Consider the following 115,343-nt stretch of genomic DNA (forward strand, 5'->3'; position numbering starts at 1 on the left):
ATGATGGTTTTAAATCAATACCCGCCCAGGGAAATTGGTTAGTAAAAAACAATACTAGATATGTTTATTATACCCCCAATGAAACAGTAAACGGTGTTAGATTTCCTTATGTGCCCAAAACTGGGGATCTTCCTCTGATTGCTGATATGACCTCTTGTTTTTTGAGTGAACCTATAGATATCAAGCAGTATGGATTAATCTTTGCAGGTGCTCAAAAAAACATTGCCAACTCAGGTTTAACAGTTGTAATTGTTCGTGAGGATTTACTGGAAAAATTACCAGAACCGCCAGTGCCCACGATGCTGGATTATAGAACTCAGGCTGAGCATCATTCGCTCTATGCAACCTCTCCAGTATTTAATTGCTATTTAGCCGATAAAATGTTTGATTGGATTAAATCTCAGGGTGGTGTCGATGCTTTATTTCAGCAAAACTGTTTAAAAGCTGCTAAATTATATCAATACCTTGATTCAACAGATTTTTATCTGACCCATGTTGCAAAAGATGCTCGTTCTTTGATGAATGTTTGTTTCGGGCTTAAAAATACCGTTCTAGAAGAAAAATTCATTGCATTCGCTGAAAAAAAGGGACTTTATGCGTTGAAAGGACATCGAAATGTCGGAGGTATTCGTGCCAGTCTGTATAATGCAATGCCAATGGATGGAGTTGATGCCCTGATTAGTTTTATGTCTCAATTCGCGAAGGAAAACAGTTAGTGAGTCTACTTAATTTTCTAAGTCATCCAGTCCACTCTATTACTGGTGATTTCACTGTGCCCGGTGATAAATCCATTTCTCATCGTTCTGTTATATTTGGTGCTTTGGCAAAGGGGACCACAGTTATTAATGGTTTTCTTGATGGTGATGATTGCATGGCTACTCTTGCTGCATTTAAAACAATGGGTGTGCCCATAGAAGATCCTGCCAATCATAAGTTAGTGATTCATGGGGTGGGTAAACATGGTTTAGAAAAACCTGCCCGAACCATTGATTGTGGGAACTCTGGAACGAGTATGCGCTTGCTTGCCGGTTTGCTTTCTGCTCAGCAATTTGATAGTCAATTAACTGGAGATGAAAGTCTTTTAAAGAGACCCATGCTGCGAGTAAGTAGGCCATTAACTCAAATGGGTGCAGATATTTCTACTTATGAAGGAAAACCACCTATTATTATCAAAGGTGGTCAAGAGTTAATAGCTATAGATTACGTAATGCCTGAAGCCAGTGCGCAAGTAAAATCGTGCATTTTATTAGCTGGACTTTATGCAAAGGGAAAAACCAGGATAACAGAAACCGTTGTGAGTCGTGATCATACGGAACTGATGTTAAAAACATTCGCTTATCCCATTCATCAATCGGGACGTTCAATAGAAATTAATGCTGATGGCGAGTGTCAGGGAACCAATATAAACATACCAGGAGATATTTCTTCGGCTGCTTTTTTTATTGTTGCTGCTGCGATTATTCCAGGCTCTAGTATCTTAATACGGAGTGTGGGGATAAATCCAACACGCACAGGTATTATTCATATATTAACGGAAATGGGTGCTGACATTACAATTTTAAATCAGCGTCAATATGGTGAGGAGTGGGTTGCTGATTTGCAAGTTAACTATTCACCGTTGAATGGAGTTGATATTCATTCTTCAATGGTTCCACTGGCAATTGATGAATTCCCTGTAATATTTATAGCTGCGGCATGTGCTGATGGTCAAACAACCCTTAAAGGAGCTAAAGAGCTTCGTCTAAAAGAAAGTGATCGTATCGGAGCTATGGTCGAAGGATTGGTAAAATTGGGCATAAAAGCAAAAGGATTTGAAGATGGAATTTCAATAACAGGAGGAGCAATGCACGGAGGAATAGTTGACAGTAGAGGCGATCATCGCATAGCGATGTCTTTTGCTATTGCGGGTGCTGTATCCACTGAGCCTGTTACTATCAAAAATTGCGCTAACGTGACTACATCATTCCCTGCTTTTGTAACTACTGCAAATGCGCTTCACTTTCAAATAGAGGAATTAATTGATAATGTATGACAAACATGTACCCGTCATTACTCTGGATGGACCAAGCGGGACCGGTAAAGGTACTATATGTAACTTATTGGCCAAACATCTTCATTGGAATATGCTTGATAGTGGCGCGATTTATCGTGTCTTGGCCTATGCAGCAAGAATAAATGGAATAGAGGCAAATGAAATTGATAAACTGGCTCAGTTGGCATTTACTTTAAATTTACGTTTTGAAACAACCGAAGAGACTGATTCCAGGATTGTGCTTAATGATACCGTTATTACAAAGCAAATCCGCAGTGAACAATGCGGTCAAGATGCATCCCAAATTGCAGTGTTTCCTGAAGTAAGACAAGCCTTGCTAGAACGACAACGCGGTTTTGCTAAATATCCTGGGCTGGTTACTGACGGCCGTGATATGGGGACTGTGGTATTTCCCGATGCATTTTTAAAGCTTTTTCTCTATGCAAATGAAGAGGAAAGAGCAAATAGACGTTTTTTACAGTTGAAAGAAAAAGAAAATAATGTTAGCCTCGCGCAGGTTGTAGAAGAACTGGCTAAACGTGATACAAGGGATACTGCACGCACACACGCACCACTTAAACCAGCTCAAGATGCAGTACAGCTTGATACAACTGGACTATCAATTGTACAAGTGTTCAATAGTGTATTAAAATTACTAGATGAACGCTTGAGAAGTTAATAGTTTTTGGGGAAAGATGAGTAGGACTCATTCTTTCATTTTTTTACTAAAGAGTTTACTAACATGTCTGAAAGTTTCAAAGAACTATTTGAGCAAAGTATTATCGGCGCTCAATTTTATCCTGGTGCCATTATTTCTGCTAAAGTTATAGGTATAGATGATGACTATGTCACTTTAAATGCCGGCTTAAAATCAGAAGGTATTGTTCCCGTAGAAGAATTCTATGATAAAGATGGCGGCCTGGAAATTAGCCTGGGTGATACTGTCGAAGTGGCATTAGATTCAGTTGAAGATGGTCACGGCGAAACGCTGCTTTCAAGAGAAAAAGCCAAGCGTCAGGAAGCATGGCGCAAATTATCCAAATCACATGAAAATAATGAAACAGTTACTGGTCTTATTTCCGGTAAAGTCAAAGGTGGCTTTACAGTTGAAATTGGTACCATACGCGCATTTTTACCTGGCTCATTAGTCGATGTGAGACCTGTGAGAGATCCATCTTACCTTGAAGGTAAAGAACTTGAGTTTAAAGTAATCAAAATGGATCTAAAGCGAAACAACATTGTTGTATCTCGACGTGCAGTTGTTGAAGAGGAAAGCAGTGCTGACAGACAAGCATTACTTGAGTCCTTACATGATGGCCAAGAGCTTCATGGTATTGTTAAAAATCTTACCGATTACGGTGCATTTATTGATTTAGGTGGCATTGACGGTCTGCTGCATATTACCGATATTTCCTGGAAACGCGTGAAACATCCAAGTGAATTATTATCAGTTGGTCAGGATGTTAAAGTTAAAGTGCTAAGTTTTGATAGTGAAAGAAACAGGGTTTCTTTGGGTATGAAACAATTAGGAAATGATCCTTGGGTAGATTTAGTTGAAAGATATCCCATAAGCAAGAGATTACAAGGCAAAGTAACTAATATTACAGATTATGGCTGCTTTGTAGAAATTGAGGAAGGTGTGGAAGGTCTGGTTCACATGTCTGAAATGGATTGGACGAATAAAAACGTTCATCCAAGTAAAGTAGTATCTATGGGTGATTTAGTTGACGTAATGGTTCTTGAAATTGATGAAGACAGACGTCGTATCTCTTTAGGTATGAAACAATGTGTAGGCAACCCATGGCAACAATTTGCTTCAGCACATGCAAAAGGTCAAAAAGTCAGTGGTAAAATACGTTCTATTACTGATTTTGGAATCTTCATTGGTCTTGATGGTGAGATTGATGGGCTTGTTCATTTATCTGATATTTCCTGGACTGTTGCTGGCGAAGAAGCGGTGAAACAATTTAAGAAAGGTCAAGAGTTAGAAGCTGTTATTCTAGCAATAGACCCGGAGCGTGAACGTATTTCGTTAGGATTAAAACAACTTGAAGGTGACAACTTTACAAGTTTTGTTGATGAGTACACTAAAGGCGCAATAGTTAAAGGTAAAGTAACAGCTGTAGATGCAAAAACAGTTACTGTAGCATTGGCAGATGATATTACCGGTACTATTCGTGCTAGTGAATTATCCGATGAGCGCGTTGAAGATGCTACTACCTTAGTTAAAGAAGGTGATGAGATTGAAGCTAAAATCATGAATGTTGATCGAAAAAACCGTTCAATAACTCTTTCAGTTAAAGCGAAAGACGCGCAAGATGAAGCTGATGCCATCAAAAAATATTCCAGAACCGAAGGTACTGCAACTACTCTGGGCGATTTATTGAAAGAAAAAATGGCTAGTAAAGAAGGCGAGTAATATTTTTACTGCTAAAAACTTAGAAAGCGTAGAGAGATCTACGCTTTTTTTATATCATGTGAATAGAGTTTCTAGAACTATTAATACAGAGTTTGAAACTTTTTATAAACTCTATGATTTTTAAACAGCACGTGGAAACTCCAGGTTACTCTATTTTTCTTGGTTGGCTAATTAGAGCGCTTATATCGGACTTTATTTAGAGCTATTGTATCTGACTTATTTAGAGTGATCATGGTATGATGATTCATTCGTGTAATGAGGGAAGGAATACTAAATGCGCATATTGATGCTGGTTATATATATAGTGCTTATTATCATTGGCGTTAGTTTTGCTGCTTTAAATGCATCATCAGTACAAGTTAATTTTTATTTTAAAACATTATCCATGCCTATATCTGTTCTCATGACTATTATGCTTGGCGTTGGCATTTTTATCGGGTTTATACTTTTTATTGGACGATATTGGCGTTTAAAAATTGAATATCGTAGAATGAAAAGCCAATTAAAACTCACAGAAAGAGAAATCAAAAATTTACGCTCAATTCCTTTGCAGGATCAGCATTAATACTTTTATTATGTAGGAACCCAATATGCAGAAAGGAAATTAATAAATGATTGATTTATGGCCACTATTGTTGCCTGCTGCCGCTTGGTCAGGATGGTGGATGGCAAATCGAAGCAATTCTGATAAAGATCCTAATGTATACAATCGGTTATCACGTGAATATGTTGTAGGACTTAATTATTTATTAAATGAACAATCTGATAAAGCAGTAGATATTTTTATTAAATTACTTGAAGTAGATAGCGATACAGTAGAAACGCATCTTGCTTTAGGTAGTTTGTTCAGACGTCGGGGAGAAGTAGACCGAGCTATCCGTATCCATCAAAATTTAATTGCCAGGCCTCAATTAAGCATACTACAGAGAAAAGAAGCTTTAATGGCCCTGGGCCAGGATTATATGGGGGCTGGTGTTTTTGATCGGGCTGAACGTATTTTTTTAGAAGTTGTAGAGTTAGGTGGAAGCAAAGAGACCAGCAGTCTTCAAGGATTATTGGCAATCTATCAGCAAGAAAAAGCATGGGAAAAAGCATTGGATGTGATAAAAAAGCTGGAAATTTCTACTGGTACCAGTCTTCATCATCAAGCGGCTCACTATTATTGTGAAATGGCAAGTCAGGCACTTAAAGTAAATGTGATTGATAGAGCAGTTTATTGTATTAAACAAGCAATGAATGTAGATGCTGGATCAGTCCGAGCAAGTTTAATGAATGCAAGCATAGAAATGAAAGAGGGGCGATATAAACAAGCAATTCGTTCCTTAAAACGAGTTCCAGAGCAAGATGCAGAGTTTTTATCTGAAATAATTGAGCCTCTGGTCTTTTGCCATAAAGAACTTGATTTAATGCCTGATTGCATTCATTATCTTGAGCAAACATTACCCGATCATCCTCGCGCTTCAGTGATTTTTGTTATTGCCGAGTATTTGCGCCAAAATAGGAGTATGGATGCTGCTATAGATTTTGTAGCAGAAAAGCTAAGTAAACATCCTTCAATCAGAGGATTAAATCGGCTTATTTATTGGCATCTTGAATCAGCTCATGGAAAAGTTCGTGATAAATTACAAATGCTTTATGATATTACAAGTAAATTTTTAGACAATAAGCCAGTTTATAGATGTGGACATTGTGGCTTTGGCGGTAAACATTTACATTGGCACTGTCCTAGTTGTAAGCAATGGGGCAGAATGAAACCCATTCATGGTTTAGAAGGGGACTAAATTACAAATGGACCATTTATATACTATTTTATGAGATTATAATGCAATTTATTGACTTAAAAACACAATATTCTTTAATAGAAAAAAACGTTCTCAATAGCATTAAAAAAGTATTGGACCATGGACAATATATTATGGGTCCCGAAATCAGTGAGCTTGAAAGGCGATTAGCCTCCTTCGTTGGAGTCAAACATGCTATTGTCAATTCCAGTGGAACAGATGCTTTACTAATGGCTTTAATGGCATTAGATATTCAACCTGGGGATGAGGTGATTACAAGTCCATTTAGCTTCTTTGCTACAGCTGAGGTGATTAGTCTGTGTTCCGCAAGGCCGGTTTTTGTTGATATTGATCCCCTGACCTATAATATAGACCCTCAGAAACTAGAGAGTGCGATTACTGCTAAAACAAAAGCAATTATACCAGTAGGGTTATACGGTCAATGTGCTGAGCATGATATTATTAATGCTATTGCAGCTAAACATGGTATTCCTGTTATTGAAGATGCAGCCCAAAGTTTTGGTGCCACTTATAATGGAAAGTATTCCTGTTCGTTATCAAATATTGGATGTACCAGTTTCTTCCCCTCCAAACCCTTGGGAGGGTATGGGGATTCGGGAGCTTGTTTTACAAATGACGATGCTATAGCTCAAAAATTAATTGAAATCAGAATTCACGGCCAAAATGCCCGCTATTGTCATAGTCGTGTGGGAATTAACGGGCGAATGGATACAATTCAAGCCGCTGTTTTACTTGAGAAAATGAAGATTTTTCCCGATGAAATAAAAATGCGTCAACACGTGGCGAAACGCTATGATGAATTGCTTTCTTCATTAGTGAAAACTCCCTATATTATGCCGCATAATACGAGTGTTTATGCACAATATACTATTGAAGTAAGTGATAGAGAGTCATTCCAACACCAGATGAACGCTGCCGGAATTCCAACAGCAATACATTATCCTGTAGCAATGCATCAGCAAAAAGCCATGAGTTATTTAAATTATGAAGCTGGTGATTTTCCTCATTCAGAAAAAGCCAGTCGTCATGTAATCAGTTTACCTATGCATCCCTATCTGGTTGAGGAAGAACAGCAGAAAGTTATTTCTGCTGTAAAAAAAGCTTTATTGATGACTGAAGTTGAGGAAACCGTGTAATGGTTTCGAAGCTAATTGTTGCTTTGGACTTTAAAAACCAGGATGATGCTTTAAATCTGATAGATAAACTTGACCCCTCCAGTTGTGCATTAAAGATAGGCAACGAAATGTTTACCCTCTTTGGTGGCAACTTTATAAAACTTCTGGTTGCAAGACAATTCAAAGTTTTTTTGGATTTAAAATTTCACGATATTCCCAATACTGTAGCTCAAGCTTGTAAGGCCTGTGCTGATCTGGGTGTATGGATGATCAATGTCCATGCGCTTGGTGGTATTCAAATGATGGAAGCTGCAAAAAACGCTTTAGAGGTTTATAGCAAAGATAGACCTTTACTTATAGCAGTTACAATTTTAACAAGCTTTTCTGAAAAAGAGTTAACCAAAATAGGAATTAACTGTGCTATAATGGAGCAAGTTAAGCTATTGGCAGCACTTGCACGAGATGCTGGACTTGACGGTGTGGTTAGTTCCGCACATGAGGTGCAGACAATTAAACAAAAGTGTGGGAATAAGTTTTTAACAGTAACGCCAGGAATAAGATTATCTAATAATACAAGGGACGACCAAACACGCGTTATGACCCCATTGCAAGCGATTAATGAAGGGAGTGATTACTTGGTTGTTGGTCGCCCAATTACCCAGGCTCCAAATCCTGCCATGGTTGTTTCCGAGATTCTAAAAGAGATATTTTCAGTTTAGATTAAAGAAAATTGAACTTAGAACATTATTTTATATGAATTATTTTATTCCGGGTTTTTTATGTTACTTATATCTAAGGTAGTAAGTAATTATCTGAGTAAAAATATGACTTACTTAGATTTTTATGTAATAAAATCTGCACAATTAAGGATGAGGCGATGACTCCACAGCATGTGATAAGTCAGCTTCTGGAATCTGACACAAACTATCCCCACAATCTAAATCTTTTAAAAAAAATTATTTTAACCACTTATCTTGGTCGTTTAAGAATCAATAATCTGTCTCCTGATAATCTAATTACCTTGGGTAGTTATTTATTTGATGAAGAACGGATAATGTTTGATTATACTCGATTGAGTGAGCATAAAAAATCCTTGTTTATTCAATGGCTCCTTGGATCCCATCAGGAAGAGAAAAAGACAGTTTTTTTGAGTGGTGTTCATATCAATGAATATCGGGGATTTACTTCTGAAGTTGCTTTAAACTGGTGGGGCAGATTGATCAGCTGGTTTGAAAATAGATTTTCGGAACAATGGAAAATAACAGATTTGAATCTTTCTCTTAATTACCAATTGACCGGGATTGAAATCTGTCATGGCCAACAAGGCAGTCTAATCGGTTTTAATCAATTTTTAGCTCCTCGAACGGGAACTAAATATAAAGCAGCCAATGATCCTCAGCAAGAACCGATGGGTAATACCAAAAGAGTTTTTATAACTAACGCGTTGGTTGATCAGTTAATGAATACTGATTTAAAAAATATTAATTATGAATCGGTATGCAAAAGTCCTCATCCTCAATCAATAGAGGTTACCAATCTTGGAGTTCGCCATCAGGAGATGCATGATTATCGTATTATACAACGATTTAGTGGTCATAAGCCTTGGTATATTCGATTTTGGAAATGGTGTGCATCATTATTCGTAAATCAAGATGAAGAGCTATTAGTTAAGAAAGCTACAGTCGCTCCAAGTGCTCCCGAATTACTTTATGAAAATGAAACTATTCGAATATATCAACGTGAACCAACGCATGAGGTATTAGTAAAGGAAAAACGACCAGAAATCAACAACCTGGTGCTATGCGGTGGTGGAGGCAAAATATTTGCACATATTGGAGTATGGAAAGCGCTTTGCGAAGCAAATATACGTCCCGTCAACTTCGCAGGAAGTTCAGCTGGTGCTATCATGTCTTTGCTGTGTTATTTGGGGTATTCAGCTGACGAAATCGAAGATTTATTGAGGCATTTCAGACAAGAACATTTGGTTTTTTATGATATAGACAGGAATGGGCTTTCAGATCCACACGCCTTAAAGACCTCTCTGGATTATGCAATTGCTCTTAAACTAAAACAAATTGTTACCAAATACAATATTCCTTATCCTCAAGGTAAAATCACCTTTGCAACACTCGATGCTGTAAGAAATCAATGTCCTGATTGTGGCATAGGTAAAGAACTCATAGTTACTGCAACCAATAAAAAATTAAGACAAACAAGGTATTTTTCTTTAGCAAAATCACCTTTATTTGAAGTTAGTGATGCAGTTAAAACCTCTGCCAGCTTCCCTGTCGTTTATAGAGGAACTATCATTGATGGTGAAGAACACAATGATGGTGGCATTTTAAACAACCTGCCCACTGAAGCCTTCCCAGAAGATCTTTCAACTTTACTTGAGTCGGAGTTTGGTAATAATCTTAAAGTCTTGGCAGTACAGTTTGATAACGGAACAGAACGAACTGCAATAGATGAAATTGAACGTGTGTATAGGGAGAATTTTTTAGCTAATTGGATATATGGTTTATTAACAGGTGTTAAGGATCCTGCCAGCGCATGGGAACAGGATAGAATGAAATTGCGGAAATATGCAGCTCAATCAATCGTAGTTGATGTTGATAACATTTCAGCCTCCTCATTTAGTGTAGAGGAGGAAAGTCGTGTTCGAATTATTCAGAATGGGTATGAAGCAGCGAAAAGTTATTTGGAAGTACGTTATAAAAAACAAGATGAACACTCCTATAAAAACCAAGAGGATATGTACTCTACGTTTACTTCATTAGGCGATTTGCTCGCATACTGTTGCTATAGAGGAAATAAACATTGGTTTGATATTGTTAATAAACTGATCCATCAATCCCCGCTTCCGAATAGAACAGCTCTTATGAAACAATCATCAGAGTTAAAGCAAATTTACTTTAGCACATCAACTGTTGCTGAAAGCTCCCCTATAGTTGAATACAGCCCCGTAACTTTTTTTGGGAACACCATACTCCGGGAACAGTCCGTGATAAATGAAGAAAATCACTCTCGTTTATTGGCTATATTTCCAATATTCTTGAAAATATCTCCGGAATTTGTGAAAAGCAATAAGGATAAAAAGAGGTTAGAGGCGGCCAGACATTCACTAACGCTCCAGTCACCTCTTCGCTGCTTGGATTATTTAACTCATTTAGTTGATGAAATAAATATTGTCATGCATATCTTTATTAATTTATTAAAAGAACTTAGAGATACCCCATCTGAGGACATATACAATTCTCTTCAGAATTTACAGAGTTTGCTCTACAGCAGTGTTGAATTATTTAAAGATGAATTTTATGGTAATTGGGATTTAACACTGCAACAGAGCTTAAGAGTCTTGAAGTTATTTAACAACAGCGATCTTGCATCAGTCGATACTTTATTGTCTCATTTGCGCAACAGGGCTGAACCGATGCAAATAGTTATTGATAAGGTATATACCGATGATTTGACGAACGGAGACATGGAGAAGAGTTTGGAGTTTAATCTATAGTTTTTTGCTATTAAATCGCGGGTATATACCTTCTCAATATCGAATTGTATGAGTGTTAAAGGTTGGGTCAAATAAACCAACCAACTCTTATTTGTTTGTAACACAAGGTTCTTGTTCGAGAACACCGCTTAAAACGGCATATTGACTATTCATTCTGTGAAGTCTTTGCGGACCAGATTTCGCTGTGGGTCGATATAAGTGATTTGTAACAAACTCTAAATAGTTTGGATTGGTAAACTTAGCTACGGCTATATGGTTTTTTAATTCTTTATGTTGGCCATTATCATACATCAAAAAGATACCACCATTCTGATCAATTGTTAGAGCCACCAGAGCGCCCAAAGAATAGCCATTGTGTGATATGGATTGTACATAAAAAGAACTTGCATAGGCTGTGCTGCTGGAGTGATCTATGTTTAGATCATTCAGACCATAATTTGTTGGCCATTGATTATGAGATAACCCTTCCTGATTACTCAGTTCTCCGGAGGGTTTAAAGATTAATTTTCCTTTGTTTAATTTGATGTCATCAACAAATACCTGGGCATCCCAAGTTTGAAAATTTATTTTCGTGTATTTAATGGTTAATACATGCGAAGCAGAAATTGAGTCATAAAGGGTTCCATTGGTTTGTACATAATCTCCATCAGAAGCTATTGCAGGGAGGTTAACGACTAAATTGACCTTAGTAGTCGCTTTCGGAGGTAAATGATTCGTCGAAATTTTTAATTTGCTTAATTTGTTTGGATCGGATTTTTTGTTAATTCCAAGAAGATAATCGCCTCTACTGGTACGCATATAGCCATCCATGTCGAGAAATAATTGACCAAATCGGGTAAAAAATAGCTCTCTGTTTTTTTTGCCCTGAGAAACAACAAAATAACCATCATTGCTTAATGCCAGATCTAAGGTATTACCTGTTTCTACTAAGTCACAACGATTAATTTTTAGGGATTCGTTAGATAGTTTGTATAAATTACCCGCATACGGCTGTTTGGCTACGACTATAAGAATAGCTAAAAATAAAGATTTAATATTCATAATAAGTCCTTTTAAAGATGTTGAGAGGCATAAAAGCAGTCGAGTGATTTCATTATTAACAAACTTGCTGAAGCAACAGACTATTGACGCTTTTTTTTTCACATTAAAAATCTTATTTGCGAACAAATACTATCTTTAATAAGCTAATTGTCAACTGTTTAATTAAACCTGATACAGTTTTGGCCTGATACTATTTATTGCACGAAACTATTTATACGCTTCATAGTTAAGTATCAAAAACTAACCACAAGTCATTCTAATGACTACACAAACTTAAGGGCTCTCAAGTTATTGATTATTACTGATCGAATTTTAATTTCGGGTTATACTTCAATTTTCGCAAGAATATAAATATGTTTAGTAATTTAACCCTTTATTATCTTAATCAACTGGAAATTGTTCCATGGATAAATAAAGAGCACTCTTTAAAATTTCAGGATAGTGCGGAACAAGTAAACAGAAATCCCTTTAAATTAGTAATTCTTGTTTCTGCAGATTTAAGTCATAAAGCGCAAGTTCTTTTAAACCACATGATGGCTTATATTAATCTGAAAAATGATGAATTATTAATAATTAAAATTCTGGCTAAAGATTCCGTTGAAAATAAAAATAGGCCCTGGTATTCTCAGGTTGAAAATAGCACTCCACGCGCAATGTTAGTTTTAGGCTTAAATGATAATGAGTTATTTATTGATTTGAATTTAACTTTTCCTGTAGTTCGGAGTTTAAGTGTTGAAGATTTACTTAACAACCCGCAATTCAAAAAGAAAGTATTTAACGATCTTAATATCCTTAAGAGCTTGGTTTCATGAATATCTGATTTGCGGGTGTAAAGTATTAATCCACGTGGTGTTATGAAGATTAAAGGACTTGCATTAATTGAAGTATTAATTACTTTGATTCTACTTGCTGCTCTGACGTTGCTATGCGTTACTTCGGCATCTTTTCTGACATACAAAAATGAACGACAGACTTTAGTTGATGAAATTAAAATGGCAATACACTATGCAAAGATTCAAGCTATTGTGCTTGGCCATCCTGTAAGCCTTACTCCCTTGAACCAATCATTGAATTGGGCAACAGGTATGGTCTTGAACAAATATACTAATAAACGTGATGATACATCGGCTCGTATTTATCAATGGCATTGGCATCATCCTCACTGGAGTATCACCTGGTCTGGTGTTAGTTCATTTGATAAAATAATTTTATCTAATACTCCTGTTAGTGCTATAAGCAACGGTCAATTTGAGTTGTTTAACACATACACTAAAGAACGTGTAGTCATCATCCTAAATAAACTTGGACGAATTAAGATTAAATCATTTGATTAAATGAGGGTAATTCCCCATGAAGTACTAAGCGAGGCGAATAATTACCAACAGACATGACGGATTCGATTATGATCTGTATCTAGTTATTTTATAAAACTGACCATTGGATAGTACTTAAAAACGGAGCTAATTTGTTTCTTGTTGGAGTTGAATAATAGTGACTACCATATTCATGAGATGCTTATTTTGTAGTATTCTTATGAATCATATTTAAGTTAAAATATATTGTATGTATATAAATAATCAACCAGTCTTTACTGCTGAAACCCAATATCCTGAGGCTCTGAAAGAATGGCGGGAATATGATCATTCATTGACTGATAAATTACAGGCACTAAAAGGGAGTACGCAATTAGAGCTTATATCTCAGCAGTGGATAAAGCCTACCTGGTGGGATACTTATCTTCTCCAAGTTAATGATGAACTGATTTTTCAAAGAGAAATCATAATGCAACATCGGGAGGTGGATTATTGGTATGCAAGGACCATAATTCCACAAAAATGCTATAAAATATATCCTGAGTTTTTTAAACGTCTGGAAAAAGAGTCAATACGTAATTTAATCTTTGACAGCCATCAAGTACACCGAGTGGCTATGATAAGTTATCCTGTTGATAAACACTGCATTGAGTTCAATTGGCTAAAAAAAAATCGGGATACTATTGATGGTATTATTTGGGTTAGATTAGCAGAGTTTTCTCTAGAACATTTGGAGTCCTTTTATCTGGCTGAGCTTTTATTACCCGAATTAGAGAGTAAACTATGATAAAATGGAACGCGTATTGGCGACTGTTACGATTTAATAGACCTGCGGGCACTCTTTTACTTTTGTATCCTACAGTCTGGGCTTTATGGATTGCTAATGAGGGCTTCCCTCCCTTCAAACTATTCTTTTTATTTTGTATTGGCACCATATTAATGCGGGCTGCTGGGTGTGTTGTAAATGATGTAGCAGACAGACACATCGATAAGCATGTTGCTCGAACTAAATTACGCCCTTTAACCTCAGGTGAGGTGGGTCTGACCGAGACTTTTGTATTATTAATTATACTTCTTTTCTCTGCTTTGGAGGTGGTAATTAACCTACCACCAAATTGTTTTTATTTAGCCGTTGTTGCCTTATTCCTAACGTCTATCTATCCATTTTGCAAACGCTATATTAAAGCGCCACAAATGGTTTTGGGCCTGGCTTTTTCCCTGGGTATACCGATGGCTTATGTAGCCTCTGATGTATCGCTAAATAGCGGATTCTTTATTTTATTTCTGATTAATTTTGCCTGGATAGTGGCGTATGACACGATGTATGCAATGACCGATAAAGAAGATGATTTAAAAATTGGGGTGAAATCTACTGCTATTTACTTTGCTGATTACGATCGACTAATTATTGGTATGCTGCTTTTCTTTCTCCATGGCTTATGGTTGTGCTGGGCTTTAGTGCAAAATGCACACCTAGGATTTTATGGATGCTGGTTCGCAGCGGCATTGATTTTGATATATCAGCAAAAATTGATCAATAAACGAATTCCTGAAAACTGTTTTAAAGCTTTTTTAGTCAGTGTTTATTATGGCTTTGTAATGTGGCTTGCTGTAGTGGCTGCTTTATTCTAGGATACTTGAGAAATGACACTAAAAAATTTTAAAAAAATGGGCCGCTAAAAAATAAATTGATTCATTAACAGCCTAAAATTTAACCATGACCCTTTTTTACCAGGATCCCGGCCTGGGGTCATAATACAACAACTAACATTAAAAGGCCTAGTGCTCCGGAACTTGCGCCCTGATGCAAAATCTAAAATCTAAAATCTAAAATCTCATATCGGAAAAGCCCCAATTACATCGGTATATTTATCTTGTGCATCTGCTAGGCTTAACTTGGAGTATATTTCAAGAGAATCTCTTTTAATATGGCCTGAACAAGGTTGAATAAAAGCGTCATCAATGTTTTGCTTCTTAAGCCAAGTAAACAAAAAATGTCTTAACTTGTGGGGGATATGGATCGCTCAATACCTGCAAACTTAGTATATCTCATAAGAATTTTTTAATCTAAAGATTGGTATAATGGCGCCCCAATTCTGATCTCATGGATAAAACCTTTTGATTAATCAGGGTAAATATAGTCTCCGGCGTCTTGTGTCTCGCTTCACATAGGGATGATGCTGACACTGGTTGTTCCTGCAACCCCGAAAATTCCGCAGTTTCCCAAAGATCATTTAATAAAATTTTGTAACCCTGGCTATTCTTGCTTAAGACTAACTTTAATATAAAAGTTACTAAAAATTGGGTGTTAATAACCCGTTTTCGTGTTTGCCAATAAGGGACAAAATCTGAAAGCAGATCAAAATTAAATTTATTTAATTAAAATTCATTTCATACAAATTGATAAGCTTTTTCCGGTCTTCTTCAATAAGTAAGTTATCAACTGCTGCCTTTTTAAGGGATGTGGCATAAGATCTTAAAATGACTTTATGCTCTTGATTAAGTATATTTTTATACATGGAAATAATCATTGCCATCATATGAAATGTTGCATTTCTGTCCTTGCACACATAGGGTTGTACTCTGATAAAAACAAAATCACAAAACTCATCAAACACTATTGGCTTGGTAATTAATCGTAATTTATTCTCACTGTCGAACCGGTAAGGGGAAGGTGGGCTTGTTTTTGATATTTTTAGCAAAATTGACTGAAGCCAGTCAAAACAGTTCATTGCCGTGAACGGATCATTAATTCCAGGAGATAAAGCCCGAGCTATAATTTCCACCATTTCATCGATAAGAAAGAGTATGTCTTGCTCTTGATTACGTTTATGACCCACTGCGAAAGTTTCAATACATTTATTTTTTATTGCATCCTCAATTTTTCTTGAGGAATAAATAGTGAGTAAGGGTAAGTCTTCGGTGATATAAGCACCGGTCCTAACTTCCAGTTGAATAATCAAATCATTTTTAGTTGCAATATCCAGAAGAGAACGCCCATCTAAAATACGAATATAGCCCCGATCGGTTGCAGTAACGGTGACATGCTTTTCATAGATAACAGGAATATCGATTAGTTTGTTAACAACTTCTTTCCCAATGTTTGTTGGAAATTGACAAGTTACCTGACGGTATAATTCCTCTCCCACTTGAGCAATAATATTGGATATATTAATACTTTCAGGGATGTGATGAATAAAATAAATTAAAACAGAGATACTGCTTATAGTTAGTAAAATAGCAATAAGTAGAGATATTTGAGGAATAAATGCTAATCCGTCAGTATCGGTAACTCCATTTTTGTTAGCATTAAACAAAGCAAGTAAAATAAATAGGCAGTACAAAAAAGTAGCAATAAAAGTACCTAACGTAATTTGATTTGCCTTATCACGCATAAAATTTGTCGTGAGACGAGGACCAACCTGACTTCCCGCAAAAGCAACAGCCACAATAGTTATGGAAAAAGTGACTCCTCCCACTGTGATCATGGAAGTGGCAATCGTTGATAAAATAGTTCTTGCACCCTCTTGATTGCTAGCACGAAACCAACCCCAGCTTTCCAGCCAATCAACAACAAATAAGTGGTCAAGACGCAGGCTTAGAATTGAAAGCAATAAAGCTGCTATAGCCATCATCGATGGGATATACCAATAACTTCCACGCAACTTTGAAAGAAAATTTAATAGACCTGATTTCATTAATATCCGTTTATAGTAATTGCCTCATCATGAAGCGATTAATCTTTAAGCCAAATTATAGGAGCATGCTATAATTTGAATCAGCACCATGCTTAATGCACGTTTTTTTAAACTATAAATCCTAAAGCTCAATAGATCAACGGGTGAGCATAACATCAATAGTTGTATTTCCGTGTGAGTTCTGAAGAGTATGCGCATTAAATGAATCTACTATTATATTCCATTAGAATTTTGCGCGAGTTTGGAAAGTTCTAATGCTTTACTCAAATCCTCTACCGCAATAGAAATTAAGAGCGCTAAGCTATTATCTTTGCAATTTACGATTTTTTTTCTTGTTTTCTCTTTAGCTGGTGAATAAAACTCAGTGTAATTATTATCTACAAAGCACTGCCGTAACCAGCTTATTTCTTTTGGAGTTACAGGGTCGCAGAAAAGAGAACCAAGCAAAGATGGTTGTTCAAGAGAATAACTTTCTTCTATCAGATGGTCAGCAATATTTTTTCTTAATGCAGCGACAAGAGAGGAACTTGCTTTGTTTTCTTGCGAGGTTCTGTATAAATAAGCAAGTTGACTCAAGTCCATTAAATTAACTAAACGGTGCTGTAGACTTTCATCCAAATGATTAAATATGATTTGAGAAGTCGGTTCTTTTAACCCAATTTCATCTTTTGCGGCAATTCGTAAACGTAACAGACAGATGTTTGAGTCTTCAATGGATAAATTGTTTAGGGTTATTTGTCTTAATGCGGTAAAAAATTCGAGTATTGCCTCTGGAGAAGGGCGATCTTTCCTATATTTTGCTCCCATTTGAGTAATAAAACGTTCTACTATGTCACAAACAAATGGATCTGGTTTTTTTTCAAAATGTTCAAATAATCCCTCAGAACAAAAATCAATTTCACGGTATTGTTTTACAAGTTCCTCCATATTCAAATGTGTATGGGCGTTTCTGAACTCGATAATTTTTCGCAATGGATTAGAAGCGCCAAAAAGGCTGAATAAAATAGGAGTCAAGGCAAAAAAATCACTGGCCTCTGAATAATAACCATCCAGTGCTTCAATAGCAAGATGTTCGAGAGTTCCTTGGGAAAATTGTGGGTACTCTACTATGGGCTTGGCATAGTCAGGATCCAGATATAGTGCATCAATTTTGCATTGTTTTGCTCCACTAACATCTATTTCCTTAATTCTTATTTTTATATTTTCACCTTTGATGTCACCATGAACAATTGAAGGTCCACTTGTGTTTCTATAGTGCATTCGATTAAGACCCAGAATGAGTTGCCAGGCGACATCGGCTGCTTGAAAAAAAGTTAATTGTCTTAATTGAGGATTTTCGCTAGCGTTGGGATAGATATGGAACCCATCAATAAAATCCATGATGAGTGCTTCTTGCCCCTCAATATTGAGAACAGCAATTTCTGACACATAAAATTGATAGAGTGAAGGGTGTTGCCCTTTATTATAAATTTTAATTGCTACAGGGTGTGTCTCATCAATAATGATGTCTTCTTTTTTTACCCTTTGTGGAGCTAAGTTCTTGGGAACAGTTTTTAATCTACATTGATAACCCTTATAAACTTGGCTACCCAACATCTCAGTGTAGTCACTCGTATAATAATCTACTGTCCCATTCGGCTTTTTTACTGGGAAGAGTATACAGAACAAGGAATCATTACATTTTTCTGAATAACCCATAGAAACTGTCACCTTATTTGAATGAAATGCCATTGTAACTATGTACTATATAATATCATTTTATTGAACAAAAAGCTGCCCACATCAGGAATGAGTCAAATAGAAAACAAGTTGTGCATGACTCCAACTTAAACACTATACTTCAACTATCACAATAAAATAATACTTTATGTGTACTACAATTTCATTGTGGTTTATATATCTACAAATTGCTTCATGGCTCCTTAAACTAAAAGGAATAAGGTTAGATGATAGATGTAATCTACTGGAATACCAAAATTTAAAATTTGGTTATCACATCTTCATCTTCAATTTTAAAAGGAAGAAGAAATGGAATCTGTGAGCGAAATAACTGAATTGTTGGAAGAGGCCAAAAAAAGCCAGATTATTGAGATTTATCTAAGAGAAAAATACAAAGAACACTTCGATCCAGTCTGGCTAAATGCAACGGAAAATTATGAAAAGCTTGCGGCTGCTATTAATTTTTTTTACGAATTAAACCATGATAAATTAAATGTTGATGTAATTGGAAGTGAGAATGTAGAAACCCGTAAAGTCTACATTGATCAATATGAACTTTTAGAAAGATTGTTGGATAAAGTCGTGGTATTTTCTGGAGTTAATCCACCAGTTGCAACTGCATTTAAAGAGAAAGAGGCTATTTTACTAGGTTTGTATCTAAACCAGGAGATAGAGTCTCGTTCCTTGCGTGATTTGCATGCTCAAAGCAGTAATCTTGGAATTGCGGAGAAATTATTAAATGCCGATCTAGGGCAAACGGAATGGCTTGGTGAGGTTGATTTAGAGCGTCTGTTGATTAAGCTCGGAGTAAAAGACAGGACACATATTACTCGATTGAATGCTGAAGATATAGGTATGATACTACATTTTGAGCGAGTTAAGCACTTGGGGGCTATTGAGGAGTATACCATCCCATTATTAATTAACTGTGGTAACACATCTTTAGGCGGCCAGGGTTCACATTGGACTTATGCTATGGTATCCGTCAATCCCATCACAAATTCAATTACTATTAATTATCAGGATTCAATGCCTCTCCAAGGTACAGAGCAGGCTATATTAACTGCAGCCATTAATTACTCAGATGCCCCATATAGTGCATTTCCCGATTTTACTACAAAAACAGCAAATGTTGCATCTGATGGATTACAGGAGGATGGTTGGAGTTGTGGTTATCGTGCTTTGAAAGGTTTATTAGGTGAGGAGGAATTCCCCGTACATGGTGATGTGAACACAAGTATTGAGTGGTTAAGACTGGCTGGCACCCCCACAAGGTCTTATTCTTTAAGGAATGTTATTTACGAGTTATTACTTAGCGATCTGGAAATTGATCAGGATTATTTCATAGCAATGAGCCTTGATGAAAAAATGTTAAAACATACGGATAGAGAGACATATGAACTTGATAGTGAGTTTACTAAACATTATCTGGAGTTTATAACCAACACCAATAAAACGAAACCAGTTATCACATCAGAGAAATTCACAAAAGAATACAGAGATATTACAGAACAATTATCGGGTAGAATATCAAGTAAGCATATAGATACAGAACGAAAAAACAGTTTAAAAAGGCTGAGTCAAAAAATAGACGAGGTTACTAGCAACGGACTCTTAACTGCAGATGCTAAAATTCTCGCTCTTTTAGATGTCTTTACCAATGAATATGCCCTTATCTTAAAAACTAGTGGTGGTTCAAATAGTGGATTAGGTAAGTTTATTAAGAAGGTTTGTCTTGAACATTTTGGTGTTGAATTAAGCAAGGATCAACGTTACCGTTTAAAATCAGATGGCTTAATGATGCGTATTTTCAATGCCCAACTGGAAGAAACCATTAAAAAAACAGAAGAAATTAGTTTGTTACCTCCTAGCAAAAAAAATTCAATAGTGTCGGATCACATATCCCAAAGTGCTCCGGTCGTAGGAACAAAAAAATTAATGATCTCAAGTGTATCACCTTCATTAGGTATGCTTAGATCCGAAGATACTGAATCAGTTCAACCAAGATTACTTAAAAACAGAGAGCTTACTCGTTTAGGAAGTATGTTTGGTAAAAGCCAATTTTGTTATGCTGAAAAACCTGGAGGAGTTGAGCCTGGATTTAGATCAATTGACTGTGATGGCGCTTTTTTTGATGAACTAGACATCATTTTACTGGATGAAAAATTATTATCTGATGAGAGGCTGCCATTTGACCAGAAGAAAAAATTTAATGACTTGACAAAAGCACTTGCAGGAAAAAACGTAACAAGAAAGCAAATGATCTTTGCAACCTTTGTCAACACTCATGTGAAAGGACCTCATAGCAAGGAGGCAATCGATCCGGGTATTCAATGGCTTTGTAATGAGATAAAAAGAGCTGTTGCTAAAAATAATCAATTGAGTGCCTGGATGTATAAACTTGATTATGCAGAGGGCCAGAAAGATAGGATTAAGACCAACAAAGAGGCACTGAGAGAGTTTGTTGGTACACGGTTGGCAGGAATTTTTAGTGAAAAAAATCAAAAACAAGAAATTGTCTGGGTTAGTAACAGTAAAAATGGCGTACATGCTTTACTAGCCTGTGGCTGGAAAAATGGTTTAAGTGAGTTGAAGAAATTTCTCCATGGTGGGACTGAGCCTGATTATAATGGAATTTTAGTTGAGGAGATGGATGCACCGGTTAAACACTCTAAACGGGTTCCAGGTTTAGGTAAAAATTTAATTTTTGGTATTGCTATTGGGGATAGGGATGGAATTGGCAAGGAGGCACAAAATAAAGGTTTTGCTGATGGCGCATTTTATGGCTTTGATTATGGCAAGCCCTACGAAGGAGAAGGAGTATGTCTAAGTCTTAAAGATGATTTTACCTTTGAGGACACCTATGCAAATGCACCCTCAATATTCAGAGGCTCGTCAATATTTGGTTTTGCCCGTCATTTTATGTATCGGAACTACAGCATATTTTACGATACCCCTTTATCTGAGCGAATGGTTGGTGTCCACTTGTTGAAAAAAATGATTACAGGGGAAAATCCAAGTGAAGAGGTGATGAAAAGTTACCCTGGTTTAACGCAGGAACTTTTTCGGATTCAAGAACGCACACCTTCTCCCCAGGAGCTACTGCATCAGCTTGGTGATATTCGAGAAATTTGCCGCGATGGGGGTCGGTTGCAAGCCTCGATAGATACTTATATCACCCAAATCAGCACTGGAAAATTGACTCCTTTTGATTTTTATTTCGCTAAAATTAAAATTGATCTAATCCAGGAGGCTATAGAAAGAAACACGCGTGAAGAAGAAGTAGAGCAATATACGACATTTATCGATGAGATGGCAGCAACTGCAGACAAGAGCAACCAGACAATTTTAGATGTATTCGAACAACGTATGTTATTGACCCGGCAGGAAGTTGATTTAATCGATGCATTAGAAAAGTTCTTTTCTCCTGTTTCGGTTATGTCACATGACAGGACCGTTTTTCTTAACACAATGCGTTTCGATCCGCCCTCTGGAAGAATACCCTTTCAATTAATACGGGAACAAAATGGAACATATACTCTAAGCACCATCGATAAAACTATGGTCAAACAATTAAAAAATGAATTGGATCTTGATTTCATTGAAACCAGTGAGGGGCTAAGCTGCACTATTGAAGCAAAAAATATAACAAGATTAATGAGAAATGCAGAGCTAAAATATAATAATAAAAGGGATGAGTTATTAATCAAACCAATTTACGCAATAGAAACCTTCCCAAATTTTATCTCTTTGGTACATAAAGATCATGCTCCTGAGTCTCCTAAGGCTGATCTTGGCTTTTTATGGCATCCTGATAATAGCCTTTCCCTTCAATTAATTGCTAAAACTGAAAAGCAAGTCGAGCAATTGCATGAACTTTTGGACACACCAATTAAAATTAATGAAGTCAAGAGTATTGAAATACCTCCGGATATGCATACTGCATTTCAAAAAAGGATAGCCGAGATCTATCATAATCAAAACAAAACAAAGAGATCTATTGAAAAAGAACCCGAGCTGGAGTCTGGTATTACATTAAATTTAAAACAAACTAAATGGGAAAAGATCTACCAAAAATCTGAAAGAGATGAGCTAGAAGCTCCCATGGCACCATTAAATCAATTAGCAGAACAGTTAATAAAACGATTTGTGGAGTTAATTGGGGAGGATAGTGTTTCAGGAAAAATTAAAGATGCAATTCAGGAAATATCCAGTATTGATGTGCTTGAAAAACTGATGTCCTATAAAGATAAGACTTTGGTCTTACCTGATACGATTCAGGCTATTATTGAGGAACGAGTAGAGGATATCAAAGAGGTTGAGGATGAAATGGTTGTCACTCCTTCCGGTGACGGTGGTATACATCCAAATCTGCTTTAATAAAAATAACTGCTTAGGGTATTAGAGAATAAACCTTGATCCCAATAAGAAGTTTCAATCAGTACTGGACTCTTAATTTTTCTAAGTATATAGTCGTTCGCGACTAAAAGAATCATTAAAATGAGCAGGTAATTATGACTGATTTTCAACCCGGCGAACAGGTATGGATTATAAGTTTTGAAGTCGAAGATGATTTCTATTTATTATCCAAACAAACAATAACGGATGTATTAGAGGATAAAGTAGAGTGTGAAGATGATTTTAATACCTTCCATGTTTCTTATGAAGACATTTATAAAACAAAATCTGAGGCTTTGGATGAAATGATCAGCCGGTTACAGGATATGCGCCAGGCTGAGCCTTGAATCGCTTCCTACTATACACCGTAAACGTTTAAAGTGATTTACCTGTTTCAAAGTTGAGTCAATCCACCGTCTACAAAAAGTTCAATTCCTGTAATATAGGAAGATTCTGGGGCAAGAAGAAACGTAACCGCTGCAGCCGTTTCCTCTGGAGTTCCAAAGCGTCTCATAGGATTATTCGCCGTTACTTCTTCAATAATACTAGTAACTATCTTGTCTTTATGCCACAAGGGCGTTTTAATTGGACCAGGGCTCACTGCATTAACACGTATTTTACGTTCAATGAGGCTTGAAGCAAAAGTACGGGCCATCGACCTCACAGCAGCTTTTGCTGCACCATAAACTGAACCTATCGGAGAGCCGATGCACCCGGCTACAGAAGCGTTGAGTACTATCGATGCCTCATCGGTTAAGTACGGAATGGCTTTTTGAAGAGTAAAGAAGACACTTTTAACATTAACATTTATTAGCATATCAAAGTCCTCTTCAGTCACTTCATCAACAGGTTTTAGTACAGCAGCTCCTGCGTTAGCAAACAGGCCATTGATCGAGCCAATTTCTTTTTTGATGAATATAAAAAGTGCCTCAATATCACTTAGGCGACTCGCATCAGATGCAAAAGATCGAGCCTTCTTTCCAAGATTTTCGACTGCAAAGTCCAGACTTTCTTGATTGCGTCCAGTGATAATGACACTTCCACCTTCATCGATGATCCGTTTTGCTGTAGCAAATCCAATCCCGCTGCTACCGCCTGTAATTAATATTGTCTTGCTACTAAATCTCATGCCAGTTTTCCTATGCTTTTACTCTAATTACAACTAATTTTCTGAACCTGAACAGTGATTTTTATCTCCATTTGGTTATTAAAAGCAGTGATCAGTTAACCAACAACAATAATAAATATTATTCATACTATTTTAGAATGGAATCCTTTGAGTTAAATTATAAAAATGACGATCCAATTCGCAATCCTTCACGTCAATACTCTGTGAAGTAACATTAAAAAAAGAGATAAAACTTAACACCGATTTATCGCCATTTAATTTTTTAGTATGAAATAAAGATGAAATGGGTTGGTTTATTTGGTTGAAAAGTTCCTGTTCTTTTACCCTATCAGTGGAAAAAGCAGAGCTGGTATAATGGAGTGCTGTATCCACGCTGCGCCCAAGGATTGCTTGACTCAGTTGCTGATGCATTTTTTTTGTTAGTAGGTTTTGTTCCTTTCTTTGAAACTCTACTTGGGCTTGCACCGCTGCTTTATAGGCTATAATTGCGCCACAAATGACTGCAACTCCTATAATACTCCAGCCTAATAGAGGAAATACAGCAAAGCTGGTAAAAACCCCGATACCTGTTAACAGTCCTGAGATACCAGCGCTGCATCCTGCGATAGAACCAAATGTACCTACAAAGCCGAAAAAAGAAGGAGTTAGCAATTGAGAGTAAGGGATAGATTTTCCTGATGTGTGTTTTGCTATCTCTGCAACAATTGCTTGTTTATCGACAACTAAATTCAACTGTTTTTTGTCGATTTGTTGCTTAATAATGAGTAATATTTGATATAAAGGTGAATGGGTATCTTTTTTAGCTATTTCATAAAGATCTATATTCAGCATTTTTTTTAAATAACTACTAAAATCCTCCTCCTCTGGATGATTTAAAAAATTTTCATAAATACTGTTGATGTAATTAGTAATATCAGCACATAATTTTTTTTGATTTTTTTGTAATTGTTCTTCAAATTGAAGGGCATTATTTTCCATTTCCTGATAGGAAAAATAAAAAATAGGGATACTAATGAGACAAAACAGTCCTGTTGAAATTGCGCCCAGCGTTAGTGATAGGATACCTCCTATAGAGCCACCTAATATGCTAAATATAATACCGAATAAAGGCCATGCAACACCAGCTGCAGAGCCTATACCGTTAATAGCAGCTCTAGATAATCGCATCAATAAAATTTATACCTCGTTCTTCAAAAGCAAATAATTTAGATATAGAAACCTGATTGTTGTTCATATAATATTCTATAATAAAACATTCTGCTATGTTATTCCTTTTATGTGCTCTTTCTTCAAACAATTTGAATATTCGGATAAGGGAAGTTGATGTATAAATTCATTAATATTATGTTTGGTTACTTCTCTAAAGCAGCCAGTACTTTCAAGTACTTTCTTTTGACGCTCAGAACTAGTTCCTGAGTCTATAATTTTTTGAAGGGAAGCGAAATAGTCCTCATAACGATGCTGTTTTATATAAGGTTGAAGTTTTTCTAGCCATTCAGTGATGTCCTCACGCATTAATTTGGTTTTACCATCTGTATTTATTACTAATTCAGCATCCAGCCCATATCTCATAGACCGCCACTTATTTTCCCGAGAAAGCCAGTATGGGGGGCAAGCAACTGATTCCAGCCAACTTCCATTATCAGTGAACCAATGAGCTAAAGTGTGAATGAGTGCAACGATGGCTAAAGTTTCAGATAAGGTGGCCGTTCCATCACAAACACGAATTTCTAGTGTCCCAAAGGCAGGGCTGGGACGCAAATCCCACCACAAATCCTTGAGAGATTCGATAGAGCCGCAGGATTTTAGAGATCTATAGAGACGCTCAAAATCTTGCCATTTACTTACATGGTAGGGCTGACCGGCTGTCGGTAATGACTCACGATAGTGTCGCTAAGCTCGTGATTGATTTTAGCCATCCATGGCTGAAATCGACTCGCAAACGCGACAAGTATGCCTCCGGCGGCCCTGGCCGTCCTGTGTCCGCTTGTTTTTTCACCCCATTCGGGGTTCAAAAACAACGCTACCCCAATGACTGACGCCTTTTCGGATGCCTTATATTTTGCCTGCGGCAAAACATCCGGCTCTAAGGCTACCAGGGACTACCAGCCTCGCTCGTTCCTCGCTTCCTTGGCTGGCAGCGAAAGTGGTAGGGCGACAAGAGGATAATCCAGTATCTATTCCTTGCCAAAAAGGGGAACTAGCGGATAGGGCTAATAAATGTGGTAAAAAATACATGAAAAAATTATTATAGCGAATACAATCATCACCACTAGACATGCCTAGATGAACATGAAGACCATAAACATTCATACGACGTGTAAGCCATTGATTACGGTCAATTAAATTCTGATAACGCGCCGTGGGGGAAATAGCCCAATCAGAGTATTTAGAAAAAGGATGAGATCCAGTTGTGGAAAACAGCAGTCCCATTTTTTCAGTGGCTGCTGTAAGAGCTGTAATTGTTTCAAAAAGATCAGTTTCTACATTTTGTACGGTGTTGCATATATCACTATTAATTTCTATTGTACTCAGATAAAACTCAGGTTTAATTTTTTCTATATGAGCTGTGGCCTTGAGTACCTCCTCAGCACGTGAACATAAATTGTAATCGACATCATCTATTAACTGGAGCTCAATCTCTACCCCCAGGGTCATACACCCATTACTGCGAAAATAGATTTCGCTATCTTCTACAGAAGAAACTAAGGGGGAACCAGCTATTTGATTGTTCAGTGAAAACAAGAAATCATTTTGATTTTCCTTCATTAATGCACTCCTGTTTTGAAATAACTAAGAAAGGAAAAACCAATCCATTTATTTTCACTAATGTTAAAATCCTGTTACTTTATACATCCCTCTATAGTTATATTGTAGAGGTAAGTTTACTAGATCGAGACATTTTTTTATCTGCATTGATTTGGTCAGTGCACGAACTACTACACATACTAATAGCTAAAGCAGCCTATTACAACTATAACTTATTATTAAGACAGCTGACTCTACCGATTTATTAGTCAATTTATTGAAATACATGTGAGAGTAAAATTATGTGTGGAATGCATATTTAGAAAAATCCTAATAGGGCTTTCAGGTTGCTCGAGATTAATTATCATTCATGTAGTGCTTCACGTTCTTTTGTTTTTTTTATAAGCATTATTTAATCGATATGCTACATAGACAAGAGCTATACTCAAAGCAATAGGCCAGGAAATACCAGGTACTCTTTAATATGTCACAATTTAACAGCAATTTATTAAGCTAATAGAACTAATAATTTTTGAGTTATTCAATAGATGGGAAGACTATCCTTTTAAAGGATTTTGATAGTGCTGTAAATAAATTCTTGCAAACTGATAAGACGCATAATCTGTAATATGCTCTGTATCACGGAACACCGGAACCCCATTAATATCGGCAGTACATCGGCCTCTGGGACATTGTACTTTTTTAGGCTCAATAATTACTAACTGAGCATACTTATTTTTCATCCGTAAAAAAAGGTCGTTTTGCCATTGTTGCTCTTTAAGCGATATACTAAATTCACAGAGTTCAGGATTATATTTACCTCGCCGTTTTATGTGATCAAAAAAGCAATCCCGTGAATTAACCCCCAGTTGAATTGATTTTATCAATACTGGTATAGAACCGGAAGCAATAATAATTCGTAATGCATGATCTAAGGATTTTTCAATATGCTTTTTTACTGGTTCCTCTGAGTAATATAGGCGCGGTTTTCTGGACACAAAAAAAGGTTTTTTAAGAGCTATTCTTCTTAATACAAAGAGGAGAATAAAATGTCTAAAAAGCGAGCTTATTATACGGCGGCCAAGAAGGCAAAAATAACGCTAGCTGCGATTGAGGGGAAACTCACACAAGCGCAAATTACCAGTGAATACGGTGTTCACGCAACGCAGGTAAAAACTTGGAAGCAATCGGCCATCAAAGCCATTAACGATTTATTCTCTGGGGCTAATGAAAAAGAAGCCAAGTCCCAAGAGCAGCTTGTTGAGGCATTATATCAAGAAATTGGTCGACTTCAAGCGCAGCTATCTTGGCTAAAAAAAAAGCATGAACTTTAGTCTGGATGAAAAGCGCGTCATGATTGATCCTCTTGCCGAGCTCACCATTCGTGAACAATGCTTGCTATTAGACTTGCCTGTTTCAAGTTATTATTATAGTGCCAAGCCCATTTCTGTCGAAGATGAAGCGCTTATGGCGCTACTTGATGAGCACTATCTGCAGTATCCATGTGAAGGTAAAATTAAGCGGGCAAGATGGCTGTCAAAAGAAGTAGGCTATCCTGTTGGTAAACGTCGAGTAAAAAAGTTGATGGAAATGATGGGGTTATCGACTGTTTACCCAAAGCCAAATACAAGCGTTCCCAATAAGGAGCATGAGGTGTTCCCTTATTTATTAAAAGAGGTGGATATCACCAAACCAAATCAGGTTTGGGCCGCAGATATCACCTACATCCGCATGAAAGGAAAGCATGTGTATTTAGTAGCTATTATGGACTGGTATAGTCGTTATGTGATTGGATGGGCTATTTCACCTACTATGGAGGCTGAATTTTGTATTGAGGCGCTTAGAAACGCTTTGCTGCATTCGCGTTGTGAGATCTTTAACACGGATCAGGGTTCTCAATTTACCTCAAAAGATTGGATAAATACGCTAAAATCTCACCACATTTCTATCAGCATGGATGGGCGAGGACGTTATTTAGATAATATATTTATCGAGCGATTGTGGCGTAGTGTTAAGCAAGAAAAAATCTACCGGTATGATTTTGATACAATTGAAGAGGTTGAGCTGGCCTTAACGGAGTATTTTGAGTATTATAATAACCGAAGGCTTCACCAGTCCTTTAATTATTTAACGCCCGCAGAGGTGTATTATGGCCGGAAAAGACCATAAACCCTAAATGAGAGCGTCATGACTTACCCACAAGGCCCACAGGCCTATACGAGAAAGTGAAGCTCTCCTGACCTGTGGACTTGTGGATAAGTCATTCTGATAGAGTTGTGGTAAAATGACCTAAGACAATTCGTAGTAGCAATCACTATTCATACGGTATTGAGTAGGTTTAAATAGGTTAATTTGAGTGAATTTTTAACTATAAATGATGGATGAATAGCTCTTATTTTTCCTTAATTTTGTTCCAGACATGCGGACCCATATCAGAGTTATCATTTTTTAAAATTAGTTTATTACCTAGATAACCATTCCAGTTTTGACCTATAATCACATAATCATAATGATTTGCCTTAATCATATTATAGTAACGTTCTGTTTGCTCATGACAGGCTTTATAAACTTTAACATTCCAATCATATTGAGATATTCCGGGCAAGGAGAGACAGGCAGCAGTTGCATGAGCCAGTATGGATAAATTGGCTTCCTGACCAAGAATATCCATAAATCCCCAGTAATGATTTGAATAAGAGTCGCCTATCATAAAACCAGTTTTACTATTCGCGTTTTTTGCACCAAGCCGACACTTACTATTGACATCAATATTTTTTTCTTGAAGACACAATGGTCTTTGCGGACTAGCATATTTGTTTAACTCAGCATAAACTCTTGAAGCCTCTTTAAAGCGTTGAGGGTATCCTTCATGACTTTTGATTAAATAGTCGCTAATATGAGTTACCAGGACAGGGAGTATTAACAGAGAAACCAAGCTATAACTGAATTTAATCTTTTTAAAGTTACGTGCGGGTTTTTCAATATATCTCCAGGAAAGATAAGCCGCTATCAAGATTAAACCAAAGACTAATATTAAAATCCAAGTTGTCTCTTCAATGCCTAAATAACGAACTAGAGCAAGTATCGGCCAATGCCAAATATATAATGAGTATGAAATTAGTCCAATGAATACTAAAGGTTTCAAAGAAAGGAATTGAGTCAGGATTAATTTAGGGTGATTTTCACCGAGAGCGAGGAGTACAGCCGTAGCTATACATAAAATAAAGGCATACCCGTTAGGAAATCCTGTATTAATGTCATGACGTGTTGCTATATAAAATAAGGTTAGAAGAGCGATGGTACTTATCATCTCTAATAAATATTTATTACATGAAAAACGATTATGGCCCAATGCAATACATGAACCGATAAAAAATTCAAACCCGCGACTCAACGTAAGATAATAGGTTTTTGCTGGGTAATTGAGAGAAAAATATAACGACAAAGCAAAAAAAATCAGGGTAAGTAAATAAATAATCTTCGTAATGTGATCTTCTCCAAACTTTTTATGGAGGCTGTAAATTACCAGGGGCAAAATCAAATAGCATTGCCACTCAATCGATAATGACCAAGTATGTAATAATGGTAATTGATTATTACTCGGTGAAAAATAACCCGTCGTTACTCTTTCAAAAAAATTATTTGAGATAAAAAGAGAGGTTTTGCGGGCACTCTTGATATATTGGATAAAATCATCAGGCAAGTAGAACAATAAAGTTAGAAGGGTGGTAACTAGCAATAGACAAATAAATACCGGTTGTAACCGCCATAATCTGCGACTATAAAATTCGCCAAATGAAAAAGAGTCATTTTTCAATGACTTATGGATAATTCCAGTAATCAAGAATCCGGAAATAACAAAAAAAATATCTACGCCGATAAATCCGGATGGGAATAACTTGATACCACCGTGAAAAAATAAGACAAATAGAATGGCAATAGCTCTTAAGCCATCAATATCCGGACGATAGTTCATCCTTGGTTTACCTTGTTTTATATGCATAAGTTGTAGAGCATTATTTGGGAAGAATTTTTTTCGTTGATAACTCACCTACAGTCAAGTCATCATTTAAGGTTAATGTTTTAAAAATCATTTAACCTGACAAAGTTTGGTTATTATATCGATTATTTATATAAATAAAATGAAATTATCCAATTATAAAATTAAGTCTCATCACCATATGTTACAAAGGGCTCATTTAAACTTGTTCCCCGTGTTGCGGGTAGGATTAATAGAAGGGACATAACAACGTCAGGTTTCCCAGAAATATGGACGAGTTTATATACCTGAATTACTGTTTGAAAATTTTAATAAGATGCTTTTTAAAATGAGCTGAAGCCGCTAGCATTCCTATCTGAAGAAGCTGTCTAATTATCTGACTAAGCCATTTTGATCTTCCCAGGTTCCAGCCTATAAACAAAGAGGGCAACAGCGTTGTAAAAAATATAACCCTATAATCATTAACTACAGCTATAAGGTATTTTTTATGCGTCGTTATTTGGCTTTTCTGGTCTTGCAATGTCTTTTCCAGCGCTATTATTTCTACGATTAATTTTTTTCTTGAGTTTACCATTTTCATTATACTCTTTTGATGACAGGGATGCTCTTGTTTTTTCAAAGCTCATATTGTTTAAATTATACGAAAGGTAACTGAGTAGTCCGACAAAAAGTATTATATTTAGAGTTAGAATTAAACAAACGGCCAAAAGAAATGTGCCCCAAAACAGCGCAGCAAAATAACCAATTAGAAGCATCCCTGACAACCAGATTGTAATTAAAACAACAAAGATCAGACACAAATTTAACATTAAAGGGTAGACACTAAGCCCGGCAAGCCTTGCTTCTAACTTAAAAATAGAAAGTATTGTTTTTAAGCTAGATAATTTACCTGAAACAAGGCCTTCTATTTCATCAAGAATTTTAATCATTTTTTTAGTATTTTAGATAGTAAAAATCCAATTCCGCCCGCAATAAGTACTGATGTTAAAGGATTTTCCTGTACTTTTTTTAACAAGTCATCTGAGTATTTTTTAACGCTATCCTCTGCTTCACTAACCTTATTTAAGCCTTCCTCATATAACTCATGCGCGTATTTTTTTCCTTCATTTAAGAGGTCAGATGCAGCATCAGCAACATGAGATTTTTGAGTGCTGTTCGCTCTTTTGTTTAAACTATCCATTTTAAAACTCCTTTTTTATATAATCATTTCATAACAATATCTAATATAAGTTAGTTAACTAGTTAAAGCCAGTCAAACCCAATGAGCACGGGATTTGACTGGTTAGCCTTACATTATTATCACGCTCTGGGATTACGTTCTTGATGATCGCCTCTATCTTTTGCATCTTGAGGACGATGTTGAGGATCACGTTTAGTTTCTGAATGGTGAGGACGATCTTGTTTGACGTAGTCTTTGTTAGTTTTATTATCACGCTCTGGTGTTTTGTTATCCCTATTCATTTTATACTCCCTTATATTTAGTTATTAAGAACAGCATTTTAAATATAGTCTTTGGATTGGAAAAATCAAATCAAAAAGCCGATATTTCTTTTTTGTTCAAACAACTTAATGATTTTACATAGGAAATATATTTTACAAATATTTTCTCATATTTTGCTATATTATTCAGAACCAGAAGTGTACATACCAGTTAATTATTGTATGTCCCCAAAACATAGAAATTAAGCCTGCGATACACAGAAAAGGGCCAAAGGGAATTGCAGTATCACGTGGTTTTTTTCTCATTTGTAAGTAAATTAATCCAATCACAGCACCTGCAATTGATGAAAGTAAAAGAATTAAAGGTAAAAATATCCAGCCAAACCAAGCACCCAATGCTGCAAATAGTTTAAAATCACCATGCCCCATGCCAATTTTACCGGTCACCAGGTAAAACAATTTAATAAAAACCCACAGAGTGATATAAGCTCCAGCTGCACTTAGCACCGCAACAGGAAGACTGGTAAATAAATTTTGAGTATTGGCAATCAGACCTATCCATAGCAAACTTAAAGTAAGAGTATCGGGTAATAGCTGATGATCCAGATCGATAAAAATTAAGCAAATCAAAAGCCAAATAGCTAATAAAACAAAGGGTAATTGTAAAGTAAACCCAAAGTGCCAGGTTGCGTATACTGATAACAGTAATGTTAAAAGCTCAATCAACGGATATCTTATTGAGATGGGAGCTTTGCATTGATAACATCGGCCCCTTAAAAGGATATAACTTATTAAGGGAATATTTTGCCATGCTTTAACCAAATTTTTACAATTTGGACAAAAAGATCTTGGAATGAATAGATTGATTTGGTTTTTTTTTTCTTTTTCCTCAATTGATAATAGCTCACAACATTGCTGCCGCCATTCATCATGCAACATAATCGGCAATCGATAAATAATTACGTTTAATAGACTGCCTACACACACGGACAGCAAGGCAATAACCAGATAAATAAACCAGGGACTATTCGCGATAAGCTCTTGTATCATGTGATATACATGCCTTTGTCGATTGTGGCTTTAAAATCTTATTAAACAGCAGATCCAAGTTTAAAGATAGGCAAATACATAGCGATAACTAATCCACCTACCAAGATACCTAATATTGACATAATAATTGGTTCTAATAAACTGCTAAGAGCATCGACAGCGTTATCAACGTCTTCTTCGTAGAAGTCAGCTACTTTACCTAACATCTTCTCCAGGGAACCTGATTCTTCTCCAATTGCCACCATCTGAATCACCATATTAGGAAATAAATGAGTGTTATCCATGGCTATATTCATTTGTTGCCCAGTAGATACATCTTCCCTGATTCTATTGGTGGCTTTGGCATATATGATGTTACCTGTAGCTCCTGCGACTGACTTTAGAGCCTCAACCAGTGGTAATCCTGCAGCAAAGGTAATCGACAGAGTCCTCGTAAAACGAGCAATTGCGGCTTTTTCTAAAATGGGTCCAATAACAGGAAATTTTAGCAGGACTCTATCCAGATTTTCGGCAAAATTCACTGAATGATTTTTCGTAGAGACAAAAGCATATGCAGCAGCACCAAGAGAGCCAAAAATAAAATACCAATAGGCTTGGAAAAACTTAGACATACTAACAACAGTCTGGGTCAAAGCAGGTAAGTCGGCTCCAAATCCTTTAAATAAAGATTCAAACTGGGGAACAACAAAAATCAAGAGACCAGCAGTGGCAATAAGAGCGACGACCATTACTGCTATAGGGTAGGTTAATGCTTTTTTAATTTTCTTCTTGATCGTTTCAATTTTTTCTTTATAGGTTGCTACCTTATCTAACATTACGTCAAGAGAGCCTGATTTTTCGCCTGCATCGACCAAATTACAAAATAGCTCATTAAAATATACAGGATGCTTGATTAGAGATTCAGAAAGGGTTAATCCGGTTTCAACATCATTTTTAACGTTTTCTATTAAATTTTTTAATCTTTTGTTGGTCTGGCCTTTAGCTACAATATCAAAAGCCTGAACGAGAGGTATGCCAGCCTCAATCATAGTAGCTAATTGGCGACTAAACACAGTAATATCACCTGCTGTAATCTTTTTATTGTTTTTATCAAAAAATGGTTTTCTTTTTTTAACAACTTTATTAGAAATGATTCCTTGTTTGCGCAAATCGGCTTTAGCGATAGCAAGACTTCTAGCTTGAATATCACCAACCATTTTTTGGCCTGATTTATTAATTCCTTCATAATGGAAGGTTAGGACCATCGCCTTATTTTTTTCCATGAAATTATTCAACGGTTACCCGATTGATCTCCTCTATGGTGGTAATACCTCCTTTTGCTTTTTCTAGCCCAGACTGAAATATAGTTAACATTCCTTCTGATTGGGCAAGATTTAAAATGTCAAGGGAGTTTCCACCAGACATGATCAACTGACCAAGATTTTTAGTCATAGGTAATACTTCAAATAATCCTACTCGACCTCTGTAACCATTAGTGCATTGAATGCAACCTACTGCTTTGAATAGTTTAATATCAGTTATCTCTGAATCACTAAAACCGAGTTCTACTAAACCTGAATCTGTAAAGTCATCTCTTATCGTTTTACATGTATCACATAATTTTCTTGCTAACCGTTGTGCGATGATAAGTGTAACTGAACTGGCTATATTGAAGGTTGGGATCCCCATATTAACCAGTCGGTTTAAAGTTTCGGTTGCACTGTTAGTATGTAGTGTAGAAAGCACTAAATGTCCTGTTTGAGCAGCTTTTACAGCGATTTCAGCTGTTTCTAGATCTCGAATTTCCCCAACCATAATAATGTCTGGATCTTGCCGTAAAAATGAGCGTAATGCACCTGAGAAAGTTAAACCAGTCTTGGGGTTTATATTCACCTGATTAATTCCAGGTACTTTAATTTCAACTGGATCTTCAGCTGTGGAAATATTAACTTCCTTAGTATTAAGGATGTTTAATGCTGTATACAAACTAACTGTTTTTCCGCTACCGGTAGGTCCAGTTACCAAAATCATGCCTTGAGGGCGCTCAATTGCTTTAACAAAGTGTGCTCTTTGAATTGCGTTAAAGCCCAGTGCTTCGATTCCCAGTTTGGCAGAACCGGGATCAAGAACCCTCATGACAACTTTCTCACCACTGGTAGTAGGACATGTGCTTACCCGGAAATCAATAGAGCGAGTCTTTGAAATTTTCATCTTAAAGGGGTTATGTGGAAGAACTGACAAAAAGTGGGATTTCGGGAAAGATTTAACAATTCGGCTTATTTTGAATTGAAATAGGAGAGGTTAAAAGAATAATAGCACTTGATACTGATCAAACAACATAGGGATAAAGCTTTTGATAATTAATAAATAATGCTCTTACAAATTATTAATGTCATAATTATCAAATAGAGTAGTGAGGATCAAGGGATAACGTGCTCATGAATAAAATTATTAAAAAATTAACATGCATACGATAGTGTCGCTAAGCTCGTGATTGATTTTAGCCATCCATGGCTGAAATCGACTCGCAAACGCGACAAGTATGCCTCCGGCGGCCCTGGCCGTCCTGTGTCCGCTTGTTTTTTCACCCCATTCGGGGTTCAAAAACAACGCTACCCCAATGACTGACGCCTTTTCGGATGCCTTATATTTTGCCTGCGGCAAAACATCCGGCTCTAAGGCTACCAGGGACTACCAGCCTCGCTCGTTCCTCGCTTCCTTGGCTGGCAGCGTCAGTAGTATCTATTTTTGGATTACCTGCTGTAAGTATTGGATCACAAGAAAGTAAATTACCTCCTCGCGTATTCGCATGGGGTAATGCTGGAAATCGACTTTTTGGTGAGGGTGATGCAATGATTCCCTTGGCGGGCAATAGCAACCAATCTTTTTTTATGGATCTAACAGGAAAATACGGAAATGATGATGCAGGTCTTCTCAGTGCGGGTTTAGGTAGCCGTACTGTTGTTCGCGATAATGCCATTTTAGGTGTTTACCTATTTGGAGATTATAATAGAACGCCGAATTCTAATTATTTCAAGGTGGTAAATCCTGGGATTGAGGGAATGACAAGGGCATGGGATGCTCATCTTAATGGATATTTCCCTGTTGGGAGAAAAAGTAAAACCATGGCCATTTATACGGGCACCCAAGCGGGAATTAGCAATACCATGTTTTTTTCCGGACACAGTCAATATGATAAGTTATTTGATTTGGTTGAAGACGTTGGCGCAGGCACAGATTTTGAAATAGGAAGGACTTTTTTATCCTTAAACCGCACGCGTCTTTTTGCAGGCGGTTATTACTTTTCACCTAAATACAGTTCTGCTATAAAAGGTGTGGAAGGAGGTATTGAAATGCCTCTAAAATATCGAGGTATGCAGGTTGGTATTCGTGATAGTTACGATAACATTAATCATAATACGATTGCATTAACTCTGCGTGTTACTTTTGGGGGACTTGAGCAAACCCAATCAGCAGATATTCAAGAGCGCATGCTTGATTTAATCCCTCGTCATCTAGGAAACTTACGCTCAGGGGATGGTATACCGAGCCAAGAAAGTGTGGTTGATACAGGTAGAAAAACACTCATCCAGGATAATATTTGGTTCTTTAATGCAGATGGTACACCATCCATGGTAGAAGGATTTCAAAGTTGTACCTTTGAACACCCCTGTATAGGACTTGCACAAACACAAATTGATACGATTAATACATTAGCCCCTAATGCAAATTTTTATCTAAGTTCTGGCACTTATAATAACCCCCTCATTGGTTCAGGATTTAATTTTTACAATGGCCAGAATATATTTGGACGTACCAGTGATTTTAGGCAACTTGCAATAGGCAATAATAGGCCATTAGTCAATGACACGTTGATTTTCAATGGAAATACTAATCTCTACAATTTGAGAATCCAGGGAAATTCTGTACAAGTTCTAGAAACAGGGGGAATGCTTGTTCCTTTTCAAGTAGGCCTTTTAACCGCACCAACTTCCATGGGTGTTATAAATATTTATAATAGTGACATTAATCAAAGTTCAACAACAAATAATGTGATGTCCGTTGCTAATAATTCCAATGTCTCTTTTCCTGGACTTTGGCCATTTTCCAAAACCTGCTATGAGATAATTTAAAACCTCAAGCAATATATCGAACCCAATTCTACTCACCTCGCCTCAACCATAGCATGGAATTCGAAATGATAAATATAAATTCACTATGTACTTTTTTTGTGATACTGGTTATAATATGTGAATTATTATTAAGAGAGAATGGGTATGAAAAAATCAATCTACGATTTACCTTCAGAGATAGGAAAGGAAATTTCGGGTCACCTACCTTCGATAAAAGCCAAAACGAATGCTATATTAGATAAACATACCCGAACCTTATTTCAACCCCCTGCCATTTTATCCAAATTCCTGGAGTTTGTGGCTCATGGAAAGCAAGACCATGCAGAAAAAATATTTACAATAAGGAAAAAAAATCCCCACCAGCTCCAGGAGTTATTACTTGAACGAGGCACAGTGACCGACTATTCAGGTCGAACCTTTACCAATATTTCAGCGTATGAATACGCTTATTGGGCAAAGGACAAGCATATGTGCCGGATGCTTGAATCGCATATGGACGAGAATACAAAAGCGGCGATGCTAAAGCGCTGCGAAGCGATAGAGAGCAATGGGTTAACCTATAAGCAACATGGGGTCGAGGTTAAGAATTCAAAGCATTTTGACTTAACCCCACTCAAAACAGCACTGAACAATTATATTGATGGTTATGATAACTGGGAGAGCTCCCAGAATTGTGACGCCATGAAGGCGGCATGGATGGAGGTTGGAAAAGAGCAGCGCGATGTTCCAGTCCATGTGGCTAATGAATATTGCCGTAAAGACCGCTCGTTTGACCCAACACCTCAGTTTAATGAGGACAAATTACCCCGTAAGTTAGCGTTCCACAATTATAATACAAACAAAGGCGAATCGTGGTTCCCCTTGGTTATTTCTGATTCTTCCGGGCTTGCGGTTGATTTTGCATTAATTAGGGCGGGGCGTGGGGTGGGCGCGGCGGGGCCGTGGGGGTTGGACGCTTTCGGCGGCGCCGGATGATTTGGCGGCTATAATCCGCCTTGATGAAGTAAGAACATTAGATCTCACGCAGTCGCGTAAAAACCTGGAGCCGACAAAACCTGGGCTTGAGATTGATAACCGTATTTTTTAATGGCGTGCGTGAGCAGACCGGCGGCATAGGCCGCCGGGCTAAAATCCCAGCACACATTTAAAAACCATTCAAGTAGCTCCTGGTACTGCCAACTTTCTGTTGTTCTTACCCACCACATGACCCAGAGATGTAGGTACCTTCTGATCTTTTTGGGAGACACCCCATCTTTGACCATAAGATTAATCTGCTCTCGTGCTTTTCGTAACGTCCTTGCGTGCGGGACAATAGTGTCAAGCCCAGGCGTTTGATGATTAATTGCAATCTCTGTACCCCCCCCCACAATGAGGTTAGATTTTGCGCAGTACCCGCCGGGATAACTGCTCTATCATTTGCCTGTATCACATGGGTGTTATCCTGGGTTTGCGTCCCAGGATAGTGTATTCCGAGAAAGTGGAATCCTTTCTCAATGTTGCCTATGCGTGTCTTTTTGCGCGATAAACTGAGCCGTCTTTCATGCAACACCTCCATCATGCGCTGTTTGCAACGGTTAAGCTGACGGCTGGTTTGGCACAGAATAAGAATGTCATCCTGATACCGGATATAGGTTACATCCATCGAATTGAAGGCATCATCCAATGGCTTTAAATAAATGCCACTAAAAAACTGAGACAGCGGCCCACGTAGCGCAATTCCCTGATCGGGATTTTTATATCCGCGAGGGGTTTCAATGGGATTGATAATAATTTGTTCTAGCATGGATTGGACATTGAGATCGTTATAGTGCTTTTTGATATCTTGAATCAATTGGTGATGCGGGATGGACTTGTAAAACGATTTGATGTCAGCGCGGATGATGTATTGTGGTTTTTTTTCCAAAAGCACTTGCCGGATACGCCGCGTGGCAAGCCGTACACCACTTGGTCCATGAAGATGGTAGCAATTGGGGTTCATCACGTAAGGGAAGGTAGGTTTTATTTGTTTGAGCAAAATATTTTGGAAAATCCTGTCCGATAAATGCAGCTGATCAACCATTTCATCTGGAAAATAATGGCGCTTAAGATGGCGCGGTGTATAGCTGCCATTCACCATGGATTCAACACCCCGCACCAGCCAATCATCTATTTCTCGTGCCATGAAATGCACGTCGTGATTAGGGTTTGCATGATGTTTTTGTTTGTGAATTTTGGCGAACAACTTGCGGCCAATATTCACCATGTCGGCAATATGATATGGGTCCGCATGTCTGGAACAAAATTAAGGAAAAATAAGAGCTATTCATCCATCATTTATAGTTAAAAATTCACTCAAATTAACCTATTTAAACCTACTCAATACCGTATGAATAGTGATTGCTACTACGAATTGTCTTAGGTCATTTTACCACAACTCTATCAGAATGACTTATCCACAAGTCCACAGGTCAGGAGAGCTTCACTTTCTCGTATAGGCCTGTGGGCCTTGTGGGTAAGTCATGACGCTCTCATTTAGGGTTTATGGTCTTTTCCGGCCATAATACACCTCTGCGGGCGTTAAATAATTAAAGGACTGGTGAAGCCTTCGGTTATTATAATACTCAAAATACTCCGTTAAGGCCAGCTCAACCTCTTCAATTGTATCAAAATCATACCGGTAGATTTTTTCTTGCTTAACACTACGCCACAATCGCTCGATAAATATATTATCTAAATAACGTCCTCGCCCATCCATGCTGATAGAAATGTGGTGAGATTTTAGCGTATTTATCCAATCTTTTGAGGTAAATTGAGAACCCTGATCCGTGTTAAAGATCTCACAACGCGAATGCAGCAAAGCGTTTCTAAGCGCCTCAATACAAAATTCAGCCTCCATAGTAGGTGAAATAGCCCATCCAATCACATAACGACTATACCAGTCCATAATAGCTACTAAATACACATGCTTTCCTTTCATGCGGATGTAGGTGATATCTGCGGCCCAAACCTGATTTGGTTTGGTGATATCCACCTCTTTTAATAAATAAGGGAACACCTCATGCTCCTTATTGGGAACGCTTGTATTTGGCTTTGGGTAAACAGTCGATAACCCCATCATTTCCATCAACTTTTTTACTCGACGTTTACCAACAGGATAGCCTACTTCTTTTGACAGCCATCTTGCCCGCTTAATTTTACCTTCACATGGATACTGCAGATAGTGCTCATCAAGTAGCGCCATAAGCGCTTCATCTTCGACAGAAATGGGCTTGGCACTATAATAATAACTTGAAACAGGCAAGTCTAATAGCAAGCATTGTTCACGAATGGTGAGCTCGGCAAGAGGATCAATCATGACGCGCTTTTCATCCAGACTAAAGTTCATGCTTTTTTTTTAGCCAAGATAGCTGCGCTTGAAGTCGACCAATTTCTTGATATAATGCCTCAACAAGCTGCTCTTGGGACTTGGCTTCTTTTTCATTAGCCCCAGAGAATAAATCGTTAATGGCTTTGATGGCCGATTGCTTCCAAGTTTTTACCTGCGTTGCGTGAACACCGTATTCACTGGTAATTTGCGCTTGTGTGAGTTTCCCCTCAATCGCAGCTAGCGTTATTTTTGCCTTCTTGGCCGCCGTATAATAAGCTCGCTTTTTAGACATTTTATTCTCCTCTTTGTATTAAGAAGAATAGCTCTTAAAAAACCTTTTTTTGTGTCCAGAAAACCGCGCCTATATTAATACTCCATCGTTTCATGTTGATTTTTGTTCTGTATGTTCGTGGTGTGAGGCCAAGAGCGGGATGACTCCTATTTAAAAAAATTGCTAAAGCGGATAAAGCGAGTATCTTGATGTTCGCAAAAACAATAAGGTACAAGGAGTTGCTCAACAATGACACCCGAGATTATATCCGTTTTAGCTGCTTTTGCACCTTTATTTACACGTCCTACCTGGAACAATATCAATACGCTTTTCATTGGTGCCATCCTTTGTCGAGGGGCAAGGCGTATTACGAGTATTTTACGTGTTATGGGCTTAAGCGAGGTTAAAAATTTCTCAAAATATCATCGTGTATTGAGTCGTACACAATGGAGTGGTTTAACTGCCAGCAAAATTTTATTTGGTCTTTTAATCACACTGCTTCCTGAATCATGGCCCAAGATTGTTGCTGTTGATGAAACACTGGAGCGCCGACGCGGAAAGAACATCAAAGCCAAAGGAGCATACCGTGATGCTGTTGCGTCCAGCCAATCACGGGTGGTTATTTGTTTTGGTTTGAAATGGGAATGCATGACCTTGATAGTACCGCTTCCTTGGTGTAAAAGACCATGGGCTTTGCCTTTTATGGTTATCCTTTCACCATCAAAAAAGTCAGATGAGGCCTCAGGAAAAAGACACAAAACATCGATAGACTGGACCATACAAATGGTGCGTTGTGTCAGCCGATGGTTGCACCGTACCCCTTGGATTTTGGTTGGTGATGGCGCCTATGCTTGTATGGCCCTTGCAAAAGTCTGTATAAAAAATGGTGCAACACTCATATCCAGAGTACGAATGGATGCGCAGTTATTTGAATTTCCTGAGGTCAAGCCAGCGGGAAAGCGTGGAAGAAATCAAATTAAAGGACAGCGTATCCGGCTCAAGGAATTACTAGTAGATACTAAGACATGGGATACACTTCAGGTAAAGTGGTATGGTGGTGAACAAAAAACTATTGAGTGCTTAACCTTTGAATGCCTATGGTATCATGCAGGCGTTCCACCAATAAGGCTACGCATAGTGCTTGTTAAAACACCCGATGGTAAGAATGAGGCGGAGACATTTTTCAGCACCAATACGGAAAATTCACCGACACAAATTATTGAGTGGTTTGTTTTACGCTGGAACATTGAAGTTACCTTTGAAGAAACCCGTGCCCACTTAGGCATTGAAACACAGCGTCAGTGGTCAGATAAGGCTATTGCAAGAACTACCCCTCTGCTTATGGGACTACTTTCGATATTGGTACTGGTTGCCATTAAAATGCATGAAACTAAAAAATTGTTAGTGCAAGAAACTACATCATGGTATGACAAAAAGGGCGAGCTCACCTTAGTCGACATTATTACAGCCATAAGAAGATCAATCTGGGTGAAGATGTATTTTTCAATGTCTAAAAATTACGAAAATAATACGGATTCTTTAAAAATAACCGAAAAAACTGCTAACTTATTGATTTATCAACTGGCTTTGGCTGCATAATTGGCTAAAGTCGAGTTTTCTTAATATTTATAATACCAATATGACAAGTGATGTCAGTAATTCACCTGGAAGCCTTAGTATTGGTGTTGCAAATTTACGCTCTGGTGGATTAAATATCTCTGACTCTTCTATAACAACGTCTAATACTGATACGGCCAACAATAGTTCAATTTCTTTTGGCTTTGTAAATAATGAAGTGGGATTGGTAACTATTTCAAACTCTACTATTTCTGCTAATTTAGTCCATGGAAGTTTTGTTGCTGGTGTTTTAAATAATAACTCCACTGAAGGACTTGGGAAAGGAACTGTATCCATTACCGGATCGACGATAACTGTTAATGCGGATGACGCAGGACTTGCTGGTGGTGTGTTTAATCAAGCAAACAATCCAAATGGTATTAGTTCAAATATTAATATTGATCAATCCGCTATTTCTGTTACTTCCAACAATAATGGCGGCGGTACAGCAGCCGGAGTTCTGACTAGTGGGAATGGAACTTTCGACTTTAATAATTCTTCAATTAACGTTGCTGGCAACAGTGGTAGTATTGCCGGAGTAGTAGTAGGTGATCCAACAGCAACCGCAAATTTACAAGATACTATTATTTCACTCGTTACTTCAGGTACAGCAGTCGGAGCGCCCATTATAAATGGTGGCACATTGAATGATAATGGCGGAAATCAGTGCTTCCAAAATGGTGCGCCCGTACCCTGTTGATTTAAACGATATGGTAAGTAACCAAACTATTGACCGTGGTATTAGATGGCACGAAAATGAACATTGAATTTGCTATATAAAAATCAGTGCCATCTGAAACGGGTAATGGGAATATTTTATAATTGCCAGAGGGGATATTTAAATTCCAGGTATCCCCCCAATTGACGTCTTTTTGATAAACAGTTACAAAGCCTCGCATCACGAGTATCTTGGGGGCAGGTAATCCAACAGCAGGTGCTGCATCAACCGTAATGGAAAGTGTGCCATTTACAAATATGCTTGGTCCAGTCGTTGATGATTGTGGAATGGAACTATTTATCGCTGCAGCAGCTAGTGCGTTAAACATTAGTGAAAAACAAACGGATAATAAAATTCTTATCATGATATCCCTATCCTTATAGTAGAATGAATTACATCTTAATTTGAGCATGACCTGAAAAAACAGGTATTCTGCCCTGCGAACAATTTAACTTCAACCTGAGTTAATTTATATTCGAACTTTTCAATGAAGCCTTTTTTGATTGTAGTGTATTTCGATGTAAACAAACATGTGATTTATAGCAGAATAATAAGTAATGTCCCTCTTTTATAACTTGGCTTATTTTAATCCAGATTATTTGATGCGGGAACCCAACGATACAAAGTTGGTACAGATATACCAAGATCGTGTGCGACATCCTTTGGTAGGGTGCCAGAAGCAAGTAATTGTTTAGCTGATTCAATCTTACTTTGGGTCATTTTTCTCTTGCGACCACCAACCCGGCCCTTTGCCTTGGCAGCTGCTAAGCCCGCTTTAGTTCTTTCTGCCAATAATTCACGTTCCATTTGGGCAAGGCTTGCCATAACATGAAAAAAGAAACGACCCGCTGGTGTAGATGTATCGACATTATCGGTAATGCTTTTAAAATGGATTTCCTTTTGATGTAATTGATTAACCAAATCAATTAACCCCTTAACTGTGCGACCTAATCGGTCTAGCTTCCAAACAACTAAGGTGTCATGCTTTCTCAATACTTCAAGAGCCATACTAAGTCCTGGACGATTTGCTTTAGTCCCTGATATTTGATCTTGATAGAGCTTTTCGCAACCAACTTCTTTCAATGCTGAAAGTTGAAGATCCAAATTTTGATCCACTGTGGAAACACGCGCATAACCAACCAGCATAGTAAATCCTCTATTACAAAACCCAACGGCCTTTTTGTTTGATTGCATCATGCATTGCATCCGGTGCTAAATCAATTTCACCAGGCCAAGTGAGTACTCCATATTCAAGATGAGCCTTATTAAAAAGGTCTTTATCTTGAAGTACTGCAAATACACCTGCTTTATCACTCATGATCAATTTAACCATTTCAACAAACCCATGCGTTCCGTCATTGAATTCAACTTCAAGCTCATAATTGGGCAGTGGTGTGACTTTCGTTAGTCTCCAAGGAGCGGTACAAACTATTCCAGGGGCGATATTTTCTTTGGCGACTGATTGTTTTCGCATAATGTCCAATCCTCAAATAATTCAGCACGGTGCTGAAAAGCCCATTCTAATACTAAAGCCAATGCCCTGCGGGGCATAGAGCCTCGAACCACTTCAAGTGTATGAATATCAATAAGAACTTCATATTCAGCATATAAGGCATGAAAATGAGGAGGTGCATGATCACCCCAAAACATTTGAATCAGTATTCCATAAAATGCACTAATTGTTGGCATTTACTCGTTGTCCTCTATTCTCAAAACTCATATCTAGTATAATGCAGCAAGAAAGCAATATCAAGAATGGTTATTGAGAATCCATGGATCCAATAAACATAGTGATATCACTAAGCCAAGTAAGTATGCTCAAAAACGAACGTTTTCAATAATAGGTATCCAAGTAATTAATGTATAGCCCTAATCGAATAAACCTGTTATCTGATCAAGAAATTGAAGCCATTTATGCTATCCCTGAATTTAATAAAGCTGAACGAGAGTTGTATTTTTCAATAACGGATGAGGAAATGCTCATCGTCAAAAAATATCGCACTACGAAGGCACAGATTTATTTTATTCGATTGCTTGGCTATTTTAAGGCCAAGCAACAGTTTTATAAATTTAATTTAGGCCAAGATAATAACTCACAATTTATTTTAGGAAAATATTTCGGGGAACGCCTACTGGGACTTACAGGTCAAATCGATTTTAAAACTTATCAAAAACAAAAAACTGATATTCTCTTGTTGTTTGGCTTTAAAGATTGGCAGCCAATGCATGAGTCCAAAATTCAGCTTCATTTAAGTGAGTTGATCAAACTTTACCCTAAAGGACATGATGCTCTACGACAATTATTAAACTACTTTAGTAGTCAACAGATTGTTTTACCTTCGTATCGCACCATACAGGATATGTTTACCAATGCATATTCAATGGAAGATGCTCGACTTGATGAACTTATTTCAGTTATTCCAGAATCAAAAAAAGAACAACTGTCGGTTTTAATCAATAAAGAGGATGGGATAACTCCATTGAATGTAATACGGTTGGATCAGAAGAATTTTAAATATAAGGCTATCAAGGCTGAGGTAGATAAGGCATTGGGACTTGTCGAATTATATGATTTTGCAAAAAACTTCCTCCCAAGACTCAAAATATCCAAGAATTCTATTCGCTATTATGCTGATTTAGCGGAACAATACGCTGCTTCTAGGCTCAGACGTTTAAGTAAGCCACAACAATGGCTTCAAGCTCTGTGTTTTGTATATCATCGTTATCAACAAATTATGGATCACTTAATTACCAGCTTTATATATCACACCAGAGGTATAATGAATGAGGGTAAAATATATGCTGAAAAGGCAATGACTGAGCATAGTTCTGGTTTAGTTGTTGACTTACCAAAATTGGCTCGATTTCTAAAATGGTTTCCAAATCGCAAGCAGAATTTAACCCATGATGAGCTAAACCACCAAGCTTATAATATTTTACCAGAGGAACAGTTCCCTGCCCTTGCACAATTTTTGGAAGGCAGTGTATTTGATAAAAAAGCAGCTAAATGGGCATTTTATCTGGAATCATCAAGGCAAATTGCATTGTATCTCCGGCCTATTATGTTAGCAGTACCGCTCGTATTTTATAAAAAAGACAGCGATATTATGAAGCTTATCGATTTACTCAAAAAACATTATGGTGCTGATAAAAGTCCATCATCATTTAAGCTGACAAGGATTTGGAGGACACCATCTCTAAAACAATGATTCTTTACTTGAAAGAAAATCCAACTGATGAACAGGTAGATCCCCATTTATTTGAATTTTTTGTCTATCAAAAAATGTATCGTCGTTTAGATAAAGGACTGCTCTGTTGCAATGAAAGTGTCTCTTATTGTGACATAGACCATGATTTAATTGATGATGCGTTAGTGGATGATGTAGAAAAAATAGCCCATGAATTTGGTTATCCAAATATTCCAATCTATTGCAGTGAGCACTTAGATGAAGTGCTTAACGTACTGGATAACACGTGGGATAGGGCAACAAAACGCATTAGTCTTGGCGAAAATCCTGGATTTCTGATAAAAGAAACTAAATCTGGTGAGCAAGAGTGGAGTCTAGGCTACGATAGCCTGGATAAGCTAGATGATGCTTTTTTTAAGACCCTCACACAAGTAGAAATCCCTGATATTACTATGCATATTGGTAATCACGTTGATATGTGGCGTGCATTTACCCACATGAAAACCCGTTATCATAAAAAAAGAAAGCCTGTTCCTTTGGTTGTTAATGCGTGCGTACTGTCCGATGCCTTTGGTATTGGTGAGGAAAAAATGGCTGATATGTCAGATCTTAGCCATAATCTTTTGCGATCAACTCATGAAGATTTCATTCGTGTGGATACCTTATGCCCTGCGAATGATATAGCAAGCAATCTACTCCATTCATTGCCTATTTTTAAACAATGGAATTTAATGGATTTACAATTATTAGCTGATGCAGACGGACAAAAGCTTCCAACTAGTGAAAGTACAATTCAGTCAAGATATTCAAAAAAATTTCTTGGCAAAGAACCAGGGCTTTCTGTGTACACATTAATTGCTAATTTTGTTGCTGTGAATGCCAAGAATATTGGGCCTAATGAGTATGAAGGACACTGTCTCTATGATGTAATCTTTGGCAATAAGACAGACATTGATATTGACATGGTGACTGGAGACAACCACTCTTTAAATCAACTCAATTTTGTTATACTGGATTCAATAGATATTGAATATGTTCCAAGTATAAAAAATGTTAAAGAAGCGACAAATGACTTGTTTTCGGTTAAATCAGTTGATAACTACACTGGAATTATTCGTCCTAGTGGGATCATTGATAAAAGCCTGATTCAAGCTGAGGAAAGAGGGATATTACGGGTTTTACTCTCCTTACTTCTGCAGGAAAATACTCAGAGCATCATCGTTAAAAAAATAAATTCTTCTGCTCGGTATGGAAGATTAAAAAAAGCACTTTTTGAGTACAATAAAATATTAAAAAGTACGCATGTATTAAATTTAATAGATAACATGGCGCTTAGGAAGGCCATACGTGCGGCAAGAAATCGGACAGAGGCTTATCACCAATTGCAAGGTCTCATTAGGAAAGTTTATCGTGGGGTCTTTAAGGGAAAGAAAATTGTTAACAATCGAGTCAGCGCACATGCAGTAAGACTTGTTGCAAACTGCATCATTGCCTACAACGGTATTATTTTGAATACTATTTATGAAAAAATGCTTAAAGAAGGGGTTAGCCAAGACATTATTGATGAGTTTATTAGAATATCACCTATTGCTTGGGCGCATATTGCCTTTACCGGAAAGTACAGTTTTAAAAAAAGTAATGGTGATATTAATATTGCAGCAATGGTTGAGGAACTGGAAAAACATTTAAAACAGCATTTTTGGAAAGTTACTTAAGTAACGCGTGCATTTTTAACTATTTGCTATAAAATTGCACGGATTGTTGGGCCTAATCTTGAAATCCCACTTTTTGTCAGTTCTTCCACAGGACCCCTTAAAGCCCCCATCTTGAGGGATTCGTCTTTCAGAAATATCTAAATTTGACATTACTTTGATACGGGCAGTGATGCGAGATGACAAATTTGCTGGGGGTGTTGCTACTTCATGTAAAATACCGTCTTGTCTGTAACGAATACGATATTCTCTATCGTACGGTTCAAAATGAATATCCGAAGCACCTTCTTTAATTGCTTCTAATAAAATCTTATTAACAAACTTAACAATGGGGGCATCTTCTGTAACCGATGCTGGACTCTCAACATCCGGTTCTTCGTCATCTGAACTAATTTCCAAGCCTTCTAAATCATGATCATCACCATAATCCATAAGTCCCTGGTTTTCTTTAGCTGATAATAAATGATCTATAAATAAGCTAAGCTTGTCTGTTTCTACAACTATTGCATAAGTATTTAACCCAGTATGAAATTGAATTTCATTTAAGGAAGCTTGTTTGCTGGGATCATCTGTAGCTAGATATAAATTAGTTCCTCGACTAAATAAGGGGATCATTGCATGGCGACGAATAAGTTTTTCATTTACCAGATTTAAAGGAGTATTTTCAATATCTATGCAATCTATATCGATCAAAGGCACACCAAAACTTTGAGCTGCAGTAGAGGCAATTTGTTCGGCAGATAAGATATTATTTTTAACAAGGTATTGAAGCAAAGAAGTTTTTTCTTCGGCCGCAAGCTTATAAAACTCTACAGCTTTTGTTTTCGTCAAAAGGTTTTCTAGGACTAGTAGCTGCCCAATTCCCTGGAATCTATGTTCATCAGTTGTTAAAGCCATATTTTTCAATCAAAGTGTACAGTGGACCCCATTGTCAAGACAGCGATCCGTTTAATTTAAGATATAACTTTAATTCTACTTTCTTTCGTTGACGAGGGTGCGTAGCACACGAGTCAACCACAATAGCAGTTAATGAAACACCTGTTATTGAGCCTGTGGGTATGTGGGCGCGAAGCCATCGAGTGTGGTCAAGCGGTGGATAACGTCTTTTTGTTATCCATGGCTTGTCCACATGTCCCGAAGGGCGATGGCTGATCCGCAGGACGCGTCCACATATCCACAGGCATTCCATTACGCTGCAGCCTCATATAGGCCAGCATAAACCTCTGACGGCGTGTATATTCCAAATGATTGATGAGGTCTTTCGTCGTTATAAAACTTGAAATACACCCTTAAACCATTTCGTAGTGCTAAAACTGTTCCGTATTCTTTTATGTAAATATCTTCATATTTGACTGAACGCCATAGCCGTTCAATGAACACATTATCCATCCATCGACCTTTCCCGTCCATGCTAATTTTGATGTCATGGTCTTTTAAAACATCGGTAAACGCCTTACTGGTAAACTGGGAGCCTTGATCCGTATTAAAAATATCAGGCCTGCCGTGGAGCCTGATGGCGCTCTCCAACGCGCTTACACAAAAGTCATCATCCATGCTGTTTGATACCTTCCAAGAGAGCACCTTGCGGCTATACCAGTCCATTATTGCCACCAAATATACAAAGCCTCCTTGCATCCTAACGTAGGTAATATCGGTGCACCAAACCTGATTGGGTCGATCAATCACTAAACCACGTAGCAAGTAGGGATAAACCTTTTGTTCCTTGTTCTTTTTACTCGTATTCGGCTTTGGTGCCACTGAAACCAGACCCATGATCCGCATCAAACGCTGCACTCTCTTACGGTTAACGTCATGGCCAAGGCGACGTAAATAAGAACGCATCTTTCTGCTTCCATAGAAAGGATGGCGCATGTATTCCTCATCAATCAAGACCATCAAAGCCAGATTCTCTGGGCTCTCGGTACATATTCCTTCGCCAGCAGTGCGATAGTAGCTAGCGCGTGACAAATTAACCAATGCACATTGGCGTACGATGCTGAGTGTAGGGTGATTGACATCAATCATGGCTCGCTTCTCCCGCACGCTCAACTTAGATGACCGGTCTTTTTTTTAAGCCAGTCTAACTCAACCGCTAGCTGGCCTATTTGCGTGTATAATCGATCTCGTTCTTGTATGATGGAGTCCATGTCTTTGTCATGCTTGCCGCTAAACAATTGCTTGCTTCCATCCAGTAATTGTTTTTTCCACAGATTGATTTGTGTTGCATGCACCTCAAATTCAGATGCCAATTCATTGGTCGTCTTGTGACTTTTTAATGCCTCAATTGCTACCTTTGCTTTGAAGTCAGATGTAAATTTTTTTTTAGCCACTTGGTACCCCGTTTAACAATGGTTTCTATTTTACACCACTGTCTCATTTTTGGGGTCCACTATAATTTTTAAACCCTATTTTAATTTTCATCAGAAAAAACCCTCTGGAAAATCAGTTATCAATGTAGAGAGTCTCCATAAACGATTTGATGAGCGGGTCTTATTAAAGGATGTTTCATTTACGATACAACGTAACGACAAATGCGCCATTGTAGGACCAAATGGTATTGGAAAGTCCACCTTGCTGAAAATTTTATTAAATGAATTGCAGCCAGATTTTGGGAATTTCGAGTGGAGTGAAACAGTAAGTGTCGGGTATTTTGCTCAGGATTATCGAACTCAACTATCTCCTGAGCAAACTGTATGGCAATGGATGGAAGATAATATAGCTGCCCCAGCTCAGGAAACAAGAAAAGTCTTGGGGCAGGTTTTATTCCGAGGCGCTGATGTTGATAAAAAGATTGGTTTATTAAGTGGCGGAGAGTCTGCCCGCCTGATTATGGCTAAATTGATTTTAGAGAAACATAATGTGCTCATCTTTGATGAGCCTACTAACCATCTGGATCTTGAATCTATTGATGCATTAATAGAAGCGATACAACAATTTTCAGGGGCTGTATTATTTGTTAGCCATAATCGTTATTTTATTGACCATATTTCAACGCGTGTTTTAGTTTTAACAGAACAGTATGGAGTGCAGAATTACTTGGGTAATTACAACGATTATTTAGAGCAATTTGGTAAGGATTACCTTGCAATAGCATGATGAGCAACTCAACTTCTTGGTTTAAGCTAGGGAGTTAGCTCATCCTTTTTTGATTTTTCCATTATAAATAATACGTTGTGCTGTTATAAACAGTTATCATAGAAATTTATTGTATAAAAAATATATGATTGATTGTTTATCTGGTTTAAGGCATATTTCAAGGTTTAACGGTATGTTCATCAAATCCCGAATTTTCAGGTGATAAACGCTAATCAATCCAATTGCTCACTTTTTTACATCCATTTTTTCGTGACCTGTTAATATTCCGTTAATTATTATTTGCTAAATTACCTCCACTAAACTCTTCAAAGGATTATTAGAGATTCTATGCGTTATCTAATTATTATTGTATGTTTGTTAAATTCAACCTCATATGCGAGTATCGGGGACAGAATTTTAAAGAATTATCAATCAAAAATGTATATTCTACCTATTGTTAAACAAGAACATTTTGCAATCAGGATGTATGCTTTAACGGGTAATGAAGAATATCTTAACCCTGTTATTAATTATCTATATTTACTCGGTGATAGATATAGATATCTTCTTGATAATTTAAAAAACGACACCTTCATAGAAAATGAAAATAAAAGATTATTAACGATTACAGAACTCGATACCGATAAAACAAAAGATAGAGTTAGAAAAGGTCTAAAATTTCCCCGAATAGCTTATTATCTTAACTTACTTATTTTAACCAATAAAATTTATTCCTATCACTTGGAAGAAACTCCGCTCTTTCCAGATACACTTACAGCGATCAATTTCCTGAAAACAAAAGAAAATGATCTGAAAAATTATATTCTTGATGAGGAAAACATTAAGATTTATGGCGCACAGCTGGTTAATTATGTCTATTATTTATATAAATTAGGGATAGTTGATTTAAGAGAGCCCTACACTAATCAATTCAAAATCGTATTCCCAGACACCGAAGATGGTCATCTAACTGATTTAGAGTATTCAGCAAAAATCTATGGGATGACTCATTTTGTTATCAGTGCCAGTCGTTTTTATCAAACCAGGCTAAGTCCTGACTCATTTGAGTGGATTACAACCTATTTTAAAAACCATATTAGCGAAATAATAGCACGTACTGAGAATGATGTGATTGCAGAAGTGGGAGTTTGTCTGATGTTAGTTAAGAACAGTGATATGAATACTGTTAATTTAATTAAATCCTATTTAACTACAGTTTATAGTAGAACTTATCGTATGATTCCGGATAAAAAAAACTCATTCGATCTTGATAAAGGGGAGCATCGCAATATTTTGGCGATAATGCTCTTTAATTGGCCCGATAATCTCAATAAAATTCCTAATATATTTCTGCAAACAATGATGGGAAAAAGTTTTGTTTTAAATGAGGATGGGACAAAGATAACTTATGGGGTGCGTGTTCCATACTAAAAAAGCTAATTGAACGAGGTGATTATTCAATCGAATTAATGAATCATTATATATACTATTTGATTTAAAGAGCGAAACAAAAAAAGAGCAAGAAATTGCTATGGCATGTTAAAAAAGGCTTCTTCTTTTCAAGAAACTTGATACAATCGTTAACTTACCCACAATGAAGAAATAAATCATGTCATTCATGAAAGACGAAAAATACCCTAAGCTTTTTTCCCCGACACCATATGAACCAGTTTTAGCAGCAATTCCAGAAGTAGATGAAGAGGAAGAGGCAAATAATGAAGATGAAGTTAATAGTTTCGTTCCAACTTAAAAGATATTAAGAACCGTTTATTTCTTCAAACACAGTAAAATCCCTTATTTAATAAAATCATAAGTTAATTATAAATAACACCTCATAACTCCTGAATTAAAATGTGAATTTGCTAAAATTGACATGGATATAACAAAAAACATATTTTGGGGTGTTTTGGTTTCACTGCAAAAAAAATCAAGGCATAATGAGCTATAATTGTATGGTTTGTTACAAAATTAACCGTGAGAGTAAGTCATGAACACTTACGTAAAAGAAAATGTGATGCGTGCCTTGGTATTTACTTTATGTGTCTTGGTTAGCGTCTGTGCAGGAGCTTATGGTGGTTGGCGTGATGGTGGGTGGCATGGTGGTGGTTGGTACCCAGCGGGGGGCGTTACAGGTTCTCCGTATTATGGTTACACATGTCAAACAATAAGCATATGTCATCCATCCAGAGGTTGTTGGTTGCAACAAAGCTGCAATTAAGTGTTTTGTTTTGACTCTAGATGATATATTGAGGTTAAACTCAGACCAATTTGAAAACCGTTTGAGTTTAACCTTTTATTTTTTCTGAAATGTATTGTGAGTTGAAACTTTGATGGCTACAAACAAGGAAGAGTAATTTGAATCAGAAAAATAAAAAAACATTTCAGTGGGCTATTGTCGGTGCTGGACCAGCTGGAATTGCTGCTGCTGGTAAATTATTAGATAATGGTATTAATCCGGATACCATTTTATGGATTGATCCTTGTTTCAAGGTCGGTGATCTTGGTCAATTTTGGCCTAATGTTTCAAGCAATACTAAAGTTAAGCTCTTCAATGATTTCTTACTTTCCCCATCCTCCTTTTCTTATAAAAATCAGGCGCAAAATTTCCAGTTAAATGAGTTAACACCAGAAGATACCTGTACTCTGAAATACGTTGTTGAGCCTTTACAATGGGTTTCAGATCATTTAATCGAAAAAGTTGAAATCCAAAAAACAATCATTACTACTATGCATTTATCCGAACGGACATGGTTCTTATGTTCTGATTCGCATACCTTTAAAGCGAGAAATGTTATTTTGGCAACCGGTGCTTCTCCCTCTACTCTTAATTATCCTGGGGTTGAGGTTATTCCTTTTGATTTAGCAATAGACGAAGAGAAACTGTCGCATATAGTGAATAAAGATGAGACTTATGCTGTTTTTGGTTCATCTCACTCTGCAATTATAATTGTGCGCCATCTTGTTGATTTGGGAGTGAAAAAAATAATTAATTTTTACCGCTCTCCATGTCGTTATGCCATAGAAATGGGTGATTGGATACTCTTCGATAATACTGGGCTTAAAGGGCAGACTGCTGACTGGGCCAGAGAGAATATAGATGGTATTTTGCCTGCCAATTTGGTTCGTTACAATACGAGCAAGCCGAACATATCACGTTATTTACCTGAATGTAATAAAGTTATTTATGCAGTAGGTTTCGAAAAGCGTCAGAATATTGTTATTGGTGATTATGAGGATACGAAACATAATCCCCATGTTGGTATTATCGGCCCAGGTCTTTTTGGTTTAGGAATTGCTTACCCTGAACTGAGAACTGATCCTTTGGGCAGTGTTGAGTCTCAGGTTGGGTTATGGAAGTTTATGGTATATTTAAATAAGGTAATGCCTGTCTGGTTTGAATATCATACGTGAGCTGAGATCAAACGCTGCCAGCCAAGGAAGCGAGGAACGAGCGAGGCTGGTAGTCCCTGGTAGCCTTAGAGCCGGATGTTTTGCCGCAGGCAAAATATAAGGCATCCGAAAAGGCGTCAGTCATTGGGGTAGCGTTGTTTTTGAACCCCGAATGGGGTGAAAAAACAAGCGGACACAGGACGGCCAGGGCCGCCGGAGGCATACTTGTCGCGTTTGCGAGTCGATTTCAGCCATGGATGGCTAAAATCAATCACGAGCTTAGCGACACTATCGTCGCCATTGACCTTTTATATAAACCACAATCAGTCCTGCCTATTGTGGTTTATATTTAACTTATTAACTTGATGGATTAACTATTTTTTTTTGTAGCCCACTTTGCTTTCAATTCTTTATAACGGAATTTTTGCTGAGCTGTTAAGGTATTATAAATTTGGTTTTGCATCATCACTTCTTTTTTTAACATAGCACCTTTAACGTTATTTCTTTGGGTGATTAAGGTATTTAACTTATCTTCATCTACTTTATCATTATTGGCTAACGCATTAATTTTTAATTTAAGAGCTTTTAGTTGCTCATTGGCTGTTTTTAATTGATGATGTGTTTGTGCTCTAATTGTTTTGATTTGGGCTTTTTGTTCAGTAGTTAAGTTAAGTTTTTCAGATAACCTTTGTGCGTTATGATGGCACGTGCAAGGTCTTGATTTGCTAGACTCGGTTGCTGCAAAGCTTACTTGACCTATCATGACGCTTAATGCGGCAGCAGTTAACCAGACAGTTTTCTTATTCATTATTATTTCCTCTTGGTTTTTAGTTAAACTCATCTTCCTGAGTGATTCGTATCTTTTCCAGGATTTGCATATTTCATTTCTTAGCCAATTAAGTTATGACTGAATTATAAGGTTAATATATACTCCATTGTATAATACTATAAAATACGTACAGCAAATTTTTTTATTGGACATTACAGCTCATCATAGATATATTAAATATCCTGTTGTGGCTTAATCTGATTGCTGAATTACACTCGATGTGTTATAAATAACGCGCTTTAAATACACACACGTTTCGTCACATACGATAGGGTCCCTTGTGGGTTTCGTATGGGAAGCGTGGAGGCTTAACCCTGGAGATTAAACTATGAATGTAAGTATGCGTGAATTGCTCGAAGCAGGAGCTCATTTTGGACACAGAACCCGCTTTTGGAATCCAAAAATGGGTGAATATATATTTGGATCAAGAAATAAAATTCACATTATAAACCTTGAAAAAACCATGCCTATGTTGAATGACGTGCTCAATTACGTTGGACGATTGGCTTCTAATAAAGCAAAAATTCTATTTGTTGGTACTAAAAGAGCAGCACAAGAAAGTATTCGTGAACACGCGAAACGTTGTGGCATGCCCTATGTAGATCATCGTTGGTTAGGTGGTATGTTGACCAACTATAAAACAGTCCGTCAATCTATATTCCGATTAAAGGAATTAAAAGAAATGAAGGAAAAAGGATTGTTTAACGATATGATTAAGAAAGAAGCATTGATGCTCACCCGAGAACTTGAAAAATTGGATCGAGGCTTAGGTGGAATTGAGCATATGGGCGGATTACCTGATGCGTTATTTGTTGTAGATGTTGGCTTTGAACACATCGCTGTTGAAGAAGCGCGACGATTAAAAATACCTGTTATTGGTGTTGTTGATACGAACAATAGCCCTGATAACATTGATTATGTTATTCCTGGTAATGATGACTCCATGCGAGCTGTAGATATTTATGTTCGTTGTGTTGCAGACGCAATTTTAGATGGTAAAAACAGCAACACTGTGGGTGGAATGTCATCTGATTCCGAGTTTGTAGAAGCAGACATAAGCGCTAAAGGTAGTGCTAAAGATGCAGAAAAAGCCGGGGAATAATTAATATTTGAATAAAGGGGGCGTTATTTTTAACTGGCCCCCTTTTTGCTATGTGGAGAATTGAAAATGTCAACAATTAGTGCTGGATTAGTAATGCAACTTCGTGAGCGTACAGGCGCTGGCATGATGGAATGTAAAAAGTTTCTTATAGCAACTAACGGTGATATCGAAGCAGCAATTACTGAAATGCGTAAAGCAGGTCAGGCAAAGGCTGACAAAAAGGCGGATAGAGTGGCAGCTGAAGGGATTATAGTAATTGCTCGTTCTGCTGATGAGCGAACATCAGTGATGATCGAGATCAATAGTGAAACTGATTTCGTTGCTCGCGATGAAAATTTTACTGATTTTGCAAATAAAGTTGCAGAAGTTGCATTGAATAGTTCTGTTACAGATATTGCTGCATTATCTAATCAAAACCTACCTACTGGCATTACAGTTGAACAGGCAAGACAAGAATTAGTTGCTAAAATTGGTGAAAACATCAAATTACGTCGTATTGAAAGAATGCATTGTGAGGGTGGGGTTGTTGGTTATTATTTACATGGTGCGCGTATCGGTGTGATGGTTGCGTTGAAAAACGGAGACGAAGCATTGGCTAAAGATATAGCCATGCATGTTGCAGCGAGCAAACCTATAGTAGTTAATCGTGATCAAGTATCAGCTGAAGCAATTGAAAACGAACGTGAAATTTTTACTGCTCAAGCTAAAGAAAGTGGCAAGCCACAAGACATCATTGACAAGATGATTGAAGGTCGAATAAATAAATTTATTGATGAAGTAAGCTTGTTAGGACAGCCGTATGTTAAAGATCCTAATATCAAAGTCGGTCAACTTTTAAAAGAAAAAAATGCTGAAGTTATTTCATTTATTCGTTATGAAGTTGGTGAAGGTATTGAGAAAAAAGAAGATAATTTCGTTGAAGAAGTGATGGCTCAGGTTCGTAAATGATGAGTGATGTCCATCCTGAATTAAAATACAAAAGGATACTGCTCAAGTTTAGTGGCGAAGCGCTAATGGGGCAGTCACAGTTCGGCATTGATCCTTCGGTATTAGATACTCTAGCCCAGGATGTAGCAGAATTAATAAGCATGGGCGTAGAGGTTGGTCTGGTTCTCGGTGGTGGCAATTTATTCCGCGGAAAAGCACTATCAGAAGCCGGAGTGGGGCGTGTTACTGGTGATCATATGGGGATGCTTGCAACCGTCATGAATGCCTTGGCGATGCGAGATTCTTTAGAACGCATTGATTTACCAGCACGTATCATGTCAGCAATTCCTATGTTAGGCGTAGTTGACTCATATCATCGACGTAAAGCGATTACTCATTTACGTACTGGTCATGTAGTAATTTTTGCAGCTGGAACAGGTAATCCTTTTTTTACAACGGATACAGCCGCTTGTTTAAGGGCTATAGAAATTGGCGCTGATGTTGTTTTGAAGGCAACAAAGGTCGATGGTGTTTATTCAGCAGATCCCATAAAAAATCCTAACGCAATTCGTTATGATTATTTGACTTATAAAGAGGTGCTAACAAAGGGATTGGAAGTTATGGACTCTACGGCAATTTGTTTATGTCAAGATCAGGGAATGCCACTACAGGTTTTTGATATGGCAGCACCAGAGGCCTTAAAACGAATTGTGCGTGGAGAACGAGTAGGAACTATTGTGGGAGCAAATCATGATCGATAACATCAAGCAAGATTCAGAAAAACGAATGAAGAAGACCATTGAAGCATTGCGTACTGACATGACTAAAATTCGAACTGGCAGAGCAAATTCCAGCTTATTGGATCACGTTCAAGTTGATTATTATGGAAATTCAACTCCTTTGAGCCAGGTAGCTAACGTAACTACTAGTGATTCCCGTACGATTTTAGTTACTCCTTGGGAAAAGTCTATGGTAGCAGCTATAGAAAAAGCTATTTTGACCTCTGATTTAGGTTTAAATCCATCTACTGCAGGAAGTGCTATTAGAGTCCCGATGCCTCCTTTAACGGAAGAGCGAAGAAAGGATTTAATAAAAGTAGTTCGAAGTGAGGGTGAGCAAGGCAGAGTCTCAATTCGGAGTATTCGCAGAGATGCAAATAATCAGTTGAAGGAACTTGTCAAAGATAAAGCGATTTCTGAAGATGATGAACGTCGCGCAGCTGAAGTCATACAAAAGCTGACTGATAAGTATATTGCTGAAGTAGATGGAGTACTTGTTGAGAAAGAAAAAGACTTGATGGAAATATAAACACCATCTTGAATTTAGTGAAGGATCTCCAATGCAGTGCCTTATGCCTGTTTTCTGGAGATCTCTCGCTATCACTCGAGGTCGGACCAGAATTAATTTTTATATTTACCCACGTAGCCCCATGAGTCCATCCAGATAATACGCTTTATTTCAAGATAGGATAGTATTTGCTTAACAAAAACTTCTTTATCCCCATTTGCCGAAGCAATAATCACTATGTTGGCACTTTTTTTAACGGGAATGACCAATGTATTTTTAAACTGCTTTTTGATCATTTTAAAAATAGGCCACTGCTCTTTATAATTTGCTAAATTCACTGATAGAATCCCATGCTCCTTTAATCTCTTTTTGGCATGAATAAAAAATTCTTCATTGCAACATTCATCAGGGAAATTATTTGCACCGTACAGGTCAATCATTAAATGATTATAGGTAGTGTTGCATTCACGTACATACTCATTGGCATTTTGATGCACTATAGTTAAGTAAGGAATACTATCTACCATGAAAAACCGTTTTGCAATATAAATTACTTCTTCACTGCTATCTACTGCAATTATTGAGTGCCCCGGTATCTCAGAGTTTAATAACTGAGCGACACTGGCACCACCAAGGCCAAGTAAACAATTGTCGCCCGGCAGTTTACGAGCCATGAGAGTAAGAACGGGTATGTAGTGTAAAACAGGTTTTTTTGGATTGTATCTGCTAATTACAGTTTGCAGTGCATTACTGCCGAGAGTGAGCCATCGATAAAAAAAATTTTGACAAACTTTATAGCCAGAGGGCGAGACGTAGATGCATTTACCAAACTTTGTTCTCCATCTCATTTATTAGGTCAACTCGTTTTGAAATGGATAAATAGATCCTAATCTTAAAATTTGAGTTAATTCATCCAGAGCCTCCAAACTTTCATTCATTAGCTGGGGATCAGCTAAATCCTTGGTATGTAACTCCGTACGGTAGTGTTTTAAAATCCAATGATCTAAATGATCTAATAATTGATCATCAATCAAAACGCCCTGACTCATTGCAATCAGTTCTTTTTCGTTTAAAGGAATACGTAATCTTAAACAAGCGGGACCACCGCCATTACGCATGCTTTGCTTCAAATCAAGATAATGTACCTTATTAACGGGATTTGAGTTATCAGATAAGATGGCTTGGATACATGCTTTAACTCGAGGGTTATTTTGACATTCAAAAGGTGCAATTAACATCATATTGTTTTGGTCAGGCAAAGTTATCAGCTGTGAGTTAAAGAGATAAGTATTGACTGCATCTTTAACACTGAGTTGCTCTTTGGATAATTCAATAATAGTTAAGGGAAATTCAGCCTTGTCCCTTAATGTATTTAAAATATCCTCCTGATTGTGAAATGCTTCTGCATGGATGATAAATACTGATTCGTTCGCGACTGAAATGACATCATTGTGAAATACACCTTGATCAATCGCATCTGAGTTTTGACAGGCAAAAATGACCTGTTGATGATTTAGTTGATGACTGCGCACTATAGCTTCGGAAGCTTCCCTGGTTTGTCTGGCAGGGTATTTTTGGGGTTCTGAGTGAGGCCCGTTTGTTCTTAACGCCCTTTTTCCATAGACGAATAAATTAATGCCAGGATGACCATGACTTTGGCATAAACGGTTATGGTTTGCAGCTCCTTCATCACCGGTAATAGTGGACCTTGGCAAGACAGGATGGTGATTAAAAAAATTGGAATTTGAAAAAATAGTATGTAATAGTTTTTTGGAAAAATCCGCTTCCTGATGTCGATGTAGGTTACTCACTAGATTTGCTGCAGTAAAATGAATTTTGTTATCTAATGTATCAAGGCTTGCAGAAACAGTGGCTGCATTTGCTGTCCACATACTCGAAGCAGAATAACAAGCGCTGAGCAGCTCTGGAGCGATTTTACTGGCTTTTCTGATTTGTTCTTCAGGGGTGCCATTAAAACCCAGCTGGTAAAGTAAATGCAGGTTAGGGCGCTGATGAGGTGGGAGTACTCCTTGTTTGAGTCCCATATTATGCAGAATGCGCATTTTATCCAAGCCTTGTCTTGCTGCTGCTTGGGGATTCGATGGGCTTAATGCGTTCACTGTAGAAGCAATATTTCCAGAGGCAAGGCCGGCATAGTGATGAGTTAAACCTACTAAACCATCCATATTCAATTCATAGGTATTCATATATTATTCCAATACTATGCCAGGTAGCAAAGATGCTGGTGTATTCAAAAGAGGTTGCTCCATACTTGCAACTGGATAAGAACAATAGTCAGCTGCAAAATAAGCACTGGGTCTGTGATTACCACTTAAACCAACCCCGCCAAAAGGAAGGTTGCTTGCAGCACCAGTAGTAGGTCTGTTCCAATTAATTAGACCGGCACGTATGGAGTGGTAAAAGTGTTGATAATTTGATTCGTTATCACTTAATAAGCCAGCACACAAGCCATAGCGGGTTTGATTGGCTAACTCTATGGCTTGTTCAAAATCATCATAGCGATAGATTTGCACAAAAGGAGCAAATACCTCTTCATCATTTGGATTTTTTACTTGTGTCATATCAATGACTCCTGGGGACAATAGGCCAGTACATTCAGCTAAAAGCTTCATAGGAAGGACTAATTCGCCCCCTGACTCAACTAGCTTCTGTTGAGTATGAAGATGTTTTACCGCATGAATATGACTGATTACTGGACCCATAAAAGGTTCAGGTTGATTGTCAAAGGGGCCTACTCTTAATGATGTGCATGCTTTGACAAATCGTTTCAGAAATTCATCACCTTGGTGGGAGTTGGGAATTATCACTCGTCTCGCGCACGTACATCGCTGCCCAGAGGTGATTAATGTCGAAAGGATAGTTTGGTAAACAGCAGCGTTCAGATTGTTGATTTTATCTATAACTAATGGGTTATTTCCTCCCATTTCAAGTGCGAGAATTACTTCAGGTCTTTGACTAAATTGTTGATGAATACGCAGGCCTGTCGGATAGCTGCCTGTAAAATACACACCCTGGATGTTTTGGGATAACAATGTTTTTCCACAAGCGGCATCTCCTTGCAAGCAGTTAAGCACTCCTGCAGGCAAACCAGCATCATGCCAGCATTGTATCATCAGTTCAGCAACGGCAGGAGCAAGTTCGCTTGGTTTGTACAAAATGGTGTTACCAGCTAGTAGAGCAGGTACTATATGTCCATTACTCAAGTGGGCTGGAAAATTAAAAGCACCTAATACAACCACGACCCCTTGAGGTTTAAACCGAAGACATGCATTTGCATCAGGGGAGGATGATTTCTTTGTCCAGGTCCTTTCTTGATATGCTTGAATCGACAAATTAATTTTACCTATAACTGCCATGACTTCAGTTTGAGACTCCCATAGAGGTTTTCCCGTTTCCATAGAAATTAATTGTGCAATTTCACCCCGATTTTTTTCTACTTGTTGGGAAAACTTTTTTGCATAATGTGCACGTTGTTCAAAGCTTAAAGAAGACCAGGAAGCAAGAGCTTGGTTTGCAACGAAACTTGCTGAAACAATTTCATGTTCTGAAGCATTACTTCCTTGCCAGAGAAGGGTACCATAGGCTGGATTGATGGATTCAAGAATGCTTCCGGTTCCTTTTACCCATGAACCTTGAATGTATTGTCCTTTACTTTGTATGATTCGAAATTTAGACATCTTTTTTCCTTATTGGAATGAAGGAGCCTGATTAATTTGGATGGGTGATACGCGTAGAGAATCACCGCATTTAACTTTAAGAAGAGTTGCCGTATCTCTGCTGATAATACAGGTACTTTCTTGTTGATTAAATACGGCATAATTAATTGTGGCGCGATATTCCAATTGAGTGTTCGCTAATAAATATTCATTGCTACTGACTTCGTCACTAATGCTTTTAATAACCATAATACGGCTTAAATATATGGTTTTAATTTCATGTATTGGCGCCTCAATGGTTGGGCCTGCATCAAAGATATCAATGTAATTGTTATAACGAAAACTCTCTTTTAATAGAATAGACATTGCAGGCATGGTTGATTGATGTGGTTTTCCTATTGCTGCCTGGGCCTCCGATGATAGTAATTTGACGTAAATAGGATTTCGGGGCATTAAATCAGCTATAAATTGCTTATTGGTTGCCAAAGTCAAACGATCCGCCTCTGCAAAAGGCATATGAAAAAAATGAAATCCAACATTATCCCAAAAGGGAGATTGTCCTTTTTCATTTGATATACCGCGCATTTCAGCAATAACAGTAGGAGTAAAACGATTTTCGTGCTGGGCCATGAATAAAAAACGTGCCTTGGAAAGCAATAAGCCATTATTATTTTTTCTATATTGTGGCTCCAGGAAAAGGGTACATATTTCTGTCCGCCCTTGATTGTCATTTACAAGACTTAATACTTCATATTCACTACGTATATTCAATGAATGGCATATTCTGGTGCGCTTAGAGACTTTATAAGAATAAAAAGGTGTTTCATATCCTGTTTTGGCCTCTATACCGGAAGTACCCACAATTTTTTGGTTGCTTTGATCTTCCAGAACAAAAAGATAATATTCATTAGTCGGTTTGATTACCTTTTTTTTATAAGAATCACAGGACCATGCAAGACGTTGTTGGAGTAGGTCTTTATCTTTTGGGAGGGTAGTCATGCCAACGCCACTTTGCTCAGCCAAATGATGAATTGCATCTAAATCAGAGTCGCGGGCACTGCGAAAAAGCATCATTTTTTAAGATCCTCCAGGCCACCTTGGGCTAAATCAATCAAAAGCAAGGCACTAAGAGCGGCACGCTCTGGTAAACTATCAAGTAAGATATACTCCTCAGTACTATGGATATTGCCTCCTCTAACCCCCAGGGTATCAAGAACTGCTAATCCTTGATGAGCCAGATTATTTCCATCACAACATCCGCCGCTGTCTTTCCAATCTAAAGATAATCCTAACTCACTACCTAAAGTTTGTACTCGGTTAAAAAGACGCTCTGTAGCAGCACACACTCGCTTTACTGGTCTACCAAAACTTCCTTGAACAGTTAAAGAATAATCAGGCCGTTTCAACTTATTACTAATATTATCCAGCTGATCTCTTACCCAGAATTCATTTTCAGGCAGAGTGATTCGTATATCAAGTTGAGCTACAGCCCTATCAGGCACTACATTCAATGCTTCGCCTCCTGCAATTTTTCCCACATTAATAGTTACCCCATCGCATTTCCCATTTAAGGCATGGATTGCATTGACGGCTTCTGCTAAATAACAAATAGCATTTCTACCTTCATCAAATGCTCTACCAGCATGCGCGGCTTTGCCGGTTGCAACAACAGTTAGCTTTCCACTGCCTTTTCGATTTTTGGCTAAGGTACCTGTTTCATTCATTGCAGGTTCATAGACTAATGCTGCCTGATAATTTGTGGCTAGTTCGTCAAAAAGAAAACTGGAAGCAGGTGAACCTATTTCTTCTTCGGAATTTATTAACACATCCCAACCCATTTCTGAGGAAATATCGCTTTGTTCAAAGGCATTCAAAGCATGAAGCATTACGATAAGGCCACCTTTCATATCAGCCACACCTGGCCCATTTACATGATTGTCATTTAAATAGGTTAACTTTTGGAAGGGGTGGGATGCTGAATAGACGGTATCCATGTGACCACACAATAGAATTCTTCTTTTTAAGTGAGGCCGTTTGCTGATGAACAGCGCATCGCCGAAGTGCTGTAGGGTTGTGTGTCCTGTCATACCGATAAGGGATAAAGAATTTAATTTTTTCATGTGAATGGAATCTGCGAGCGATTCATAAGCCGACTGCAACGTTTTAGCCATAATTGCAAGTCCTGTTAGATTGGTGGTTCCTGAATTGATAACACAAAATTCATGGAGCTGATCTACCATGTTTTTTTTATTGGCTTTTATTGTATCAATAAGATCTTTATATAATTTAAGCATGGTTTTTAGCTCTAAAACTAAAGATTAAACAATAGCTTAAAGGTGGGGTAGTCGTCAAATAGAACTCTTGGGAATAGAGCGTTTAGGCGCTCCATCAAGCCAAGTGACAATAAAAAACTTAATTTAAGATGTTAATTGGATTAACCCTCCTATCTCATCCAGTTTTTTGTTGGTTTCATTCAGAAGATCTACAGTATCTGTATTGCACTTTATTGGAGTGAAACTTTGCGTAAACAAAGCTGCAAACGCATAACCTATTCCAAGGGTACCAATTGCAAATAAAAGATTAGTCAAAAGTTCTTTAACTCCCCTATGCTCACCAAGGATGCCAATGCGTCTGCTTTGTATGACTCTCGATGAGTTTTCTTTGAGCTGGTTAAGATCGATGGTTTGTCTCTTATAAGATACTGCATAGCCATTGAGGATATTGACCAGTTGACATGCAGCACCATATGCTTTACTTACATCATCACATGAATCCTCAGGATATCTTGTGTGAAATTCATCACGCTTTAGCTCTAATCGTTTAAGCAATTGAGTGTATTGACTGATTTTTCGTTCGCGCAATGTCATTTCTTTATCGAATTGGAGCTTTTCAAGGTCGCTTTCTGAGGCTATGCCAGGTTTGGGTTCAATATTTCCCTCTAACAGTGCGTAATCAGGCTGTATTCCAAACTTCAAATTGTGATGAGTCATTAAAACTGCAATTTTACTTTCCAGGCTGTTGAGTTTATTCTTTGCATCGCGATGTTCTGCTGTAAATTGTCTGATTTCTTTATTTTGAGAGTTGGCCTGGTTATATCGGCTTAGTATTGCTGTGTAACTTTCTAAATTTTTACATTTGTGTAAGCTAAGGTCTTTCCTGATTTGTTCCAGATTCTGATACAATTTATTAAATTCATCTTTATCAATATTTCCTGAACCGCTTGACATCCTTGGCATAAAACTGCTCCTTTGTTAAAATTTGCTAACTGTATCGAAGAGAAGTATTGGGTGAGTCTAGTTGTATTTATCCTTCCCTGATAAAATCGTGGCGAAATAATTTTGAACCCAACAGTTAAAGTATCATACTAAATGAATTGGCATTTCAAGCTTAAATTTAAATAAAGTGCAGACAATACAAAATATCGTCCGGTAATCAGGATAGCTCTAAGAGCTTAAACTAACTGCTGGTATGGATGAAGCTGAATGAACTTCACCCATTATAGATTTGTCAGGATTTTGCTTTGCGATAAGGAATATAAACCGGTTCCCAAATGTGTGCCCGTATGCATTTTTCCAATTGATCATCTGTCATAGGGGCAGCTAATTCACATTTAACCGCTTCTTTTGCTACTGCCAGTGCTACTTGATAGGATACTTCTCTTACCCTATCAAGGGAGGGTAATAAATTTGCGTGAGGATTGTCCTTGGCTGGTGAGCAGTCTGCAAGGGCTTTTGCAGCAGCCATGAACATTGTATCGGTGACTATTTTGGCTTGTGCTGCAATTAACCCTAGCCCCATTCCAGGAAATATATAAACGTTATTGGTTTGATCTACTCGAAAGGGTTTCCCATCCTTAATAATGTTGCCAAATGGGCTTCCTGTACCAATTACTGCACGCTCATTAGTCCATTTCATCAAGTTTTCTGGGGTTGCTTCACTACGAGATATAGGGTTTGAAAGAGGCATGATAATTGGTTTATCGACATGAGAAGCCATTTCTCGAACGAGTTCTTCTGTAAATATTCCCGGTTGAGCAGATACACCCAGCAAAGCATTCGGATGTAAATTGTTAATAACGTCTTTCAAACTCACTATATTATCATTTTCGCATTTCCAGTTTGTAATGGCGTCTTTGGCTTTTAATAATTTTTCCTGGAAGGGCAATAAACCATGCATACCCTCGAGCAATAAACCATTACGGTCAATCATATATATTTGCGACCGTGCTTTTTCTTCTGAACTACCGTCTGCAGTCATTGCCTGGACAATAAGTTCTGCAATACCACAACCAGCAGAGCCGGCTCCTACAATTACAATTTTCTGGTCACGCAATTGAATACCTGTTACTTGCACTGCTGCCAATAAAGTACCTGTTGCAATTGCTGCAGTCCCTTGGACATCATCATTGAAAGTACATAATTGATTTCTGTATTTATCTAATAGACGGGTTGCGTTTTGGAGAGCGAAATCTTCCCATTGCAAGAGTATGTTAGGAAACCGTTTCTTTATTGCTTTAATAAAGGCATCAACAAATTCATCATACGCTTCATCACGAACCCGCTCATGCCGCCATCCTACATAAAGAGGATCCTTGAGTAATTCAGCATTATTTGTTCCTGTATCAAGCAAAACAGGTAGTGTTGTTGCTGGATGGATACCTGCGCAGGCTGAATATAATGCCAGTTTACCAATAGGGATCCCCATGCCTCCAGCCCCCTGATCACCTAAGCCCAGAATACGTTCACCATCGGACACTACAATCACTTTTACCTGATCAAAGCGAGGATTCGCCAAAATGGTATCGATTTTATCACGGTTAGGATAAGCAATAAAAAGTCCGCGAGGTCTGCGATAAATATGACTAAAACTTTGGCAGGCAGCACCTACAACAGGCGTATAAACTATGGGCATTATTTCAACCGTGTGTTCTTTGATTAGGCTGTAAAATAGAGTTTCATTTGAGTCCTGTAGATCACGCATATAGATGTACTTTTCCAAGTCACTCTTCTTATTTGTAAACGCTTCGTAAGAGCGTTGATGCTGCTCAGAAATGGTACTTACTTCTGGAGGTAGTAATCCATTAAGAAAAAAATCCAATCGCTCTTGTTCTGTAAAGCCAGTTCCCTTGTTCAAAATAGGATTTGAAATAAGGGTAAAACCTTTGGTTTTTACTTCTAAATAGGGTTTCCCTTGTTCGTCAATTCGTTGCATGTAATCCATATTATTAGTTCCTATAAGTTGTAGATTAATAAAATATTATAATAAGAGTATGGATGAATATTTTTATTTTGCAGTTTTTTTTAATGATTTTTCAACGTGGTTGAAAACCAGCGAGCTACTTGGTTTTTGAAATTTTAAAGGTAAAAAATAATGATTTTTTGTTACTGCGTGTTCCATAATAGGAACACGCGATTTGAAAACAGGAGTAGATGAAATTCTAGTAGGCCTGTGCGAGATCGTTTACGTCAGCTGCTTCCGCAACGTCGTTAATCAACTCCTGTACCAAGGTTGTTTTAAAGAATCGATGAGAGGTATAAGCTAAAGTTGCTGTACCAAATAAAGAAGCACCGCCAACCACGGCTACCGCAGCGGCACTGCCTGCTGCCAATCCGGTAAAGAAGGCACCAGGCCCTGACCAGATTCCTAATGCGAATCCAATGCCAAAACCTATCATCGCAGCAATTGCAGTCATTGCAGCAGTAAGGGCAACAGATAAAATGATCTTTTCAAGAAATTGATGTTTACCTTGTAACCGTTCATTACTCTTTTCAATAAATAAATTAATTCTGTTCGCCTTATCCGCTACAGAAAGATTTGATAGATCGTCAAGCAATATATTGACTTCATCCCCAATTGCTTCGATCGTGGCATCATTCAAGTACTCCATGCTCGCATTTAAATGATCCAGAGCATGATGTAAATCTGAATCTTTTCGACAGCGATTTCTTGCTTTTAGAATAGCATTATCTGGTTGTATTGTTTGAGGGGGAAAATAAGGTCTTTCATACCGGGGAATCAGTTTTTTCCCTTCCATAGTCAGAAAGTCTTGCAGATCTTGTAGACCATCCTTCTCTCCAGCTGAAGTAGAGATTACCCGCACAAAGGATATCTCTGCTAATAAGTTCTGCGCTGTTTGCAATGCATTGGGTAAAGCACAGTCTCTTTTAGTACCTACCAAAATTAATTGAGCATCAGGACTGCATCTTTTATATTTATCAATCTCAATTTTTATTTTACTAAGCATCTCTTCTGTCAATACGACTGATAAATCGATGCAATAAAGACCAAAATTGGAATTAAAAAAAAATGGGATGGCCATCTGTTTCTTAACGCTATCACCTGGAATATCCCATACTTTGATATTCACTTGCTCAGGCTCATTTTCAATCATCATTACAGAGAAGTCAGGTGCAATTGTTGGTTTATAAGGGGGCGTGAGCAAATTGGTATGGAGTCCGTATCGAGATGTCAGTCTTTTGCCAATCATTGTTTTCCCTGTTTTTTCCATTCCCATTAGAGTAGCGCTTAAAGTAATCATAGCAGTTTCCGAATATATAAATGCCTCATTATACCTCATAGTGTTAATCAGGTGTTCAATTAATTGCTCTTTATAAAAAAAAATTGATTTTAGAGTTTTTGTCTTAAAAAACAATTATCCAGTAAGATTGTGTCAGGTATATACTTGGTGTATTAAATCAATAGAGTAGAGAGCCAGGATCGTATCGATGCGAATTGCATCGATAATAATTATCTAAAGCAATTGTTGTGGGACAGGACCTGATTTCCCGGATTGAATCATTATCATGCTTTTAATTGGGAACTTTGTCTGGAGGTTCTTGTGGAACAATTAACGATTATCAGGCCGACTGTCCAGTTAATCTCATTGGTTAAATGGCAGAGATTTTTCCTCAAGATAAATTCTCTGTAGGCCTAGCCACTGAACATCTTTATAATGTAAGCTTTATTGCTAATTAGCTGTAATAGAATTCTTCAACCCTTGGATTTATTATCAAATGAAGCATATTGAATCAACTATTGATGATCAGGAAGTGCATAAATTTTCCAAACATGCACAGGATTGGTGGGATACTCAAGGTCCTCTAAAAACGTTGCATGACATTAATGATACCCGGCTTGCATTTATTTCTCAGTATATCGATTTAAAAGGTTTGAATGTTCTGGATATAGGTTGTGGTGGCGGAATTTTATGCGAAGCCATGGCTAAGGCTGGGGCGAGTGTTACAGGTATTGATGCCGCTGACGAAGCAATCAGGGTTGCAAAAGAGCATGCTAGAGAAAATCAGTTATCTATTGATTATTATTGTATGCCCATAGAAGAATTTAAAAGCAAAAAATTTCATATTGTAACATGTATGGAAATGTTGGAGCATGTTCAGAATCCAGAACTCGTCCTAAAACACTGTAAACGATTGCTTAAGACCCAGGGAATGTTATTTCTATCTACAATTAGTCGTACTTTAAAAGCTTATGCAAGCGCAATTCTTGTAGCAGAATATGTTTTGAACATTTTACCAAGACAAACCCACGACTATCATAAGTTTATTAAACCCAGTGAGTTAGTCGCTATGGCTCGGTCGTTTAATTTAAATTTAATTGATATGAAGGGTATGGCCTATAACCCTGTTTTAAGAACAGCCACACTAAGTACAGATGTAGCTGTTAATTATTTGTTAGCCTTACAATGAGTTTGGTTGGACTAATAACATGCAGGTTAACTTTAGGAATCTTTGCTGGCTTTGACTGCCCTATACGTCACAGTATTTGACATGAACCTAAATCCAAGTAACCAATAAATTTAATTAATTATTGAATTCAAAACATCAATCCTGTTCTTTTTTCTTAGCGTATCGCTCCTGAAATCGTTGGTGTGCATACTTAGCCTGATCAGGAGTAACTACATCTACTTCATTGCCATAAATATCTACTCGAGCAGTATCGGGTTTTTGACAGCTCAAGTAGGCAGGGGATGCACTGTAGTAACTTAAAGCTTCTCTTAAAGACTTTTTGCTAAAAGGAGGGGAGTCCAAACGCTCATAAAAATCAATAATATCATCAAATATGCCAATTTTAAGCGGTTTAATCTGGTTACCTTTTTTAAAAAAAGCGCTGGGAAAATGTTCTATAAGCCAGTCTATAATTTGAAGTTTATCTTTCTTAACTGCATTAATCTGTTGGTTCATAGTTTTACTCTGAATCATGATATCTTGATTAAGCTACCATATCTCATGGCATAATCAAGCGACAATGAATTTTTTTAGAGATTCTACATCATCTATCAGAAGCATTGTAGCTTTTTGGCAATGAAATTTATGAGTACTAGTTGTATGCGTACCACTTACCTATCGAGGATATCTCCTTGGTTTGATGAGAAAGACACATTTTTTTCCTGTTGATAAAAATAAATTGGCTAAAAAAGGAATTTGTTGCTCTATTCTTTGTAAGATATTTCTCAAAACACTGGGGGAATAACGGCATTTTTTCTACATCCATTAACGGCAAAAAAAATAACCTATTGTTTTATATATTTATTTTATATGATGGAAGTCGGTGGTTGCACTTAAGTTAATGATGTATATCAAGCCAGGTTCCTTGCACTTATTGTTTCAAGTTGCTAAATTATATACATGACTTGTACGGATATGAGTCAAGCAAAAGGATTTGTAATCAGACGGATTTGATTTGTCAGGATGACTTATAAGAACTGGATGTTCTTATGCGGATGACTGCGAAAAGCCAGGGCTTGCCCTGGCTTTATTTTTAGGCCACTAAGTAACCTGAATGAGATAAGAAATTTTTATCAGGAAAATAGGCGAAAATTACTGAACCATTTTTAATGGTGTTGATAATGGGCTTAGCTAAGGTTTGTGCTATCGCTGGGCAGCCCCAAGACAGGCCTGCACGACCAGCTCTTTTAATGAAATCAGGTTCCATATACCATGCTCCATGCATCACAACGCGTCTGTTGTAGGCATTGGTATTAAAACCTTTATCTAACCCTTGTAAGTTTAAAGAATATCCTTTGTGACCTATATAGGTGTCTTTTGTAATGTATGTTCCAAGACTGGATTGCTTACTTGACTCTTGATTGGAAAAGTGATTTGCTCTATTAACACCTGAATTTTTACCGTGAGCAACATAAGTATTATAGAGAAGGCGTTCATTCCGAACATCAAAGACCCACATACGTTGTTTGTTTGAGGGTAGAGAGTAATCGATCACAGTAAGAACAGGCTTTCTAACCGCGCCTCGTTTGTCCGCGTTTGTATAAGCAGTTAAGGCAAGTTTCAGCACATTTTTATTTAACTGGGGAGCCCTGTGACTTAGATGTTGTAGCTGACTATTTAGGTCGGGACCTGTTTTGGCAAAAGTAGTGGTGCTGGATGTAATGTTACTCGTTAATATGACGGTTGAGATTAGAGTTAATAATGTATTCATACTTCTCCATTCTTCTTATTAAATCGCCGTTATTGGTCATTAAAAAGATGGTTATTATATTCACAAATTACATAAATGTAAAATTATCAGGACCATCATTGCCCAACAGGGAGAAATATTATTCAATTCATGGGGTTAGCAGGGGCTTTAAAAAAGCAACCGAACAAACTATTAACTAATTGAACATAATATGCACTATTAGACCGATTAAAAAGTAATCAAAATATTGAATAATTAATCAATATGCCCTCATTTAATTCCATTTTTTTTCTCTTTACAGCATGCTTTCCCTTTAATTAATCACGATTCTAGTCATATAATGCATTAGAAAGAACCTATGCATTTCTTTTAATGTGGTTCTGCATTATGATCTTTTGTTGTTATTTTTTTTTGATTTCGGAGAATATTATGCTGGAAAAGCAGTCCATTAATTTACCCGAAGGTTTACGAGCTGCTATTAATCAGGCTTATCGTTTAGATGAGTTATCCTTGATTACTGAGTTATGTGAAAAGGCAGCACTTGGACAGCAACAAACGGCAGGTATCGAAAGCAGTGCAATTAAATTAGTGGAAGCGGTCCGTACTGAGCGCAAAAAAAATACAGGTATGGATTCATTTTTGATGGAGTATGCTTTATCCAGTGAGGAAGGGATTGCTTTAATGTGTCTGGCAGAAGCCTTATTAAGGGTTCCAGATAATGCGACTATAGATAATTTAATTAAAGATAAGCTATCCGGTGGGGACTGGAGTTCTCATAGAGGACAAAGTGAATCATTTTTTGTTAATGCAACCACTTGGGCTTTGATGTTAACGGGAAAAGTATTGGCACCGGAAAAAGCTGGGAATGCTCTAACCAAAGTATTAATGAAATTAGTTAATCGCAGCAGTGAGGCGATGGTTCGTACTGCGGTGGAAAAAGCCATGCGAGTTATGAGTACACAATTCGTGATGGGACGTACTATTGACGAAGCATTGACTCGAGCTAAAAAGAAAGAGTCTCAAGGCTATCGATATTCGTATGACATGCTAGGTGAAGCTGCACTCACATCAGCTGATTCAGGTCGATATTTTGAAGCTTATAAACTTGCTATCGAATCCATAGGTCAAAAATCAGATAAAAATTCAGATGTTTATAAACGTGCAGGAATTTCTATAAAATTATCTGCCCTACACCCGCGCTACAGCGAGAGTCAGCGTGAGTCCGTAATGACTGAACTGTCTGATAAATTATTAGTATTGGCTCGACTGGCAAAACATTATGATATTGCTTTAACCATTGATGCTGAAGAGTCAGAGCGCCTCGATTTATCACTTGATCTCATTGAGAAGGTGTTCTGTGATGAGAGTTTGGATGGTTGGAATGGTTTTGGCCTGGCAGTGCAATCGTATCAAAAGAGAGCTTTCTATATATTGGATTGGGTAGCTGATTTAGCACGAAAAAAACATAGACGTATTATGGTGCGCCTGATTAAGGGGGCCTATTGGGATAGTGAAATTAAAAAAACCCAAATGCAAGGTTTAACAGAATACCCTGTTTTTACTCGTAAAGTATTCACTGATGTTTCTTTTCAGGCTTGTGCGAAAAAAATCTTAACCATGACTGATGCTATATATCCACAATTTGCAACTCATAATGCGTATTCAGTAGCGTTGATCCTCAATATAGTGGGTGATTATAAGGATTTTGAGTTCCAGTGCCTGCATGGAATGGGAAGTGAACTATATGACCAGATAGTGTCAAAAGAGCACTTTGGCATAGCTTGCCGTATCTATGCACCTGTAGGAAGTCATGAAGATTTGCTCCCTTATTTGGTTCGGCGATTGTTAGAAAATGGAGCAAATTCCTCTTTTGTAAATCGTATTGCTGATGATAATGCACCCATTAGCGATCTGGTTGAAGATCCGATTAATAAAGCAAAGTCTTTATTGGGTAGTATGAATAAAAATATTCCTTTGCCAGAAGCAATATTTTTACCTGGGAGAAAAAACTCTAAAGGATTTGATTTTAGTAATCGATATGATACAGCTCTATTGCAACAAGAGTTAGCAAAAATTGATTTAACTCAATGGAAAGGCGGGCCTATAATTGCCGGGCGTACTGTTGTTGATTCAACCCATCCGGTAACTTCTCCGCAACACCCCGATTATGTAGTCGGTTCATTGCAAAATTCTTCACTGGATGATGTTGAAAAAGCACTCATCCAATCTGAGCGAGCTTTTGCTCTATGGGGTAAAACAACTGTAGAGGAACGTGCTTCTTCTATCAACCGTTTTGCTGATTTATTGCAAACCAACATGGTTGAATTGATGGCTTTAGCCTGCCTTGAGGCAGGAAAAACCTGGAATGATGGGATTGCAGAAGTGCGCGAAGCCATAGATTTTTGTCGTTACTACGCCATTATGGCACAACAATTGATGGCAAATCCTACTCGTTTACATGGATACACCGGTGAGTTAGATGAATTAAGTTTGCATCCACGCGGTACAATCCTTTGTATTAGTCCCTGGAATTTCCCTCTAGCCATTTTTACTGGCCAAGTCGTAGCAGGCTTGGTAACCGGAAACTGTGTTATAGCAAAACCAGCAGAACAAACATCACTGATAGCTGCATATGCGGTGAAATTAATGCATCAAGCTGGGGTACCGGCTGGTGCCATACAATTACTTCCCGGTTCAGGTGAGCTCATTGGAGCTGCACTAGTTGCGGATAAAAGGATAAAAGCAGTATTGTTTACGGGATCAACTGAGACTGCAAACCACATTAATAAGACTCTGGCTGCCCGTGAGGGGGAAATAATTCCATTAATTGCTGAAACAGGTGGTCAAAACGCGATGATTGTTGATTCTTCAGCATTACTGGAACAAGTAGTTATTGATGTGATTGGTTCTGCTTTTGGTAGTGCCGGACAAAGATGTTCTGCTCTTCGTGTATTGTATGTTCAGGAGGAGGTGTATGCACGAACTACAGTTCTTCTAAAAGGAGCGATGGCAGAGTTGGTTGTAGGTGACCCTCGCTGGTTATCCACCGATGTTGGTCCTGTAATTGATCAGGAAGCATTATCCCTGATAAAAGGGCATGTTGAAAACATGAAAAAACGCCATGAGATTTTGTATCAATGCCAGCTCAATGAAGATGCAGCATCAGGTTATTATATGCCACCCACCGCAATAGCTATAGACAGTATTAGCTCGTTGGAAAAAGAAATTTTTGGTCCTGTACTTCACGTTATTAAGTTCAAAAGAAAAGAAATCGATAAGGTAATTGAGCAAATTAATCAAACCGGATATGGGTTAACTCTGGGGATCCACAGTCGTATCAATGAAACGGTTGAGTATATAAGAAAAAGGGTTCATGTCGGTAATTGTTACGTTAATCGAAATATGATCGGCGCAGTTGTTGGTCTGCAGCCTTTCGGTGGTGAAGGATTATCTGGGACTGGGCCAAAAGCGGGTGGGCCAAATTATTTGGTTCGGTTATGCCATGAGCGTACTTATACAGTAGATACCACCGCTGCTGGGGGTAATGCAAGTCTCATGTCTTTGCCAGAAGACATTTAGTTAATGTGATAATCAAGCTCTGTTACTTGATGTTTATTGCTAAAGTGATAAACATCAAGGGGCTAAAGTGAATGGAGTTCATTGTTAATGTTTTTTCGCAAGCAACCAGGGAATTAGCACAAAAAGAGTTAATCCTCCGACTAAAAATGATTCAAAGAAAACTATATTGCCAATAGGTATTTGAGTAGGGGGTACGAAGCCGATAAACATTGCAGCCAGGCAGCAAACAATCCCGGTACCGGAGACTAACCACATCACTATATTACCACCGGGAATAGTATATCCTCGCGGTTGGTCGGGCTTGCTGTATCGCAGTTTGATAGCAGCAGCAAACATGATGACATAAACCATCAATGCCATTTGTGCACTTAAATCACTTAACATCCAATAGGCAGCATTGATTGAATCAAGCAGGATAAAGACAGAACTAAGACAGGTAAATATAATAGCTTGGGTTACCAGGATAGTGACCGGAGCACCATACTTATTAACTTGGGCAAATCGGGCAGGTAGAGATCCATCTCGAGCAGAAACTAATAATCCTTTAGTGGGTCCAATAATCCAGGCCGAAACGCCGCTGATGCCACCTAAAATAATTAATACGGCAATGATTGATGTCATCCACGGCATATTATAGGAATTGAAAAATATAGAGTACGCATCAATCAATCCTGATACTACACTTAAACTTTCATTGGGTACAACTATAACAATAGCAAGAGAACCTAAAGACAAAGTAGAGATGATTACTAGCGTAGAATAAAGTAATGCCTTTGGGTAATCGCGTTGTGGATTTTTTACCTCTTCAGCATGTACAGCCGACATTTCCATCCCGATTAAACCAAATAATACAGCAGCAAAGAGCGATAAGTTCCCCAAAGAACTAAAATCTGGTAGCCAGGAAGCAGAATAATTAATTGCCATTGTTTTACCCTGAATCCACCAATTAATTCCCAGGATAATAATGATGAGCATTGGTAAAACGGTACCAATAGAGGCACCAATAATGCTCACTATGCTGGAAATTCTCATCCCAAAGCAGTTCAAAAAAGTAAAGAGCCAAAATAAACTCAGAGTTGTACCTAGCAGATAGAATTTATTATTGGAGAGTTCGGGAGCAATAAGGTAAGAAAGGGTGGCTGCGATAAAAGCGAGTATGGTTGGATACCAGACAACATTATAAATCCACTGAAGCCATATGGTTATAAATCCGGCCCGTTTGCCAAATGCTTCTCTGACCCAAACGTAGATTCCCCCGGTATTGGGGTAGGCGGTAGCTAATTCTGCAGCAACTAGTGCCACAGGGATAAAAAAGGCAAAGGCAGCAATAAAGTAATAGGAGATTAATGACAAACCAAGTTTTGCGCTAATAGGCAAGGTTCTTAAACTATCGACAGCAATTATGTTAATCATTACCAAGGAAAAAACGCTCAAAACCCTCTTTGAATGATTCATAATTTAGAGATCCTTAACGGGTATAAAAAGTAAAACTGGATGGAATCTGTGCGTTACTATTACCAGAATTATAGAAATTGACAAATAAACAAACGGCCATGCGCACGTATTCGCTGTGGGTAGTTAACGGCTGAATGTAGCATTTTAGCTAAAAAAAAACAATGATTTAAGCGATAACGAGTTTTCTAACCCTGGTTTTGGAAACCTCTTTAGAAAAACTCTAACTCATGAGAATTTCACAGCTTTTTGAGGAACCCGTATTAAACTGCGTAAATACGGGCTGCAATCTTTGGGAATGGTATTGATGATTAAATTAAGCGCATAAATTGCGTAATACATACTGTAAAATACCACCGTTTTTATAGTATTCCATTTCATCAGCTGTATCGATCCGGCAGAGTGCTTTAATTTCTTCTATATCACCATTTGCACGCTCTATAATAACAGCTACTAAACTACCAGGAGTTAATGCATCTGATAGAGCAATGCTGATTCGCTCATTACCCTCCAATGATAATGTGCTTCGACTCATGCCATCATTAAACTGCAAGGGTAAAACACCCATACCGATTAAGTTTGAACGATGAATACGCTCAAAACTTTCAGTAATAACTGCCTTTACGCCAAGTAAATTTGTACCTTTTGCAGCCCAATCTCTTGATGATCCCGTGCCATATTCTTTACCGGCGATTACAACCAGCTCCTGTTTATTCGCTTGATAAAGCATGGAGGCATCATAAATAGGCATAATTTCGCCGGTTGGGATGTAACGCGTGATGCCACCCTCTTGGCCAGGTGTCATTTCATTTCGGATACGTATGTTTGCAAAGGTACCCCGCATCATGACTTCATGGTTACCACGACGAGAGCCATAGGAGTTGAAATCTTTTTCACTAACCCCTTTTGATTTCAAATATAAGCCGGCAGGTGAGCTTGCTTTAATTGAACCGGCTGGAGAAATATGATCAGTTGTAATTGAGTCACCAAACAGGGCTAATATATACGCATCTTTGATTGGTTTAATTGAATCGGGTTTTATCTTTAGATTTTCAAAGAAGGGGGGGTGCTGAATATAGGTCGAATTGGCATTCCACTCATAGGTTTTACCGGAGCTGACTTTAATGGCTTGCCAAAGATCATCTCCCTGGAATACTTCCGCGTATTCCTTGCGGAACATTCCACCGCTAACTTTGGCAACCTCTTCAGCTACTTCTGCATTTGAAGGCCATATATCTTTAAGAAATATATCATTTCCTTTATTGTCTTTACCCAATGGATCTTTGCTTAAGTCAGTGCAGGTGGTACCACTTAATGCATAGGCTACTACTAAAGGAGGGGACGCAAGCCAGTTAGCGCGGACCTGAGGATGTACACGACCTTCAAAATTACGGTTTCCAGAAAGAACCGCTGATACCACCAAATCATTATCTGTAACGCAGTGAGCAATGGCATCAGGAAGAGGGCCTGAGTTACCAATACAGGTGGTACAACCATAACCTACAAGATTAAATCCTAACTGATCTAAATACGTTTGCAAACCAGCATGTTTAAGGTAATCAGTAACCACTTTTGAACCCGGTGCTAAAGAAGTTTTAACCCAGGGCTTACGTTGCAAACCTTTCTCAACTGCTTTTTTAGCTACTAAACCTGCTGCCATAAGAACGCTGGGATTAGAAGTGTTCGTACAACTGGTTATTGCTGCAATAACTACATTGCCATGTTTCATTTTAAAGTCTTTGTTTTTTACTAAAAAGTCAGTATGTTTTTCTGATTCTTTTCCTGTTTCCTTTAAAAACGCATTGAACTCAACAGGTAGTGTGCTTAAATTTACTTTATCCTGCGGTCTTTTGGGGCCAGCCAGGGATGGTTCAACTGTATTTAAATCCAATTGCAAGGTATCGGTAAAAACAGGATCTTCGCTGTCTTTGTCGTACCACATACCCTGAGCTTTTGCATAGGCTTCAACTAAGGCGATAGTATGTTTATCACGGCCAGTTAACTCCAGATAACGGATGGTTTCTTTATCAACAGGAAAAAATCCGCATGTAGCCCCATACTCGGGAGCCATATTAGAAATAGTCGCTCTATCTGCTAGTGGCAAATCATTAAGTCCTGGCCCATAAAACTCAACAAACTTACCTACCACTCCTTTTTTTCTAAGCATTTGGGTTACTGTAAGTACCAGGTCAGTAGCTGTAATACCTTCTTTTAGTTTTCCGATTAACTTAAAACCTATAACTTCAGGGATTAACATGGATACTGGTTGTCCAAGCATGGCGGCTTCGGCTTCTATTCCACCAACTCCCCAGCCCAGGATCCCCAGTCCATTGATCATTGTGGTATGAGAATCAGTGCCTACTAAAGTATCGGGATAGGCATATAACTGACCGTCATTCTCACTACTCCACACAGTTTTACCCAGGTACTCTAGATTAACCTGGTGGCATATGCCTGTGCCAGGAGGAACAACCTGGAAGTTAGAAAATGCTTTTTGGCCCCAACGCAAGAATTCGTAGCGCTCATTGTTGCGCTCCATTTCAATTTCTGTATTTACTTCAAGAGAATCTTTGGTACCAAATTTATCAACCATAACCGAGTGATCGATTACTAAATCAACCGGCGATAGTGGCGAAATTTTATCAGGATTTCCTCCCATTTTTACTATAGCAGTTCGCATGGCAGCCAGATCAACGACTGCAGGAACTCCGGTAAAATCCTGCATCAAAACTCGAGCCGGCCGGAATGCAATTTCATGCTGCGATGTTTTGGTTTGTAACCAGTCAGCAATTGCCTTGATGTCTTGAGTTGTAACTGTACTATTGTCTTCGAAACGAAGTAAATTTTCAAAGAGTACCTTCAGAGAGTAGGGAAGGCGGTTAATTCCTTTAAAATTCTTCTGTTCTGCTTCTTTTAAGCTGTAATATTGATAGGTTTTTCCATCAACTTTTAATTGACTTTTTGTTGATAGACTGTCAAGACCTACTTTCATAAAAGAACTCCCAAATTCAAAACCATAATCATAGCTCATATTTGGCAAATTATCATGAGATCTTGTGAATTAAGGTTGGTAAATTGGAATTCTGGGTTGGAAATTTATTAGCGGGAAGGCTATCTCATTAAAAACAACGAGCTATCCTAGATTTTTTGAGTAATTTCAGGTTCAAAATCAGCGGGAGGCTGAAAGACTAATTTTCGACAGACCTTAATTTATTCTTATTATCAGACTTGGTATGGAGCATATTTTAGCCGGATTTAGTTTCATTATTTAGTCTGGCATAAATATTGCTTGGTAAGAAAGTAAGTGCACAAGGAGTGTTAATATGCTTGATTTGACTAACTTTATTCTCAATTCATCTTCAACAACGGAATCTTCTATTAATACCAGGGATTTCCTTGAGTCTGAACAGCCTTTAGATTTAACAGATGAATCATTAGATAAAGATAGTTTTATCCTCAACCCTTCTTCTTTTGTCTTACTTCTTGCCGGAATATTGGCGAATACTCCTGTCAAAAATGCTATTAGTTCTGATTCGAGTACCCCTGTTCCAGGCAGCTCAACTGATGCTTATCAGGGTGCAAAGGAGGCTCCAAAAAAGAGTGACCCGATAAGAAACGCGCAAGACCTGCTAAGAATTGAAAATCAACTGAGTACAACAGGGGTACTTTTATCAAGTAGTGATAATTCTGACGTAACTATCGAAGATCAGGTTGTAACAACTGAACCTCAAAAGAGTTCGAGATCTTTTTTGTTCAATGATACGTCGGTTAATACTGGTTCCAGCTCGGAGCAGCTTCCGGTGCATGCATTAGAAAACAATGTGGCCATGGCATGGATTAATTCAGATAACTTCGAACCACCTCTGTCGATTGCTGTAACTCATGAATCGGCTGAAGAATTTGTTCCGGATTTAGATCCTTTTTTAGCAGAGTCTAAGGAATTACGTGAAATTGTAACAAAAAAAGATGAGGATCTTCAGAAAAACAGTGTGCTTGATGCTATAAATGATAAATCGTCTATAAAATCTAGAAAGAGTTGGTCTAATATTGCTCAATTAACAACTACTCTTTCCACAATAAATTCTGATAGCACAAGCCTTAACCAAGAGCCCAAAATAGATAGTCTCACATCTCATAATATCCAGCATGTTATGCAACCTATTGGCTCACCCAATAAAGATCAAATCTCGGCAAATATTCCCGAAGCCAAATCTCTAAGTATTCCAATTGAGCTTCATAACTCGCAATGGGCCAATAAGTTTTCCGAGCACATTTTATGGTTAGGTCATCAAGGAATTAAAAGCGCTTTAATTAAAATACATCCAGAGGATTTGGGACCATTAGAGATTAGTATAAAAGTCGTAAAAGACTCTGCCTCAGTAAGTATAAACACTCATAACAACTATGTTCGTGACATAGTAGATCAGGCTTTGCCCAAATTAAGGGAGATGATGTCCGAACAAGGATTAAATTTATCAGATGTTCATGTTGGATCTGATGCAAATTCCCGTCAATTTTCTAATAACAATGCCCCAGCTGAAGAAGGACTTATTATAAGCCCGGATGATGAGACTCAATTAACTACGTTAAATAAAAGAGGTCAGCAAGGTCTAATTGATGACTTTGCCTAAAATATTATTATATCAGGGATTATGCTTATGTGTGACAAACAAATAAGGATGGAAAAATCCAGGCTTATATAGCATGTTCTGAGTATTATATGCAGCGCCTGGTACAACGTATAGCGCGACCACTCCAACGATCTATGAGACAGGTTTGTCGGCAGCCATAACCTATAGAACGCCAACCGGTCCAGTAAGATCTGCGAGGATAATGTCTTGGACCATAATAAATGTATCCTGGACGATGATAGCCTCCGTTGTAACTATGATAACCAATAAAATAAGCCAACTGGATGCCTGGAGCTTGTGAAGCCTTATTTTGGGCGATGGCGCAAACACTGTATAAGGCACCTATCAACAGCATAAATGACACGAGAAGTATAGGCATTAATTGGGTTTTTTTTGCACTAGCTCTCTCCATGATGTGTTCCTTATTTTCGGGTATCATCAACATTATAGACCAAAGGGAAGATTATGTGATTAATAAATGTACTTTAACGTCTTTTAAAGTGCAAAATATAGGGCGGCAAAGATAGCTTTTATGAAAAGGTGCTAGTAGCATTATAATAAGTTTCTTCTTAAGGTTTGAAAATGACGGGTAATATAGTTTTAATCACCGGATGTTCGAGCGGTATTGGTTTCGATACAGTTTTTGCTTTACAGAAAAGAGGCCATCGAGTCATAGCATCCTGTAGAAAAATTGAAGATGTACACGAGTTATCATCCAAAGGGGTTGAAACTCTACTTCTAGATGTAAACGATTCTACATCAATTCAGAAGGCGTTCTCTTTGTTATTAAGTATGACGTCAGGACGATTGGATGTCTTGATTAATAACGCAGGGTACGCACAGGCAGGAGCTTTAGAGGATATCACTCGTGATGTGTTGCGCAACCAATTTGAGACTAACGTATTCGGTCTTCTGGAGTTAATTAATTTAGTTATTCCGGTGATGCGTCAGCAAGGTCACGGGCGGATTATAAATATTAGTTCAGTACTGGGTATTATCAGTATGCCTTTTCGTGGTGCATATAATGCTTCAAAATATGCAGTTGAGGGTTTAAGCGATACCTTAAGGCTCGAATTACATGCTTCTGGCATTCATGTTGTTACTATTGAGCCTGGACCGATAGAAAGTCGGTTTAGGGATAATTCGGTGGACAATACATTACAGAATATTGATATGAAAAACGGCTATTTCCAAAAACAATATGAGGGCATGCTTACAAACTATAAACAAGCCAAAGCGAACTCTTTTTTTACTAGAAAAACTGATAGCGTAATTAAGAAATTAGTCCACGCTATTGAAGCAAAAAATCCGCGTGCGAAATATCCGGTGACTTTTCCGGCTCATTTATTTATTTTTTTAAAACGTGTATTGAGTACGAGACTACTCGATAAAATATTTTTGTTTTTGTCAAAAAAAGAATTATCCTCCTAAAACTTATCTCGAGCAGCTCAACAGTTGGTGCACCGTGGCTCTGTGAAAAAGCTGCTTCGAATTAAAACTCTGTACATTTTGTTCTCAAGTGGATATTATGAACAGTATGAAAGAGAAGATTAAATTTATTAATTGTTTAATTCTGTTTAGTATGGCTTTATTTAGTGTAAAGCCAATGCTGTCTCATTCGATTGAAAATCAGGTACAAAAAACTCAGTATACTGTGGCTTCAAACCCGTGCTCAACCAGAACTGCAGTCGTATCCACATGTGTCTTTTCCTGGTTATGTGCACTGGCTGAAAGTGAATTTGGAATAGATGCCTATTTGTTTCTTCTCGCAGGTCTGCTGTATTTCTGCATATCAAAATTTACCTATACTTCTCCAACATACACTCTCTTTAAACCGCCGATTGTTAGTTCCTTAACTGCTGTCAATTGATCTTTTTACTTCCCGTTTGTTGGTGAACTTTGTAATCGAGTGAGCTAGCGGTTTTATTTGCTATCTCGAGAATTAGTGAGGGATTTCCAAAAATGCCAAGTGATGCATTTAGATGATCTCACTAACACTCAAGAATAGATGTCTTACCTGTTTCTGGGGACTTTAAAGATTAATTCTCATCAGATTATATTTTGTGTATTTATTAATTCATTTAGATATGTAACAAAATTAGGAAAATAAAATGAGAACATCAATTAAATTGCTTAGCATTATGATGCTGATGCTACTTGCTAATATGGGCTGGTCTACAACACCTGGTTTTGGGAGCTCTAATCCAGACACGGTCTTGCATTTTATTCAAGGTAACAATGCTTTTGTTTACTTGAGTGCTTTTTTTGGTTTGGGTGTATTGTTAGCCTTTACACCTTGTGTTCTGCCTATGGTACCTATTTTATCAGGAATCATTGTCGGACAAAAATCTCTGTCTACACCAAAAGCTTTTAAGTTATCCCTAAGCTATGTAATCGGCATGGCTATAACATATGCTGGAGCAGGAATGTTAGCAGGGTTAATGGGTAGTACTATCCAGACTTTGATGCAACGTCCCTTAGTGATCCTTTTGTTTAGTGTGATTTTTATTATTATGGCTTTATCAATGTTTGGACTTTTTGAATTAAGAGTTCCATCTGGTTTGACAGGCAGGATGAACAGATTAGGCCACACTGGTGCCAAACAAAACTATGTTTCTGTAGCACTAATGGGGGTGTTATCCACCCTGGTTGTTTCTCCGTGTGTTACAGCACCCTTAATTGGAGTTTTAAGTTATATTGGCCAAAATGGTCAGGTATTAATGGGGGGCTTAATTTTGTTTGTAATGGCATTAGGAATGGGTATCCCCTTACTTATTGTAGGCTCTGGTTATGGCTCTTTACTCCCGAAAACAGGCTCATGGATGATAAAAATCAAGTGTTTTTTTGGTTTGATGATGTTGGGAATGGCTATCTGGATGCTTTCAAGAATCCTGGATGGAGCAATAGTGAAAATTTTATGGGCAGCTTTACTAATCATTGGAAGTATTAGTTTAGGAAGTCTACAATCGCAAAAAAATAAAAAAGGCCTTTTTTTTCAAGGTATTGGAGTCTTGGCAATCATTTATGGAGGGATTATTATTTATGGGCTTTTTTTTCCTGTTAAGCCAGTTCCACAGAGTATGGCTTCAGGAAATCAATTTATTAAGGTCAGCAGCCTCAGCGATGTAAAGCTTCAGTTAGAATTGGCTAAAAAAAATCATAAAGTAGCTTTCGTTGAGTTTTCAGCGAGTTGGTGTGGTGATTGCCAGGACATGGACTCAAAAGTATTTAGCCAGCCTCAAATAATACAAGCGATGTCTGGGTTAGTTAGTATTAAGGTAGACATGAGTGGGAAGAGTAAAGAAGTAGCGGAGATCAAAAAAACCTTTGCAATTTACGGTACTCCAACAATGCTTTTTTTTGATACTCATGGCACACAAATTACTGCATTGGATGCTGCAGGATTTGTACCCGAACTATCCATGCTTGATTTATTAAATAAAGCACGGCTATCATCCTGAGATTAAAATTAGATGGCTTGGCTTGGTGATTTTTGTTGACTGAGTCAGCCATATAAATTCAAAAAAAAAATAAACAATAAATTTTGTTTAAAAAGAAGAAAAACATTAATTTGTTTGCTAATATCTTATTGGGTCAAGATAAAAAAACTATTAACTATCAAGGAAGTAATATTATGAAAAAATCAACTTTAGCTGTAGCTACATTGCTAACTGCACTGTCAACAGTTCCTGTAGTTTCAGTAGCATATGCTGATGAAGCCTCTGCTACTACCTCTTCAGGATGCACTGGTTGTAAAGGTTGTCAAGGATGTAAAGGATGTAAAGGTTGCCAAGGTTGCCAAGGTTGCAAGGGCTGCCAAGGTTGCAGTGGCGACTAATATTTAGTTCGGATTAAAAAAGAGGTAGCACCGACTACCTCTTTTTTTTACACCAATTGTTTATTTATGTAGTAATCATTATGCAGACTAATTCAGAATTTGCTTTGCCGGAGTTAAGTAAATGGCATCAGAAAATTTATCTGGGGTATGCGACTCAGGTCTTGGAAGCACAGCAACAAATGACTACCAATAAAGGTAAAAATATTTTACATCATACGCTTAAAAAAAAGCGCAGGCATGAGCGAATGAGTCATTATCCTAAAGGTGATCGTATTGATCACAGCACTGGTTCCCAATACTTTTATCATTGTCATAGAGAAAATTTTGAAAGTTCAGAACACGGTCATTTCCACTGTTTTATCAGATATAAGCACATTCCAAAACGCATAAAGCCAGCTTTATTAGCAGATTGGGATGTTTATATAGACAATCCTATAACTCACCTGGTAGCCATAGGCATGAATCAATTTGGACAACCGATACGACTATTTACTGTCAATCGTTGGGTTACCTCTGAAGTTTGGTATGACGCGAAACATATCGATTATTTTCTCAAACGCTACAAGATGACTTTAATTGATGATCCCTATTGGCAGGTTTTAGATAAGTGGGTGGAAGGCATGATTCACTTGTTTGCTCCTCAGATTTCCTGGTTACATCACGAACGTGATAAGCAAATACAAAAACATCAGGTAACGAATGAAACCAGTAATCCCTACACAGATTATAACATTGAAGAACTTTCAGCGATAAATATCGATTTAAAAAAACAGATTGAATGGATAATTAATTGAGACCAGAGGAAACTAATATAGGCGCGGTTTTCTGGACACAAAAAAAGGTTTTTTAAGAGCTATTCTTCTTAATACAAAGAGGAGAATAAAATGTCTAAAAAGCGAGCTTATTATACGGCGGCCAAGAAGGCAAAAATAACGCTAGCTGCGATTGAGGGGAAACTCACACAAGCGCAAATTACCAGTGAATACGGTGTTCACGCAACGCAGGTAAAAACTTGGAAGCAATCGGCCATCAAAGCCATTAACGATTTATTCTCTGGGGCTAATGAAAAAGAAGCCAAGTCCCAAGAGCAGCTTGTTGAGGCATTATATCAAGAAATTGGTCGACTTCAAGCGCAGCTATCTTGGCTAAAAAAAAAGCATGAACTTTAGTCTGGATGAAAAGCGCGTCATGATTGATCCTCTTGCCGAGCTCACCATTCGTGAACAATGCTTGCTATTAGACTTGCCTGTTTCAAGTTATTATTATAGTGCCAAGCCCATTTCTGTCGAAGATGAAGCGCTTATGGCGCTACTTGATGAGCACTATCTGCAGTATCCATGTGAAGGTAAAATTAAGCGGGCAAGATGGCTGTCAAAAGAAGTAGGCTATCCTGTTGGTAAACGTCGAGTAAAAAAGTTGATGGAAATGATGGGGTTATCGACTGTTTACCCAAAGCCAAATACAAGCGTTCCCAATAAGGAGCATGAGGTGTTCCCTTATTTATTAAAAGAGGTGGATATCACCAAACCAAATCAGGTTTGGGCCGCAGATATCACCTACATCCGCATGAAAGGAAAGCATGTGTATTTAGTAGCTATTATGGACTGGTATAGTCGTTATGTGATTGGATGGGCTATTTCACCTACTATGGAGGCTGAATTTTGTATTGAGGCGCTTAGAAACGCTTTGCTGCATTCGCGTTGTGAGATCTTTAACACGGATCAGGGTTCTCAATTTACCTCAAAAGATTGGATAAATACGCTAAAATCTCACCACATTTCTATCAGCATGGATGGGCGAGGACGTTATTTAGATAATATATTTATCGAGCGATTGTGGCGTAGTGTTAAGCAAGAAAAAATCTACCGGTATGATTTTGATACAATTGAAGAGGTTGAGCTGGCCTTAACGGAGTATTTTGAGTATTATAATAACCGAAGGCTTCACCAGTCCTTTAATTATTTAACGCCCGCAGAGGTGTATTATGGCCGGAAAAGACCATAAACCCTAAATGAGAGCGTCATGACTTACCCACAAGGCCCACAGGCCTATACGAGAAAGTGAAGCTCTCCTGACCTGTGGACTTGTGGATAAGTCATTCTGATAGAGTTGTGGTAAAATGACCTAAGACAATTCGTAGTAGCAATCACTATTCATACGGTATTGAGTAGGTTTAAATAGGTTAATTTGAGTGAATTTTTAACTATAAATGATGGATGAATAGCTCTTATTTTTCCTTAATTTTGTTCCAGACATGCGGACCCATATCAGATTTATTTTATTCGATTGCTTGGCTATTTTAAGGCCAAGCAACAGTTTTATAAATTTAATTTAGGCCAAGATAATAACTCACAATTTATTTTAGGAAAATATTTCGGGGAACGCCTACTGGGACTTACAGGTCAAATCGATTTTAAAACTTATCAAAAACAAAAAACTGATATTCTCTTGTTGTTTGGCTTTAAAGATTGGCAGCCAATGCATGAGTCCAAAATTCAGCTTCATTTAAGTGAGTTGATCAAACTTTACCCTAAAGGACATGATGCTCTACGACAATTATTAAACTACTTTAGTAGTCAACAGATTGTTTTACCTTCGTATCGCACCATACAGGATATGTTTACCAATGCATATTCAATGGAAGATGCTCGACTTGATGAACTTATTTCAGTTATTCCAGAATCAAAAAAAGAACAACTGTCGGTTTTAATCAATAAAGAGGATGGGATAACTCCATTGAATGTAATACGGTTGGATCAGAAGAATTTTAAATATAAGGCTATCAAGGCTGAGGTAGATAAGGCATTGGGACTTGTCGAATTATATGATTTTGCAAAAAACTTCCTCCCAAGACTCAAAATATCCAAGAATTCTATTCGCTATTATGCTGATTTAGCGGAACAATACGCTGCTTCTAGGCTCAGACGTTTAAGTAAGCCACAACAATGGCTTCAAGCTCTGTGTTTTGTATATCATCGTTATCAACAAATTATGGATCACTTAATTACCAGCTTTATATATCACACCAGAGGTATAATGAATGAGGGTAAAATATATGCTGAAAAGGCAATGACTGAGCATAGTTCTGGTTTAGTTGTTGACTTACCAAAATTGGCTCGATTTCTAAAATGGTTTCCAAATCGCAAGCAGAATTTAACCCATGATGAGCTAAACCACCAAGCTTATAATATTTTACCAGAGGAACAGTTCCCTGCCCTTGCACAATTTTTGGAAGGCAGTGTATTTGATAAAAAAGCAGCTAAATGGGCATTTTATCTGGAATCATCAAGGCAAATTGCATTGTATCTCCGGCCTATTATGTTAGCAGTACCGCTCGTATTTTATAAAAAAGACAGCGATATTATGAAGCTTATCGATTTACTCAAAAAACATTATGGTGCTGATAAAAGTCCATCATCATTTAAGCTGACAAGGATTTGGAGGACACCATCTCTAAAACAATGATTCTTTACTTGAAAGAAAATCCAACTGATGAACAGGTAGATCCCCATTTATTTGAATTTTTTGTCTATCAAAAAATGTATCGTCGTTTAGATAAAGGACTGCTCTGTTGCAATGAAAGTGTCTCTTATTGTGACATAGACCATGATTTAATTGATGATGCGTTAGTGGATGATGTAGAAAAAATAGCCCATGAATTTGGTTATCCAAATATTCCAATCTATTGCAGTGAGCACTTAGATGAAGTGCTTAACGTACTGGATAACACGTGGGATAGGGCAACAAAACGCATTAGTCTTGGCGAAAATCCTGGATTTCTGATAAAAGAAACTAAATCTGGTGAGCAAGAGTGGAGTCTAGGCTACGATAGCCTGGATAAGCTAGATGATGCTTTTTTTAAGACCCTCACACAAGTAGAAATCCCTGATATTACTATGCATATTGGTAATCACGTTGATATGTGGCGTGCATTTACCCACATGAAAACCCGTTATCATAAAAAAAGAAAGCCTGTTCCTTTGGTTGTTAATGCGTGCGTACTGTCCGATGCCTTTGGTATTGGTGAGGAAAAAATGGCTGATATGTCAGATCTTAGCCATAATCTTTTGCGATCAACTCATGAAGATTTCATTCGTGTGGATACCTTATGCCCTGCGAATGATATAGCAAGCAATCTACTCCATTCATTGCCTATTTTTAAACAATGGAATTTAATGGATTTACAATTATTAGCTGATGCAGACGGACAAAAGCTTCCAACTAGTGAAAGTACAATTCAGTCAAGATATTCAAAAAAATTTCTTGGCAAAGAACCAGGGCTTTCTGTGTACACATTAATTGCTAATTTTGTTGCTGTGAATGCCAAGAATATTGGGCCTAATGAGTATGAAGGACACTGTCTCTATGATGTAATCTTTGGCAATAAGACAGACATTGATATTGACATGGTGACTGGAGACAACCACTCTTTAAATCAACTCAATTTTGTTATACTGGATTCAATAGATATTGAATATGTTCCAAGTATAAAAAATGTTAAAGAAGCGACAAATGACTTGTTTTCGGTTAAATCAGTTGATAACTACACTGGAATTATTCGTCCTAGTGGGATCATTGATAAAAGCCTGATTCAAGCTGAGGAAAGAGGGATATTACGGGTTTTACTCTCCTTACTTCTGCAGGAAAATACTCAGAGCATCATCGTTAAAAAAATAAATTCTTCTGCTCGGTATGGAAGATTAAAAAAAGCACTTTTTGAGTACAATAAAAGTATCCTGTCAGAATCGCCGGGTAAGTGTCTGCCACTGAGCCCGGACTAATCCGAGCCGCGCGCGTCAGCAAGCGGAATTATCTCGAGATGCTTATGTGGTGCATGGAACCTGCCGCACTTTAAGTAAGATTAATTCAGCCAATGATGGCATTTCAAATTTTTTAGTCACCCTATCGTAAATATACTGATAAACGTTAACTTTCAGTTTTCTGGCCGTCTGTACAATCGTGGCAAACGTATCCTTTGATTTGGTGCCATTTTGGGAGACCGTTTGGAGATTGATGTCGCGTATCCTTGCTTGAAACCGTGTCCCTAATTCAGAGGCATTGTTGTGCAATGGCAGAAATGGATGGTCTAACACCAATAATAACGCTTGTTTTTTAGCACGTGTCTTTGCAATGCGTTGATCTAAAACATCATAGCCTGTCGTGGTTGCGAACAAAGTATCAAATTGCATTGATAGTTGTTGGGCCATTGATTGAGATGGAGCCGTCTTGTAAGTCAATAATGCATGGTAGAAATCCCATAATTGCTCAAGAAATACAGCCAATATATTCTGATTCATATCTGAGAATGGAGTGAGTTTTTTATAATGACGACCTTCATGGATCCAGCACAGCGCATGATGTAGGGCCAATTTATTAAACTGAGGCGCATCATCTGTCATTAAATAATGGATGAAGTATTTCGAGTGCTGATAATAGGCAAGAGCTGCTGACTCAAGAATTATGCGTCGATTCGTGCTGTGTTTTTTTGGATTTGGAAAAAGTGTTCCCATCAAACTATCGATTGATTCACGTGTGAGGGGTTGTGCATGCAGCATTGGTTTAATTTGATCCAACCATTTTTTTGCGAGACCAAACTCATCCATTAACTCATAAGCCTCCTGATTAAACATAAACTTTAATTGGTCTCGACACAGCAACTCCAATAAGGTCAAGCGATCTTTTTTACGACGAGTGAAGTATGCTGTAAAAAAGTCATTACATAAAACATGGGTGTAGTGATTTTTGCCGTTAACACGACTGCCTGTGTCATCCATCTGCTGGTACAAGCCTGCGTTGCTACCGGCATCGACAATATCTTCTTTTTCCTGATGAAAAATATCATTGCCTTCTGTCAGCATGGAAGCAATTTTACCATGTGATATTTGAATACCACATGTTTTTAAAAAGCGCTCAATGGCGCTCTCCGTCATCCCTGCATCACGGTATAATGTGATGACCAGCGCTTTAACCCCAGGACCAAATTCACTGCCCTTATATTCGCCAGGAATCGGCGCAATAAAGGTTTTTTTCAAAGATGGTGAGTAATACGTTTCCAGCTTGAATTCAACATTATCCGTGATGATTTTTAGATCCTGGATGATTCGAATCTCAAAACCCTTGAACTTGGCGTCATCTGGCAGCGTTGCTTTGTCCAGAGCAATCGTAACACGTCTATCAATACGTACGTTTTTTTTGTCTTTGCCTGTGTTTTTATTGTTCCCTTTACCACGTTTATTGCGATCTCCTTCAGATGAATGATTGGAATTGCCTGTATTATCGCCATTGCTACCTTTGGATTGACCGCGAATATTAGGTTTGCCCTGTTCACCCTTAAGGCGGTTTATCTCATCACGTAATACTTGGTTTTCCTCTCTGAGCAAAGCATTTTCTTCGGCAAGCATTTCGACCAAATTAACCAATACCTTAATGATAGTCACGGCCTTTTTGTCGGCAAGACTATCGATATCTTTTGTTAACTCATCTAAAACTTGTTTGATTTCTTGGCGTTTCATCATCTACCACTGCGTTACTAATGCTGATACGGCAATCATAACATGACTTTTTTTGAACGCATTTTTCGAGTTTTAACGCCACTAAGGGCTAAGAAAAAATCTGACCTCAGGAGGGAGATGTTTTATTAGTGAAAGGGGCTACATTGTGATCTTGGGGATCTTAGGGCATGCATATTGCATGACTTACGTTTGATATGGAAAAACATCAGTTTTACAGAAAAACCGTGTCAATAGGTATTTTGAATATTTTTAAAGAATTCCGCTTGCTGACGCGCGCGGCTCGGATTAATCCGGACTCAGTGGCAGACACTTACCCGGCGATTCTGACAGGATACCAATAAAATATTAAAAAGTACGCATGTATTAAATTTAATAGATAACATGGCGCTTAGGAAGGCCATACGTGCGGCAAGAAATCGGACAGAGGCTTATCACCAATTGCAAGGTCTCATTAGGAAAGTTTATCGTGGGGTCTTTAAGGGAAAGAAAATTGTTAACAATCGAGTCAGCGCACATGCAGTAAGACTTGTTGCAAACTGCATCATTGCCTACAACGGTATTATTTTGAATACTATTTATGAAAAAATGCTTAAAGAAGGGGTTAGCCAAGACATTATTGATGAGTTTATTAGAATATCACCTATTGCTTGGGCGCATATTGCCTTTACCGGAAAGTACAGTTTTAAAAAAAGTAATGGTGATATTAATATTGCAGCAATGGTTGAGGAACTGGAAAAACATTTAAAACAGCATTTTTGGAAAGTTACTTAAGTAACGCGTGCATTTTTAACTATTTGCTATAAAATTGCACGGATTGTTGGGCCTAATCTTGAAATCCCACTTTTTGTCAGTTCTTCCACAGGACCCCTTAATGGAAAAACAATCACTGAAAAGCATTTTGATTTCGAAAATACCATCATCAAAGAGCTGCAAACACAAGTAGATTCGATAAACGCGCCAGGGGGAAAAAATTGGGATGCCATTGATAATCAGTGGCGAGAAGGTGTTGGTGGTGCACAAAAACGACTACCTATGCATGTTGTTGATGAATACTGCTCTAATGAGCCATTTTATCCTGTGCCTAAGTTTACCTCACAGCCAAAATCATCGAAACAATTTTATAATTTGGCTACTGAAAAGGATGAAAATTGGTTTAGTGTTGATTCTAAGTTGTCGGTTGATTTTGCAATATATAAAGGCCTCGGGGCGAGGGCGCGCGGGCGCGGCGGGGCGGGGTGGCCAGCGCGTGATTTGGATGCCATGACGGCATTATGTAAAGTAAGAACAACCGATTTTATCGATCTCAAATCACAACTTGAAGACCAGATGACTGCTGATAATCATCACCAAGTTTATCAGATATGACCGATTTGGCTCTATGTCGATGAAGAAGCTCGGCGGCGCAAACCGCCACATGCTCATCCCAGCATGAATCCAAAAACCATAAAAGCAAGTCCTGGTATAACCAGTGTGCTGCTGTTCTCACCCACCACATACACCATCGATGCAAGTAACTGATGATGCGCAGGGGAGAAACCCCATCTTTGACCATCCATTTAACTTGCTCGCGCGCTTTGCGCAATGTTCGTGCATGAGGAACAATGTGTGTTTGCAAAAGAGGCTGCTTTTCGGGTTGCCAAAATGTCTCTACCCCCCCCCCGGGGTTTGGATTGGTTTTGCTCAACTTGCTCCGTATTAGGAACGTTTACAACAGCCTGTGTTATTATGGTGTTATCCAAGGGTTGCGTCTTTGGATATTGGATGCCTAAAAAATGGAAGCCCCTATCAATGGATCCGATACGCGTTTTTTTCCCGGACAAGCGCAGGCGCCTTTCCTGTAATACCTGCATTAAATGTTATGAGACACCTTATGGTGCTGTTCATTTGGAGCGTTACGTTTATCAAACGTCATCTGGAGGAAAAACCGACTGTCCTTTAGATGAACGAGCACGAACTCTTATCAGTTCAACGCCACGCTTTGCTAAACAAGTTTCTAGTAAATACCCACAACTCAGTGCACAAGAGGTCATGGATGATTTTAAAACCAATCATGGCCGTCCAGTAGCCCGTTTTTTTCTACAAAATATTGTGGATGTGGTGGGCTCAATTGCTCAAGCTGTGGAAACAGACTGGATGTATGAAATACCCAAATTTGATGACGTCGTTACTAAGGTATCTGTGAGTCTTGATGGTACTTGTGTGCTCATGGTCAATGAAGGTTGGCGAGAAGCGATGACTGGGACAATTACTTTGTACAGTAACACTGGAGAACGGTTGCATACTATTTATTTAGGGCAGCCCTAGAATATGGTAAGGCGAACTTTTTGGAACGTCTTGAGCGAGAGGTATACCGCATTAAATTGAAATACCCTAACGCAACCTATGTGGGTATTGCTGATGGTGCACGAGTGAATTGGGATTTTTTAGAGCGCCATACTCAATATCAAGTGCTTGATTTTTTTCATGCAACTGAATATCTTGCTGAAGCCTCTCATGCCATGCACCCAATCGATACTTCACTGCGGAAAATTTGGCTCGAGTGTTACCGAAGCGGCTTGCAAGACTCTTATTAAACAGCGCCTCTGCCAATCAGGAATGAAGTGGAAGAATCAGGGTATTTCAATGGTTCTGCATTTAAGAGCGTTGATATCAAACAAAGGTCGGTGGGAACAATTCTGGGAGCGTATTAATCAAGCAGGTTTAATCGGTCTGGCAGAAATTTGCTAGTTATGTATAAGAAACAAAACAGTACATTAATTCGAGGTCATACCCTCTCGAACCGTTCGCCCTGAGGAGGGCTTTAGACCGTCTCGAAGGCCAGGCACTGTACCAAAACCCTTCGAGACGTCGCTAAAGCGACTCCTCAGGGCGAACGGAGCAAGGTAAAATCTAAGTTTTTTATCCATAACTCTCGTTAAATACCATCCATAATTTGATTCTGAATCCCGCTTGCACAAATAAGAAGGGCGTCCTTGCAAACGCCTTTAAAATGAGCACTTTTTCTTTATGGAACCTCAGTCACAGTAATTTCTGAAGCAGCACCACGAGCTTTAGTGTCTGGATTATACATTGCTTCTGCATAAGCAGGAGGAACGATGTATTTTCCTGTATTTATTGCTTTGATTTTATAAGTAATTTGCTTGGCTGTAGAGTCAATGCTGCCAAAGTAATTTACTCTATCCTCACGTGCATCAGAAAAATCCATAGGATCAGTTTTCACTGAATCACGAACTACCTCAAAGCCACCTGGTAAAAGATCTTCAACTGCTATATTAGTCAGGTAGGCATTATCCAAGGCGCGGATTTGGATATGCACCTCAATTTCGCTACCTAAAGTTGTTGAGTTGATGACATTACCTTTTTCATCTTTATACTCTCTAAAGATCTCTATACCTTGTTTTAAGGGGATGGTTGGCAGTGTTTTGTCAAAACCAGCTTGTACTAACTGATAAAAGAAGGTTTGTTTATCAGGGTTACTCAAGCTGATTTGTTTGATATCAGTATCAAGAGTAACTTTTTGATAGTTACCATCTCCGGGGGGCAGGGTTGTTTCTTGATTATTATTCAGTGTTTCAGTTATTGACAGCGTCGAATGAGAGTTGGCTGTATCATCATTTTGCTGATAGGCACTTAGCGCTAAACTAGTGTAGCCAGATAATATGGTATTAATTTCATTATTATTGATGGCTTTAACTAATTGCATTACCAATTTATCGCCCACGTGGGCTAATATATCAGGGAAATGTTTGGCTACAATATAAAGATATTGAGCATCGACAATATTGCTGTCATAAAAATCGGTATCAAATGTCTGTTTCCTTTGTGGTTGGTAGAGGCCGATTAATTGATTCGCATCGTCGTAGCTTTTTAGCAATTGGTACGAACCTGCTAAATAGACAGCTGTAATATCTTTTTGCCACGCTCTCGTACTGTCTTGCTGTAAGTACAACTGTAGATTAGCCAGATAATTGGTCGTTACTATCTCATTTCTGGTTAAAATATAAATTGCATAAGCTTGAATTCTTGCTGCATCCATATCAGATGCATTTTGACTTGCCAGATTTTTAAGATAGCTTATACCATTAGAGAATAGGTCGTTAGAGACGGTAAAACCTTGAGATCTCGCCTCAGTTAAGAACTGCATTGCATAGACAGAAGAAAAAGTATTCCCCTCATTTTCTGCCAAGCCTGGCCAATAACTAAAGCCTCCATTCGACATTTGGCGCTGACTGAGCATTTGAATTGCAGCGTTTACCTTATCATTGATTTGCTGGCTGTCTTTCGTAAACCAGGATTGACTGTTCATGGCCAGCAAAGCTAAGACTTTACTGGTCAATTGCTCGGTACAACCATAAGGGTAATTATCCAGATAACGTTGTAATCCAAACACCAGGATTAAAGGACTCGTAGACATCGTCACATCAACATTGCGATGTTGAGGGTAAAGTGTTTGCATGATATCCAGTGACGTTTTAGCGTCGTGAGAAGTGCCGCTATTAATATAAGTGATGAGAGGCATCGCAGGCCTAATACTAAGAGAGGCATCCATACGACTGGATTTATCGTCTGCTATAGCGGTAAAGGTTACCTTGGCAGCTCCTAATAATGATTTGGCTTTTAATTTAAAGTGAACGGTCTGCTCATGTCCCTCACTAATTTCCAGGGTTTGGTTCGCGCTGCCTATAATTTCTATTTCCGGGGTAGCAGTAAGCTCCACGGTAACTTGCGTATGCTCACCCGAATCTTTGATATTGTTAGCAACACTTGATGAGATTACAAACTCATCCCCAGGAGCTACAAAGGTAGGGACATTCGGATTAATAATAAAATCTCCTCTGATCTCTGCAGATGCATCTTTTGAACCAACAGAGTCAGCTGATACAGCTACAGCCATGACACGAATAGTGCCATTAAAATAATCAGGAATTTGATAAACCAATTGTCGACTCGTCGTATCGGTATCAATGATTCCAGACCAATACACTACTGGTAGATCTGTTTTTCTTTTAAATGGATTAAGTCGACTTCCCATATCTTCTTCACTACCATCGCCTCCAACTGCGGATAGCTCTCTGTCCTGAATGAATTTAGGAAGAATTTGATCCACGGTTTGTTGGGTCAGTACTTCAAGAGCATGTTTTTGAAAAAAGAAAGATAAGGGATCGGGGGTATTATAACGTCCCACTTGAAGGATGCCCTCATCCACAGCAAAGACAATTATTTTTCCAGGTTTATCTGTTTGATAGTCAATTGTTAACTGCTCACCAGGACGGGCTAGCTTGGGCGTTTTTAATTCGATTTTAATATCATGATTGTCATGGTTCACCTTAAAGGGTACAACGCTATAGCTTAGAGGGCTAATAAATAACTCAGGAGATTCCCAATCGCGAATGAATGCCACATTAACGTAACCATTGCCCTGGAAATCTGCAGGTATATGAATTGTCTGTACCGAACTGGTCGTCCCAGTTTTAAACCATTGAAAAGCATAGATTTTATCTCGCTCAATGGTTATTAGACCTGAACCGGTATAAGGGGCGGTAATTTGTAATTCAATATCTTCGTTCGCTTTATATTCAGATTTATTTAATTTAATGGTTAATTCAGCATTTTTGGCCATGGGCTTTTGGCTTGCCCCAACAATACTGAATTTTAACTGGCTAAGTACTGTATTATCTTTATCTAGAATACTTAAGGAGTACTCACCAATCTGTTGGGTTGGGACTTGATATGAAGCCCCTGTTTCCTCAAGTGCAAAAGGATTGGTACTAACCAGTGTTGATTGCATAATTGATTGATACTGATAAGTTCCATCGGCTTTTTTAACCAGGGTTGTAACCGGATGTAATGAAACTAACTGAATTTTTAAATTCGTAACCTCTTCTGTACTTAATTGCGGGTTAACAGCAATAAAACTGATATTTCTAATGCTGTTTTGTTTAATGAACGATAAGTCACCATCAGGTTTATATCCAATAAAATAGGGTAGAGGACTGATTAAAGCTTTGGATTGGGTGGTGACACTCCGACCACCATCTGCTTCAAAACCCTCTGCAAAAAACGAAAGTTGATAAGTGGCTTTTTCAAACCGATCCAGATTTAAATCAAATTCAGCCTGGCCTTGGTCGTTTGTTTTAACGTCAGTCAGATTTTCAGTAAACACTTTTGGGGGTTTTTTGGGATCCAGAAGGGGATCAGCAAAAATATAGTCCGGATAATTGGCAAATTTAATTTGCTCAGGGGTCAATAAAATTTTGGCGCTGATTTTTCGATCAGTTGCAGGCGCACCATATAAATTCCATAGTCCTACGTGAGCTTTTAAGCCTGTCGGTGAAATCCATCCTTCGGACGAGAGAGGGGTTAGATTTGAAGTAATACGCATTCGGTCTGGCTGAAACTCTGCAATACGAACCGATGTGCTACCTAAGAGATTTTGTGGATGGTTGTCTTTTACTAAAAACAAGTTAACCATATATTGACCGGTTGGCGAGTTGGCATTAGTTGTGAAGTCAAGCTCCATATACCCGGTGTCATTCAAAGTAATCTTTTGATCTTTTAGTGTTGTTCCTCTTGAATCTACAATCGTAGCTTGGAGGGGTAATCCCGCCGGTTGTTTTTGTGCATAGGCTTGTTTTACTATTATACCTATGTGTACTGTATCTCCAGGTCTGTAGATGCCCCTATCAGAGAATAAATAAGCCGTTAAATTTTGTAATTCCTGGCTATTTGTGTAGATTCCCCCAATGTCAAACTTGCTAAAATTCAATTGTCTGTTGTAATTATTGAAGGGGATAAATGAAACGTCATTATCGATGCTGGCTATATAAACAATCGGCTCTCTATCCTCAACAAAATCCTTAAGGGTAGGGAAGCTAACCCGTCCTTGACTGTCACTTAAACGCGATAAGATAGGCAAGCCATTTTTACCCAAAACAGTTACTGTAACATTAGCGACTGGGGTTCCTTGAGTGATGGAGTTGATAAATACGTCATGACTGCCGTCGTTATTATCTTTTACCAGCATGCCCAAATCAGTAATCAGGATTAAGCGACTGGCTTTTACATCTAGTGGGAGTTGGTTAGCAACATCCCATCCAGTGGCCTGTAATAAAAATAAGCCTTGTGGTCCTGATGAATTCGCATCAACTGTAAGATATCTGCTTAGATCAAGGGCTGTATATTGTTGTTTGGTCAAATCTGAGCTGTCAAAGTGTTGAACATCAGAAAATACTTGACTGATATTCTGCTGATTAAATGAGGGGTTAATAAAATAAGGGTTATTAAAGTCACCTTGCGTTTGGCTAACCAGTTGATTGATGTTAGCAGGTAATACTCGAGCAAAATCAAATTTGACTGCAGGCACCCCACGAACTAGAACGGAAAGTTTTTTCTCCCCACTCAAGGCTAATAGCGACCCTTTGTGTAAAAAGCTGATTTCTTTGGGAAATTCAGGGATGACTATAACGGTCGCATAATTATTACTTAAAGTAAAATCTCCAAATCCTTTCATTCCTTTATCAATTTTAATATATAAATATCGCGGTGTTTGGGCGGCAAACTTAAAACTATGCAACGTGGCATAGTTTTGCTCTGTCGGTATAGCCTCCTTGGTCAAAGGAGTCGCTAAAGACAGAATAGTGCTGGTTACTTCTCCTGGATTTTGCCACTGATAATTTTGTTTGGCTTGTTCTGCTGCAGTGGCTGGATAGTCTTGCGGTAATAAGTAGACATGGACAGATTTGTTAAAATCTTTTTCATTAACCCCCAAACTTGTTTCAATGGTTAAAATTTGTTCGGGTCTGTCTTTATCATTTCTTACTATTGACGCAGAGGCGGAGAGTACTTTGAGGAAGTTACTGGTATCTGGAATCAGTAAATTAGAGACTGTGTCTGTTTTAAGTTTCGCTGAGTCAGTTGAAGAGGTTATATTTTTACCTATAATTAATACCAAATAACGTGCTACATCGATTATTTTAATGTTTTCTGAGTGCAGATAGGCAACTCGATTATGCTGATCGAAAGTATAAGAAAATTTAACCGGTTTCGCATGCAGATCCAATGCTCCATTTTTTATTGCCTGAAACATTAAAGAAGTATTTTTTTCAACAGTTTCCGGGTTTACAGGGAAGTTAAAATGAATGTTTGCTACAGCGTTTCTAACTTCTGAATTAACAGGATCCTGATAGAATTTAAAGTCACTTATCTCTGCTTCAAATGGTTTGGTAAAGAATGAAAAGTCGTAACGTTCCATATTAGTTTTTGATGCAAAGAAATTTTGGGAAAAATGAATGGTATACTTTTGTCCTGCAGGCCAGTCTTCAGAAGGGACAAAGACTAATTGACTATCGCTGGACCAACTCCAATCACCCGCTATTTTAGGCGTCATTTCTATGCCGTCAGTAACTGTTTTACCAATTAAATTGATGGGGGCAACTGACTGATTAGTAAATCCATTGTTTTTGATGCCAAAATCTATAATTAAGTTGTTAGGAACAAGAGGGGTATCATTGTCAGCTATCGGAGTTATTTCAGGAACAGTAATTGATGCCGTGGTATAGGTTGGTTGAGGACGATGTTTATACCAATAGGCTCCATATCCCGCAGCAAGAAGTAAAACAACAATCAGTGAGGTGGTTCCCCAAAACAGTTTAGGGTTGCTCTTTGCTTTTTGGTGCTGGTGATTCATCCAGGGAGGACTATTCCAATTCAACTTTCCAAACACAGAAGAAAATGCGGAGCAAAGTCCATTTAGAATTGAAGAGCGTGGATTTTTTTTCATAGTTTACCCATTTGAGATGACTGTTTATTAGGTTTAAAGCGAATAGCATGAAATAATGCTGTATGGCGTTTATTTTTTCAATTCATCTGCATTCTCATGTGATTTATATAATATTTGAATATAATTTACTCTTTTTGATGCATAATATCGATTATGAAAAAAATAATTAAGATTATTAGCATAATCCTTGTTTCACTGTTTGTCAGTGGGTATTTAATATTATTTTTTTCACCCAATCCTTTGTTGCTCGAAGAGGTCAGTTTTTCTAGAACGGTATATGATGATCATCATCAATTATTACGATTAACCTTGAGTAAAGATGAAAAATTCAGGTTGTTTACTCCCTTATCGCAAATCCCCAAACAGTTGATTACAGCCACTCTATTACAGGAAGATCAATACTTTCGCTGGCATTTTGGTTTAAATCCTTTTGCTCTGTTCAAAGCTGTTTGGCAAACCTATGCGCTGAAATCACGTCGAATGGGTGCTTCAACAATAACAATGCAATTAGCTCGAATCCGTTATGGAATTAATTCAAAAAAAATATCTGGAAAGTTGTTGCAAATTATCTGGGCTTTGCAAATTGAAATGCATTACAGCAAAGATCAAATACTGGAAGCTTATTTAAATCTAGCACCTTATGGTGGAAATATAGAAGGAGTGGGTGCTGCGAGCTTGATTTATTTTAATAATCCTGTAAATCAACTAGGTTTGCCTGAAGCATTGACTTTAAGCATTATTCCTCAAAATCCAGGAAAGCGAACTCCTGATAACAGTAATTTAAAGAAGATTAGAGATCGCCTATTTGAGCGGTGGCTCAAAAAATATCCTCAAGATAACTCTCAAAAAATGATGTTTCATTTACCTTTAGTGATGCAAAACAGCCATCATTTACCTTTTCATGCGCCTCATATGGTCAACATGATTTTGAGCACTCGATCTTTGCACTTTCAAAGCATAGATACAACTCTGGATTATCGAACTCAGACCATTGTAGATCGTATCACACGTCATTATTTAGCAAGGAAAAAAAGTCTGGGTGTTTATAATGCTGCGATTTTATTGGTTGATACTCGGGATATGGGCATTAAATCCCTGATGGGCTCAGCGGATTTTTTTAATAAAAAAATTGGTGGCCAGATTAATGGTGTTGAAACAAAGCGATCTCCGGGATCTGTTCTAAAGCCTTTTATATATGGATTAGCTCTGGATCAAGGTTTAATTCATCCGAATACGGTTTTGAAAGACGTACCCCACAGCTTTAGTGGCTACAATCCGGAAAATTTTGATTATGATTTTATGGGACCTGTTAAGGCAAAAGATGCTTTGGTTTTAAGTCGTAATATTCCGGCTGTTGATCTTTCCAGTCAGCTCACCAACCCATCGTTACACCAATTACTGGAGCAAGCACAAGTAGGACACTTGCGAGCTGAATCTTATTATGGTTTATCTTTGAATTTAGGTGGTGTTGAGCTAACAATGAGAGAATTAATAGGTCTATACGCCATGTTAGTTAATGGAGGTGTTTGGTATCCCATACGTTTGATTAAAGAAGAGAACAAGGGAAAGGGGCATCGTTTGCTTAGTCCAGAGGCAAGTTTTTTGGTTTTGGATATGTTAAAAAATACGCCCAGAAATGATTTAACTTCCCAAAATTTTTCTCAATTGCCGGTCTCATGGAAAACAGGTACTTCTTCAGGTTATCGAGATGCTTGGACAGTTGGTACTTTTGGTCCTTATGTTCTGGGAGTCTGGATCGGCAATTTTGATAACAAGGCCAACCCTTCTTTTGTGGGCAAAGACATTGCTGCTCCTTTGTTTTTTGAGCTAGTAGATGCAATTAAGCAGGAAAGAGGACTTTTAACGAGTATTGAAAAACACCCCGAACAAATGAATCTACGCAAAGTAGAGGTATGCAAGGCCTCTGGAATGTTACCTACACGCTATTGTTTGGATACTGAATGGACCTGGTTTATACCGGGTAAATCACCAATTAAAACAGATACTATTTTCAGAGAAGTTGCAATCAATAATAAAACCGGACTGCGCACCTGCCATATAGATGACAATACACGTTTTGAAATTTTTGAATTTTGGCCTTCAGATTTGTTACGAATCTTCAAAAAAGCGGGTATTCAAAGACATACACCACCTTTTTTTGAGCCAGATTGTGCTCTAACCGGAAACGCAGGAACTCCTCCGCAAATCACCTCACCTCAAACAGGTGTACGTTATGTTATACGCGCCAATTTAAAATCCCATGCCAAGATCCCTTTTAGTGCGGTAACGGATGGAGGTATTGCTCATTTATACTGGTTTATTAATGAAGCGTTTATCGCTGAAACCAAACCCGATCAGCCTTTTTTATGGAGGGCTAAACCGGGTAGCTTTGTTGTAAGAGTTGTTGACGATCACGGCTTGTCTGATGCTCGCGATATCACGGTTTTAATGGATAGCTAGGATTTAAAACACTTAAATCAAAAAGCATTGGAGATGCTGAATCTGATCCCCAAATTCCGTCAATTCGGAGCGTTTCAGAGCAACCCAGAGTTTTGAGTGCTGAACTTTGGCTTGCTTCGCTACCCTGGAAGTGATGTAAAATAAACTACATGGTCAAATTGAGCCTGCAGTGCATTAGGCGAACGTAACTGCTCGGCAAGAAATTTATGTTTATCCAGTTTAGGAGCAATTAATTTCGACTAGTTGCAGCTTTCACCTTCTGATCTCTTGTCTAAAATGATAATCTAACTTTTTGAGCACATGAGTAATGAGCAACTTCTCAATAACCTCGGGAGTTGGGGAAGTATTTTTTTCGGACTTATTGAGACGTTACGATGATGAGTAATTCCTTTAAAGCAAAACGTATTTTATCTTTAGACGTATTCCGAGGATTAACTATTGTTTTAATGATTTTAGTGAACAGTCAGGGAACTCGATCTCCTTACCCACTGCTTGAACATGCTTCCTGGAATGGGTGTACCTTGGCCGATTTGGTATTTCCCTGTTTTCTTTTTATTGTTGGGTTAAGCAGTGCAGTAAGTTTAAACTATCAAAGTATCCAGAAATCCAGTTTTGACCTATACAGTGGGGTAGTACAGCGTAGTCTGATTTTATTTTGTGTTGGTGTCCTTTTGAATGCAATTCCTTACCATTTTAATATCGAAACCATTAGGGTGTATGGGATTTTGCAACGAATTGCGGTTTGTTATTTAGTGTGCGCTCTTATCTACCTTAATACCACAATAAAAATCCAGGTTTTGATATTTCTGTGCATTCTGTTGGGATACTGGTTTACTATGACGCAAGTTCCTGTTCCGGGGTTTGGTCCTAACCAGCTGACTATTGAAGGGAGTTGGGTTACCTATTTTGATCAGATGCTTTTTTCTTCAGCTCATTTATTTGAAAAGGCGTACGACCCGGAAGGTTTTTTAAGTACTATTCCTGCGATTGCCACCACTTTGTCAGGTGTTCTGACGGGTCATTTGTTGCTAACCTCGTTAAGTAATAAAAACAAATGCTATCTTCTGAGTCTTATGGGTTGTATTTTTTTGTTTTTGGGTTGGCTCTGGGGATTTAGTTTCCCAATTAATAAAAATTTATGGACGAGTTCGTTTGTATTATGGACTGGGGGCTGTGCTTTAATTACCTTTGCCTTATGTTTTTTAATTATTGATATTTTAGGTTATACGAAATGGGCATTACCATTGAAAATATTTGGGATGAATGCCTTATTTGCTTTTATATTGCATGTTACTTTGTTAAAAATTCAGTCTATGTTCTATCTTCCTTTGAAAAATGGAAGTCTCGATAATATGCGAGCTGTTATATCCGACCATTTATTCGGCGGGTTTGGAGCCGAGAATGCTGCTTTATTTTATTCAATCATTTTTTTAATCTTGAATTTTCTGGTCGTTGCAATTTTATACCGTTATAAAATATTTATACGTATTTAATGTCAGTTATGTATAAGAAGCTTATTAAACCCAGTCACCCCCTCGATCCGTTCACCCTAAGGAGGGCTTTAGCCCGTCTCGAAGGGTTTTGGCCCAGTGCCTAGCCTTCGAGACGGGCTAAAGCCCTCCTCAGGCCGAACGGAGCATGGTAAAATCTGAGTTCCTTATCCATAACTCACGTTATTTAGCTGTATAAAAGCCAAACAAGAGAGCTCTTTATAGCCGCTCTCTTGTTTCTAATAACTCTTTTAAGGGTTTGGGAAGTATTGAACGCATTTTATTGGTCATCTCCTGCTCATGTTTTTGCCATAGAATCCCTAAACCAACGATTACAAATCCTAAAAAAGTCAGCGCGACAGGGAATAAATAACTGCTTTGAAACACCTGAAATGCCAAATGACCCAAGTAACAACATACTCCTAAGCCCCCAAATAACACGAAGACTTTTCGGTTTAAAATGACACCTAAAAAAATCAAAACCAGGTTAATAAAAAGATAGGTCAATTTGGCTAACTCACTGTCTGAATTTTGTGCTGTCATCCCACTCCAAAAAGCCAATACCCCGAATATATAGAGCCAATAGGCATAGTCAGCGGAATTATGGGATCTGATATCAACCCAAAAGGCGATCAAGACGGTAATAAATCCAAAACACACGGAAACCATGGCGGCAAGCTCTGGGTTGAATCCCCCTCCAGCAATCATAGAAGTGAGATCCATAGACATGTACCAGAGTGTTACTGCTATAGGCATGATTAGAAAAGGATAACGATAGTTCCAGGCCATAATTATTCCTACAATCAAAGTACCTGATTCCATAAATATCCAATGCCATTTAATATAAGTATGATAGCTTTGATATGGTGTATCATCTGGCCACCAACCCATTCCTTTCTGAAACCCATAAATAGCCAGGGGTGTTAAAACAACAACAAAAGCAGCACAAATTCCCGCGGGAATTTTGTGTCCTTTATTTTGCAAAAGATGGATTAAAGCAATACCTAGAAGACCATAAGAAACAGACTGATATGGGTCCGCATGTCTGGAACAAAATTAAGGAAAAATAAGAGCTATTCATCCATCATTTATAGTTAAAAATTCACTCAAATTAACCTATTTAAACCTACTCAATACCGTATGAATAGTGATTGCTACTACGAATTGTCTTAGGTCATTTTACCACAACTCTATCAGAATGACTTATCCACAAGTCCACAGGTCAGGAGAGCTTCACTTTCTCGTATAGGCCTGTGGGCCTTGTGGGTAAGTCATGACGCTCTCATTTAGGGTTTATGGTCTTTTCCGGCCATAATACACCTCTGCGGGCGTTAAATAATTAAAGGACTGGTGAAGCCTTCGGTTATTATAATACTCAAAATACTCCGTTAAGGCCAGCTCAACCTCTTCAATTGTATCAAAATCATACCGGTAGATTTTTTCTTGCTTAACACTACGCCACAATCGCTCGATAAATATATTATCTAAATAACGTCCTCGCCCATCCATGCTGATAGAAATGTGGTGAGATTTTAGCGTATTTATCCAATCTTTTGAGGTAAATTGAGAACCCTGATCCGTGTTAAAGATCTCACAACGCGAATGCAGCAAAGCGTTTCTAAGCGCCTCAATACAAAATTCAGCCTCCATAGTAGGTGAAATAGCCCATCCAATCACATAACGACTATACCAGTCCATAATAGCTACTAAATACACATGCTTTCCTTTCATGCGGATGTAGGTGATATCTGCGGCCCAAACCTGATTTGGTTTGGTGATATCTAATATAGGCGCGGTTTTCTGGACACAAAAAAAGGTTTTTTAAGAGCTATTCTTCTTAATACAAAGAGGAGAATAAAATGTCTAAAAAGCGAGCTTATTATACGGCGGCCAAGAAGGCAAAAATAACGCTAGCTGCGATTGAGGGGAAACTCACACAAGCGCAAATTACCAGTGAATACGGTGTTCACGCAACGCAGGTAAAAACTTGGAAGCAATCGGCCATCAAAGCCATTAACGATTTATTCTCTGGGGCTAATGAAAAAGAAGCCAAGTCCCAAGAGCAGCTTGTTGAGGCATTATATCAAGAAATTGGTCGACTTCAAGCGCAGCTATCTTGGCTAAAAAAAAAGCATGAACTTTAGTCTGGATGAAAAGCGCGTCATGATTGATCCTCTTGCCGAGCTCACCATTCGTGAACAATGCTTGCTATTAGACTTGCCTGTTTCAAGTTATTATTATAGTGCCAAGCCCATTTCTGTCGAAGATGAAGCGCTTATGGCGCTACTTGATGAGCACTATCTGCAGTATCCATGTGAAGGTAAAATTAAGCGGGCAAGATGGCTGTCAAAAGAAGTAGGCTATCCTGTTGGTAAACGTCGAGTAAAAAAGTTGATGGAAATGATGGGGTTATCGACTGTTTACCCAAAGCCAAATACAAGCGTTCCCAATAAGGAGCATGAGGTGTTCCCTTATTTATTAAAAGAGGTGGATATCACCAAACCAAATCAGGTTTGGGCCGCAGATATCACCTACATCCGCATGAAAGGAAAGCATGTGTATTTAGTAGCTATTATGGACTGGTATAGTCGTTATGTGATTGGATGGGCTATTTCACCTACTATGGAGGCTGAATTTTGTATTGAGGCGCTTAGAAACGCTTTGCTGCATTCGCGTTGTGAGATCTTTAACACGGATCAGGGTTCTCAATTTACCTCAAAAGATTGGATAAATACGCTAAAATCTCACCACATTTCTATCAGCATGGATGGGCGAGGACGTTATTTAGATAATATATTTATCGAGCGATTGTGGCGTAGTGTTAAGCAAGAAAAAATCTACCGGTATGATTTTGATACAATTGAAGAGGTTGAGCTGGCCTTAACGGAGTATTTTGAGTATTATAATAACCGAAGGCTTCACCAGTCCTTTAATTATTTAACGCCCGCAGAGGTGTATTATGGCCGGAAAAGACCATAAACCCTAAATGAGAGCGTCATGACTTACCCACAAGGCCCACAGGCCTATACGAGAAAGTGAAGCTCTCCTGACCTGTGGACTTGTGGATAAGTCATTCTGATAGAGTTGTGGTAAAATGACCTAAGACAATTCGTAGTAGCAATCACTATTCATACGGTATTGAGTAGGTTTAAATAGGTTAATTTGAGTGAATTTTTAACTATAAATGATGGATGAATAGCTCTTATTTTTCCTTAATTTTGTTCCAGACATGCGGACCCATATCAATCCACCTCTTTTAATAAATAAGGGAACACCTCATGCTCCTTATTGGGAACGCTTGTATTTGGCTTTGGGTAAACAGTCGATAACCCCATCATTTCCATCAACTTTTTTACTCGACGTTTACCAACAGGATAGCCTACTTCTTTTGACAGCCATCTTGCCCGCTTAATTTTACCTTCACATGGATACTGCAGATAGTGCTCATCAAGTAGCGCCATAAGCGCTTCATCTTCGACAGAAATGGGCTTGGCACTATAATAATAACTTGAAACAGGCAAGTCTAATAGCAAGCATTGTTCACGAATGGTGAGCTCGGCAAGAGGATCAATCATGACGCGCTTTTCATCCAGACTAAAGTTCATGCTTTTTTTTTAGCCAAGATAGCTGCGCTTGAAGTCGACCAATTTCTTGATATAATGCCTCAACAAGCTGCTCTTGGGACTTGGCTTCTTTTTCATTAGCCCCAGAGAATAAATCGTTAATGGCTTTGATGGCCGATTGCTTCCAAGTTTTTACCTGCGTTGCGTGAACACCGTATTCACTGGTAATTTGCGCTTGTGTGAGTTTCCCCTCAATCGCAGCTAGCGTTATTTTTGCCTTCTTGGCCGCCGTATAATAAGCTCGCTTTTTAGACATTTTATTCTCCTCTTTGTATTAAGAAGAATAGCTCTTAAAAAACCTTTTTTTGTGTCCAGAAAACCGCGCCTATATTAGACAGTACTAAAATTCCCCATCCACCGTACTTCTCCCATCCTAGAGTCATAAACAAAGACATGGCTGTTATAGCAATAAGGCCACCAAGATAATAAAGAACATTTGTTAGATTAAAACTTGGGCTTTGCTCAGGTAAATTGGTCACAAACGAAATTAGGTGATTAGCTTGCTCTTTGGTGATTATTTTAGCATCGACTGCTTTATACAGCATCCTGCGTGAAATATTCATTGAATCTCCAGGATATACTTGCTTGTACTCTTGTAACAAGATTATAGTTGAACTATAAAATTCTGTGAAAAATTTAAGGTAAGATTGCATTAGATTTTAGCTGAATAGGAGTGATCTTCGTTGCCACGCAAAAAGCATTTTAAAAATAGTAATTTTGTTCTAATATAAGTAAGAAAAAAATATATTAACAGCCAGGAGATTAAGGATGTCACATGTTGATAAGTTGATTCAGTCTGCAATGACTGCTTTTTTTGTTCTCGCCGCTACCAATACAGCCCTAGCCGAAGTTGCCCCCAGCACTTCTGCGACTGAAAAATGTTATGGAGTAGTTAAAATGGGGATGAATGATTGTGCTACTCACAGTGCTTCTTGCGCGGGCTCCTCTACCAAAGACAAACAAAAAGACGCATTTCTTATCATGCCAAAGGGAATGTGCGAAAAAATTGTCGATGGAACTCTTGAGGCAGGAAAATAAAGAAACTAGCTTGCTAAACCTTACAGGGAATGAATATGAAACTTAGTCTGTCGTATCTTTTTGCATTATCAGTTGCTGTATTTGGTTTTTCCACGGTCACTTATGCTAAACCGGAAACCTTTACTTTGGACAAAAACCATACCTATGTATTATGGAGTATTAAGCACTTGGGTTTCTCTGACCAAGTGGGTAAGTTTTATGTCACTGGGCAACTCGTGCTTGATAAAGATCATCCGGATCAAAGTAAAGTTAATGCAACAATTAAAATTGCTGATCTGGCAACTGGTTTACCAGAGTTTGATAAACATTTAAAAGATAAGTTGTTTTTTAATCAGGAAAAATTCCCAACAGCTACTTTCGTAAGTGATAAGGTAGATGTATCAAGTAAAGATTCTGCCAAAGTACACGGTATGCTCACCCTCCATGGTGTCACGAAACCAGTAACTCTGAATGTTACCTTGAACAAAACTGGTATTAATCCAATTTCAAATAAAAATTCTGTAGGTTTTACGGCATCTACCGAGATCAAGAGATCCGACTTTGGTATGAATACCCTGGTACCTGATGTAGGAGATGAAGTGATAATACAAATAGGTGCTGAAGCATACCAGGATAAAAAATAAGGTAAACCATGCGTATTAAAAACAGTATAACCCGTTTTGGGATAGTAGCTATTTTATTACATTGGGTTGTTGCTATCCTTATCATTGGTCTAGTTGCAGAAGGCTTGTATATGGTGGATCTGCCCATTAATTTGCAAAAACTAAAGCTTTATGGTTGGCACAAAGAGTACGGTTTATTGGTACTATTTCTGGCAATTTTCAGGATTATATGGCGTTTAAGTAATCAAATGCCGGAATTAGAATTACCAATGCTTGAGAAACTTGCAGCACGAAGTATGCATTGGGCATTTTATATCTTCATGTTTGCTATGCCAATTACAGGTTGGTTAATCACTTCATCCGCAGGTCTTCCTGCTTCATTCTTTGGCCTGTTTACCTTACCTAATGTTATAGCCGCTAATGAGGATAATCTATTTTTATTTGAATGGGTTCATGAGTGGTTAGGGTATGCATTGATAGCTGCCATATCACTACATACTGCTGCGGCTTTAAAGCATCATTTTATTAATAAAGATAACATATTGCGCAGAATGATCTCATGATGTGCAGAGCAATTAATATGGATAGGATCCACTACTAATCAAGAATGCTTGTCTTTTTTAGTATTTCTCCTAATATAGCTAGATGATCAATGCCTTTCTCCAAATACCATGAACAGTCAGAGCATGCTAAATGTTTCCTAATAAAGTAGGATTTGCCAAAATAAGCATGAAATATAAACGACCATACTGTATCGTATCTTTACATAATGCAATTAAAAATATCAATAGTTAAACTATTGGAGTTAAAATAATCAGATTCGTTTGGTGAATTGAATCATCAATAAATACATTAAAACGATAAACAGGCTTATTGGTAGTTTCTTAAATGTTGTGTATGGCTTTATTCATAGATGTGATAGTTCTAAAATTCAGATAGGAGTGGATGATGGATGCAGCAATCATCAGAACAATAATGGCGCTATCACTGACTGTTTTACTGGAGTTATTGGCGTTTTATCTTTTTATCAAGAGGAGGATACCTAAAGAGAGGCATTTGTCTTGGGTTATCTTTATTGTAGGATTAAATCTGTTTACCAACCCGTTAGCACATTTTATATATTATTTCTTATCAACTCACATTTTAGTTGGGTTTAGCTGGATTATTACAGAATTGATAGTGGTACTAATGGAAGCGGCTTTGATCAATCTAGTGATGTTAATCACCCTGAGAAGAGCTTTAATTTATTCATTAATATTAAATGGAACTTCAATCGTGCTTGGAGAGTATATATGGTGGGGTTTATACCTATTGCATTAGGCCTGCTTGGCATTTTTTATGCTATTGCCAGTTACGCTGATTTAATTGTTGAGCCCAGGATTGAGCCTGGTTCTACAAGTTTTTTGAGTGGACCCACATCCATATTAGTAATTGTTATCGTTGCAGGGGTGATTATTTTATTGATTGTTGCTTATCATATGCGTAGAAAATAGCTTGGTAAACCATGATATTCGCTGTCATATTCCATCTTGAAAAAACTTTATAAGGACATGCGTTTTTTGGAATACCTATCCTTTTTAGTATTCAACCCCAAAGTAATCAATTTACTTAACTGTACTCTTTAAATTTTAAATAGAGTGAATAACCCAATTGCTTGAAAGTCTCCATTTTAAAACTCTTAATCATCATGACTTAAGCCAAACATACCCAGCATTAAATTGTATAACAATGTTTCAATTGAGGTATATACTTATACTAATGCTGCAAGCTAATAAATTAAATTTGGAGTTCATGATGATTAATCCATTACAGTATCAGCCTAAGGGGGATAAAGAGAATTCTTCCTACTTTAATGAATATAAAACAAAAATCTTTGAAAGAAGATTGGCATCAGGACTTGAGGATTTGTATGGAGTGATATGGGTCCGCATGTCTGGAACAAAATTAAGGAAAAATAAGAGCTATTCATCCATCATTTATAGTTAAAAATTCACTCAAATTAACCTATTTAAACCTACTCAATACCGTATGAATAGTGATTGCTACTACGAATTGTCTTAGGTCATTTTACCACAACTCTATCAGAATGACTTATCCACAAGTCCACAGGTCAGGAGAGCTTCACTTTCTCGTATAGGCCTGTGGGCCTTGTGGGTAAGTCATGACGCTCTCATTTAGGGTTTATGGTCTTTTCCGGCCATAATACACCTCTGCGGGCGTTAAATAATTAAAGGACTGGTGAAGCCTTCGGTTATTATAATACTCAAAATACTCCGTTAAGGCCAGCTCAACCTCTTCAATTGTATCAAAATCATACCGGTAGATTTTTTCTTGCTTAACACTACGCCACAATCGCTCGATAAATATATTATCTAAATAACGTCCTCGCCCATCCATGCTGATAGAAATGTGGTGAGATTTTAGCGTATTTATCCAATCTTTTGAGGTAAATTGAGAACCCTGATCCGTGTTAAAGATCTCACAACGCGAATGCAGCAAAGCGTTTCTAAGCGCCTCAATACAAAATTCAGCCTCCATAGTAGGTGAAATAGCCCATCCAATCACATAACGACTATACCAGTCCATAATAGCTACTAAATACACATGCTTTCCTTTCATGCGGATGTAGGTGATATCTGCGGCCCAAACCTGATTTGGTTTGGTGATATCCACCTCTTTTAATAAATAAGGGAACACCTCATGCTCCTTATTGGGAACGCTTGTATTTGGCTTTGGGTAAACAGTCGATAACCCCATCATTTCCATCAACTTTTTTACTCGACGTTTACCAACAGGATAGCCTACTTCTTTTGACAGCCATCTTGCCCGCTTAATTTTACCTTCACATGGATACTGCAGATAGTGCTCATCAAGTAGCGCCATAAGCGCTTCATCTTCGACAGAAATGGGCTTGGCACTATAATAATAACTTGAAACAGGCAAGTCTAATAGCAAGCATTGTTCACGAATGGTGAGCTCGGCAAGAGGATCAATCATGACGCGCTTTTCATCCAGACTAAAGTTCATGCTTTTTTTTTAGCCAAGATAGCTGCGCTTGAAGTCGACCAATTTCTTGATATAATGCCTCAACAAGCTGCTCTTGGGACTTGGCTTCTTTTTCATTAGCCCCAGAGAATAAATCGTTAATGGCTTTGATGGCCGATTGCTTCCAAGTTTTTACCTGCGTTGCGTGAACACCGTATTCACTGGTAATTTGCGCTTGTGTGAGTTTCCCCTCAATCGCAGCTAGCGTTATTTTTGCCTTCTTGGCCGCCGTATAATAAGCTCGCTTTTTAGACATTTTATTCTCCTCTTTGTATTAAGAAGAATAGCTCTTAAAAAACCTTTTTTTGTGTCCAGAAAACCGCGCCTATATTATTTGCTGAGAAGATCAATGATCCAGACCCGCCATTGCTAAAAAAATATATACTGGATAAAGCCGATCAGTTAAGTGAACAGTCTACACAACATGTACTGGCACTCCATGGAAGACAGGAGTTTAAGGGCATCGTTACAGAGTTAGTTAAAGGTTTCTTTAATTCCGAGTCAAGCAAGCAACTAGTACAACTTAGAGCCGTTGCCGACCAAGAAAAAACGGCTCTTACTCTGCCCTCTACTCCCGCAAGTGCAAATCAAAATTGGTTTCAAAGGAATCGTAACTCTTTATTAGCAGTAGGGGTTGGTTTAGTTGCGGTCATTAGTTTGGTTTTGATTTTAAGCGGGGTACTCGCTCCTTTGGGTATTGCACTCGCTGCTGGTACAGCCACTGCTGTTGCTTTGGCTGGAACAGCTACAGCGGCGGCTATTACTATTGGGGCTGGTGCTAAAATAGTAAATGATGAAATTGAGTTCTCTGGTGATATGCAAGGATTTACAGAACAAAACAAGGCATATGAAGAGAAGAAAACTGGTATTGATGCTCAATTAAAAGATAAAATTGAGCAATTGTATATTGCTGCAGACAGCAAAGTTGCTACTTTTTTAACCGCTAAATTTGAAAATGAAACTACTCCATCAACTAAAGCACTTTTGGAGAACTCTGATGTTGAATTAACCAGCGTAGCTCAAGTTGAACAACAAAGTGAATTAATGCCATTGGTAATGGAGGCAAACGGATTACTGGAACAACTAGATAAACAGCTTAAAATCAGTGAACTTGCTGTAAAAAATGGAGAGAGTGTTGTGGTTAGAGCACCGAGTTTCGATTCAGAAACATCGAACAAAGCCAAGCGAGTAGCATCGCAAGTTGAATTAGAAGACAAGGCAGCTGATGAGACGCTAGATGAAGTGCAACGCGTACTAAAGTGATCACGACGTTTGGGTAACAATTATGCTCTGGTAAAAGGAAAATATTATGACTGCTCCAACTTTATTTAATTCACCTATGAGTGGCTATATTAGGCAAGAAAGTCTACGTAACTATAATCAGCAACTAACTGAAAAAAAAGCTCATTTAGTGACAGCAAAAGAGTCTTATCTGAATGCTCTGGAACTAATAGGTCAATATCACCAAAAAGTTACCGCTGCAAAAAAACAAATAGATCTTATTAAAAACGAATTAAGTGAGAGTAGGGAAGTTGAAAAAACAAAAAAACTGGAATCACAAAAACAACAATATGAACGCTTTATTGCGGCTGCTCCTGAAAAATTAGCTTCGATAACTCAACGACTCAATCAATTAAATGAAAATTTGCAGGGTTTGGAAGCAAATATTGGTACATTAACAGAACAAAACCGTAAATCACTTAATACATCATCCCCAGGAGCAGGTGCTTAACTTACAAATAGCGATGGTGTTTTGAGAGCATATGGTGAACATGAGTTGCTTTCATCAAACCCGTAATTTATACATCGACCTATAGCTCCCACAAAGAGTCGATTAGAGAGTTACAACCTTTTCAGTGCGTTACCATTTACGTAATAAAAGCTTAATTAATATCCTCTATAATAGTAAATAGGCAGTAAAAGTAATTTTTAGGGGGGCTTATGCCAAAGAATAAACGAAAGCCCAGAATCGCAGAAATTGTCGATTTTGAGGATACTGAGGTATATAGATTACTGCAAAAAGAAAAATTATTAAAAAATGAGTCTGAGGTTTTATCAAAAACAGTTCTGGCAAAATTACATGAAAAAACATACCGGTCAACTGGAGTTAATAAGCAGGCCGCACTAATCTGGGAACATATCTCATCCATTACCGTTCTTTTAAATGAGCAGCTAAAGGCCATAGATTATCGC

General features: G+C 38.0%; 98 protein-coding genes and 9 pseudogenes (2 of these 107 cut by a window edge). 60 read left to right on the forward strand and 47 right to left on the reverse strand.

All coding sequences use genetic code 11. The annotated features are described in order from the left end of the window. The 9 genes from serC to vpdC all read left to right on the forward strand — a co-directional run. Window positions 1-716, forward strand: the 3' portion of a protein-coding gene (gene serC / locus HRS36_RS08615) for a 3-phosphoserine/phosphohydroxythreonine transaminase (protein WP_173236995.1). Its footprint begins 376 nt before the window's first position; 716 of the gene's 1,092 nt are visible here — the last part of the coding sequence; the start codon falls outside the window, past its left edge; its stop codon occupies window positions 714-716. Continuing rightward, a complete protein-coding gene (gene aroA / locus HRS36_RS08620; RefSeq protein WP_173236996.1) occupies window positions 716-2,032 on the forward strand; it encodes a 3-phosphoshikimate 1-carboxyvinyltransferase in 1,317 nt (438 codons plus the stop codon). Before serC ends, aroA begins: the two co-directional genes overlap by 1 nt. Beyond that, window positions 2,025-2,711, forward strand: a complete 687-nt coding sequence (gene cmk, locus HRS36_RS08625) for a (d)CMP kinase (RefSeq protein WP_173236997.1) — start codon at window positions 2,025-2,027, stop codon at window positions 2,709-2,711. Before aroA ends, cmk begins: the two co-directional genes overlap by 8 nt. A gap of 63 nt (window positions 2,712-2,774) precedes the next feature. Further along, complete coding sequence (gene rpsA / locus HRS36_RS08630) at window positions 2,775-4,451, forward strand: 30S ribosomal protein S1 (protein WP_173236998.1); 1,677 nt, start codon at window positions 2,775-2,777, stop codon at window positions 4,449-4,451. A 274-nt stretch (window positions 4,452-4,725) separates the two neighbouring features. Then, the gene (locus tag HRS36_RS08635; protein WP_173236999.1) at window positions 4,726-5,016 is read left to right on the forward strand and encodes a lipopolysaccharide assembly protein LapA domain-containing protein; all 291 of its coding nucleotides are present in this window, start codon (window positions 4,726-4,728) and stop codon (window positions 5,014-5,016) included. Window positions 5,017-5,062: 46 nt separating this feature from the next. Beyond that, window positions 5,063-6,232 carry a lipopolysaccharide assembly protein LapB gene (lapB, locus tag HRS36_RS08640; protein ID WP_173237000.1) on the forward strand — a complete coding sequence of 390 codons (1,170 nt, stop codon included), beginning with the start codon at window positions 5,063-5,065 and terminating at the stop codon, window positions 6,230-6,232. A gap of 41 nt (window positions 6,233-6,273) precedes the next feature. Then, window positions 6,274-7,389 (forward strand): DegT/DnrJ/EryC1/StrS family aminotransferase, encoded by a 1,116-nt coding sequence (locus HRS36_RS08645; RefSeq protein WP_173237001.1) that lies wholly within the window; start codon window positions 6,274-6,276, stop codon window positions 7,387-7,389. After that, window positions 7,389-8,087, forward strand: coding sequence for an orotidine-5'-phosphate decarboxylase (gene pyrF / locus HRS36_RS08650; protein WP_173237002.1), 699 nt, complete (start codon window positions 7,389-7,391; stop codon window positions 8,085-8,087). The genes HRS36_RS08645 and pyrF overlap by 1 nt, the downstream gene beginning before the upstream one ends. Window positions 8,088-8,245: 158 nt before the next feature. Then, on the forward strand, window positions 8,246-10,879 hold the full coding sequence (vpdC, locus tag HRS36_RS08655) for a Dot/Icm T4SS effector VpdC (RefSeq protein ID WP_173237003.1): 2,634 nt from the start codon (window positions 8,246-8,248) through the stop codon (window positions 10,877-10,879). A gap of 87 nt (window positions 10,880-10,966) precedes the next feature. Here vpdC and HRS36_RS08660 read toward each other — a convergent pair whose 3' ends face one another. Beyond that, window positions 10,967-11,920 carry a flagellar hook-basal body complex protein gene (locus tag HRS36_RS08660; protein WP_173237004.1) on the reverse strand — a complete coding sequence of 318 codons (954 nt, stop codon included), beginning with the start codon at window positions 11,918-11,920 and terminating at the stop codon, window positions 10,967-10,969. A 353-nt stretch (window positions 11,921-12,273) separates the two neighbouring features. Between HRS36_RS08660 and HRS36_RS08665 the strand changes: the two genes are divergently transcribed. From HRS36_RS08665 to ubiA, 4 genes are all read left to right on the forward strand, one after another. Further along, window positions 12,274-12,732: a hypothetical protein gene (locus tag HRS36_RS08665; protein ID WP_173237005.1), complete on the forward strand. Its 459-nt coding sequence runs from the start codon at window positions 12,274-12,276 to the stop codon at window positions 12,730-12,732. Window positions 12,733-12,774: 42 nt separating this feature from the next. Continuing rightward, window positions 12,775-13,254 (forward strand): GspH/FimT family protein, encoded by a 480-nt coding sequence (locus tag HRS36_RS08670; RefSeq protein ID WP_173237006.1) that lies wholly within the window; start codon window positions 12,775-12,777, stop codon window positions 13,252-13,254. A 229-nt stretch (window positions 13,255-13,483) separates the two neighbouring features. Next, window positions 13,484-14,020, forward strand: a complete 537-nt coding sequence (locus tag HRS36_RS08675) for a chorismate--pyruvate lyase family protein (RefSeq protein ID WP_173237007.1) — start codon at window positions 13,484-13,486, stop codon at window positions 14,018-14,020. Beyond that, entirely contained in the window at window positions 14,017-14,865 is an 849-nt protein-coding gene (gene ubiA, locus HRS36_RS08680; RefSeq protein ID WP_173237008.1) for a 4-hydroxybenzoate octaprenyltransferase, read from the forward strand. The genes HRS36_RS08675 and ubiA overlap by 4 nt, the downstream gene beginning before the upstream one ends. A gap of 743 nt (window positions 14,866-15,608) precedes the next feature. On the opposite strand, the gene HRS36_RS08685 is transcribed toward ubiA, so the two are convergent. Both HRS36_RS08685 and HRS36_RS08690 read right to left on the reverse strand, forming a co-directional pair. Next, on the reverse strand, window positions 15,609-16,931 hold the full coding sequence (locus tag HRS36_RS08685; RefSeq protein WP_173237009.1) for a DUF2254 domain-containing protein: 1,323 nt from the start codon (window positions 16,929-16,931) through the stop codon (window positions 15,609-15,611). A gap of 213 nt (window positions 16,932-17,144) precedes the next feature. Beyond that, window positions 17,145-18,629 carry a protein kinase domain-containing protein gene (locus HRS36_RS08690; RefSeq protein WP_173237010.1) on the reverse strand — a complete coding sequence of 495 codons (1,485 nt, stop codon included), beginning with the start codon at window positions 18,627-18,629 and terminating at the stop codon, window positions 17,145-17,147. A 330-nt stretch (window positions 18,630-18,959) separates the two neighbouring features. Here HRS36_RS08690 and HRS36_RS08695 point away from each other — a divergent pair, with 330 nt between their 5' ends. After that, on the forward strand, window positions 18,960-23,030 hold the full coding sequence (locus HRS36_RS08695) for a hypothetical protein (RefSeq protein ID WP_173237011.1): 4,071 nt from the start codon (window positions 18,960-18,962) through the stop codon (window positions 23,028-23,030). A 134-nt stretch (window positions 23,031-23,164) separates the two neighbouring features. Next, a complete protein-coding gene (locus tag HRS36_RS08700; RefSeq protein WP_173237012.1) occupies window positions 23,165-23,395 on the forward strand; it encodes a hypothetical protein in 231 nt (76 codons plus the stop codon). 47 nt (window positions 23,396-23,442) lie between these two features. Here the strand turns inward: HRS36_RS08700 and HRS36_RS08705 are convergent, their stop codons facing one another. From HRS36_RS08705 to HRS36_RS08725, 5 genes and pseudogenes are all read right to left on the reverse strand, one after another. Further along, window positions 23,443-24,177 (reverse strand): SDR family oxidoreductase, encoded by a 735-nt coding sequence (locus HRS36_RS08705; protein WP_173237013.1) that lies wholly within the window; start codon window positions 24,175-24,177, stop codon window positions 23,443-23,445. A 132-nt stretch (window positions 24,178-24,309) separates the two neighbouring features. Beyond that, window positions 24,310-25,347: a hypothetical protein gene (locus HRS36_RS08710; protein ID WP_173237014.1), complete on the reverse strand. Its 1,038-nt coding sequence runs from the start codon at window positions 25,345-25,347 to the stop codon at window positions 24,310-24,312. A gap of 90 nt (window positions 25,348-25,437) precedes the next feature. Continuing rightward, window positions 25,438-25,983 (reverse strand): annotated as a pseudogene (locus HRS36_RS08715) (carboxylate-amine ligase); the annotation flags it as partial. A gap of 249 nt (window positions 25,984-26,232) precedes the next feature. Beyond that, on the reverse strand, window positions 26,233-26,946 hold the full coding sequence (locus tag HRS36_RS08720; RefSeq protein ID WP_173237015.1) for a carboxylate-amine ligase: 714 nt from the start codon (window positions 26,944-26,946) through the stop codon (window positions 26,233-26,235). 536 nt (window positions 26,947-27,482) lie between these two features. Further along, window positions 27,483-27,923, reverse strand: coding sequence for an SGNH hydrolase domain-containing protein (locus tag HRS36_RS08725; protein WP_173237016.1), 441 nt, complete (start codon window positions 27,921-27,923; stop codon window positions 27,483-27,485). 51 nt (window positions 27,924-27,974) lie between these two features. On the opposite strand from HRS36_RS08725, the gene HRS36_RS08730 reads away from it, so the two are divergent. Continuing rightward, entirely contained in the window at window positions 27,975-28,259 is a 285-nt protein-coding gene (locus HRS36_RS08730) for a transposase (RefSeq protein WP_173235475.1), read from the forward strand. Beyond that, the gene (locus tag HRS36_RS08735; protein WP_173235473.1) at window positions 28,249-29,094 is read left to right on the forward strand and encodes an IS3 family transposase; all 846 of its coding nucleotides are present in this window, start codon (window positions 28,249-28,251) and stop codon (window positions 29,092-29,094) included. Before HRS36_RS08730 ends, HRS36_RS08735 begins: the two co-directional genes overlap by 11 nt. Before the next feature lie 223 nt (window positions 29,095-29,317). Here HRS36_RS08735 and HRS36_RS08740 read toward each other — a convergent pair whose 3' ends face one another. The 7 genes and pseudogenes from HRS36_RS08740 to HRS36_RS08770 all read right to left on the reverse strand — a co-directional run. Further along, a complete protein-coding gene (locus HRS36_RS08740; RefSeq protein WP_173237017.1) occupies window positions 29,318-30,901 on the reverse strand; it encodes an acyltransferase family protein in 1,584 nt (527 codons plus the stop codon). A gap of 509 nt (window positions 30,902-31,410) precedes the next feature. Continuing rightward, the gene (locus tag HRS36_RS08745) at window positions 31,411-31,854 is read right to left on the reverse strand and encodes a hypothetical protein (RefSeq protein ID WP_226905610.1); all 444 of its coding nucleotides are present in this window, start codon (window positions 31,852-31,854) and stop codon (window positions 31,411-31,413) included. Further along, a complete protein-coding gene (locus HRS36_RS08750; RefSeq protein ID WP_173237018.1) occupies window positions 31,851-32,105 on the reverse strand; it encodes a hypothetical protein in 255 nt (84 codons plus the stop codon). Before HRS36_RS08750 ends, HRS36_RS08745 begins: the two co-directional genes overlap by 4 nt. Window positions 32,106-32,224: 119 nt before the next feature. Then, complete coding sequence (locus tag HRS36_RS08755) at window positions 32,225-32,386, reverse strand: hypothetical protein (protein WP_173237019.1); 162 nt, start codon at window positions 32,384-32,386, stop codon at window positions 32,225-32,227. 165 nt (window positions 32,387-32,551) lie between these two features. Beyond that, on the reverse strand, window positions 32,552-33,415 hold the full coding sequence (locus HRS36_RS08760; RefSeq protein WP_173237020.1) for a prepilin peptidase: 864 nt from the start codon (window positions 33,413-33,415) through the stop codon (window positions 32,552-32,554). A 41-nt stretch (window positions 33,416-33,456) separates the two neighbouring features. Beyond that, the gene (locus HRS36_RS08765) at window positions 33,457-34,677 is read right to left on the reverse strand and encodes a type II secretion system F family protein (RefSeq protein WP_173237021.1); all 1,221 of its coding nucleotides are present in this window, start codon (window positions 34,675-34,677) and stop codon (window positions 33,457-33,459) included. A gap of 4 nt (window positions 34,678-34,681) precedes the next feature. Continuing rightward, window positions 34,682-35,611: pseudogene (locus HRS36_RS08770) on the reverse strand (ATPase, T2SS/T4P/T4SS family); the annotation flags it as partial. A gap of 434 nt (window positions 35,612-36,045) precedes the next feature. Between HRS36_RS08770 and HRS36_RS08775 the strand changes: the two are divergent. Next, window positions 36,046-37,527, forward strand: coding sequence for a hypothetical protein (locus HRS36_RS08775; protein ID WP_173237022.1), 1,482 nt, complete (start codon window positions 36,046-36,048; stop codon window positions 37,525-37,527). Window positions 37,528-37,671: 144 nt separating this feature from the next. Further along, the gene (locus tag HRS36_RS08780; RefSeq protein WP_173235463.1) at window positions 37,672-38,502 is read left to right on the forward strand and encodes a hypothetical protein; all 831 of its coding nucleotides are present in this window, start codon (window positions 37,672-37,674) and stop codon (window positions 38,500-38,502) included. A gap of 44 nt (window positions 38,503-38,546) precedes the next feature. Here the strand turns inward: HRS36_RS08780 and HRS36_RS08785 are convergent, their stop codons facing one another. From HRS36_RS08785 to HRS36_RS08800, 4 genes are all read right to left on the reverse strand, one after another. After that, window positions 38,547-38,732 (reverse strand): hypothetical protein, encoded by a 186-nt coding sequence (locus HRS36_RS08785; protein WP_173235382.1) that lies wholly within the window; start codon window positions 38,730-38,732, stop codon window positions 38,547-38,549. Continuing rightward, window positions 38,720-39,688 carry a reverse transcriptase/maturase family protein gene (locus tag HRS36_RS08790; RefSeq protein WP_226905611.1) on the reverse strand — a complete coding sequence of 323 codons (969 nt, stop codon included), beginning with the start codon at window positions 39,686-39,688 and terminating at the stop codon, window positions 38,720-38,722. Before HRS36_RS08790 ends, HRS36_RS08785 begins: the two co-directional genes overlap by 13 nt. Before the next feature lie 357 nt (window positions 39,689-40,045). Continuing rightward, a complete protein-coding gene (locus tag HRS36_RS08795) occupies window positions 40,046-40,891 on the reverse strand; it encodes an IS3 family transposase (RefSeq protein ID WP_173235473.1) in 846 nt (281 codons plus the stop codon). Then, a complete protein-coding gene (locus tag HRS36_RS08800) occupies window positions 40,881-41,165 on the reverse strand; it encodes a transposase (RefSeq protein WP_173235475.1) in 285 nt (94 codons plus the stop codon). Before HRS36_RS08800 ends, HRS36_RS08795 begins: the two co-directional genes overlap by 11 nt. Window positions 41,166-41,393: 228 nt before the next feature. Between HRS36_RS08800 and HRS36_RS08805 the strand changes: the two genes are divergently transcribed. Continuing rightward, window positions 41,394-42,743 carry an IS701 family transposase gene (locus tag HRS36_RS08805; RefSeq protein WP_173235460.1) on the forward strand — a complete coding sequence of 450 codons (1,350 nt, stop codon included), beginning with the start codon at window positions 41,394-41,396 and terminating at the stop codon, window positions 42,741-42,743. 40 nt (window positions 42,744-42,783) lie between these two features. After that, a complete protein-coding gene (locus tag HRS36_RS08810; RefSeq protein WP_173237024.1) occupies window positions 42,784-43,461 on the forward strand; it encodes a hypothetical protein in 678 nt (225 codons plus the stop codon). Between the two features lies 1 nt (window position 43,462). Here HRS36_RS08810 and HRS36_RS08815 read toward each other — a convergent pair whose 3' ends face one another. From HRS36_RS08815 to HRS36_RS08830, 4 genes are all read right to left on the reverse strand, one after another. After that, the gene (locus HRS36_RS08815) at window positions 43,463-43,843 is read right to left on the reverse strand and encodes a hypothetical protein (RefSeq protein WP_173237025.1); all 381 of its coding nucleotides are present in this window, start codon (window positions 43,841-43,843) and stop codon (window positions 43,463-43,465) included. Window positions 43,844-44,064: 221 nt separating this feature from the next. Beyond that, complete coding sequence (locus tag HRS36_RS08820; RefSeq protein ID WP_476703260.1) at window positions 44,065-44,676, reverse strand: recombinase family protein; 612 nt, start codon at window positions 44,674-44,676, stop codon at window positions 44,065-44,067. Continuing rightward, the gene (locus HRS36_RS08825) at window positions 44,639-44,953 is read right to left on the reverse strand and encodes a DUF2442 domain-containing protein (RefSeq protein ID WP_173235448.1); all 315 of its coding nucleotides are present in this window, start codon (window positions 44,951-44,953) and stop codon (window positions 44,639-44,641) included. Before HRS36_RS08825 ends, HRS36_RS08820 begins: the two co-directional genes overlap by 38 nt. Further along, entirely contained in the window at window positions 44,908-45,168 is a 261-nt protein-coding gene (locus HRS36_RS08830) for a DUF4160 domain-containing protein (RefSeq protein WP_173235446.1), read from the reverse strand. The genes HRS36_RS08825 and HRS36_RS08830 overlap by 46 nt, the downstream gene beginning before the upstream one ends. 170 nt (window positions 45,169-45,338) lie before the next feature. Between HRS36_RS08830 and HRS36_RS18660 the strand changes: the two genes are divergently transcribed. Then, window positions 45,339-46,688, forward strand: coding sequence for a DUF4158 domain-containing protein (locus HRS36_RS18660; RefSeq protein WP_226905520.1), 1,350 nt, complete (start codon window positions 45,339-45,341; stop codon window positions 46,686-46,688). 8 nt (window positions 46,689-46,696) lie between these two features. Continuing rightward, window positions 46,697-48,382: a Tn3 family transposase gene (locus HRS36_RS18665; RefSeq protein WP_226905519.1), complete on the forward strand. Its 1,686-nt coding sequence runs from the start codon at window positions 46,697-46,699 to the stop codon at window positions 48,380-48,382. Between the two features lie 54 nt (window positions 48,383-48,436). Here the strand turns inward: HRS36_RS18665 and HRS36_RS08840 are convergent. Beyond that, window positions 48,437-49,276: pseudogene (locus tag HRS36_RS08840) on the reverse strand (ATPase, T2SS/T4P/T4SS family); the annotation flags it as partial. A gap of 291 nt (window positions 49,277-49,567) precedes the next feature. Further along, window positions 49,568-50,709, reverse strand: a pseudogene (locus HRS36_RS08845) (IS3 family transposase). Between the two features lie 49 nt (window positions 50,710-50,758). On the opposite strand from HRS36_RS08845, the gene HRS36_RS08850 reads away from it, so the two are divergent. The 5 genes from HRS36_RS08850 to HRS36_RS08865 all read left to right on the forward strand — a co-directional run bounded on the left by HRS36_RS08850 (window position 50,759) and on the right by HRS36_RS08865 (window position 54,865). Beyond that, the gene (locus HRS36_RS08850; RefSeq protein ID WP_226905613.1) at window positions 50,759-51,475 is read left to right on the forward strand and encodes an ATP-binding cassette domain-containing protein; all 717 of its coding nucleotides are present in this window, start codon (window positions 50,759-50,761) and stop codon (window positions 51,473-51,475) included. A gap of 327 nt (window positions 51,476-51,802) precedes the next feature. Next, on the forward strand, window positions 51,803-52,885 hold the full coding sequence (locus HRS36_RS08855) for a DUF3541 domain-containing protein (RefSeq protein ID WP_173237026.1): 1,083 nt from the start codon (window positions 51,803-51,805) through the stop codon (window positions 52,883-52,885). 187 nt (window positions 52,886-53,072) lie between these two features. Next, window positions 53,073-53,204 (forward strand): hypothetical protein, encoded by a 132-nt coding sequence (locus HRS36_RS18855; RefSeq protein ID WP_267313947.1) that lies wholly within the window; start codon window positions 53,073-53,075, stop codon window positions 53,202-53,204. Between the two features lie 237 nt (window positions 53,205-53,441). Further along, a complete protein-coding gene (locus tag HRS36_RS08860; protein WP_173235394.1) occupies window positions 53,442-53,672 on the forward strand; it encodes a hypothetical protein in 231 nt (76 codons plus the stop codon). 137 nt (window positions 53,673-53,809) lie between these two features. After that, a complete protein-coding gene (locus tag HRS36_RS08865) occupies window positions 53,810-54,865 on the forward strand; it encodes an FAD-dependent oxidoreductase (RefSeq protein ID WP_173237027.1) in 1,056 nt (351 codons plus the stop codon). Between the two features lie 349 nt (window positions 54,866-55,214). On the opposite strand, the gene HRS36_RS08870 is transcribed toward HRS36_RS08865, so the two are convergent. Then, window positions 55,215-55,652: a Spy/CpxP family protein refolding chaperone gene (locus tag HRS36_RS08870; RefSeq protein WP_173237028.1), complete on the reverse strand. Its 438-nt coding sequence runs from the start codon at window positions 55,650-55,652 to the stop codon at window positions 55,215-55,217. Between the two features lie 349 nt (window positions 55,653-56,001). Here HRS36_RS08870 and rpsB point away from each other — a divergent pair, with 349 nt between their 5' ends. From rpsB to frr, 4 genes are all read left to right on the forward strand, one after another. After that, on the forward strand, window positions 56,002-56,775 hold the full coding sequence (gene rpsB, locus HRS36_RS08875; RefSeq protein ID WP_173237029.1) for a 30S ribosomal protein S2: 774 nt from the start codon (window positions 56,002-56,004) through the stop codon (window positions 56,773-56,775). Between the two features lie 66 nt (window positions 56,776-56,841). After that, entirely contained in the window at window positions 56,842-57,723 is an 882-nt protein-coding gene (gene tsf, locus HRS36_RS08880; protein ID WP_173237030.1) for a translation elongation factor Ts, read from the forward strand. Then, window positions 57,720-58,463 (forward strand): UMP kinase, encoded by a 744-nt coding sequence (gene pyrH, locus HRS36_RS08885; protein WP_173237031.1) that lies wholly within the window; start codon window positions 57,720-57,722, stop codon window positions 58,461-58,463. The genes tsf and pyrH overlap by 4 nt, the downstream gene beginning before the upstream one ends. Further along, window positions 58,453-59,010 carry a ribosome recycling factor gene (gene frr, locus HRS36_RS08890; RefSeq protein ID WP_173237032.1) on the forward strand — a complete coding sequence of 186 codons (558 nt, stop codon included), beginning with the start codon at window positions 58,453-58,455 and terminating at the stop codon, window positions 59,008-59,010. Before pyrH ends, frr begins: the two co-directional genes overlap by 11 nt. Window positions 59,011-59,102: 92 nt before the next feature. Here the strand turns inward: frr and HRS36_RS08895 are convergent, their stop codons facing one another. The 8 genes from HRS36_RS08895 to HRS36_RS08930 all read right to left on the reverse strand — a co-directional run bounded on the left by HRS36_RS08895 (window position 59,103) and on the right by HRS36_RS08930 (window position 69,204). Continuing rightward, the gene (locus HRS36_RS08895; protein ID WP_173237033.1) at window positions 59,103-59,837 is read right to left on the reverse strand and encodes a spermidine synthase; all 735 of its coding nucleotides are present in this window, start codon (window positions 59,835-59,837) and stop codon (window positions 59,103-59,105) included. A gap of 3 nt (window positions 59,838-59,840) precedes the next feature. Further along, window positions 59,841-61,196 carry an N-succinylarginine dihydrolase gene (gene astB / locus HRS36_RS08900; protein ID WP_173237034.1) on the reverse strand — a complete coding sequence of 452 codons (1,356 nt, stop codon included), beginning with the start codon at window positions 61,194-61,196 and terminating at the stop codon, window positions 59,841-59,843. 3 nt (window positions 61,197-61,199) lie between these two features. Next, window positions 61,200-62,687, reverse strand: coding sequence for a succinylglutamate-semialdehyde dehydrogenase (gene astD / locus HRS36_RS08905; protein WP_173237035.1), 1,488 nt, complete (start codon window positions 62,685-62,687; stop codon window positions 61,200-61,202). 9 nt (window positions 62,688-62,696) lie between these two features. Then, a complete protein-coding gene (astA, locus tag HRS36_RS08910) occupies window positions 62,697-63,740 on the reverse strand; it encodes an arginine N-succinyltransferase (protein ID WP_173237036.1) in 1,044 nt (347 codons plus the stop codon). Beyond that, window positions 63,737-64,960, reverse strand: coding sequence for a hydrolase (locus HRS36_RS08915; RefSeq protein WP_173237037.1), 1,224 nt, complete (start codon window positions 64,958-64,960; stop codon window positions 63,737-63,739). Before HRS36_RS08915 ends, astA begins: the two co-directional genes overlap by 4 nt. A 123-nt stretch (window positions 64,961-65,083) precedes the next feature. Then, on the reverse strand, window positions 65,084-65,902 hold the full coding sequence (locus HRS36_RS08920) for a hypothetical protein (protein WP_173237038.1): 819 nt from the start codon (window positions 65,900-65,902) through the stop codon (window positions 65,084-65,086). Between the two features lie 271 nt (window positions 65,903-66,173). Further along, window positions 66,174-67,877: an NAD-dependent malic enzyme gene (locus HRS36_RS08925; protein ID WP_173237039.1), complete on the reverse strand. Its 1,704-nt coding sequence runs from the start codon at window positions 67,875-67,877 to the stop codon at window positions 66,174-66,176. 226 nt (window positions 67,878-68,103) lie between these two features. Beyond that, complete coding sequence (locus HRS36_RS08930) at window positions 68,104-69,204, reverse strand: P-loop NTPase family protein (protein ID WP_173237040.1); 1,101 nt, start codon at window positions 69,202-69,204, stop codon at window positions 68,104-68,106. A gap of 475 nt (window positions 69,205-69,679) precedes the next feature. Here HRS36_RS08930 and ubiG point away from each other — a divergent pair, with 475 nt between their 5' ends. After that, complete coding sequence (ubiG, locus tag HRS36_RS08935; protein ID WP_173237041.1) at window positions 69,680-70,372, forward strand: bifunctional 2-polyprenyl-6-hydroxyphenol methylase/3-demethylubiquinol 3-O-methyltransferase UbiG; 693 nt, start codon at window positions 69,680-69,682, stop codon at window positions 70,370-70,372. Between the two features lie 135 nt (window positions 70,373-70,507). Here the strand turns inward: ubiG and HRS36_RS08940 are convergent, their stop codons facing one another. Beyond that, complete coding sequence (locus tag HRS36_RS08940; protein WP_173238498.1) at window positions 70,508-70,867, reverse strand: ProQ/FINO family protein; 360 nt, start codon at window positions 70,865-70,867, stop codon at window positions 70,508-70,510. Window positions 70,868-71,444: 577 nt separating this feature from the next. Then, window positions 71,445-72,122 carry a murein L,D-transpeptidase catalytic domain family protein gene (locus tag HRS36_RS08945; RefSeq protein WP_173237042.1) on the reverse strand — a complete coding sequence of 226 codons (678 nt, stop codon included), beginning with the start codon at window positions 72,120-72,122 and terminating at the stop codon, window positions 71,445-71,447. A 408-nt stretch (window positions 72,123-72,530) separates the two neighbouring features. Between HRS36_RS08945 and putA the strand changes: the two genes are divergently transcribed. Continuing rightward, on the forward strand, window positions 72,531-75,680 hold the full coding sequence (gene putA, locus HRS36_RS08950; RefSeq protein ID WP_173237043.1) for a bifunctional proline dehydrogenase/L-glutamate gamma-semialdehyde dehydrogenase PutA: 3,150 nt from the start codon (window positions 72,531-72,533) through the stop codon (window positions 75,678-75,680). Between the two features lie 84 nt (window positions 75,681-75,764). On the opposite strand, the gene HRS36_RS08955 is transcribed toward putA, so the two are convergent. Further along, complete coding sequence (locus HRS36_RS08955) at window positions 75,765-77,135, reverse strand: APC family permease (RefSeq protein ID WP_173237044.1); 1,371 nt, start codon at window positions 77,133-77,135, stop codon at window positions 75,765-75,767. Between the two features lie 313 nt (window positions 77,136-77,448). Next, on the reverse strand, window positions 77,449-80,124 hold the full coding sequence (acnA, locus tag HRS36_RS08960) for an aconitate hydratase AcnA (protein WP_173237045.1): 2,676 nt from the start codon (window positions 80,122-80,124) through the stop codon (window positions 77,449-77,451). 331 nt (window positions 80,125-80,455) lie between these two features. Here acnA and HRS36_RS08965 point away from each other — a divergent pair, with 331 nt between their 5' ends. From HRS36_RS08965 to HRS36_RS18675, 10 genes are all read left to right on the forward strand, one after another. Then, window positions 80,456-81,763, forward strand: coding sequence for a flagellar hook-length control protein FliK (locus tag HRS36_RS08965; RefSeq protein ID WP_173237046.1), 1,308 nt, complete (start codon window positions 80,456-80,458; stop codon window positions 81,761-81,763). 582 nt (window positions 81,764-82,345) lie between these two features. Then, the gene (locus HRS36_RS08970; RefSeq protein ID WP_173237047.1) at window positions 82,346-83,194 is read left to right on the forward strand and encodes an SDR family NAD(P)-dependent oxidoreductase; all 849 of its coding nucleotides are present in this window, start codon (window positions 82,346-82,348) and stop codon (window positions 83,192-83,194) included. Window positions 83,195-83,345: 151 nt separating this feature from the next. Continuing rightward, window positions 83,346-83,633, forward strand: a complete 288-nt coding sequence (locus HRS36_RS19120; RefSeq protein ID WP_476703261.1) for a hypothetical protein — start codon at window positions 83,346-83,348, stop codon at window positions 83,631-83,633. A 241-nt stretch (window positions 83,634-83,874) separates the two neighbouring features. Beyond that, window positions 83,875-85,224: a protein-disulfide reductase DsbD gene (gene dsbD / locus HRS36_RS08975; RefSeq protein ID WP_173237048.1), complete on the forward strand. Its 1,350-nt coding sequence runs from the start codon at window positions 83,875-83,877 to the stop codon at window positions 85,222-85,224. A gap of 173 nt (window positions 85,225-85,397) precedes the next feature. Next, window positions 85,398-85,601, forward strand: a complete 204-nt coding sequence (locus HRS36_RS08980) for a hypothetical protein (protein ID WP_173237049.1) — start codon at window positions 85,398-85,400, stop codon at window positions 85,599-85,601. A gap of 80 nt (window positions 85,602-85,681) precedes the next feature. Continuing rightward, window positions 85,682-86,395, forward strand: a complete 714-nt coding sequence (locus HRS36_RS08985; RefSeq protein ID WP_173237050.1) for a DUF6969 family protein — start codon at window positions 85,682-85,684, stop codon at window positions 86,393-86,395. A 90-nt stretch (window positions 86,396-86,485) separates the two neighbouring features. Continuing rightward, window positions 86,486-86,770 carry a transposase gene (locus HRS36_RS08990; RefSeq protein WP_173235475.1) on the forward strand — a complete coding sequence of 95 codons (285 nt, stop codon included), beginning with the start codon at window positions 86,486-86,488 and terminating at the stop codon, window positions 86,768-86,770. Next, entirely contained in the window at window positions 86,760-87,605 is an 846-nt protein-coding gene (locus HRS36_RS08995; protein ID WP_173235473.1) for an IS3 family transposase, read from the forward strand. The genes HRS36_RS08990 and HRS36_RS08995 overlap by 11 nt, the downstream gene beginning before the upstream one ends. 282 nt (window positions 87,606-87,887) lie before the next feature. Then, window positions 87,888-89,066, forward strand: coding sequence for a DUF4158 domain-containing protein (locus HRS36_RS18670; RefSeq protein ID WP_267313897.1), 1,179 nt, complete (start codon window positions 87,888-87,890; stop codon window positions 89,064-89,066). Between the two features lie 8 nt (window positions 89,067-89,074). Then, on the forward strand, window positions 89,075-90,382 hold the full coding sequence (locus HRS36_RS18675) for a Tn3 family transposase (protein WP_226905439.1): 1,308 nt from the start codon (window positions 89,075-89,077) through the stop codon (window positions 90,380-90,382). A gap of 42 nt (window positions 90,383-90,424) precedes the next feature. Here the strand turns inward: HRS36_RS18675 and HRS36_RS09005 are convergent, their stop codons facing one another. After that, window positions 90,425-92,116 carry an IS66 family transposase gene (locus tag HRS36_RS09005; RefSeq protein ID WP_173235423.1) on the reverse strand — a complete coding sequence of 564 codons (1,692 nt, stop codon included), beginning with the start codon at window positions 92,114-92,116 and terminating at the stop codon, window positions 90,425-90,427. Between the two features lie 378 nt (window positions 92,117-92,494). Between HRS36_RS09005 and HRS36_RS09010 the strand changes: the two genes are divergently transcribed. From HRS36_RS09010 to HRS36_RS09020, 3 genes and pseudogenes are all read left to right on the forward strand, one after another. After that, on the forward strand, window positions 92,495-92,884 hold the full coding sequence (locus HRS36_RS09010; RefSeq protein ID WP_267313898.1) for a Tn3 family transposase: 390 nt from the start codon (window positions 92,495-92,497) through the stop codon (window positions 92,882-92,884). A 96-nt stretch (window positions 92,885-92,980) separates the two neighbouring features. Then, window positions 92,981-93,478 (forward strand): annotated as a pseudogene (locus HRS36_RS09015) (F-box protein); the annotation flags it as partial. A 486-nt stretch (window positions 93,479-93,964) separates the two neighbouring features. Then, window positions 93,965-94,840, forward strand: a pseudogene (locus HRS36_RS09020) (ISKra4 family transposase); the annotation flags it as partial. Between the two features lie 277 nt (window positions 94,841-95,117). Here the strand turns inward: HRS36_RS09020 and HRS36_RS09025 are convergent. Then, window positions 95,118-100,892: an alpha-2-macroglobulin gene (locus HRS36_RS09025; protein ID WP_173237051.1), complete on the reverse strand. Its 5,775-nt coding sequence runs from the start codon at window positions 100,890-100,892 to the stop codon at window positions 95,118-95,120. A 153-nt stretch (window positions 100,893-101,045) separates the two neighbouring features. Between HRS36_RS09025 and pbpC the strand changes: the two genes are divergently transcribed. Further along, window positions 101,046-103,352 (forward strand): penicillin-binding protein 1C, encoded by a 2,307-nt coding sequence (pbpC, locus tag HRS36_RS09030; RefSeq protein ID WP_173237052.1) that lies wholly within the window; start codon window positions 101,046-101,048, stop codon window positions 103,350-103,352. A gap of 374 nt (window positions 103,353-103,726) precedes the next feature. After that, window positions 103,727-104,845 carry an acyltransferase family protein gene (locus tag HRS36_RS09035; RefSeq protein WP_173237053.1) on the forward strand — a complete coding sequence of 373 codons (1,119 nt, stop codon included), beginning with the start codon at window positions 103,727-103,729 and terminating at the stop codon, window positions 104,843-104,845. 216 nt (window positions 104,846-105,061) lie between these two features. Here the strand turns inward: HRS36_RS09035 and HRS36_RS09040 are convergent. Continuing rightward, a pseudogene (locus tag HRS36_RS09040) lies at window positions 105,062-105,874 on the reverse strand (DUF2157 domain-containing protein); the annotation flags it as partial. A gap of 261 nt (window positions 105,875-106,135) precedes the next feature. After that, a pseudogene (locus HRS36_RS09045) lies at window positions 106,136-106,627 on the reverse strand (IS3 family transposase); the annotation flags it as partial. A 74-nt stretch (window positions 106,628-106,701) separates the two neighbouring features. Between HRS36_RS09045 and HRS36_RS09050 the strand changes: the two are divergent. Both HRS36_RS09050 and HRS36_RS09055 read left to right on the forward strand, forming a co-directional pair. Beyond that, window positions 106,702-106,986 carry a transposase gene (locus HRS36_RS09050; RefSeq protein ID WP_173235475.1) on the forward strand — a complete coding sequence of 95 codons (285 nt, stop codon included), beginning with the start codon at window positions 106,702-106,704 and terminating at the stop codon, window positions 106,984-106,986. Next, window positions 106,976-107,821, forward strand: a complete 846-nt coding sequence (locus HRS36_RS09055) for an IS3 family transposase (RefSeq protein WP_173235473.1) — start codon at window positions 106,976-106,978, stop codon at window positions 107,819-107,821. The genes HRS36_RS09050 and HRS36_RS09055 overlap by 11 nt, the downstream gene beginning before the upstream one ends. 263 nt (window positions 107,822-108,084) lie before the next feature. Here HRS36_RS09055 and HRS36_RS09060 read toward each other — a convergent pair whose 3' ends face one another. The 3 genes and pseudogenes from HRS36_RS09060 to HRS36_RS09070 form a co-directional block, all read right to left on the reverse strand. Continuing rightward, on the reverse strand, window positions 108,085-108,447 hold the full coding sequence (locus tag HRS36_RS09060) for an IS3 family transposase (protein ID WP_173236510.1): 363 nt from the start codon (window positions 108,445-108,447) through the stop codon (window positions 108,085-108,087). Then, complete coding sequence (locus HRS36_RS09065; protein ID WP_173235475.1) at window positions 108,437-108,721, reverse strand: transposase; 285 nt, start codon at window positions 108,719-108,721, stop codon at window positions 108,437-108,439. Before HRS36_RS09065 ends, HRS36_RS09060 begins: the two co-directional genes overlap by 11 nt. A gap of 76 nt (window positions 108,722-108,797) precedes the next feature. Beyond that, a pseudogene (locus HRS36_RS09070) lies at window positions 108,798-109,028 on the reverse strand (DUF2157 domain-containing protein); the annotation flags it as partial. A gap of 205 nt (window positions 109,029-109,233) precedes the next feature. Between HRS36_RS09070 and HRS36_RS09075 the strand changes: the two are divergent. The 6 genes from HRS36_RS09075 to HRS36_RS09100 all read left to right on the forward strand — a co-directional run bounded on the left by HRS36_RS09075 (window position 109,234) and on the right by HRS36_RS09100 (window position 112,091). Continuing rightward, window positions 109,234-109,503 carry a BufA1 family periplasmic bufferin-type metallophore gene (locus tag HRS36_RS09075; protein WP_173237054.1) on the forward strand — a complete coding sequence of 90 codons (270 nt, stop codon included), beginning with the start codon at window positions 109,234-109,236 and terminating at the stop codon, window positions 109,501-109,503. A 35-nt stretch (window positions 109,504-109,538) separates the two neighbouring features. Further along, window positions 109,539-110,126: a YceI family protein gene (locus tag HRS36_RS09080; RefSeq protein WP_173237055.1), complete on the forward strand. Its 588-nt coding sequence runs from the start codon at window positions 109,539-109,541 to the stop codon at window positions 110,124-110,126. A gap of 8 nt (window positions 110,127-110,134) precedes the next feature. Then, window positions 110,135-110,668, forward strand: coding sequence for a cytochrome b (locus tag HRS36_RS09085; protein ID WP_173237056.1), 534 nt, complete (start codon window positions 110,135-110,137; stop codon window positions 110,666-110,668). Window positions 110,669-111,050: 382 nt separating this feature from the next. After that, on the forward strand, window positions 111,051-111,425 hold the full coding sequence (locus HRS36_RS09090; RefSeq protein WP_173237057.1) for a hypothetical protein: 375 nt from the start codon (window positions 111,051-111,053) through the stop codon (window positions 111,423-111,425). Next, the gene (locus HRS36_RS09095) at window positions 111,398-111,598 is read left to right on the forward strand and encodes a hypothetical protein (RefSeq protein ID WP_173237058.1); all 201 of its coding nucleotides are present in this window, start codon (window positions 111,398-111,400) and stop codon (window positions 111,596-111,598) included. The genes HRS36_RS09090 and HRS36_RS09095 overlap by 28 nt, the downstream gene beginning before the upstream one ends. A 298-nt stretch (window positions 111,599-111,896) precedes the next feature. After that, window positions 111,897-112,091: a hypothetical protein gene (locus HRS36_RS09100; protein ID WP_173235396.1), complete on the forward strand. Its 195-nt coding sequence runs from the start codon at window positions 111,897-111,899 to the stop codon at window positions 112,089-112,091. Between the two features lie 195 nt (window positions 112,092-112,286). On the opposite strand, the gene HRS36_RS09105 is transcribed toward HRS36_RS09100, so the two are convergent. Then, complete coding sequence (locus tag HRS36_RS09105) at window positions 112,287-113,132, reverse strand: IS3 family transposase (RefSeq protein ID WP_173235473.1); 846 nt, start codon at window positions 113,130-113,132, stop codon at window positions 112,287-112,289. Beyond that, window positions 113,122-113,406 (reverse strand): transposase, encoded by a 285-nt coding sequence (locus HRS36_RS09110; RefSeq protein WP_173235475.1) that lies wholly within the window; start codon window positions 113,404-113,406, stop codon window positions 113,122-113,124. Before HRS36_RS09110 ends, HRS36_RS09105 begins: the two co-directional genes overlap by 11 nt. Before the next feature lie 110 nt (window positions 113,407-113,516). Here HRS36_RS09110 and HRS36_RS09115 point away from each other — a divergent pair, with 110 nt between their 5' ends. The 3 genes from HRS36_RS09115 to HRS36_RS09125 all read left to right on the forward strand — a co-directional run. Next, entirely contained in the window at window positions 113,517-114,413 is an 897-nt protein-coding gene (locus HRS36_RS09115) for a hypothetical protein (protein WP_173237059.1), read from the forward strand. Window positions 114,414-114,459: 46 nt separating this feature from the next. Continuing rightward, window positions 114,460-114,882, forward strand: coding sequence for a hypothetical protein (locus HRS36_RS09120; protein ID WP_173237060.1), 423 nt, complete (start codon window positions 114,460-114,462; stop codon window positions 114,880-114,882). 209 nt (window positions 114,883-115,091) lie between these two features. Continuing rightward, a protein-coding gene (locus HRS36_RS09125; RefSeq protein WP_173237061.1) for a hypothetical protein crosses the window boundary here: on the forward strand, window positions 115,092-115,343 show its beginning. Its footprint extends 735 nt past the window's final position; only the first 252 of its 987 coding nucleotides appear in the window; it begins with the start codon at window positions 115,092-115,094; its stop codon lies beyond the right edge, outside the window.

The organism is Legionella antarctica, from assembly GCF_011764505.1.
Lineage (GTDB): Bacteria > Pseudomonadota > Gammaproteobacteria > Legionellales > Legionellaceae > Legionella > Legionella antarctica.

What these genes read in the sequence shown, in the direction of transcription:
- cmk (WP_173236997.1), top strand. Translation starts at nt 2,025, where the DNA reads ATGTATGACAAACATGTACCCGTCATTACTCTGGATGGACCAAGCGGG.
- rpsA (WP_173236998.1), top strand. Translation starts at nt 2,775, where the DNA reads ATGTCTGAAAGTTTCAAAGAACTATTTGAGCAAAGTATTATCGGCGCT.
- HRS36_RS08635 (WP_173236999.1), top strand. Translation starts at nt 4,726, where the DNA reads ATGCGCATATTGATGCTGGTTATATATATAGTGCTTATTATCATTGGC.
- lapB (WP_173237000.1), top strand. Translation starts at nt 5,063, where the DNA reads ATGATTGATTTATGGCCACTATTGTTGCCTGCTGCCGCTTGGTCAGGA.
- HRS36_RS08645 (WP_173237001.1), top strand. Translation starts at nt 6,274, where the DNA reads ATGCAATTTATTGACTTAAAAACACAATATTCTTTAATAGAAAAAAAC.
- pyrF (WP_173237002.1), top strand. Translation starts at nt 7,389, where the DNA reads ATGGTTTCGAAGCTAATTGTTGCTTTGGACTTTAAAAACCAGGATGAT.
- vpdC (WP_173237003.1), top strand. Translation starts at nt 8,246, where the DNA reads ATGACTCCACAGCATGTGATAAGTCAGCTTCTGGAATCTGACACAAAC.
- HRS36_RS08660 (WP_173237004.1), bottom strand. Translation starts at nt 11,920, where the DNA reads ATGAATATTAAATCTTTATTTTTAGCTATTCTTATAGTCGTAGCCAAA.
- HRS36_RS08665 (WP_173237005.1), top strand. Translation starts at nt 12,274, where the DNA reads ATGTTTAGTAATTTAACCCTTTATTATCTTAATCAACTGGAAATTGTT.
- HRS36_RS08670 (WP_173237006.1), top strand. Translation starts at nt 12,775, where the DNA reads ATGAAGATTAAAGGACTTGCATTAATTGAAGTATTAATTACTTTGATT.
- HRS36_RS08675 (WP_173237007.1), top strand. Translation starts at nt 13,484, where the DNA reads ATGTATATAAATAATCAACCAGTCTTTACTGCTGAAACCCAATATCCT.
- ubiA (WP_173237008.1), top strand. Translation starts at nt 14,017, where the DNA reads ATGATAAAATGGAACGCGTATTGGCGACTGTTACGATTTAATAGACCT.
- HRS36_RS08685 (WP_173237009.1), bottom strand. Translation starts at nt 16,931, where the DNA reads ATGAAATCAGGTCTATTAAATTTTCTTTCAAAGTTGCGTGGAAGTTAT.
- HRS36_RS08690 (WP_173237010.1), bottom strand. Translation starts at nt 18,629, where the DNA reads ATGGGTTATTCAGAAAAATGTAATGATTCCTTGTTCTGTATACTCTTC.
- HRS36_RS08695 (WP_173237011.1), top strand. Translation starts at nt 18,960, where the DNA reads ATGGAATCTGTGAGCGAAATAACTGAATTGTTGGAAGAGGCCAAAAAA.
- HRS36_RS08700 (WP_173237012.1), top strand. Translation starts at nt 23,165, where the DNA reads ATGACTGATTTTCAACCCGGCGAACAGGTATGGATTATAAGTTTTGAA.
- HRS36_RS08705 (WP_173237013.1), bottom strand. Translation starts at nt 24,177, where the DNA reads ATGAGATTTAGTAGCAAGACAATATTAATTACAGGCGGTAGCAGCGGG.
- HRS36_RS08720 (WP_173237015.1), bottom strand. Translation starts at nt 26,946, where the DNA reads ATGAAGGAAAATCAAAATGATTTCTTGTTTTCACTGAACAATCAAATA.
- HRS36_RS08730 (WP_173235475.1), top strand. Translation starts at nt 27,975, where the DNA reads ATGTCTAAAAAGCGAGCTTATTATACGGCGGCCAAGAAGGCAAAAATA.
- HRS36_RS08735 (WP_173235473.1), top strand. Translation starts at nt 28,249, where the DNA reads ATGAACTTTAGTCTGGATGAAAAGCGCGTCATGATTGATCCTCTTGCC.
- HRS36_RS08740 (WP_173237017.1), bottom strand. Translation starts at nt 30,901, where the DNA reads ATGAACTATCGTCCGGATATTGATGGCTTAAGAGCTATTGCCATTCTA.
- HRS36_RS08745 (WP_226905610.1), bottom strand. Translation starts at nt 31,854, where the DNA reads ATGATTAAAATTCTTGATGAAATAGAAGGCCTTGTTTCAGGTAAATTA.
- HRS36_RS08750 (WP_173237018.1), bottom strand. Translation starts at nt 32,105, where the DNA reads ATGGATAGTTTAAACAAAAGAGCGAACAGCACTCAAAAATCTCATGTT.
- HRS36_RS08755 (WP_173237019.1), bottom strand. Translation starts at nt 32,386, where the DNA reads ATGAATAGGGATAACAAAACACCAGAGCGTGATAATAAAACTAACAAA.
- HRS36_RS08760 (WP_173237020.1), bottom strand. Translation starts at nt 33,415, where the DNA reads ATGATACAAGAGCTTATCGCGAATAGTCCCTGGTTTATTTATCTGGTT.
- HRS36_RS08765 (WP_173237021.1), bottom strand. Translation starts at nt 34,677, where the DNA reads ATGGAAAAAAATAAGGCGATGGTCCTAACCTTCCATTATGAAGGAATT.
- HRS36_RS08780 (WP_173235463.1), top strand. Translation starts at nt 37,672, where the DNA reads ATGAAAAAATCAATCTACGATTTACCTTCAGAGATAGGAAAGGAAATT.
- HRS36_RS08785 (WP_173235382.1), bottom strand. Translation starts at nt 38,732, where the DNA reads ATGTGGTGGGTAAGAACAACAGAAAGTTGGCAGTACCAGGAGCTACTT.
- HRS36_RS08790 (WP_226905611.1), bottom strand. Translation starts at nt 39,688, where the DNA reads ATGGCACGAGAAATAGATGATTGGCTGGTGCGGGGTGTTGAATCCATG.
- HRS36_RS08795 (WP_173235473.1), bottom strand. Translation starts at nt 40,891, where the DNA reads ATGAACTTTAGTCTGGATGAAAAGCGCGTCATGATTGATCCTCTTGCC.
- HRS36_RS08800 (WP_173235475.1), bottom strand. Translation starts at nt 41,165, where the DNA reads ATGTCTAAAAAGCGAGCTTATTATACGGCGGCCAAGAAGGCAAAAATA.
- HRS36_RS08805 (WP_173235460.1), top strand. Translation starts at nt 41,394, where the DNA reads ATGACACCCGAGATTATATCCGTTTTAGCTGCTTTTGCACCTTTATTT.
- HRS36_RS08810 (WP_173237024.1), top strand. Translation starts at nt 42,784, where the DNA reads ATGACAAGTGATGTCAGTAATTCACCTGGAAGCCTTAGTATTGGTGTT.
- HRS36_RS08815 (WP_173237025.1), bottom strand. Translation starts at nt 43,843, where the DNA reads ATGATAAGAATTTTATTATCCGTTTGTTTTTCACTAATGTTTAACGCA.
- HRS36_RS08820 (WP_476703260.1), bottom strand. Translation starts at nt 44,676, where the DNA reads ATGATGCAATCAAACAAAAAGGCCGTTGGGTTTTGTAATAGAGGATTT.
- HRS36_RS08825 (WP_173235448.1), bottom strand. Translation starts at nt 44,953, where the DNA reads ATGCGAAAACAATCAGTCGCCAAAGAAAATATCGCCCCTGGAATAGTT.
- HRS36_RS08830 (WP_173235446.1), bottom strand. Translation starts at nt 45,168, where the DNA reads ATGCCAACAATTAGTGCATTTTATGGAATACTGATTCAAATGTTTTGG.
- HRS36_RS18660 (WP_226905520.1), top strand. Translation starts at nt 45,339, where the DNA reads ATGTATAGCCCTAATCGAATAAACCTGTTATCTGATCAAGAAATTGAA.
- HRS36_RS08855 (WP_173237026.1), top strand. Translation starts at nt 51,803, where the DNA reads ATGCGTTATCTAATTATTATTGTATGTTTGTTAAATTCAACCTCATAT.
- HRS36_RS18855 (WP_267313947.1), top strand. Translation starts at nt 53,073, where the DNA reads ATGAAAGACGAAAAATACCCTAAGCTTTTTTCCCCGACACCATATGAA.
- HRS36_RS08860 (WP_173235394.1), top strand. Translation starts at nt 53,442, where the DNA reads ATGAACACTTACGTAAAAGAAAATGTGATGCGTGCCTTGGTATTTACT.
- HRS36_RS08870 (WP_173237028.1), bottom strand. Translation starts at nt 55,652, where the DNA reads ATGAATAAGAAAACTGTCTGGTTAACTGCTGCCGCATTAAGCGTCATG.
- rpsB (WP_173237029.1), top strand. Translation starts at nt 56,002, where the DNA reads ATGAATGTAAGTATGCGTGAATTGCTCGAAGCAGGAGCTCATTTTGGA.
- tsf (WP_173237030.1), top strand. Translation starts at nt 56,842, where the DNA reads ATGTCAACAATTAGTGCTGGATTAGTAATGCAACTTCGTGAGCGTACA.
- pyrH (WP_173237031.1), top strand. Translation starts at nt 57,720, where the DNA reads ATGATGAGTGATGTCCATCCTGAATTAAAATACAAAAGGATACTGCTC.
- frr (WP_173237032.1), top strand. Translation starts at nt 58,453, where the DNA reads ATGATCGATAACATCAAGCAAGATTCAGAAAAACGAATGAAGAAGACC.
- HRS36_RS08895 (WP_173237033.1), bottom strand. Translation starts at nt 59,837, where the DNA reads ATGAGATGGAGAACAAAGTTTGGTAAATGCATCTACGTCTCGCCCTCT.
- astB (WP_173237034.1), bottom strand. Translation starts at nt 61,196, where the DNA reads ATGAATACCTATGAATTGAATATGGATGGTTTAGTAGGTTTAACTCAT.
- astD (WP_173237035.1), bottom strand. Translation starts at nt 62,687, where the DNA reads ATGTCTAAATTTCGAATCATACAAAGTAAAGGACAATACATTCAAGGT.
- astA (WP_173237036.1), bottom strand. Translation starts at nt 63,740, where the DNA reads ATGATGCTTTTTCGCAGTGCCCGCGACTCTGATTTAGATGCAATTCAT.
- HRS36_RS08915 (WP_173237037.1), bottom strand. Translation starts at nt 64,960, where the DNA reads ATGCTTAAATTATATAAAGATCTTATTGATACAATAAAAGCCAATAAA.
- HRS36_RS08920 (WP_173237038.1), bottom strand. Translation starts at nt 65,902, where the DNA reads ATGCCAAGGATGTCAAGCGGTTCAGGAAATATTGATAAAGATGAATTT.
- HRS36_RS08925 (WP_173237039.1), bottom strand. Translation starts at nt 67,877, where the DNA reads ATGCAACGAATTGACGAACAAGGGAAACCCTATTTAGAAGTAAAAACC.
- HRS36_RS08930 (WP_173237040.1), bottom strand. Translation starts at nt 69,204, where the DNA reads ATGATTACTTTAAGCGCTACTCTAATGGGAATGGAAAAAACAGGGAAA.
- ubiG (WP_173237041.1), top strand. Translation starts at nt 69,680, where the DNA reads ATGAAGCATATTGAATCAACTATTGATGATCAGGAAGTGCATAAATTT.
- HRS36_RS08940 (WP_173238498.1), bottom strand. Translation starts at nt 70,867, where the DNA reads ATGAACCAACAGATTAATGCAGTTAAGAAAGATAAACTTCAAATTATA.
- HRS36_RS08945 (WP_173237042.1), bottom strand. Translation starts at nt 72,122, where the DNA reads ATGAATACATTATTAACTCTAATCTCAACCGTCATATTAACGAGTAAC.
- putA (WP_173237043.1), top strand. Translation starts at nt 72,531, where the DNA reads ATGCTGGAAAAGCAGTCCATTAATTTACCCGAAGGTTTACGAGCTGCT.
- HRS36_RS08955 (WP_173237044.1), bottom strand. Translation starts at nt 77,135, where the DNA reads ATGAATCATTCAAAGAGGGTTTTGAGCGTTTTTTCCTTGGTAATGATT.
- acnA (WP_173237045.1), bottom strand. Translation starts at nt 80,124, where the DNA reads ATGAAAGTAGGTCTTGACAGTCTATCAACAAAAAGTCAATTAAAAGTT.
- HRS36_RS08965 (WP_173237046.1), top strand. Translation starts at nt 80,456, where the DNA reads ATGCTTGATTTGACTAACTTTATTCTCAATTCATCTTCAACAACGGAA.
- HRS36_RS08970 (WP_173237047.1), top strand. Translation starts at nt 82,346, where the DNA reads ATGACGGGTAATATAGTTTTAATCACCGGATGTTCGAGCGGTATTGGT.
- HRS36_RS19120 (WP_476703261.1), top strand. Translation starts at nt 83,346, where the DNA reads ATGGCTTTATTTAGTGTAAAGCCAATGCTGTCTCATTCGATTGAAAAT.
- dsbD (WP_173237048.1), top strand. Translation starts at nt 83,875, where the DNA reads ATGAGAACATCAATTAAATTGCTTAGCATTATGATGCTGATGCTACTT.
- HRS36_RS08980 (WP_173237049.1), top strand. Translation starts at nt 85,398, where the DNA reads ATGAAAAAATCAACTTTAGCTGTAGCTACATTGCTAACTGCACTGTCA.
- HRS36_RS08985 (WP_173237050.1), top strand. Translation starts at nt 85,682, where the DNA reads ATGCAGACTAATTCAGAATTTGCTTTGCCGGAGTTAAGTAAATGGCAT.
- HRS36_RS08990 (WP_173235475.1), top strand. Translation starts at nt 86,486, where the DNA reads ATGTCTAAAAAGCGAGCTTATTATACGGCGGCCAAGAAGGCAAAAATA.
- HRS36_RS08995 (WP_173235473.1), top strand. Translation starts at nt 86,760, where the DNA reads ATGAACTTTAGTCTGGATGAAAAGCGCGTCATGATTGATCCTCTTGCC.
- HRS36_RS09005 (WP_173235423.1), bottom strand. Translation starts at nt 92,116, where the DNA reads ATGATGAAACGCCAAGAAATCAAACAAGTTTTAGATGAGTTAACAAAA.
- HRS36_RS09010 (WP_267313898.1), top strand. Translation starts at nt 92,495, where the DNA reads ATGGCGCTTAGGAAGGCCATACGTGCGGCAAGAAATCGGACAGAGGCT.
- HRS36_RS09025 (WP_173237051.1), bottom strand. Translation starts at nt 100,892, where the DNA reads ATGAAAAAAAATCCACGCTCTTCAATTCTAAATGGACTTTGCTCCGCA.
- pbpC (WP_173237052.1), top strand. Translation starts at nt 101,046, where the DNA reads ATGAAAAAAATAATTAAGATTATTAGCATAATCCTTGTTTCACTGTTT.
- HRS36_RS09035 (WP_173237053.1), top strand. Translation starts at nt 103,727, where the DNA reads ATGATGAGTAATTCCTTTAAAGCAAAACGTATTTTATCTTTAGACGTA.
- HRS36_RS09050 (WP_173235475.1), top strand. Translation starts at nt 106,702, where the DNA reads ATGTCTAAAAAGCGAGCTTATTATACGGCGGCCAAGAAGGCAAAAATA.
- HRS36_RS09055 (WP_173235473.1), top strand. Translation starts at nt 106,976, where the DNA reads ATGAACTTTAGTCTGGATGAAAAGCGCGTCATGATTGATCCTCTTGCC.
- HRS36_RS09060 (WP_173236510.1), bottom strand. Translation starts at nt 108,447, where the DNA reads ATGAACTTTAGTCTGGATGAAAAGCGCGTCATGATTGATCCTCTTGCC.
- HRS36_RS09065 (WP_173235475.1), bottom strand. Translation starts at nt 108,721, where the DNA reads ATGTCTAAAAAGCGAGCTTATTATACGGCGGCCAAGAAGGCAAAAATA.
- HRS36_RS09075 (WP_173237054.1), top strand. Translation starts at nt 109,234, where the DNA reads ATGTCACATGTTGATAAGTTGATTCAGTCTGCAATGACTGCTTTTTTT.
- HRS36_RS09080 (WP_173237055.1), top strand. Translation starts at nt 109,539, where the DNA reads ATGAAACTTAGTCTGTCGTATCTTTTTGCATTATCAGTTGCTGTATTT.
- HRS36_RS09085 (WP_173237056.1), top strand. Translation starts at nt 110,135, where the DNA reads ATGCGTATTAAAAACAGTATAACCCGTTTTGGGATAGTAGCTATTTTA.
- HRS36_RS09090 (WP_173237057.1), top strand. Translation starts at nt 111,051, where the DNA reads ATGATGGATGCAGCAATCATCAGAACAATAATGGCGCTATCACTGACT.
- HRS36_RS09095 (WP_173237058.1), top strand. Translation starts at nt 111,398, where the DNA reads ATGGTGGGGTTTATACCTATTGCATTAGGCCTGCTTGGCATTTTTTAT.
- HRS36_RS09100 (WP_173235396.1), top strand. Translation starts at nt 111,897, where the DNA reads ATGATGATTAATCCATTACAGTATCAGCCTAAGGGGGATAAAGAGAAT.
- HRS36_RS09105 (WP_173235473.1), bottom strand. Translation starts at nt 113,132, where the DNA reads ATGAACTTTAGTCTGGATGAAAAGCGCGTCATGATTGATCCTCTTGCC.
- HRS36_RS09110 (WP_173235475.1), bottom strand. Translation starts at nt 113,406, where the DNA reads ATGTCTAAAAAGCGAGCTTATTATACGGCGGCCAAGAAGGCAAAAATA.
- HRS36_RS09120 (WP_173237060.1), top strand. Translation starts at nt 114,460, where the DNA reads ATGACTGCTCCAACTTTATTTAATTCACCTATGAGTGGCTATATTAGG.